The sequence below is a fragment of the Halomonas sp. McD50-4 genome, assembly GCF_022348135.1.
In the GTDB taxonomy this organism is placed as follows: Bacteria; Pseudomonadota; Gammaproteobacteria; order Pseudomonadales; family Halomonadaceae; genus Vreelandella; species Vreelandella piezotolerans.
Window position 1 is genome coordinate 286,276 of the sequence record NZ_JAKRFG010000001.1, and the last position, 115,343, is coordinate 401,618.

The window sequence follows — 115,343 nt, forward strand, 5'->3', positions numbered from 1 at the left end:
GGTTAGCGGGGACGCGCACGTCTTCGAAGGTAATCATACGGGTGGGCTGGCTATTCCAGCCCATCTTGTCCTCTTTACGGCCGTAGCTGATGCCCTCGCTCTTGGCATCCACCGCAAAGGCGGAAACGCCGCTGGGCCCTTCACCGCCGGTGCGCGCCATCACCACCAGGAAGTCGGTGCTGCCCGCCCCGGAAATGAACATCTTGCTGCCGTTCAACACGTAGTGTTCACCATCGCGCTTTGCAGTAGTTTTAAGGGATGCTGCATCGGACCCTGAATTGGGCTCGGTCAGACAGTAGGAGCCCAATAGCTCACCCGTCGCCAGCTTTTCGCCCCACTGCGCCACGGCCTCCCGCGTGCCGAAATCAGCCAGCATCCAGGTCACCATGTTATGGATGGTGAGGTACGCGGTAGTGGAAGTGCAGCCCATCGAGAGCTGCTCGAAAATGATGCTGGCATCCAGCCGTGAAAGTCCCAGCCCACCGACGCTTTCCGGGGCGTAGAGCGAGCAAAAGCCCAACTCCCCTGCTTTACGAATCACATCGACGGGGAAAAAAGATTCTGCGTCCCATTCGGCGGCGTGGGGCTCTAGCTCGTTCTGAGCGAACGCTCGGGCCATATCGGAAAAGGCGACCTGGTCTTCACTTAGCTCGAAATTCATGGCGTATCTCCACAGCGCGTGGGTGGCCTGCGCCCTTTTGAGGCAGTGGGACAGTCACACACGGGTGTTGTCATTATTGGCAATGTTGACGTTTACGTTAACTTATATTTTTAGCTTGTGCGGCGCAACCCAATCCCCCAATACCTTTGGCGTAGAAGGTGACCAACGCTTCCGATCAGGCAGAAAAAAGGGTGCCCAAAGGCACCCAATCCACGGACAGACGCGGTTAACGGGAATCGATCATTTGAAGTTCTTGCGGTACATCTTGGCCAGCTCGCCAACGATGCCGCTACGGAAGCTGAGTACGCATATCACGAAGATGATGCCGAGAATCACACTCACCCAGTTACCTAGCGGCGACTGCGCCAGCAGGTGCTGTAAGCTGACCACCAGCCCCGCTCCCATTAGAGGACCGAGCAGCGTGCCGACGCCGCCCAGCAGCGTCATCAAAATGACTTCGCCCGACATATGCCAGTGGGCATCAGTGAGCGAGGCCAACTGGAACACCACGGTCTTGGTGGAACCCGCCAAACCCGCGAGCGCGGCCGAGAGCACGAATGCCAACAGCTTGTAGGCATCCACGTTATAGCCCAGCGACACGGCACGCGGCTCGTTTTCACGAATGGCTTTCAGAACTTGCCCAAAGGGGGAGTGAACGGCGCGCTGAATGACGGCAAAGCCAAACACGAAAACTGCAAACACGAAGTAGTACATGGCGAGGTTACTGCTCAGGTCGAGCATCCCGAACAGATGCCCTCTCGGCACGCCGTGCAGGCCATCTTCCCCACCGGTAAACGACGACTGCACGAACACGAAGAACATCAGCTGTGCAAGTGCCAGCGTCACCATGGCAAAGTAGATGCCCTGACGACGAATGGAGAGCACGCCAAACAGCGCCCCCAGCAGCGTCGCCATCGCCGTGCCTGCGAGAATACCCAGTTCGGGCGTGAGGCCTGGATAGCTGGCCAGTAGATAGCCCGTCACATAGCCACCGGTCGCCAAGAAGGCCGCATGGCCAAACGAGAGCAGCCCAGCATAGCCCAACAGCAGATTGAAAGCGCAAGCAAACAGCGCAAAACAGAGAATCTTCATCAAAAAGACCGGGTACGCTACGAAGGGCGCAACCAACCCCACTACCAACAGCGCCAGATAAAACATGTTGCGGCGGAGTTTGGCGCGCCGCTGGCGCTCCTGCACTACCGAGGGCAGCGACGTGGCCGAAGATGAAGAGGAAGACGTGGTTGTCATGGTTAAGCCTCCTTACCAAACAGCCCAGCGGGGCGTAACATGAGCACCAAGATCATGACCAAAAAGATCACGGTGTTAGAGGCTTCGGGGTAGTACACCTTGGTCAGCCCTTCGATGATCCCCATACCCAACCCCGTCAAAATAGCGCCTAGGATCGAGCCCATACCGCCAATCACCACCACGGCAAACACCACGATCAGCAGGCTAGATCCCATGGTGGGCGACACCGGGTACAGCGGTGCCGCCAGCACGCCTGCAAAGGCGGCAAGCCCAACCCCGAACCCGTAGGTCAACGTAATCAGCAGCGGTACGTTCACGCCAAACGCCTGCATGAGCTGGGAGTTTTCGGTACCCGCCCGCAGGTAAGCGCCCAAACGGGTACGCTCGATCATGAACCAGGTGAAAAGACACATAGCAAGCGCCGCTACCAATACCCATGCGCGGTAGGTCGGCAGGAACATGAAGCCCAGGTTCAGGCCGCCCTGCAGAATCTCGGGGGTGGCGTAACGCGCTCCAGAAACGCCGAAAAAGTTGATCAGCGTGCCTTCGAAAATCAGCGCTAATCCGAAGGTCAGCAGTAGTCCGTAAAGGTGGTCCAGGTGAGCAATGCGACGCAGCAGAAAACGCTCCATCAGCATGCCAAAACCGCCCACCACCAGCGGCACCAAAATCAGAGCTAGCCAATAATTGATGCCCAGATAACGAAAGCCCAGCAGCGCGGCAAAGGCGCCCAGCATGTACTGCGCCCCGTGGGCAAAGTTGACGATCTTCAGTAGGCCGAAGATGACCGCCAGGCCCAAACTAAGCAGTGCGTAAAAGGCACCGTTCACGAGCCCAAGCGTTAGCTGGCCCATGAACACGGCCATTGGCACGCCGAATATCATCGTCATGGTATGACTCTCCTCGCCGCTAAGCGGGCAGCCCAGCGGGCCGCCCCAGCGCATTTATAGTGAATAACGCCTTTTAATTACGCCGTTACGGCTTGCTTGGCGGCGAGCCAAGGCGACCAACACCCTGACTCGCGGCGTTTAGCCCCTCAGTTTTGCACCAGCGAGCACTGACTTTCTGATAGCGGACGGTAGGCTTCTGCGGCAGGTATAGTGCTCAGGATTTCGTAAAGATCCCATTCGCCGGTGGACTCTTCCGGCGTTTTGACTTGAGCGAGGTACATGTCATGGATCATGCGGCCATCTTCACGGATGCTGCCGTTACGGGCGAAGAAGTCGTTGATCGGCTCTTCGGCCATTTTGGCGCGCACGGTTTCGGGGTCATCTGTCCCTGCGGCTTCCACGGCTTTCAGGTAGTGCATGGTGCTGGAGTAAATACCAGCTTGCACCATGGTGGGCATGCGTCCGGTCTCTTCAAAGTAACGCTCGGACCACGCGCGCGCCTCGTCATCCATATCCCAGTACCAACCGGTGGTCAGCAGCAGACCTTGGGTGGCCTCCAGGCCCAGCGCGTGCACGTCGTTCAAGAAGATCAGCAGGCCCGCAAGCTGCTGGCCGCTTTGGGTCAAGCCGAACTGGCTGGCGGTGGTAATGGCGTTGACCGTGTCGGCTCCGGCGTTGGCGAGACCCACGATTTTCGCGCCAGAACCTTGTGCCTGAAGAATATAGGAGGAGAAATCACTGGTGGGGAACGGATGACGCACGCCACCGACGATTTCGCCGCCGTTGGCCTCGACCACGCTGGTCACGTCGGCTTCCAGCGCATGACCGAAGGCGTAGTCAGCGGTCAGTAGGAACCAGCTATCGCCGCCCTGTTCGACGACGGCTTTTGCCGTACCGTTGGCCAGCGGATAGGTGTCGTATACCCAATGAATGTGGTTCGGGGTGCAGTGTTCATTGGTAATACTGGATGCTGCCGAGCCAGAGACGATACCCAGACCGTCGTTCTCTTCCAGCACCTTGGTCACGGCAATGGAAACCGATGAGGCCACCAGGCCACCGACCATATCGACGTTGCGCTGATCGATCCACTCGCGCACGGTGTTGGCCCCTACGTCGGCGCTGTTACGGTCATCGGCACTAAACACCACGATCGGCGAGCCGTTCACGCTACCGCCAAAATCGGCCACCGCCATTTCCATGGCGGTTTGACCGCCTGGGCCTGCCAGATCGCGATAGGTGCCGGACATATCGGCCAAATAGCCAATACGTACCTCGCCATCGCTGATCTCGGCTTGAGCGGTCGAAATCGCCATGCTAGAGGCAGCGGCAACGGCGATGCTGGCGGCCAGCGTTTTTTTCATAAAGGTCATCTTCGTCTCCTGGCCCCGAGGGCCTTTGTTTTTATGATGCGGACGTTCTAAAGCGTTGATGTGTGGAGCATCTGTACTGCGTTTGTTGTTTTTAAGGCCGTACTTACCGTTTAGATAGTGTGCGATTCATACCCCCAGCATGCTGTTCAAGTGTTCCCGCCGTGACGGCAACTGCTCTGCCGTGATCTCTTCGACGATTTGACCGTGGTCCATCACGAAGTGGCGATCGGCCAGCGGCGCGGCAAAGCGGAAGTTCTGCTCGACCAGCACGATGGTCATACCGCGCTCCTTCAACTGCACCAATACCTCGCCCAGCTTCTGCACAATGACCGGGGCCAACCCCTCGGTGATCTCATCGAGCAGTAGCAAACGTGCGCCGGTACGCAGAATACGTGCCATGGCCAGCATCTGCTGCTCGCCGCCTGAGAGCCGCGTGCCCTGGCTTCTACGGCGCTCATAGAGATTGGGGAACATGGCGTAAATTTCGTCTAGGCTCATACCGCCGGAACGCACGGTGGGCGGTAGAAGCAGGTTTTCATGCACGTCCAAGCTTGCGAAAATGCCGCGCTCTTCCGGGCAGTAGCCAATGCCTAACCGAGGAATGTGGTGCGGCTTCATGCGTAGCGTTTCGTTGCCATTGATGACGATCGACCCCGTGCGTCGACCCACCATGTTCATGATCGCTTTGAGCGTGGTACTACGCCCTGCGCCGTTGCGGCCCAGCAAAGTGACCAGCTCACCCCGCTTCACGTCAAAATTCACGCCGTGCAGAATGTGCGACTCGCCGTAGAAGGCGTGCAGGTCCTGCACGCGCAGCATTTCCAAGCTTTGATTGTCGGGCGCATCTTGATAGTCGAGAGCTTCAGCGGTGTTCATGCAGTCGCCTCCTCTGCTGCTTCGCTGCCCATATAGGCTTCACGCACCAAGGGGTTACGCGACACGCTGTCGTAGTCGCCCTCTGCCAACACCGCCCCCCGCGCCAGCACGGTAATGCGATCACACAGCCGGCTGACCACGCTCAAGTTGTGCTCGACCATCAGCACCGTACGGCCTTGGGAGACTCGCTTGATCAGTGCCACGATGCGATCGACGTCTTCGGCGCCCATCCCCTGAGTGGGTTCGTCCAGCAGCATCATGCTGGGGTCCAGGGCCAACGTCGTCGCTACTTCCAGCGCGCGTTTGCGGCCGTAGGGCATTTCGACGGTGAGCGTATCGGCGTATTCGCGCAAGCCTACTTCATCGAGCAGCGCCAGAGCGCGGTCGTTGAGGTGATCCAGCGACTTTTCCGATTTCCAGAAATGGAAGGAGGTGCCCAGCTGGCGCTGGAGCGCCACGCGAACGTTTTCTAGCGCGGTCATATGGGCAAATACCGCCGAAATTTGGAACGAACGTACCAAGCCCAGCTGGGCGATTTCGTTGGATTTTTTGCTAGTGATGGATTGGCCGCGATAGAGAATGTCACCCCGTGTAGGGGGGAGAAACTTGGTGAGCAGGTTGAACACCGTGGTTTTTCCTGCCCCATTCGGGCCAATCAACGCGTGGATATGCCCTTCCTGCACTTGCAGGTTAACGTTATCCACGGCGGTGAAGCCGCGAAACTCCTTGGTCAGCCCTCGTGTTTCGAGCACTGGCCCCTTGGTCACTTCGTCTGCACGCATGAGGTAATACGCCTCTTGTTGTTCTTGTACGGTGGGAAGCGAAACTCGTTAGCCAGCAACGCATCCTTACCTGAACGTAAGGTGTAGCTGCAAACTAGCAACCTCTCAGTGGGTATTACAATTACAACTTTGGTCTACGCACCATGCTGGCGCATCCAAATAAAACACTATATTTCTTACTTAACAACGAGTTATAAAAATTCAGCGTTACGCACCCGCTGCCAAGGTCAGCTTTACGTTAACGTAAACTTGTTTTAGCCTCATGGTCAGTGTTCCATAGGGACATTCCCCTATCGACGAGAATAACGATCATGAGCAAGACCTACTCGATCAGCGAGCTAGCCAGTGAATTCGATGTCACCACGCGCAGCATTCGCTTTTACGAAGATCAAGAGTTGCTGCACCCCACCCGCCGCGGCCAGACACGCATCTACAGCAGCAAAGATCGTGTACGGCTGAAGCTGACGCTTCGCGGCAAACGGCTGGGGTTCTCGCTGGCAGAGATTCGTGAGCTGTTCGAACTGTGGGACGAAACCCGCAGCGGCAGTGAAAAACAGTTGCACCTGATGCTGAGTAAGATCAGCGAGCGTAAAGCGGCGCTAGAGCAGCAGATGAAAGACATCACGATGGTGCAGCTAGAGCTCGAGAGTGCGGAGATCCGCTGCCGACAGGCCCTGGAAGAGCTCAACGAGAAGCATCCGGCCACCTCGAAATGACGGCAAACGAAACGCGCAAACCAACGACCTGCTAACCATCGACCATTAACAATCAATGACAAGGTGATTGACCATGTTTTCCCACTATACAGAACTCAATTTCGCCCTCGATGACGAGCTCAACATGCTGCGTGAGCAGGTCAACGCCTTTGCCGCCAGCGAAATCGCTCCTCGCGCCGCGGAGATCGATCAGAACAACGAATTTCCAAGCGATTTGTGGAAGAAGTTCGGAGATATGGGGCTACTGGGCATTACGGTTCCGGAAGAGGATGGCGGCAGCGGCATGGGTTATCTAGCCCACTGCATTGCCATGGAAGAGATCTCCCGCGCCAGCGCCTCGGTGGCCCTTTCTTATGGCGCGCACTCCAACCTGTGCGTCAACCAACTCAAGATCAACGCCTCAGCCGAACAGAAAGCCAAATACCTGCCCAAGCTGATCAGCGGTGACCACGTAGGTGCGCTGGCCATGTCAGAGCCGGGTGCCGGTTCCGACGTGGTGTCCATGCAGCTTCGCGCCAAAGAAGATGGCGACCACTACGTGCTCAACGGCAACAAAATGTGGATCACCAACGGGCCGGATGCCGACGTGCTGGTGGTCTACGCCAAAACCGATCCGGATGCTGGCTCCAAAGGGATTACGGCCTTCATCATCGAAAAAGGGATGCCGGGCTTCTCGACTGCCCAGAAACTCGACAAGCTGGGTATGCGGGGCTCCAACACCTGCGAGCTGGTCTTCCAAGATTGCCGCGTGCCCGCCGAAAACGTGCTAGGTGAAGTCGGCAAAGGCGTTCGCGTCTTGATGAGCGGCTTGGATTACGAGCGTGCCGTCCTGGCGGCAGGCCCCATCGGCATCATGCAGGCTGCCATGGATGTGGTCATTCCCTACATCCATGAGCGTAAGCAGTTCAACCAGTCTATCGGTGAGTTCCAGCTGGTGCAGGGCAAAGTGGCCGACATGTACACTACCCTAAACGCCTGCCGGGCGTATTTATACGCCGTCGCCGCCGCCTGCGACCGTGGGCAAACCTCACGCAAGGATGCCGCTGGCGTCATTCTTTACTGTGCCGAAAAAGCCACCCAGGTCGCGCTGGACGCCATTCAGCTACTGGGCGGCAATGGATATATCAACGAATACCCCACCGGCCGCCTGCTGCGCGACGCGAAGCTGTATGAGATTGGCGCTGGTACGAGCGAAATCCGTCGGATGCTGATTGGCCGCGAACTGTTTAGCGAAAGTCTTTAACAATAATAACCGGGGCCGGGCTATGAGCACACTCTCGACACAGATCAACCCGCGCAGCGATGCGTTTCAAGCCAACGACGCCGCCATGCGCGGCGAAGTCCACCAACTGCGCGATCTCACCGCCGCCATTGCGCAAGGCGGCGGTGAGAAGGCGCGTGCCCGCCATGAGAGCCGTGGCAAGCTGTTCGTACGTGATCGCATCGACCACTTGATTGACGAAGGCTCGCCGTTTTTGGAATTTTCTGCGCTGGCCGCCCACCACGTTTACGACGACGATGTGCCGGCCGCTGGCGTGGTGACCGGCATTGGCCGCGTCTCGGGGGTCGAATGCGTCATCGTGGCCAACGACGCCACCGTGAAAGGCGGCACCTACTTTCCTCTGACGGTCAAAAAACACCTGCGCGCGCAAGAGATCGCCCGCAAGCACCGCCTGCCGTGTATCTATCTGGTCGATTCTGGCGGTGCCTTTCTGCCCCGCCAAGACGAAGTCTTCCCCGACCGCGACCACTTCGGGCGCATTTTCTACAATCAGGCCACGATGTCCGCCGAAGGCATCCCGCAAATTGCCGTGGTCATGGGTTCCTGTACCGCTGGCGGTGCGTATGTACCTGCCATGGCGGATGAGTCGATCATCGTCAAAGAGCAGGGAACGATTTTCCTGGGCGGCCCGCCGCTGGTGAAAGCCGCCACGGGCGAGAGCATTAGTGCAGAAGACCTGGGCGGGGCGGACGTTCACGCCAAAGTGAGCGGCGTAGCCGACCACTACGCCGAAAACGACGCCCATGCGCTGCAACTCGCCCGCGCCTGCGTGTCGCGGCTGAACTGGCAAAAACGCGGCCAGCTGGCCATGCAGCCACCCAGGCCGCCGAAGCTCGACCCGTCCGAACTTTACGGCATCGTCGGCACCGATCTGAAAAAGCCTTACGACGTGCGCGAAGTCATCGGCCGCATCGTCGATGGCTCCGACTTTGACGAGTTCAAACGCTACTACGGCGACACGCTAGTAACCGGTTTTGCCCACATCCACGGCTACCCGGTCGGCATCGTGGCCAATAACGGCGTGCTGTTTTCGGAAAGCGCCGTGAAAGGCGCGCACTTCATCGAGCTGTGCGCTCAGCGCAAGATCCCTCTGGTCTTCCTGCAAAACATCACCGGCTTCATGGTCGGCTCCAAGTACGAGCACGAAGGCATCGCCAAGCACGGTGCCAAGCTCGTCACCGCCGTGGCCTGCGCCAACGTGCCGAAATACACCGTGTTGATTGGTGGCAGCTTCGGTGCCGGGAACTACGGCATGTGTGGCCGAGCCTATGACCCCAATCTGCTGTTCATGTGGCCCAACGCACGTATTTCGGTGATGGGTGGCGAACAGGCGGCGGGGGTACTTTCCCAAGTAAAACGCGAGCAGTACGAGCGCGAAGGCCGTGAGTGGAGCAAAGAGGATGAAGAGGCCTTCAAGAAGCCTACCCGTGACCAGTACGAGCACCAGGGCCACCCGTACTACGCCAGCGCCCGCCTGTGGGATGACGGCGTGATCGATCCGCTACAAACCCGCGACGTGCTGGGGCTGTCACTGGCCGCTGCGATGAATGCGGAAGTCAAAGAGACACGCTTCGGCGTGTTCCGGATGTAAGGGGCGCACACATGGCTTACTCGACCTTACTCATCGAAGCAGGCGTGGCGCGGCTCACCTTAAACCGCCCAGAGGTGCATAACGCCTTTGACGACAGCCTGATTGCCGAACTCAACGCACACCTGGAAAAGCTGCATGACTTGGCAAGCTCAGGTGACGTTCGGGTGATGGTGCTCGGTTCCGAAGGCAAAAGCTTCTCCGCAGGCGCTGATCTGAATTGGATGAAGCGCATGGTCGATTACGACCTGGAAGATAACCTCGCCGACTCCCGCAAGCTGTCGGCGCTGATGCACGGGCTCGACACGCTGCCCTGCCCGACCGTTTGCCGCGTACAGGGGGCGGCGTTTGGCGGTGCGGTGGGCTTGGCCGCCTGCTGCGATATCGTCATCGCTTCCAACAAGGCCAAGTTCTGCCTCTCGGAGGTCAAGATTGGCCTGTCGCCAGCGGTGATCAGCCCCTACGTGCAACGCGCGCTTGGCCCGCGCCAGACGCGCCGCTACGCGCTGAGCGCGGAAATCATGGATGCCCCCACTGCGCTCGCCCTGGGGTTAGCCCACCAAGTGGTAGACCCCGACGCCTTGGATAGCGCCGTGGACGCGATGATCGACACGCTGCTGCAGGGCTCTCCCCAAGCGCAGCGGGCAACAAAAGCGCTGCTGGCCGCCGTGGCCCAAGCACCGGATAGCGACGCCACCCGTGAGCACACCTGCCAGGTGATTGCCAAGCTGCGAGTGAGCGACGAGGGCCAAGAGGGCCTCGCCAGCTTTTTCGACAAGCGCCGCCCCGCCTGGACGTCCCCCGAAGAACACAAACACGCTGCGGAGCCACGCTCATGACGTTGACCCCAACCAAATTCGACACGCTGCTGGTGGCTAACCGCGGCGAAATCGCCTGCCGCGTGATGCGTACCGCCCGGCGTATGGGCTTGAAGACCGTCGCCGTTTACTCCGATGCGGACGCCAGCGCCCGCCACGTGCGTGACGCCGATGAAGCCGTGCGCCTCGGCCCTGCCGCCGCCCGGGAAAGCTATCTGAACGTTGACGCGGTGATCGAGGCCGCCCAACGCACCGGTACCGGCGCCATTCACCCGGGCTACGGCTTCCTCTCCGAGAACGGCACCTTCGTCAAAGCGTTGGAGCAAGCGGGCATTACCTTCGTCGGCCCGCCCGCTTCTGCGATTGCCGCCATGGGCGACAAATCTGCCGCCAAAGCGCGCATGGCGAATGCGGGCGTGCCGCTGGTGCCCGGTTACCATGGCGACGACCAGGACGATGCACTACTGCGTTCCGAGGCCGATAAGATCGGCTATCCGGTGATGCTCAAAGCCAGTGCCGGTGGCGGTGGTAAAGGCATGCGCGTCGTCGAAAGCGGCGAGGGCTTCAAAGCGGCGCTGGATGGCTGCCGCCGGGAATCGAAAGCCGCGTTTGGCGATGACCGCATGCTGATCGAAAAGTATCTGGTACAGCCTCGCCATGTGGAAGTACAAGTGTTCTGCGACCGCTACAGCAACGGCGTCTACCTCTTCGAGCGGGACTGCAGCGTGCAGCGCCGCCATCAAAAAGTGATCGAGGAAGCGCCCGCCCCGGGCATGACACCTGAACTGCGCGCCGCCATGGGCGACGCCGCCGTTCGCGCCGCCAAAGAGATTGGCTACGTGGGCGCGGGCACGGTGGAGTTCCTGCTAGACGCCGACGGCTCGTTCTACTTCATGGAGATGAACACCCGCCTACAGGTCGAACACCCGGTCACCGAGATGATTACCGGCCAAGACCTGGTGGAGTGGCAGCTAAGAGTCGCCATGGGCGAGCCGCTGCCCTGCCGACAAGAGGAACTGACCATTACCGGCCACAGTTTCGAAGCACGCCTTTACGCCGAAGACCCGGAGCAGGATTTCCTACCCGCCACCGGTCTGCTGACCCGCTTTGCGCTGGACTTGGAAGGTGCCGGGCTAGGCGCGGATCAAGTACGCCTGGACAGCGGCGTAGAGAGCGGCGATACGGTGTCGATGCACTACGACCCGATGCTCGCCAAGCTCATCGTTCACGGCGTGGATCGCGACGCGGCGCTGGCAACGCTCAATCGCGCGCTGGCCGCCCTGAACGTGCAGGGTGTGGTGACCAATCGCGCCTTCCTGCAGCGCTTGGCCAACCACCCGGGCTTCAAGAACGTCGAGCTGGATACGCGATTCATCGAACGCAACGAAGTCACCCTGTTTGCTCCGCGACAGTTCTCGACGGAAGACTACGCCAGCGCCGCACTGATTGGCCTGCACCAGCTCGCCCAAGAGTGCGAAAGCGACTCCCCCTGGGACCGCCACGACGGTTTCCGGCTGAATGCGCCGCATACCATCCGCATCGCACTGTGTGACCCGTCGAGTGCCCAAGCGCCGGATAGCGACCCTACCGTCGTGGTCGTCGAAGGAAAGCGCGCGCCCCTGGAGGCTCAGTGGCAGCTCACCATTGGCGACAGTACGCTGAGCGCCAGTCTACAACCGCTCGACGGCGACGCCGTCGCCGTCACGCTCGACGGCCACCGCCGTCGTTTGCAGGCGCGCAAAGACGACCACGTCGTCGTAATGGCCGAACCTAGCGGCGAAACCCGCCTGTTCTGGCGACGCATCGATGCCATCGATCACGGGCACCACGAAACGGAATCCACCCTCACCGCCCCCATGCACGGCACCGTAGTGGCACTGCTGGTGGAGCCAGGCATATCGGTGGAGAAAGGCATGCCGCTGATGGTGATGGAGGCTATGAAAATGGAGCACACCATGACCGCTCCCGCCGATGGCAGCGTCGAGACGTTCCACTTCCAAGCAGGCGATACCGTCGGCCAGGGCGATGTGCTACTCGACTTTGCCCCCAGCGAATAGGAGCCGAACATGACACTGCCTACGTCCATCAAGCTATTCGAAATGTCCCCCCGCGACGGGCTGCAAAACGAACCGGGCACCCTGGTGCCCACCGGCACCAAAATCGAGCTGATCGAGCGGCTGGCGAAGGCGGGCATTCGTCATATTGAAGCGGCCAGTTTCGTGTCGCCCAAGTGGGTACCGCAAATGGGCGATGCCACCGAGGTCATGCACGGTATCCAGCGCCAGTCCGGCGTGGTGTATTCGGCGCTAACGCCTAACCTCAAAGGGCTCGAGAGCGCCCTGGCGGTAGGCGTCGAGGAAGTCGCGGTGTTCGGCGCCGCGTCGGAAGCGTTCTCACAGAAGAACATCAACTGCTCGATTGCCGACTCTTTAGCGCGCTTCGAACCGGTGCTTGCCCGCGCCAACGAGGCAGGCATTCGCGTGCGCGGCTACGTCTCCTGCGTGCTGGGCTGTCCTTATGAGGGGCACATCGCCCCCGAAAAAGTCGCGGAAGTGGCCAAGGCGCTTTATGAGATGGGCTGCTACGAGATTTCGCTGGGCGATACGATAGGCGTAGGCACGCCGCTGGCCGCCAAGCGAATGATCGACGCGACCCGCCAGCAGGTACCGATCGAGAAGCTGGCCGCCCACTTCCACGATACCTACGGGATGGCCATCGCCAACCTGTATGCCGTGATGGAAGAAGGCGTCAGCGTCATCGATGCCGCTACGGCGGGCTTGGGTGGCTGCCCCTACGCCAAGGGAGCGTCTGGCAACGTGGCCACCGAAGACGTCCTCTACTTACTCGAAGGATTAGGCATCGAGACGGGGATCGATCTTCAGTCGGTGATCGACACCGGCGATTGGATCACGCGGCAGTTGGGGCGCCAGCCCAGCGCCAAAGTTGCGCTGGCGCTGGGCAGCTCACGCACTCCCTAATAATTAGAAACGCGTCACTTCCCGTTCAGACAAGAAAAACATATCGGAGAGATCGATCATGGTATCACCTGCACCCGCTTCTAGCCGTTTGCCCAGCTACACCAGCAGCACGGCTGACAAGCCGCTTCTGGGCATGACCATTGGCGACAAGTTCGACCAAATTGCCGCTCAATATCCCGATAATGACGCGCTGATTGCGCTACACCAAAACATACACTGGAGCTACCGCGAGCTACAGCAGGAAGTGAACCGCTGTGCGCGTGCGCTGCTGGCACTGGGTGTCAAAAAAGGCGACCGCGTGGGCATTTGGGCCCCCAACTGTAGTGAGTGGACGCTGACCCAGTTCGCTACCGCCAAAATCGGTGCGATCCTGGTCAACATCAATCCCTCGTACCGCACCCATGAGCTGGAGTACGCGCTCAATCAGTCTGGCGCGCGCTTTTTAGTCACCGCCCACCGGTTCAAAACGTCCGATTACACCTCGATGCTGTTCGAGCTGGCGCCCGAGCTAAGCAGCTGCGCCGAAGGCCAGCTTCAGTCGCAGACACTGCCGCAACTGGAGTGCATCATCAACCTGAGTGCCGACAAGCACAGCGGTATGTGGCGCTGGTCAGACTTCATTGCCGAAGCCGACAACGTGAGCCAAACCGACGTAGACGACCTGCAGGCCACGTTGCAGTTCGATGACCCGATCAATATCCAGTACACCTCGGGCACCACCGGCTTCCCCAAAGGCGCTACGCTTTCGCACCACAACATTCTCAACAACGGCTTTTTCGTGGCGGAGAGCATGGGTTTCACCAGCGAAGACCGCTTGGTGATTCCAGTACCGCTCTACCACTGTTTCGGCATGGTGATGGGCAATCTGGGCTGCATGACCCACGGCGCCGCGATGATCTATCCCGATGAAGGCTTCGACCCGGGTAAAGTGCTGAACGCCGTTCACGAGCAGAAAGCCACCGCGCTCTACGGCGTGCCCACCATGTTCATCGCCGAGCTCGAACACCCGGATTTCGCTAGCACCGATTTTTCGACGCTGCGCACCGGCATCATGGCGGGTTCCATTTGCCCGGCGGAGATCATGAAGCAGGTCATCAACAAGATGAACATGAAGGGCGTGCAAATCGCCTACGGCATGACCGAAACCAGCCCGGTCTCTACGCAAACCGGCGCTAACGATACCATCGACAAACGTGTTTCCACCGTGGGCCGCACCCAGCCCCACCTGGAGAGCAAGATCGTCGACCCCGGCAACGGCGGCATTCTGCCTCGCGGAGAAATCGGTGAGCTATGTACCCGGGGCTATAGCGTGATGCTGAAGTATTGGAACAATGACAAAGCCACTGCCGAGGCCATCGATGAAGCGGGCTGGATGCATACCGGCGACTTGGCCACCATGGATAACGAGGGCTACATCCAGATCGTTGGGCGCATCAAAGACATGGTGATTCGCGGCGGCGAGAACGTCTACCCGAAAGAGATCGAGGAGTTCTTGTACGCACACCCAGCCATTTCAGAAGTGCAGGTCACCGGCGTGCCGGACAAAAAGTACGGCGAAGAGCTAATCGCCTGGGTGAAACTCAACGCCACCTCGGGCGAGATTACTGGTGAAGAGTTACGCGACTACTGCAAAGGTAAAATCACTCACTTCAAGATCCCGCGCTACTTCAAATTTGTCGATGAGTTTCCAATGACCGTCACCGGCAAAATACAGAAATTCAAGATGCGCGAAATTTCGATCAAAGAACTGGGACTCGATGAAAAGTAGCAGGCGATCCCACCCAGCTACCCTGAGCGCGGGGCTTTCGACAGAGATGACGAAAGCCCCGTTTAGGCAACTCTGCTCATCAGTCGTCGACCCAACTCGAGACGTCCCATGCCCAATTCCCTAGCTGACCATTATCACCAAGGGCTGCGCGACCAGGATATTCTCACCCAACTGCGCGCCCACTACCCCGATGGCCCCACCCTGCACCAGCTCGCCCCGCTGGATCAGCTGCATGTTAGTGGTATCGCGGCGTCTGCCCGGCTATTGGGCCTTCTCGATCATAGCGCCTCACAGGTGTTGGATATGGGTGCCGGGCTGGGAGGGTTAATGCGCCAAGGTGCCGCGCTGGGCTTACATATCACTGGACTGGATATTACCCACCGCTTCAGCGCCCTTAACGACGCTATCAGCCAATTAGCCGCCAAACCGTCCGCTCCCCTTTCATCAGCAGGCACGCTGCGCTGTGTGACGGGCGATGCCCGCGCGCTGCCGTTTAGGGATGCCTGCTTCGATGCGGTGCTGTTTCAACACAGTCTGATGAACATGCCTGCCCCCCACCGCGTGCTGGCCGAGTGTCGCCGCGTGCTGCGCCCCGGCGGGCAGCTGGTGATGCATGAGGTGGTCAGCGGCCCTCACTGCGAGGCACTGCGTTTTCCGGTGCCCTGGGCAGAAGAGCCGACACACTCGCATTTGCTGACGTTGGCGGCATTGACACAGCGACTGCAAACGGCGGGCTTCGATATTCGACACTGCGAAGACTGGAGCGACACGGCACTTGAATGGCGCCAGCGCCAGCGGCAAAAAGAGCAGGCAGAGCATGCCGCTGTGCTTTCGCCGCAGTGGGTGTTCGGTGAGAGGTTTGTGCAGATGGGAAAAAATTTGCTAGAAAATTTGGCCAACGGCGCAATTAACGTGGTGGAAATCAGCGCCCGTTGCTAGGCTGTTAGGGATAACGTCAACGAGAAAGGACAAGAGGAACGCCAATGAACCGCTTGGCAAGCACCCTGCTCTTGAGTCTGTTCGGCATGCTCCTACCCCTAGAAGCCACCTTGGCCGATGATGACGCTCCTGCTCTCTCCTATGCAGCCCCCAATAGCGAATGGATGCGCCTCGATAACGGCGTGGTGTTGGAAGGCAGCGATCTCAGCAGCTTGGACAGCTACACCTCTGGTTTTCGGCTCACCGCTGGCTTCAGCCCCTGGCAGCTTCCCCAGCTAGACATTGGCGCTGAAATCGCCTATCGCGAAAGCGATGAAGTCCCTCTCGCCTCCAGTGCCAATCCGGTCATCATGGATACGTTAAGCCTGGGTGGCGCCATCGTCGCCGGCATTCGTATGGGTGCTTTCAGCATTTACGCCAAATCGGGCCTCACCGAGTGGCGCGGCGACACCGACCAGCCCATCGAGGAAGAGGGCGGCACTGCCCTACTGCAAGGTTTTGGTGCCACCATGACCGTTAACCGTCTCATCAGCCGTTTGGAGTACGAGCGTATCGATGCACCCTCGCTCAGCCACCTCAATATGCTTAGCGCATCGCTGCATCTACCGTTTTAAACGACATTACCCTGCCTAGGCATTTCTCGCCGGAGCCCCTGACTGCTCGCGGTTCTGAGCGGGGGCCGTCCAAACCGGCACTTCCTCCTGTTGCGGCGGCTGCCACTCCTGATGCATCGCTGAGTTCAGCGCCTCTTCCAGCTTCATGAAGAGTTCGCCATAGCGCGGGCTGAAGCTGATGCCTTCGTCGATCTCTTTCCAGGCTTCGAACAGTTCGTCGGCATGGGCATCTTCGTTTTGCACGAATGCCCAGGTCATCTGTTTGGCGCGCATGGGGTGAACACCCATGGCAGTAAGCGCATGACCGCCGAGCTCCAGCGCCGAGTGGTAGGTTTCGCTGATCACGTCGTCGGCTCCGGCCTCGCGTAGCTGGTAGCCGTGGCCCCGGTCGAAGGCGCGGGCCAGCACCCATACATTGGGGTAGAACTGTTTGACGTGCTTGACGATACCCACTGCACGCTCACGGTCGTCGATGGCAACCACCAGCAAGCGCGCGTGCTCGATACCGGCGGTTTCCAGCAGATCCGAGCGGCTTGCATCGCCAAAGTAGCTCTTGATACGGATATTGCGCAGGTTCTCGATCTGCTCGATTTCATGATCCAGCGCCACGATGGGAATGTTATTGGCCCGCAGCAGACGGCAGATGATCTGCCCAAAGCGCCCCACGCCCGCCACGATGACCGGCGCCTGCTCTTCGATGGTGTCGGCCTCCCGGGGGTCATTTTTGGCGGTTTGATAGCGCGGCAGCACCAAGCGGTCATAGGCGATAAACAGCAGCGGCGTTAAGAACATCGACAGCGCCACCACCAGCGAGAGCACCTGAGAGAGCGCTACCGGAATCACGCTGTTCTGCACGCTGTAGGTCAGCAGCACGAAGCCGAATTCCCCCGCCTGAGCAAGACTCAACGTGAACAGCCAGCCGTTGCTGCCGCGTACTTTGAACAGCAGCGCCAGCGCCAGCAGTATGGCCGCTTTCACGACGATGACCGCTAACCCAAGCCCCAGCACCGTGATCCACTCCGCCGCCAGCACGTCAAAGTTAATCCCTGCGCCCACGGTAATGAAGAAAAGCCCCAGCAGCAGCCCTTTGAACGGCTCGATGTTGGCTTCAATTTCGTGCTTGAACTCGCTATTGGCCAGAACGATACCGGCCAGAAACGCCCCCAAAGCAGGCGATAGGTTTACCAGGCTCATTAAGGCAGCAATACCAATCACCAGCATCAACGCCGAGGCGGTAAACACTTCCCGCAGTCCGGACCCAATCACGTAGCGAAACAGCAGCGGCCCCAAGTAGTAACCGCCGACAATCACACCGCCAATGGCGGCGACGACTACGAGAGCATGCGCCCAGGCGGGCAAATGCGCCACTAGGCTTAGTCCCGCATGTCCGTGGTCGTCGCCGGGGGCGCCCATCAATTCGGGCAGCGCCAGCAAGGGGATGAGCGCCAGCATGGGAATGACGGCAATGTCCTGGAACAGCAGCACCGAAAAGGCGCTGCGGCCGCCCTCGGTTTTGGAAAGGCCCTTCTCACTCAGGGTTTGCAGCACGATGGCGGTGGAGGAAAGCGCAAAAATCAGCCCCACGGCTAACGCGGTTTGCCAAACGAGCCCAAGCCACCAGGCAATCGCAGCGCCTGCCGCTGCGGTCAGCACCACCTGCAAACCGCCCAGGCCTAGAAGGCGCACCCGCATGGCCCATAAGCCTTTTGGATCTAGCTCCATACCGACTAAAAACAGCATCATGACCACGCCGAATTCGGCAAAGTGCTGAATGGTAGTGGTCTCCTGGCCGACCAGCCCGAGCACCGGGCCAATCACCACCCCAGCCACCAAATAGCCCAACACCGAGCCGAGCCCGAACCGCTTGGCCAGCGGCACGGCAATCACCGCCGCCACTAAATAGATGAATGCTTGAATAAAATAGCCGGTCATGACGATTCCTTAACGTTGCTGCGACTTGACTTCCCTGAGCAATCGGTTAACGTACTAGTACGCTAGTACATGAGTAACCACTCGGTGTCATGATGTCCTTACACGATACGTTTCAAGCTGACTTGGTGCGCCACCTGCTTGCGATCGACACGCCCGACGCCATGGACGAAGCGCTAGCCAGCCTGCTAACGCCAGCAGAGTACCAAGAAATCAGCAAACGCCTACAGATTTTTAAGCTGCTGCGGGAAGGCGTGCCCCATCGCAAAATCGCTGAAACCCTGGGCGTGGGTATTGCGACCGTGTCACGCGGATCACGCGCGCTGACGATGTTAGCCTCTTCACGGAATGAACACCTATGAGCACCACCGATACGGGCGCTGCGGCAGGCCCACAGCCGTTCACACTGCCACGTAAACCCCACTACGTCACGCTGGCGGCAGACTGCGACTTCTTTGCCCTGTTTCAGAAAATCGAGCGGCGCTTCGATACCTGCTACATGCTGGAGTCGCTGGGCGAAGATAGCCACATGGCGCGCCACTCGATCATTGGCTTCGACCCCGAGTACACGCTCTATGCCAATGGCAACACACTGACCATCGAAAGCCGCGACGGCGATGCCAACCACTACCCCAGCGACAACCCCTACGAACTACTGCGCAGTCTCATTCCGCAAAACATCATTTCTCGTAAATACGCGGGAGGGTTGAGCGGCTACCTAGGCTACGACGCCATGCAGTACTTCGAGCCGTCGCTGACGCTAAAAGCCAGCGACGACTTCGATACGTTCCGCTTTGGGCTGTACAAAGACGGCCTGATTCTCGACAAGATGACCGGAGAAGTCACTTACTTCTACTACGACAATAGCCGTTACGCGTTTCTGCAGACGCTGATCGACGCCGACGACGAGCCAGCAGGCCCGCTGCGCATTACCGCGCTGGGCGACACCATGAGCAAGGCCGAGCACGCCAAGGCCGTGGCCAAGGTGAAGCAGGACATCATCGACGGCAAGGTTTTCCAGTGCGAAGTGGGCTTCAAGAAACGCTTTCGGATTCAGGGCGATACGCTAGCACTGTATGACCAGTTACGCACCATCAACCCCTCACCGCAGATGTATTACGTGAAGTTTGGCGAGCAGAAGCTGATTGGCGCGAGCCCCGAACTGCTGTTCCGCCTGCGCCAGGGCGAGATGGAGACGTTCCCGCTGGCGGGCACCACCCTGCGTGGCCAAACGCCCCAGGAGGATACCCAGCTTGCCCGCGCGCTGCTCAACGACCCCAAAGAGATCGCCGAGCACAATATGATCGTGGACCTGCACCGCAACGATATTGGCCGAGTGGCGCAGTTTGGTACGGTCAAAGTGCGCAGCCTGATGGATATCAAGCGCTTCAGCCACGTACAGCACATTTCGAGCGAGATCGTCGGCATCATTGCCGAGAGCGAAGATATGTTTACCGCGCTGGCCAGCAACTTCCCGGCAGGCACGCTCACCGGTGCGCCAAAAATCGAGGCGATGAAAATCATCGACGACCTGGAAACCGACGGGCGCGGCCCCTACGGCGGCGCGGTGGGCCAGTTCTCCTTCAACGGCGACTGCACCTTTGCGATCCCCATTCGCACGGTGTTCGTCAACGGCGAGCACGCCTACGTGCAAACCTGCGGCGGCAACGTGTATGACAGCAACGCCGACGATGAATACGAGGAGATTCGTCGCAAATTTGCCGGCACCCGCAAGGCCTTGGCCCCCTTTATGGATACGGAAACGGAGAGCCCCGCATGAAGGTGCTGATCATCGATAACTACGACTCCTTCACCTATAACCTCTACCAGTTCATTGGTGAGATTCTGACGACTGAAAAGAATCGCGGCGAGCTGCCTCACTTCGAGATCGTGGTGAAGCGCAATAACCAGATTGATTTTAAAGCGATTGAAGCCATGGCGCCGGATCGCATCATTATCTCGCCTGGCCCCGGCTCACCGGATGACCCTCGCTATTTTGGCGTATGCGCCGAAGTCATCGAAAAGCTGGGCAAAACGACGCCACTACTGGGCGTCTGTTTGGGCATGCAGGGCATCGTTCATGTGTTTGGCGGCAAAGTAATCAAAGCACCGCTGCCGATGCACGGCAAAATCAGCCCCATCCATCACAATAATCGCTCGGTGTTCAAAGGCGTGCCTGACCAGCTCGAGGTGATGCGTTACCACTCGCTGATTGCCGATGCGGCAACGCTGCCGGAGTGCCTGGAAGTCACTGCCACGGTGGGTGAGCTGACCGCCGCGCAGTTTGCCGAGCGAAGCCATTGGCAGTCGGCGGGTGAATTCGAGCTGATGGGCGTGAAGCACCGCGACTACCCCATTCACGGCATTCAGTTTCACCCAGAGTCGTTTGCCACCGAAGGCGGCAAAGAGTTAATTGCCAACTTTCTATTTTCTGACCACTACTGACGAATTCCGCCTTGTATCTGCAGGTGCCTGCCCTTTAGCGGCCTTTGCCCTCATCGCCCAGCGTGAAGGAGGGCGGGTCGCTGGCGGGAAAGGTGTCATCGGCGGCGGCGTCCAGGTCGCTCTCCGACCACACCGTTTCCGTGTTATCCGCCGTATATGCCTTGAAATCCTTCAATAAGCACCACTGCCCCTGGCTCTTGGCCAACGACTCTGGTTTCACCCAAAAGTGGCGTCCGTAGGGTGTACGTATCTCGGCATTTTGGCGCTCACTAATGTTGACCACCTGCCCAACTAACAAGCCGTGGTGATCGACTATTTTTGCGTCTTTCAAAGTATCGTCTGCCATCCTAGCGTCCTCTTCGTATTCCTGATCCGGGCACTCTTCAACGTAGTGGCTCTATGCAAACGCCCGCAAGCCGCGCGGACAACTTTAGCTTTTAGCAAGCCAACGCGGGGCGATTAACGCTTTCCCCGTGCGCGGGGTGGCTTGCCACCGGCAGGCTTACCGCTTGGGCGACCACCCTTCACTGAGCCCTTACCCACCCCCTTCGCCACCGGATTACCGCCGGGCCTACCCTTACCTTTCGCAGCTGGTTTGCCAGCGGGTTTTCCTTTGGCACTCGGTTTACCGGGCACGGCCCCTTTGGCCTTGGCGTCTTTACGTGTTTTGTTACCCGCCTTGGCACCGGAGGAAGCGCGCTTGGACACCGGCTTTTTCTCCTTCGTGCTACTCCTACCGCCGCTGTAGTTGGGCCTGGCTGGCTTTTTCTTCTCGGACGCTTTCTTCTCCGGCGCGACGGCTGAGGTTTCGGTGAGGGCGAGGATCGTCTCGATCTCTTTAGGCGTCAAATCACGCCAATCCCCCAGCGCCAGCCCTTTCAGCGACACGTTCATGATGCGGGTGCGTACCAACTGCGTCACCTCATAGCCAAAGTATTCGCACATTCGGCGAATTTGTCGGTTGAGGCCCTGCACTAGCGTGATATTGAAAACGAACGTGGACTCTTTGACCACTCGACACTTTTTGGTCATCTGCCCCAGAATCGGTACGCCGCCCTGCATACCCGTAATGAACTCATCGGTGATCGGCTTATTCACCGTTACCACGTACTCTTTTTCGTGGTTGTTGTTAGCGCGCAGGATCTTATTGACCAAGTCGCCGTTGTTGGTGAGAAAAATCAGCCCTTGAGAATCTTTATCCAAGCGGCCGATCGGAAAAATGCGTGTGCCGTGCTTCACGAAATCAACGATGTTGTCCTTTTCTGCCGACTCCGTGGTGCTCACGATACCCACCGGTTTGTTCAAGGCGATGAGAACGAGGTCCTCTTCCTCTTGCGGCTCGATCTCCTGGCCATTGACCTTTACCCGGTCTCCTGGGACCACTTGATCACCGGTGGTGGCGCGGCGTCCGTTGATCCACACATTGCCCTGCTCGACAAAGCGGTCGGCTTCGCGGCGGGAGCAGAGGCCACTTTCGCTGATGTATTTATTGATACGGATCGATGTTCGTAACGACATAAAACGCCATGTAGCTTAAATAAACGTTAAAAAGAGGAGCCGGGCTGCTGGAGAAATTCGATCTCTTCTGGGGTAGAGGGTCTACCCAACAGTGCATTGCGATGCGGGTAGCGCCCAAAGCGGTCAATGATGGCCTTGTGACGTTTTTCGAAATCCAGGTTGTTTTCAAGCCCCGCCTGATCGAACAACTGCAGAGCCACCGTGTGAATCGCCGCCGACTCGCTGTGCATATAGGGCATATAGAGAAAACTGCGCTCCACCGCCGAGAGTGTCTGGTCAGCCCCATTGGCCACTGCTTCCTGGGCAAGCCCAAGCGCAAGCGCGTCGTTGGCAAAGGCTCGCGCCTCGTTGCGGTAAATGTTGCGTGAGAACTGATCCAGCACGATGATCTCCGCTAGCCGACCCTGAGCCGTGCGACGCCACTCGAAACACTCGCATGCAGCCGCCCGCGCCAGCACGTCGCTGAATCGTTCGGCTATCTGGCGATCCATGTTGTCGTCTTTTTTAAACCACTGTGCGGGCGTCAGTTCCTGAAACCAGAAGGCCAATACAGCCTGAGCGTCTACAGTCATGTCCCTGTCTCCAACGCTGAACGTAAAGAAAAGCGCCGCCACCTAGCGGTAGCGGCGCAGGTAGGCAGCTATTAGCTTAGCCCGTGTTACGCAGGCCAGCCGCAATGCCAGCCATGGTGACCATCAGTGCGCGGGAGAGATCTGGGCTAATCGCCCCATCGGCATCGCGGTTACGCTGCAAAAGCTCCGCTTGGAGGCCATGCAGCGGGTCGATGTAGGGGTTGCGTACATCGATCGCTTGACGGATCAGCGGCGTGTTCTCCAACAGTTTTTCCTGCTGCAGAATATCCAGCACGACATCTTCCAGACGTTCGAAGCGTTCGCGGAGTTTCTTGCCCAGCGCTTTCAGCGAGGGCTCGTCCACCAAGCGGTGCTCGTAGTAAGCGGCAATGGCGACATCAGCCTTGGCCAGCAGCATTTCCAACATGTCGAGATAAGTGCCGAAGAACGGCCATTGGGTGCGCATTTCTTGCAACACTTCGCGGCCGCCGGGCTGCTCCACGCGTCGGGAAAAAGCCTCACCGCTGCCCAACCAAGCGGGTAACATTAGGCGGATCTGTGTCCAGGCGAAAATCCATGGGATGGCACGCAGCGTTTCCACCCCGCCGTCCTGGCGACGCTTGGTAGGTCGCGAACCAAGCGGCAGCCTGCCCAGCGCACCCTCCGGCGTCACCGCACGGAAATAGGGCACGAAATCAGGATCTTCGCGAACCACGCCAACGTAAGCAGCATGAGCAACACTGGCCAGCTGATCCATCTCTTCGCGCCAGTGCGGCTCGGGTGCCGGAGGTGGCAGCAGAGTGGCTTCCAGCACTGCACAGGCATAAATTTCCATGGAGCGCAGGGCGATATCCGGCTGGCCGAACTTAAAGCGAATCATCTCGCCCTGCTCGGTCACGCGCAGGCTGCCGTTCACGGAGCCCGGCGGCTGGGAGAGAATCGCCGCATGGGCCGGGCCGCCCCCGCGGCCCACGGTGCCGCCGCGGCCGTGGAACAGCGTCAGATCAACACCGTGCTTGTCGCACACGTTGACCAGCGCTTCCTGGGCACGGTATTGCGCCCAGGCAGCGGCCAATTGCCCCGCATCTTTGGCGGAGTCCGAGTAGCCGATCATCACCTCTTGGCGGTCTTTAGCCAACGCGCGATAGCCCGGCAATGCCAGTAGTTTGTCGATCACATCGCCCGCGTGGTCCAGGTCGTTCAAGGTTTCGAACAGCGGTGCAATGGGCAACGAGACTTGTCCCCCTACTTCCTTCATCAGCAGCGCCACGGTGAGCACATCGGATGGTTCGGCGGCCATCGAGATAATGTAGGTGCCGAGCGCTTCTGCATGCTCCTGGGCGATCACCTTGAAGGTGTCAATGACCTCACGGGACTCCGCCGAACACTCCCAGCGACGCGGGATCAGCGGACGACGGGAGTCAAGCTCCGCTAGTAAAAACTCCTGGCGCTGGGTTTCGCTCCACTCCTGATAATGACCTAGCCCCAGGGAACTGGTGAGTTCTTCCATCACTTGGGCGTGGCGGCTGGCTTCCTGACGAAGGTCAAGCTTGGTCAGCGTTACACCGAACACGGCCACGCGGCGCAGTGTATCCAACAGCGCGCCGTTGGCGATGGTATCCAGCCCCACGTCGCAGAGCGAGCGATAGCAGGCCAGCAGCGGCGCATAAATCTGGTCGCGGGTCTCGATGATCGGCCCGCCGTCATAGTTACGGCCATCGAGCTGCGCTTTCGCCCAGTCGCGGGTGGCCTCCATTTTGGTGAGCAGCCGTTTCAAAAGCTCGCGGTAAGGCTCCGCCACGTCGCCCACTTCGGCTTTGAGGGCGCTGTTGGCTTTCCACATGGAGAGCTCGGTCTTGAGCTGTTCCAAATCACGCAAGTAGAGGTCCGCCGCCATCCAGCGGCCTAGCAGCAGCACTTCCTGGGTCACTTTGGCGGTGACATTCGGATTGCCGTCACGGTCGCCGCCCATCCAGGAAGCGTAGCGGATCGGCGCGGCATCCAGCGGCAGGCGTTCGCCTGCGGTGTCCAGCAGCAGGTTATCCAGGTCGCGATGAAAATCCGGTACGGCCTGCCACAGTGAGTTCTCGATGACGGCAAAGCCCCACTTCGCTTCGTCTACCGGCGTGGGGCGTTCGTGGCGAATCTCGTCGGTATGCCACGCCTGGCTGATCAGCTCTTCCAAGCGGCCTTGGGCGCGGGCACCGCGCTCGGGGTAATCCTCGGAGCTTTCGATCGCAGTCAAGCACTCATCGATCGCATCGTATTTTTGGATCAGCGTACGACGGATGACCTCGGTGGGGTGCGCGGTCAGTACGAGCTCGACACGCATATTAGCCAGGGTTTCCACCAGCTTGCGGGGCGAGTTACCGGCCTGCTGAGCGCGCCCCAAGAGCTCCCCTAGCGCGGGCTGCGAACCGGGTTTGTAATCCTCCACCCGACGGAACCGTGCCCGGTAGTGCTGCTCGGCGATATTGGCCAAATTCAAGAACTGGTTGAATGCGCGGGTCACCGGGAGCAGGTCCCGCTCGGGTAGCTGACGCAAATACTCGATGAGCTGGCGCTGTTGAAGCGAGTCGCCCTGGCGACCGCGCTTGGCGTGGGCACGAATGGTTTCAATCTTATCGACAAACGACTGGCCTAAGTCATCGGCGATGGTACGCCCAAGACTGTCCCCCAGAATACGCACGTTATCGCGCAGTGATTCGTGTAGATCATGACTCATTGGCGTGGCCTCCTTGCGGGGTCGCGTTGATAGGTTGTGACATTAGTGTTGTTCTTGTGCTTTCGCGGCTTGCCAGTGACTTTCCATCTCATCCAGCGAGGCCTCGTTCAGAGGGCGCTCTGATTCAGCAAGCGCGCGCTCGACAAAGCGAAAGCGACGTTCGAATTTTGCATTGGTACGGCGCAAGCACTGTTCGGGATCGGTACCCAACGTGCGCGCCAAATTGGTGACGGCAAACAGCAGGTCGCCGACCTCTTCCTGGGCGTGCTGTCGATCCCCCGCCGCCAGCGCCTCTTCAACTTCTTCAAGCTCTTCACGAATTTTGGCCAGCACGCCTTCGGCGTCGGGCCAGTCAAAGCCTACTCGCGCAGCGCGTTTGGAGAGCTTGGCCGCGCGGCTAAGAGCGGGTAGCGTTCTTGGCACGTCATCCAGTACCGATGGGGCTTGGTTGGCGCGCTCGGCGCGTTCGTCCGCCTTCAGCGATTCCCAGCGGCTATTCACCTGTTGGGTTTTTACTTCATCGGCACTCACGCCGGTCGGGCGGCGTGACGCCAGCGTGCCGTCTGGGAACACATGGGGATGACGGCGCAGCATCTTGGCGGTCAGCGTATCGACGATATCGTGAAAATCGAAGCGCTGCTCTTCTGCGCCAAATTGGGCGTAATAGACCACTTGAAAAAGCAGGTCGCCGAGCTCGCCGGGCAGTTCGTCGAAGGCGCGACGCTCGATGGCGTCGGCCACTTCGTAAGCCTCTTCCAGCGTGTGGGGCACGATGCTGTCCCAATCCTGCTTGACGTCCCACGGACAGCCCTGCTCCCGATCGCGCAGCACGGCCATTAGGGTGAGCAAATCCTCCAGGGTATGACGCATCAGGCCCCTCCTTTACGGGCACTTTTCTCGGGATCGGCGTTACGCAAACGGCGCACTTCGGTGACATTGGGCAGTTGTTGGATACGTGAAAAGAGTCTGCCGAGCGACTCCAGCCCGTCCACTTCCAGGGTAATCCGCAGTCGGGCGACGCCCTCGTCGGTATCCGTGAGCGTATTGACCGCTAGCACATTGACCTTTTCATTACCCAAGAGACCGGTCACATCGCGCAGCAGGCCGGAGCGGTCCCAGGCTTGGATCTCGATGGTCACCGGGTAGCGGGTGTGGGCCCGCTCGCCCCACTCCACTTCGATAATGCGCTGGGGCTCTTCCATGCGCAATTGGAGAATGTTGGGACAGTCCTGGCGGTGCACGGTGACGCCACGCCCCTGGGTAATGAAGCCGACGATCGGCTCGCCGGGCACAGGGCGGCAACAGTTGGCCATGCTGGTTTTCAGGTTGCCCACGCCCAGCACGGTGATGTCGCTTTGAGTCGCCTTGCTGGGCTGGCGGCGGGGTTTGGCTAGCAGGCGATCGAGCTGCTCTTGGTCGTCGGTTTCACCAAACAGTTGCTGCGCCTGATGCAGCACTTGACCGATACGTAGGTCGCCCGCGCCCAACGCCGCGTACATGTCGTCGGCATTTTGGTAGTTGACGGCTTTGGCGAGCTTGGCCAGATCCAGCCCTTCCACATCCAGACGCCGCATTTCGCGCTCAAAGAGCGTGCGCCCTTCGTCCAAATTCTGGTCACGGGCCTGATGCTTGAACCACGCTTGAATCTTGGCACGCGCTCGCGACGTGCGTACATAGCCAAGACTGGGATTGAGCCAATCGCGGCTGGGGCCACCTTTGGTGGCGGTCAAAATCTCAATCTGCTGGCCCGTCTTGAGTTTGTAGGTCAGAGGCACTATTCGACCATTGACCTTGGCTCCCCGGCAAAGATGGCCAATCTCGGTGTGAACCCGATAAGCAAAGTCGATGGGTGTCGCGATGCGCGGTAGGTCGATGACGTGCCCATCTGGCGTGAACACGTAAATGCGGTCTGGGGCAACATCGCTGGAGAGCCCTTCGCGCAGGTCGCCAAACCCTCCCACTTCGTCCTGCCACTCCAATACTTGGCGCAGCCAAGCGATCTTATCCTCGTAACTGCGACTTTTAGCGTTGGTGTCGTGGCCTTTATAGCGCCAGTGGGCACACACGCCCAGCTCGGCTTCATCGTGCATGGAGAAGGTGCGAATCTGTATTTCCAGCACCTTGTTATCCGGCCCCATGACGGCCGTATGCAGCGATTGATAGCCGTTTTTCTTGGGGTTGGCGATATAGTCGTCGAACTCGTTGGGCACATGGTGCCAGCGAGAGTGGACGATACCCAGTACGGTGTAGCAGTCGGTGACTTCAGGCACCAAAATACGCACGGCGCGTACGTCGTGTACCTGGGAAAAATCGATCCGCTTGCGCTTCATTTTGCGCCAAATGGAGTAGATATGCTTAGCTCGCCCGCTCACGTCGTAGCGGTGAATATGCTGAGCCTCCATCAAGCCTTTAAGGGTTTCCACCACGTCGTGAATGTATCGGTCGCGATCCAAGCGCTTTTCCGCCAAGAGTTTGGCGATGGCCTTGTAATCCTCTTCATGTAGATAACGGAACGACAGGTCTTCAAGCTCCCACTTGATCTGACCAATGCCCAGTCGGTGAGCCAGCGGCGCATAGATATCGGCCACTTCCCGCGCAACTTGCAGGCATTTCTCACGGGGCGCATCTTTGACTTGACGTAGCGCACAGGTACGCTCGGCAATTTTGATCAGCGCAACGCGTACGTCACCGACCATGTTCACCAGCATTTTGCGCAGGTTTTCCTGCTGGTTGTGCTGGCTCATGCCATGGTTAGGTGCCAATGGGTAGCTGATGGCGGCCATTTGCAGCACACCGTCGATCAGCTTGGCGACCTCCTCTCCAAAGCGCTTGCTGACACCTTCTAAACTCAACAACCCTTCCCGCACGGCGCGGTAGAGAACGGCGGCTTCCAGCGTGGCCTGATCGAGTTTGAGATCGGCGAGGATATCCGCCATCTCGAGGCCCATACGGAAGCTAGAGCCCGGCGATAGCCACACGCGATGCGTACGCGGTGCTTCTCGCTCCAACTGCTCGGCCAGCTCACAGGCTTCCAATAAGCGTTCGGGTTCGCGTAGGCGCACATCTTCTTGAAGGCGCGTTAACCATTGTTGTATGTCCACCTTTCCGCTTTCTGTCAGCGGTTGGTCTTCACGCACTTTCACCATGACGTTCACTCATCCTTTCTGGGTGACGGCCTCCACACCGCCGCCACCAATGCTTGCTGCAAAGGGCAGACTAGCCCGCGTATTCAAACAGCATCAGCGTTTCCATGTGGGCAGTGTGCAGAAACATATCCGCGACGGCGACGTGCTCGACGCGATAACCTGCATGCACAAGGTGTGCCGCATCCCTGGCCAGCGTAGCCGGATCGCAGGAAACATAGGCAATTTTCGCTACTTTTCGACGCCCTAGCGCTTGGCATACGGCTTCAGCACCGCTGCGCGGCGGGTCGAGTACCACCGCATCGACCGGGTGTTCATCAAGCAGCGCCATGACTGCCGTCGACTCATTGAGATCCGCCTGCTGGGCACTCACAACCAGTCGATTCAGCTCTGCATTGGCTTTCAAGCGCTCGACCATGGCGGCGCTTCCCTCTACGGCATGCACGCTGGCTCCTGCAGCGGCTATCGGCAGGCTGAAGTTCCCTATCCCGGCAAACAGGTCGAGCAGCCGCCCTCCTTGTCCAGGTGCCAACCATGCTATCACCTGCGCCACCATCTTTTGGTTGACCTCGGCATTTACTTGTAAAAAATCGCCGGGGGCAAACGTCAGCACCAGTTCGTTAGCGGTCTGTGAGTCAGTCACGCCCAATGCGCTCAATGAGAAGCGCTCTTCTAGTGCAGGTACCTCACCATACCAGTGCAGCGAGGGTGACTCCCGGCCCAGCCATATGCCAAAACGCACGTGGTGTTGATCTGCAAAGGATTGCCAGCGCCCCCTATCTTGAGGCTGCTCTTTGAGCTGTCGCACCAGCACTACCGTGGCCTTAGGGGTCGAGAGCAATTCGATATGGCCAATGGAGCGCGGTGCATCCAACTCGATAAGCAGCTGTTTTAACGGGTCTAGTAGCGCCTTTAGCGACGGCACCAACACATGGCAGTGTTCGATATCGACCAACCGATGGCTATTGGCTGCTCTAAATCCCAGGCGCACGTTACCCTGACCATCGACCTTGACGCCTAGACGAGCCCGTCGGCGATAGTGTTCGGACTGCCCGTTAATGGGCGTCACTGCCGATAGCCTCACGCCTTGACGGGCCATCAGTTCACTGACGACCTCACGCTTATGGGCACGCTGTGCATCGAGCGCTAGGTGCTGCAAATCACATCCGCCACAGTGGCCGAAATGCGCGCACGGCGGCTCTACACGCTGGGGAGAGCGGGTTACTAACGTTTTGACGTGCGCTTCGTCGAAGCGCTTGCGCGTGACATGTACCGCCACCTCGACCTGCTCTCCAGGCAGCGCCCGATCGACGAACACGGTTTTACCGTCCGGGTGATGGGCCACGCCACGCCCATCATGGGCCAAACGCTCGATCGACAGCGGCGCGCCGACATCGATGCCGATAGGCTGCTTGGTCGGCACGCCGTTGCTGTAAGGTTGGCGGGCCAACCCAGAGTGGCCCGAGGCGGGCCGTGGTGGCCGCCGCTTACCCAACATAGCCATCTATACCTCCGGGGCGAACAGGCCCGTGGAGAGATAGCGATCGCCACGGTCACACACAATGAACACGATGACCGCATTTTCGGTTTGCTCGGCAATACGCAGGGCGCCTGCCAAGCTGCCACCCGATGACACGCCCGCCAAAATGCCCTCTTCACGGGCCAAACGGCGCATGTGTGTCTCGGCTTCCTGCTGACTGATATCGAGTGTGATATCCACCCGCGGCGCTTCGAATATGGCGGGCAGATACTCCTGTGGCCAGCGGCGGATGCCTGGAATACTGGCCCCATCGGCGGGCTGTAAACCGACGATTTGAATCGCACTATTCTGCTCTTTCAGGTAGCGCGACACGCCCATGATCGTTCCGGTGGTTCCCATTGAACTCACGAAGTGGGTTACCTCTCCGCCCGTTTGCCGCCACACTTCCGGCCCGGTGGTACGGTAATGCGCCAGCGGGTTATCCGGGTTGGCAAACTGGTTCAGTGGTTTGCCTTCTCCCCGGGCGATCATGGCGTCAGCGATGTCCCGCGCTTCTTCCATACCGCCCTCTTTACTGGCCGTGATCAGCTTGGCGCCGTAAGCGGCCATGGCCTGCTTGCGCTCGGCGGAGGCGTTTTCCGGCATGACCAACGTCATGTTGTACCCTTTGATGGCCGCTGCCATAGCAAGTGCAATGCCGGTATTTCCAGAGGTCGCTTCGATGAGCGTATCTCCCGGCGAGATCTCACCGCGGGCTTCGGCTTCGCTGAGCATGGAAAGCGCCGGGCGGTCCTTGACCGAGCCGGCCGGGTTATTCCCCTCCAGCTTGGCCAATAGCGTGTTGTTCTTTCCAGCACTGATGCGCTTAAGGCGCACCAAGGGCGTATTGCCCACCACCTCTTCGAGCGTGGGATAATTCATCGGACACTCCTTATCGTAACCGTTATGCTGCATTATATCGGTGCTGCCTGTGAGTGGACAGGCAACCTTCCAGATTCGACGAGCTTCTTTCATGTCATTAAATACGCGCCTGCTGTTCGCTCTGCTTGGTTTCCCTCTGCTGGTCTATGCCGTCATGGCCGTTCTACTGGTCCTGCAAAATGAACATACCGGTAGAAGCGTGCTCGAAGATCGGTTGACCAGCGCTGGAGAATTGCTAGCTCCCAGCCTTGGGGCTGCCATGGCCGATGGCGACTTGCCACGACTGGAAGCGTTGGCCCGTCAGTTGTTGGAGCACCGTGGTCTAAGAGCGGTGACACTGTTCGACGAGCAGGGCAACCGCTTGTTGGTACTGGGCCGTTCGATGCCGCCTCCGCCGCGCCTGAACGCGCCCGACGTGACCGTCATCGCCAAAGAGGAAGACACGTGGCGCCTACAGGTACCGATCACCAGTCAGGCGGTGGGTGGGACCAGCCTTGTTACCAACGGCTGGTTGGAAGCCGAGATGGATATCCGCGCACTAACGCTCGAGCGCTACCGTTTGATCGCCAGCTTGAGCCTCGGTGGCATGCTGCTCGGCCTGCTGCTATTCCTGGCGGCCTTTGCCATCAGCCGCTACGCCAGCCGACCTATCGAAGAGGCCAACCAAGCCCTATATCGCTTGTCCCGTGGCGATTACAGCCTCGTGATGTCCCACGCCAAGCCCACCGAATTCAAGCAGCTAGCCAAACACATCAATCGACTGGCCGAGCATTTCCAACAGGCTCAACGAGATATGCAGAGTCAAATCGAGCAGGCGACCAGCGAGCTGCAAGAGTCGATGGAAACCATCGAAGAGCAGAACATCAAGCTAGACCTCGCCCACCGCAGCGCACTTCGGGCCAACGCGGTCAAATCCGAATTTCTAGCCAATATGAGTCATGAAATCCGCACGCCGCTCAATGGCATCGTGGGTTTCTGCCGCCTACTCGGGCGCTCTTCGCTGGATAGCCGTCAAAAAGAGTGGCTAGAACACGTTCGTCGCGCCTGCGACAACCTGCTCATGCTGGTGAACGATGTCTTGGACTTCTCCAAACTGGAAGCCGACCGGCTTACGCTGGAAGAGGTGGACGTCGATATCGTTGCTTTAGTGGATGAGATCATAGGCCTACATGCCCCGGAAGCGCAGCGCAAGCAGCTCCATTTGGTCGCCATGGTGTACGACGACGTGCCCACGCCGCTTTGTGGCGATCCGCTGCGCATTCATCAGGTGCTCAACAACTTGCTAGGCAATGCGATCAAGTTCACCACCGAGGGGGAGGTGATCGTTCGCGTGATGCTAGAGAACCAAGAGGGGCAGCATGTCGTGCTGCACATTAGCGTCAGCGATACGGGCATCGGGTTGAGCGAAGAGCATCAGCAGCAGCTCTTTAGTGCCTTCTCCCAGGCAGAGCCCAGCCATTCGCGTCAATTTGGCGGCACTGGTCTTGGGCTGACCATCTGCCGCCAACTCATTCAACGAATGGGCGGTGAAATCACCGTCGATAGTGAACTAGGCAAAGGCTCGACGTTCTCTTTCACTCTGCCGCTGTTGGCGCATCTTGCCGATGAACGCCCTCCAGAATTGACCCTGGATGGCCCGATCATTCGACTTCACGAGCCGCACCTTCCTACCCGCAACGTGCTCGAGCACCTGTTAGAGCGCTGGGGAGCGCGTCCTGTCTCGTTCATCGATGCAGGCAATGAGTCACTGCTGATTCTCTGCCTCTCGGCTGAGGATTTTAACGACGAGCGAAAAGGCTACTGGCAGTCGGTCATTGAGCAGACGCCTTGTCCGGTACTGGTGCTGGCCAATACCACCAGCTTCGATCTACCCACCTGGGAGCTTCCCCACGGTGGTGAGATGCTGTGCAAGCCATTTACCCGAGCGCAGCTGGCCACCACGCTACGCCACCTCTTGCAGCCACAGGCACAAACAGCGCCCAGCGCCAACGTTTCTAAACCGCTACCGGCCCCGCGCTTGACGATTCTGATCGTCGACGATAATGCGCCCAATCGTGAGCTGCTCAAAGCGATGCTGGAGAGCGATACCCTGCAAATCGCACTCGCCGAGAGCGGCCATGAGGCGTTAGAGTTTGCCAAACATGCCACCGCTGACATGGTGCTCATGGACATTCGAATGCCCGGCATGGATGGCATTCAAACGACCCAAGCCTTGCGACGTATCAACAATAGCTGGGCACGCTGCCCCATCATTGCGGTGACGGCCCACGTGTTGAGCGCGGAACGCCAGCAGTGGCTGTCCGAGGGGTTGGACGACGTCATGGTCAAGCCCATCGACGATGTTCAGCTACAGCAGCTGCTCCAGCGCTTTTTAGGGGTGGCAGCCAAGCCTGCGTCGACAGAGCCCACTCGCGCCTTGCAAGCCCCTATCGAACCCTCAAGCTCGCTGCCTGCCGTCGACCTGACGCTGGGTGCTCGACTGGCCGGTGGCAAAGAAACGCTGGCCAAGCAGCAGTTGGTACGGCTCATCGATAGCCTGCCCGAAAGCGAGCGACACATCCGTCGTGCGTTTGCAGCGGAGGATTTGACGACACTACTGGATTGGGTACACGGCTTGAATGGCGCTAGCCGATATTGCGGTGCGCCGGAGCTTGCGCTACTGGTAGAAACATTGGAAACGCGGCTACGCACCAGCGGACTGCGGCATGTGGTAACGCTGCTGGACGAGCTCTACACCGCCATGGAAAGACTCAGCCAGGAGCGCGCTGCGCTGGTCGAAAAGCGATGACCGACGTCATCGCTCCAGTACGACAAAAGCAACGGCATAATCGGCTTCATCGCTTAAGGTAATGTGGGCGGCGGTGGCGCCGCTTTCGAGAAATCGGCGCTGCGCTTCACCGCTGAGCTTGAGGCTCGGCTTACCCAGCGCATCGTTGAGCACCTGTATCTCGCCCCACTGCATGCCCTGGCGGAGCCCCAGCCCAAGCGCTTTAACGAAGGCCTCCTTGGCCGCAAAGCGTTTTGCCAAATAAGCCGTCGCCTGCCCCTTCGACTGCCATGCACGCTGCTCGTCTGGCCCTAAGATGCGCTGCGCAAAACGAGGACCGTGACGCGTCACGGCCTGACGAAAGCGTTCAACCCGAGCAATGTCCGAGCCAATTCCGACGATCATATCAATGACTGCAGCAGTGGTGACCATTGCCGTGATCGTGGTCATGTTCGTGGGCGTCCAGGGCGGCCATCAAGCCCGCTTCCTGACCCGCGATGATCAAACGCTTCATCTCCTGAACGGCTTCCTTCAAACCAACGAAGAGTGCTCGGGCAATGATGGCATGACCGATATTGAGCTCGTTGACGCCGGGCAGTGCGGCAATCGCTTCCGCATTGTGGTAATGCAGACCGTGTCCGGCATTGACTACCAAGCCTAGTGAAACCGCGTACACCGCCGCCGCGCTAAGGCGATCATATTCGGCGTTGGCCTCGGCACTGCCCGGCTTGGCGTCGGCGTAAGCGCCAGTGTGTAGCTCGATGGTGGGCGCACCGGCACGATGGGCAGCATCGATCTGTGATTCGTCGGGGTCGATGAATAGCGACACGTCACACCCCGCCGCCGCTAAGCGCTGGCAGGCGCTAGCGATCTGATCGAAGCCGCCAACCACATCCAGGCCGCCTTCGGTGGTGAGCTCTTCGCGCTTTTCAGGCACTAAACACACGTGTGCCGGGCGTACCTCTTCTGCCAGCGCCAGCATTTCTTCGGTGACGGCCATTTCCAGGTTCATGCGCGTATTGAGCACCTCGGCCAAGAGCCGCACGTCGCGGGGCTGAATATGGCGACGGTCTTCGCGCAAATGAACGGTAATGCCATCGGCTCCTGCCTCCTCGGCCAGCAGCGCTGCCTGCACCGGGTCGGGATAGCGTGTACCACGCGCCTGACGCAGCGTGGCGATATGATCGATGTTTACGCCGAGTAAAATCCGTGGGGGGTGCATGCAGAGACTCCAATCAATCAACAGCGATAGAACACTATCGCGATCAGTGGTAACGGTGGCTCAAGAGCGATGACGGCGGCGAGCCAAATCCAGCATCAATTCACGGGAACGCAGCGCGGTAGTTCCTAAGTGAGGAGCCAGCGCTGCCCGCATGACCGCTTTCAATGCATTGGCCAGGCCCGCTGGCTGCCAATCACCCTGTTCGATTAAGCGAAGGGTACGTCCTTCGATGCCTTGAGGTGCGGCAACGAACGCGCGAGTGTCGGCTTCGAAACGGTAGCGCTGATGTGGGTCCAGCGCACCTCCCTCTGGGGTGCTAAAGCGCGGCGTGGCCTCGAGCACGTCCAGAAGCGCCCATTCGTAGCGCCTGAGCGCCAGACCGCGCTCGGCGGGCACTGGCAGTGCCTCCAGCAGCGCGCTGTAAAAAGCAAACACTTCGGTCGCCGCGAGTTCAAGGGGCAGCAAGCGAGTGGCAATTTCGTTAGCGTACAGGCCACATAGCAGCCCCTCGCCGGCCAGCAACGCGGTGTGCCCACGCGACTCCATCAACGTCAGTCGCTTCAGCTCTCGTTCGCCGCGCCAGGAGACGAACAGCGGCGTAAAGGGTTGCAGCCGCTGACGAGATTTCGAGCCGGGCCGCTGCCCCCCGTGAGCTACCGCACGGATGCGGCCATGGTCGAGTGTCAATAGATCGACTAGCGCGCTGGTTTCACGGTAGGCACGGCGATGAAGCAAAAACGCAGGCTCGGCGGTCATGGAGCCACTCAATCGAGATCGTAACCCAGGCTCTTCAGGGCCCGCTCGTCGTCGGACCAGCCGCGCTTGACCTTGACCCACAGGTTGAGCATGACTTTCGTTCCCAGCGCGCGCTCCATGTCCAGGCGCGCCTCGCGGCCAATGCTCTTGATTCGGTCGCCGTTCTCGCCAATCAAAATCACCTTCTGCCCCTGACGCTCTACCAGAATCAGCGCGCTGATATGCGTGACCCGCTCGGTCTCGCGGAACTCTTCGATCTCGACCGTCATCTGGTAGGGCAGCTCGTCGCCGAGCTGACGCATGACTTTTTCACGCACTAGTTCAGCCGCCATGAAACGCAGGCTTTTATCGGTGATCTGGTCTTCCGGGAAGAAATGGATACTCTCGGGCAGGTGCTTGGCGACTTCCTCTTCCAGGGTTTCTACTTGGGTGCCATGCTTGGCAGAAATGGGTACCACGGCGGCAAATTCACGGCGTGCGCCCACATCGGCCAGCCAAGGCAGCAGATCGCCTTTGTCTTGAAGACGGTCGACCTTGTTGACCGCGAGAATGACCGGCGCCTTCACGTGCTCTAGACGCTTCAGTACGGCTTGGTCTTCGTCTGTCCAACGGGTGCGGTCGATGATGAACACCACGCAGTCGACATCGCGCAGTGCTTGGGTCGCCGCTTGGTTCATGAAGCGGTTGATAGCCTTGTTACGATCCTTGGACATGATGTGCATGCCCGGCGTGTCGACATAGATGAACTGCGTATCGTCGACGGTTTTGATACCCATCACTTGGTGGCGCGTGGTTTGCGGTCGCCGAGAAGTGATCGAGATTTTTTGCCCCAGAATCCGATTCATGAGGGTTGACTTGCCTACGTTGGGACGGCCAACGATGGCCACGAAGCCGCAGGTTTGGCTCATGATTTGTCTCCAGGGGGTTGCTCGAGATAGGACAATGCTTCTTCCGCAGCCTGCTGTTCGGCATGGCGGCGGCTGGGGCCTTTACCCGTGGTATGCTCGCTTAAAAGCTCGATGTAGCACTCCACGGTAAAGGTCTGGGCATGCGCCTCACCCTTTACAGAGACCACTTCATAACGTGGCAGCGCCGCTTGGCGCGACTGCAAAAACTCTTGTAAGCGTGTTTTGGGATCTTTCTGAGTATCTTGCAGCGAGATGTTTTCCAGGCGGTCGGCGTACCATGCGAGTACGCGCTCGCGCACGGCATCCATTCCAGCGTCTAGATAAATCGCGCCAATCACGGCTTCTACAGCATCCGCTAGAATCGATTCACGGCGATGGCCGCCGCTCTTCATTTCTCCCGACCCCAGCCTCAAGCACTCGCCAAAGGCCATTTCTCGGGCCAGCTCCGCTAGGGTTTGGCCCTTGACCAAGCGGGCGCGCAAACGCGAGAGCTGCCCTTCCCGCGCCTGGGGAAAGCGCTGAAACAGCGCTTCGGCAATCACGAAATTGACGATGGAGTCACCCAGAAATTCCAGGCGCTCATTGTTGCGACCACCGTAGCTTCGATGAGTCATGGCCAGTTCCAAAAGCGTTGGGTCGCCAAAGGTATGGCCGATTCGTCGGCAAAAAGCGGTTAAGGAATTACTCACAGTGCTCCTACGTCATTGACGTTAACTAAGACAACCACACTTACGATTTGAAAACGGTACTGCTTCATTCGATACGCCGTATGCTGGTAAAGCTAGGTAGCCCGCCATCCCAATGCATCCACACGGCAAAGGCGCGACCGACGATGTTCTCTTCCGGCACGAAGCCCCAGTAGCGGCTATCGTTGGAGTGGTCGCGGTTATCGCCCATCATGAAATAGTGGCCTTGCGGTACGACCACTTCACGCATTTGCGGGCCTGGATCACGGGGATTGTTATAGATGAAGTGACTCACGTCACCCAACTCCTCCTCCAGCAACAGCTGCTGAGGGGAAAGCATCGGCCCCTCTTCGATCAATGCCTTACTGACCGGCTCGCCATTGACATAGAGCTGCTTACCTTCATAGCGAATACGGTCGCCGGGCAGCCCCACCACGCGTTTGATGAAGTTCACCGATGGCTCTTCAGGAAAACGGAACACCATGACATCGCCCCGCTCGGGATCGTCTACTTCCAAAAAACGATGATGAACGACCGGTAAACGTAGGCCGTAGGCGAATTTATTGACGAGAATGAAATCGCCGACTTCCAACGTGGGCTTCATGGAGCCAGAGGGAATTTGAAATGGCTCGATGATGAAGCTGCGCACCACCAGCACCACCAACAGCACCGGAAAGAAAGAACGCGAGTAGTCGACCGGCCAAGGCTCTTTTAAGAGCTTCTCCCGCGTCGGCGCATCCAGCCCTTCCATGGTGGCCGACTCTGCTTTTGCCACGCGCTCACGGCGCTTAGGCCGAAGCACCAGCACATCCAACAGATAAATGGCCCCTGAGAGCGCGACCGCAAGTACCAATAACAGTGAAAAATCCATGTGGGGTTCGTATCCCTAGTCGTTTACCTTGAGCACAGCAAGGAAGGCATCCTGGGGAATTTCGACACGCCCCACCTGTTTCATCCGCTTCTTACCGGCTTTCTGTTTTTCGAGCAGCTTTTTCTTACGGCTGACGTCGCCGCCGTAACATTTCGCCGTGACGTTTTTACGTAGCGCTTTTACCGTCGAGCGGGCCACGACCTGGCCACCAATCGCTGCCTGAATCGCCACGTCGAACATTTGACGGGGGATCAGCTCTTTCATTTTCTCCACCAGCAAACGGCCGCGGGAGTGAGCATGGTCGCGGTGAATGATGACCGCCAGCGCATCGACTTTGTCACCGTTGATCAGCACATCCAAGCGCACGAGTTTTGCCGCCTCGAAGCGCTCGAAGTTGTACTCGAGCGACGCATAGCCACGCGAGATGGATTTTAAACGGTCAAAGAAATCCATGACTACTTCCGACATGGGCAGCTCGTAGGTGAGCTGGATCTGGTTACCCAGAAACTGCATGTCGAGCTGGGTGCCGCGGCGCTGTTCACACTCGGCGATCACGTTGCCAACGAACTCCTGAGGCACCAGAATGCTGGCCCGCACGATAGGCTCACGCATCTGCTCGACATCGGCCATATCGGGTAGCTTGGAGGGGTTGGAGACGTACTGAATGTCGCCGTTCTTCATGGCGAGCTCGTAAACCACCGTCGGCGCCGTGGTGAGCAGATCTAGATCGTACTCGCGCTCCAGACGCTCTTGGATGATCTCCATGTGCAGCGTACCAAGGAAGCCCACCCGGAAACCAAAGCCCAGCGCATCGGAGTTCTCCGGCTCGTACTCGAGAGAGGCATCATTGAGGGCCAGCTTTTCCAAGGCATCGCGGAAATCTTCGTAATCGTCGGCGCTGACCGGGAACATACCGGCGTAGACCTGCGGCTTCACTTTTTGAAAGCCCGGCAAACGTGGTACGTCTGGTGTCTTGGTATGGGTAATGGTATCCCCCACCGGAGCGCCGTGAATCTCTTTGATACCGGCCACGATGAAGCCGACCTCACCGGCGCGCAGAATGTTGGTCTCTTTGCGCAGCGGTGTGAAGATGCCTACTTCGGTGGCGTTCCAGTCGCGTCCGGTCGACTTGATACGGATCTTATCGCCTTTGCGCAGCGTGCCGTCGAATAAGCGCACCAGCGAGACGACGCCCAGATAGTTATCGAACCAAGAGTCGATGATCAGCGCTTGCAGGGGCGCTTCGGGATCACCTTTAGGCGGCGGAATGTCTCGCACCAGCCGTTCGAGCAGCTCGTTGATGCCAATACCGCTTTTTGCAGACACTTGGCACGCGTCAGTGGCGTCCAGGCCAATGATTTCCTCTACCTCTTGGGCGACGCGATCCGGGTCGGCCTGCGGCAGATCGATCTTGTTGAGTACGGGTAGTACTTCCAGCCCCTGCTCGATGGCGGTGTAGCAGTTAGCTACCGACTGCGCTTCCACCCCCTGCGCCGCGTCGACGACCAACAGGGCCCCTTCGCAGGCATAGAGCGAACGCGACACTTCGTAGGAGAAGTCGACGTGCCCAGGGGTATCGATGAAGTTGAGCTGGTACACCTGGCCATCGGCAGCGGTGTAGTCCAGCGTGACGGACTGAGCTTTGATGGTGATGCCCCGTTCACGCTCGATATCCATGGAGTCGAGCACTTGCTCTTTCAGCTCACGTTCGGTCAAACCACCACAGGTTTGAATCAGACGATCCGACAGCGTCGATTTACCGTGATCGATGTGGGCAATGATGGAGAAATTGCGAATATGCTTGAGCTTTCCGCTGGAAACGTCATGAGACATCGAGTGTGTTCTACCTTATTGGTGCGCAAGCGTGGGAGTTGCGGCGCTGGGCCGAAGGGCGAAAAAACGGAAACCGCACCACTGCATTGCCAAAGTTCGTCAAAAGATAAGCGCTATTGTAGCGATATGCGCGGGATAGGAACAGCAGTCCGGCGAGAACCGCCGGACTGGAGGGAATTGACGCTTGGGTTAATCGAGGCGAAGGGCAACGAACAGCGAGCGGCCGTCGCGATAGAGACGCACGGGAATCGCTCGGTCGTTCGGTAGCGCTTCGACGATTTGCATCAGCTCGTCCGCCGAAGAGACACTGCGGTGGTCAATACTCACCAAAATGTCGCCAGCACGCAGCCCTGCCTGCGCCGCAACGCTATCCGGTTCGACCTGGCGTACTTCGACGCCGCCACTGATCCCCAAACGCTCACGCGTTGCTTGATCGACTTCGGCAACGGCGACGCCTAACCGCACTTGGTTATCGCTGCCCGATGCCGAGGCGGATGACGCCATATCTGGCCAGCTACCCAGCTCAACGGTTTCCGACACCTGCTCGCCATCTCGCATCAGCGTCAATTCGACATCGTTACCGGGTGCAACGCGACCGATCAGCCGCGGCAAGGTGCTGGAGCGATCCACTTCTTCACCGTTGACTTCGATGATGACGTCACCGGCTTGCAAGCCGCCCTGAGCCGCAGGGCCTTCGGGATCTAAATCGGCAACCAGAGCACCAACCGCTTCGCTCATACCGAAAGACTCGGCTAGATCCTGCGACACCGGCTGGATCATCACGCCCAACCACCCACGATTTACACGGCCATCTTCACGGAGCTGATCTGCCACGTCCATCGCCACGTTGATTGGGATGGCAAACGAGAGGCCCATAAAGCCACCGCTGCGGGTAAAGATTTGCGAATTGATACCGATGACTTCGCCTTCCAGATTAAACAGCGGGCCGCCGGAGTTACCCGGGTTGATGGCCACGTCGGTTTGGATGAACGGTACATAAGCATCACGAGGTAGCGTGCGGTTGATCGCACTGACGATACCCGCCGTCACCGAGTGATCGAAACCAAAGGGAGAACCAATGGCAGCGACCCAAGCCCCCACTTTCAGCTCGTCGGAATCGCCCAAATTGAGCACTGGCAGGTTGTTGGCATCGATTTTCAGCAGTGCCACGTCGGTTTGTGCATCACTACCAATCAATTCAGCGGGTAGTTCACGGCGGTCATTGAGACGCACCAGAATTTCATCGGCGTCCTGCACTACGTGTGCGTTGGTCATCACATAACCATCGGCACTGATGATGAACCCAGAACCAAGCGACTGTCGCTCTTGGCTACGGCTACCGCCTCCACCACCGGGAGGTGTTGGAAAGCTATCGCCAAAGAAGTGGCGGAAAATTTCGGGAATTTCCTGATTGCCAAACCCTTGGAGGGCTGGGCTGCGCTGCACCGTTCGACTGGTGGAAATATTGACGACGCCTGGTGCAGCGTCTTCTACCAACTCAGTGAAATCGGGCAGCGTTTGCGCATAGGCATTTTGGCCGATCAGAAACATCGCGACCAAGCAGAGCCATAGTGTCGAGGGGAGAACCAAGCGCTTCATGCAACAGCTCCTAGTCAAGCAGATACGAAACGAAGGGAGTGCAACTCTTAGCGAGCTACGGAACAACTAACTGACCAAGCGTGGACGGAAGCGTTCCATCCGCTCACGCAGTAGATATTTAAGGGCCAGTACGCTGCACATCAAGGCGCTAAAGAAGAGCGCTACGCTCAACCATTCGCGCGCATCAAGTAGCGAAGCAGCGCCTGCCACCAATAACGCTAACAGCAAAGGAATGACATAAATCAGAAGCGTTAGATAGTTCAACTGACGCTTGGGTAGCGCAATAGTGACGTCACTGTTCAGAGGATAAGCCGCCGGAAGTGAGGGGCGAGGGGCAGAAGCAAAAACGATAATTCGCTGCTGCTGGCGACGCGCCAAGAGCCCCATCCCGCAACCACGTCCCTCCGCACAGCGCTGGCAAGCACCGCTCAGCGAGACATCAACGATCAGTCCGGTATCGGTGTAACCAGCTACTTTACCTACTCTGAGTAGCGCTCCACATCCAGCGTCCGACATAGTCATCATCGAGGCTCGATACGCACAGATTGCACGACACGCTCCAAGGTAGCCGGCGGAAGCTCACCGATACCAATCAGTTGCCAGCGCTGCTCGCCCTCTGACAGCATCGAAATGGCGGCAGTCGATACCCCTAATCGATGCACGCCCTCTTCGAGCATGGGTTGCTCGACCGGAGTGACGAAGAGGCTCACCGCCGCTAGACCATCACTAAAAACCTGCTGATTCTCTGCTGACTGACCCGGCTCTTGTGGCTGAGCAATAAACCCTTCAGGCAACCAGTCTACCCGCCATGAGAAAGAAGACCGTTCGGTGGTCACGTCGCTGGCAACGTGCCCCTCATAAAGCACAGGAGATTGCAGTTGGGTAATCTGGAAGGTTTCTAACACGCGATCTTGATGGTCGCTCAAGACATGCTTGAGTAACAGTCCCGTTGATTTATCGACCCACCATGCATGCTGGTAGCGCTGCTGGTCTTGTGGCACAAAACGAAGTGCAACTGCGTCACGCCCCGCCACACGGGTGTTTTCTTGCAAAGAGACATCGTAATAAGAAGCGATGTGCTGAGCCCAAGCTTGAGAGGCGCTTGGGTCTTTGCCCTCGTTTGGGGTAAAGCGTGCCATGTAGCCTGCGATGGAACGTCTCTCGACACTCACGGACGGTCCATCCAAGTGCTGAACGACCTGCTGGCGCACGCCTTCTCGAATACGATGAGAGAGCGCCAACGTTCTGACACCTATCGCATCGATGGTCACGGCTCGGGCCTGAAAATCGTAACAGTGCCCTGCCACCATACTGCGCGCTAACCATGCCAAAGCGGTGTCAGGGGATGATTCGTCGTCAAGCGCCGAACAAACGATGGGCGGCTGCGCATCAGCGAGGGCCAGAGTCGGAATGAGGCCAGCGCCAGCCATACCGAGCGCCAGCGCCACTCCCCAAACGCTTTTCTTAGCAGTCGCCATACCGATCAAACAGCCTCTTTAGAACGATTAAGGTCAACCTTAGCTATCGATTTATCGCTGGCCTAACGGCTCGGTCACTGATGAACGCATCAGCGGTGTCCAGCTATCGCCACCACCAATCGCAGCGCCTTGTGCATGCTGCTCAAGATAGGATTGCAGCATACGAAGTTGATCCACATCGATGGTCGTTGCTTGTTGCGCCATCATACCCTGGGGTGCCACGGGCGTTGAAAACCCCGTCTCACTGATATTCATCAAACCACTGCTACCCGATTGTCCGCTAATCCGGAATGGGGTTGGCTCGAACATGGGCATGTCTGACGCAACCATCGATGCAGGCTGAGCCGCACTCAAACTCACTGGCTGCACTTGCGTCCCAGGGTTAGACTGCGACGCCACCGTGTTGCCTGTTGGCTGGGCGGTACCGGTGGAGCCGTTACCGTTGAAGAACTGTACGCCGGTAATCACCATGAGCGATACGGCAGCCGCCACCCCGGCGCCGCGGGCAAAGGAGATGCCTCCCGTGCGGGCAGGTACAGTCGTAACGTCACTCTCGACGGACGGCACGGGCTCGTCTTCGAGGCGCGCCATGATACCAGCAGAGAGATCAACGCTGACATCCACGCTGCGCTCCCGCTGCATCATGCTGCGCGCTAGGTGGTAGCGACGCCACGTCTCTGCCGCATCGGCATCGTCAGGCAGTGATTTCAACACTCGGCGCAATTCAAGCTCATCACTTTCGTTGTCCATCAATGCTGAAAGTGATTCCCGTGTGTTTTGACTCATACTTCACACCCTCACACTGTGTTAGGAGACGTTCAGCGACCACACGGCTCATGCGTGTTTTAGCCGCAAAACCTCGCAGGCCAAGACCTAATGACTCATTTATCGCTCATGCATGACAGTCAACGGTTCAACTCGAACATGCTAGACAGCCTCTATGACGCTTCACTTGCGAGACAGTTCACTAAAAATACAAAAACGTAAGTATTTGTGACCGCCGCCTACATGAACAACCTGGCATACATCACTCATCTCGGCTGTTACGTGCGGTGCTGACCAGCGGACGAATGTGCTCATCCACTGCCTCCCTGGCACGAAAGATACGCGAACGCACGGTGCCTACCGGGCACTGCATGACTTGAGCGATGTCTTCATAGGCCAAACCGTCCAGCTCGCGCAGTGTGATGGCCGTGCGCAGATCATCTGGCAGCTTTTCGATCGCTTCGAAGACGGCGGCTTCCAGTTGGTCGCGGGCGATGGATGCCTCAGGTGATTCGGAATCCGCCAAACGACCGCTTTGATCGACGATTTCAGCATCGACGATATCTAAATCGCTACCGGGCGGTCTGCGACCGCGTGACACTAAATGGTTTTTAGCCGTGTTGATGGCAATACGATACATCCAGGTATAGAACGCGCTTTCCGCTCGAAACTTACCCAGTGCTCGATAGGCTTTAATGAAAGCTTCCTGCGCAACGTCCTGCACTTCTGCGTGGTCATGCACGTAGCGCCCGATCAACCCAATAATCTTATGCTGGTACTTCTTTACCAGTAGATCAAAAGCGCGTGTGTCACCTTTTTGAGCACGTTCAACCAACTGTTGATCCGTTTCACGAGTGCCCATTCACACGCTCCTTTGGCTCGCACGTTTGATGCCGAGCGTTGTTTCGTTGTCGCCCTAGTAATCGGGCCTTCACAGCAAGCAGCATAGCGTCCCTTGGGCATCTATTAATTTTCATGGAGGACATCAGCAAGCAATCTCGGCCTACCGCCGGTGGTGGCGCGCAAGGCAGCTTGCGACAATGCCGTCTAGTGTTACGCGTTCTTAGCAGCGCATCAAGCGCTTACCCCCTTTCTCGAAACCCTGAGGCTGACATTTTTCCTTAATGCAAAGTTCCGTAACAATTGATTTTTACCACCCTGACGCGCCATAGTAGTGACCACGTTTCGTCCATCGCGCACGCACAGGTAGCAAGATGTCAGATCAACAGGTTAGTAACCTCAACGTCCTCGCTCAGGATGTTCTTACCACCCCCGAAGCATTGAAAAATACCATCCCGCTCACGGAAAGCGCCGAACGCTCGGTGATCGAGGGCCGTCGGACCATTCAAAACATCCTGGATGGTAAAGACCCACGTTTGCTCGTCGTCGTGGGCCCTTGCTCCATTCACGATGTCGAGGCCGCGCTGGATTATGCACGCCGTTTGCGCACGCTAGCGGAACAAGTCAGCGATAGCCTATATATCGTGATGCGCGTCTATTTCGAAAAGCCGAGGACGACCGTAGGCTGGAAAGGGTTGATCAACGACCCTCACCTGAACGACTCTTTCGAAATCGACGAAGGCCTGCACATTGCCCGCAAACTGCTGGTCGACCTAGCGGAAATGGGCCTGCCGTTGGCCACCGAGGCGCTCGATCCGATCTCCCCTCAGTACCTGCAAGACTGCATCAGCTGGTCAGCGATTGGCGCGCGCACGACCGAGTCCCAAACGCACCGCGAGATGGCTTCCGGCCTCTCTTGTCCCGTTGGGTTCAAAAACGGTACCGATGGAAGCCTGGACGTGGCGATCAATGCACTGCAGTCCGTGGCAAATCCGCATAACTTCTTGGGCATCAACCAAGCGGGACAAGTGGCCATCATCCGTACCCGCGGCAATGGCTATGGCCATGTGGTGCTGCGCGGCGGTAACGGAAAGCCTAACTATGATAGCGTCAGCGTCGCCCTGGCAGAGAAAGAGCTGAAAAAATCCGGCCTCTCAGCCAATATCATGATCGACTGTTCCCACGCCAACTCGAACAAGGACGCTGCCCTGCAGCCGCTGGTGCTGGAAAACGTCACCAATCAGATTTTAGAAGGCAACACCTCAATCATTGGTTTGATGGTGGAATCGAACATTGGCTGGGGAAACCAAAAAGTACCGGCAGACTTGAACCAACTGCAGTACGGCGTCTCAATCACCGACGCTTGCATCGACTGGGACACGACCGTCGAGACGTTCACGCGCATGAACGAGAAACTCGCCCCGGTACTGGCCAAGCGCGCCACCGCTCAATAACGCGGCCTCGCCCTCTACAATGCCCTGCCGCACGGCGGGGCATTTTGGTTGTCGCTATTTAACGTTGCCTAATCCCTAGGCTTGGATGTCACGCTTGAAAGGCGGCAGCGCATCTAACAACGCCTGACCGTAGCGCCGTGTGATCACTCGGCGATCCAACAGCGTAATCACTCCGCGATCACTCTCTTTTCGGATCAAGCGACCGCAGGCCTGCACGAGCTTGATCGAGGCATCCGGCACACTGATGCGCATGAAGGGGTTACCGCCTTGACTCTCGATCCACTCGGCCAGCGTTGCACCTACGGGGTCATCGGGCACGGCAAACGGCAGCCGGGTAATCACGACATGGGTAAGGTAATCTCCCGGCAAATCGATCCCCTCCGCAAAACTCGCCAAGCCAAAAATCACGCTCCCCTTGCCACCATCCACCGCTGCTCTGTGTCGCTCGATGAGCTCCCGCTTGGGCAGTGCGTCTTGAGCCAGGATGCGCTCTTTTGCCGCAACGGGCAGCGCCTTTTCGACCGCGCGCAGCTGAGCTCGCGAGGAGAACAGTACCAGCACTGCTTCCTCCTCTCCCAGTTGCGAGACAAAGCTCACGATCGCCCGCTCGTGCGCCTCTCGGTCGCCGGGGTCTGCGGCTTCGGCAGGCACCCGCAGCACTGCGTTGGCGTAGTCGAAAGGACTGGGCAGCGCCTGGTAGCGGTAGCGGTTTGCCAAACCGGCGCGCTCTTGCAGACGCTCGAAGCGGCCTAGCGCCGTTAGCGTGGCGGAGGTCACCACGGCCCCGTGGCAGCGGCCCCACAAATGTTTGGCGAGGGTATGTGCGGCGGAGACGGGACTCGCCGAAAACTCGATTTCCGGCTCCCCTGCCACACGGCTCAGCGTTAACCAGCGCGCACTGGGTGGCGCATTGGGAGCATCCTGCTCGCTGAACGCCTGCCAAAGCGCGTGGGCTTCCAGCGCGCGGCCATGCAGCAGCGCCATCAGCGGCAGCCAAGCTTCCGCCTGCTCCCGATCCAGGCCGGTTTGCTTATCGGGATCGAGGCTTTCCCGTAAGATATCGCTAATGCTCTCCAAGCTCCTCGACAGCGTGGCAAACATGACCAGTAGTTGTTGTGCCTGTTCGCGCAGCGCCTCAGGCACTTGGCCTTTCTCGAAACGCTGCTGGTGGCTGGCTTCTTCATCGGCAAGGCCGTTTTCTCGCCCGGCAAGCTGATGCCCCATGCTAAACACATCGCCCAGCGCGGGCTCCAAGCCATGCAGCAATTCGGGCAACCCTGCCAATAGCCGAGCGATGGTAGGCTGAACCGCCAGCCCCTGGTGCAAGTCCGTCAGACTGGTTTTCAATGTTTTCAACCAGCGTAGACAACCATGCACGGCAAAACGTTGAGCAAAGTGCGATAGCGCTTTGTCCGGCAGGTGGTGGCCTTCGTCGAAGACAAAAATGCAGTCGGCGGGGTCCGGCAAAATCGCACCGCCCCCCAGGGCTAGATCCGCCAGCACGAGGTCGTGATTGGCAACGATCACGTCGGCATTTTCCAGCTCTCGTCGCGAGCGGAAAAAGGCACAAGCACCGAAATGGCCGCACCGGCGACCGGTGCACTGGCGATGGTCGACCGTAAGCTGTCGCCAGTGCGAGTCATCGATCGACACCGGCCAGGTATCGCGGTCGCCCTCCCAGTCGCCCTTGCCGTAAGCGTCGGCCATATCGGTGGCCAGCACGTTGAAGTCGCTGCTATCGGCTTGCAACGACTGCTCGAATAGCGAAAGCGTTGGGTTGGGCTCACTTCCTTCTAGCGCTTGATCCAACCGCGCTACGCAAACGTAACGGCCACGCCCTTTGGCTAACGCGTAGCGAAAGGCAACCCCGCTATGGCTCGCCAGTGAGGGCAAGTCCTGGTTGAGTACCTGCTCTTGAAGCGCCACGGTGGCCGTGGACACGATCAAGCGCTTACCCTGCGCCTTGGCGATGGGCAGCCCCGCAATGAGATACGCCAGTGTTTTGCCCGTGCCAGTACCGGCCTCCAGCACGCAGACGTGGCTATCGCTAACGCGCTTTCCCTCGCTATCGCACTCGATGTCGCCCAAGGTTCGGGCGATTTCGGCGATCATCAAGCGCTGCCCGTAACGCGGTGTGAGTTCGAGCTTCTCCACCACGTTACGGTAAGCCTGCTGGATATCGTTTTTTAGCGCGTCACTCAACATCCGAGTTACAGCATGCCTTCCGGCGGGTGTTCGCAGGGCAACTTACCGTTGATATAGCGCTCGATTTCAGGCAACGAGAAAGCGTCCTCTTCGCCGACGAAGCTGATCGACACCCCTTTCGCCCCGGCACGGCCGGTACGTCCGATACGATGAACGTAATCTTCCGGGTCTTCTGGCAAGGTATAGTTGATCACGTGGCTCACGTCTTCGATATGAATTCCGCGGCCGGCCACGTCGGTGGCCACCAGCACCTGCACGTCCCCTTCGCGGAAGCTTTCCAGCGTCTTGATGCGCTGATTCTGCGGCACATCACCCGATAGCATGGCCGCACTGACACCGGCTTTTTTCAGCAGGTCATCCAACTTACGCACGAGATCGCGGCGGTTTCCGAACACCATAACGCGCTCGAAGCTCTCCTGCTCCAGTAGCTTGACCAGCAGGCGTTGCTTGTCGTCATCGGAGACGAGATAGACCCGCTGATCGATATCCGCCTGATTTTCAACGGTCACTTCGATTTCGACATGCGCCGGATCGAGCGTCCACTGACTCGCCAGATTGAGAATATCGTCGGTGAAGGTGGCCGAGAACAGGAACGTCTGGCGCTCCTCTTTTTTTGGCGTGTAGCGAATGATCCGCTTCACGTCGGGGATGAACCCCATGGAGAGCATACGATCTGCTTCGTCGAGCACCAGCACTTCGGTTTCAGAGAGGTCGATATCACGCTTCTGATGAAAATCAAGCAGGCGCCCAGGCGTGGCGACCAGGATATCGATCTTCTTGCTCAGGCTATCGCGCTGTTTTTGATAATCCATGCCGCCGACGACACTGGCGACATTAAGCTGAGTAAAGCGCGCAAGCGCCTTGGCGTCTTTCTCGATTTGCAGCGCCAGCTCACGGGTCGGCGCGATGATCAGCGCGCGGGGAGCCCCCGGCTTTTGGCCCTCCGGTGTGGGCTCTTCGAGAAAATAGGCCAACACGGAGATCAAAAAGGCGGCGGTTTTACCGGTTCCCGTCTGCGCTTTACCGACGATGTCGCCTCCCAACAGCGTATGGCGCAGTGCTTCCGCTTGGATAGGCGTGCAGTACTCGAACCCTTGGGCGTGAATCGCACGCATCAAAGGCAGCGGCAGATCAAAGTCATGGAAGCGCCACTTGCCGGCAACGGCGGGCACCTGAAACTGACGAAGATCCCAGTTCGACTGACGACGACGCGGTTTACGACGACGACGTTTTGGCTTGCGGTTCTGGGCCGATGCTGTGGTCTGTTCCGACTCGCTCATAGGCTGTGTATCTGTCCATTGCTGTGGATGTTAGGCATCACGAAGTGCGCATTGTACCAGGGGTTGGCGATAAGAGCGCGCCCTGCTGTCGAAGGAGCACACTAGCCTGTTAGAATAAGGCCTACATTAACCCAGGGAGCGCGACATGACGCGTAAGAAAAAGACTCGTTCATTGGCGGATAAAGTAACGATCCGCACTGGTCGCCGCAAAGATTATAAAAAGTGGCGCCATGAGAATCCTGATCAGGTGACCTCGTCGCGCCGCTTCGTCGCCAAAAAGCAGCAGCAGCGCAAGCTTCAGGCGGTGCGCAAGCTGGCGCGCCAGCAAAGTGGCCAAACGATCGCCATCCATCCTGACAAAGCGGGCGACAACTCACCAGGAGAGCCGTCTTGATGCGTTTGGTTTCGTTCAACATCAACGGAATTCGAGCACGACTGCACCAGCTTCAAGCGCTGATCGACACCCAGCAGCCCGATGTCATCGGCCTTCAAGAAACCAAAGTGCAAGACAGTGAATTTCCCACGGCTGACGTCGAAGCCATGGGCTATCACGTTTTTTACTATGGCCAAAAAGGGCATTACGGCGTTGCACTTTTATGCCGTCAACGGCCGCAAGCGGTGTATTACGGCTTTCCCGACGACGACGACGATGCCCAGCGGCGCATGATTGGCGTCAAATTGCTCGCGGAAGACGGCAAACCCGTCACGGTATGGAACGGCTACTTCCCTCAAGGCGAAAGTATCGATCACCCTACCAAGTTTCCGCACAAGGCGCGCTTTTATCGACAGCTCGCCAACCTGCTTAATACCCAGCATGCTCCCAACGAGCGCTTGGCGGTCATGGGCGATTTCAATATCTCGCCTGAGGACCAAGACATCGGCATTGGTGAAGCCAACCGCAAACGTTGGCTTCGAGAAGGCAAAACCAGTTTTCAGCCCATCGAGCGTGAGTGGCTGGAAGGCATCAAAGCGTGGGGGCTGAGCGACAGCTATCGGCTGTGCCATCCAGACAACGATGAGTGGTTTAGCTGGTTCGACTACCGCTCCAAGGGCTTTGATCGCGCCCCCAAACGAGGGCTGCGCATCGACTACATCCTGGTCTCGAAGCCGCTGGCCGAGTGCGTGACCGATGCAGGTATCGATTACCCGCTACGCGCCATGGAGCGCCCGTCCGACCACGCTCCCACCTGGAGCGATTTTACGCTCACCCTAAGCGCGTGATGGGGTGGCGCCGGACAGACTTTCCGGCGCGGCTTAGTTAGCGGCTGGGGCCCTCTGACGCCAGTTCGGAAATACTGAGCTGGTAGTTCAAATAATCGTCGCTGTAGCTGCCTACGTAAATCTGGTAGTCACCAGCGGGCCAATTCGTGTATTCGATGTGCTCGTTGAGGCCCATTCCGCCGTCGTCATCGCACAGCAGGAACTTGCCAGGGCCATCGACGATCAGCGTGGTATCGCCATCGGCGAGTGTCCAAAGCTGCAGATAAGAGAAGGACTCGTTGAGCGTCATTTGATGATCGGGCGTGGTGGCGACGCTACCTTGGCAGCGGTTGCCGCGCATGTCCGTTCCAAACTGGCTCGCGGCCTCCTGCGCGCCGCCAGACACGAAACTGACCCGCCAGGGATCGGGAGAGAAACCGGGTGAAATCGCTAGATGGCGATCTTCACTGGTATCGGCATAGCCCCCGCTCGCTCCCTCGAGGCGACTGCCAGGCAGCTCGCTGACGAACAGGTCATAGTTATGAACTCCGCCGCCATAGCTACCGACATAAATACGGTACTCACCCGGCACCCAGTCGCTGTGCTCGATGCGCTCATTGAGACCCTCTCCCCCGTCGTCGTCACACAGTAGAAAGCGCCCGGGGCCGTCGATGACCAAGGTGGTATCGGCTCCCGACTGGTTCCATATCTGCAAAAAATCGAACCGGTCGTTCAGCGTCATGATGTGATCCGGCGTTTGTGAAATGCTGCCTGAACAGCCTACGCCACGCATGTCGGTGCCAAAGATACCGCTGGCGTCTTGACCACCGCCTGATACATAGCTGCGCTGCATGGGGTCGGGCATGAAGCCAGGCGACAGGGTGAGGTTCCGCTCTTGAGCGTGAGCCGCCGAGCCAGCGAGCGCACCCGCAACCAGCAGTACGGCGGGTAAATACGTTATTTTATTCATGGCAGTCTAATGTATCGATGGAAGAGAGGCCTCGACGAGCAAGGCAACCGGACAGCCCCTACAGGCAGCCCGATGTTTATATCACATTCGCTTGAAGCAGCCATCAATCGAAATAAGCCAACCACTGCTCTGCTTGGTCATCGCCTAGATCGGCCGCCTGGGTCAGGGCCGCTTCGGCCTGTGCGTCTTCACCCCACCCATAAGCTAACTGGCCGTAACGTCGCCAATCCTCCGCTGTCTGGGTCAGCGCGGCCAGTTCGCGCCACGCCGCTAGCGCTTTATCGACATCCTTGGCCTGCTGCCAAGCCGTGGCGCGCAGGCGAAGCGTATCTTCATCACGGGGAAGTGAATCCGCCTCTAGCGCCGCTTCTAAGTGCTCGGCAGCGCGCGCAGGCGTCCCCCCGGCCATATGCAGCTCGATCAGGGTGCGGCGTTCCTCAGGCGTAGAAAACTTACCCAATTGCCAGGCTGCCTCCCAAACGGCGGCGGCCACGCCCAGTTGGCCGGCCTGCTGGGCAAGACCGGCAGCCTGACGCCACGCCTCGGCGTCACTCTCAGCACTCAACCCATTCAGCAGCCAGCTAAGTGCCTGTGCGTTATCCCCTGTGTTTCGAAGCACGACATGGGTGAGCGTTTGCTGATCAGCCGTCAACTCCCCTTGTTCAAGCAGCGGCGCCAGCCACTCCATCGCCTCTTGCCAGCGCTCCTCTTCCGCCAACAGGCGTACGAGCTGCCAAGCCGTTTCCGCGTAGCGATCACTGCCCGACGACTCATTCAGCCACTGCTCGTACAGTGTGATAGCCTGACCCCGTTCTCCTGCGGCACGGCGCAGCGACGCTTCGTCACGTAACCAGCGACGCACTTGACTATCGGGGACGCTTGGCCGCTGACGGGCACTGGCAAGCTCGTCGGCAGCAGCCAGGGGGTCCCCCTGACGCACCAGTGCGCTGGCGGTTAGCTGATGATACAGCGCACTCGCCCATTGATCTGCACGGTTACCACCTGCGAGTCGCTCGGACTGAGCGCGCGCATGAGCGATGATACTGTTCAGCACGTCAGGATCGGCTGAGCCGCTTGTCTGGCTGGCCAACTGACTCTGGAGCCGGTTCAGGTCCTGAATCATATCGCCCGGTAGCGGCTCATTGGCCGTTGCGGTGACGCTCAACGCGCTTAGCAACACGATACCTATCCATTGTGTTAACGCGCGTTTGTGGTCAACCATAACGACGGGCCTGTTTGGCGTATTTTCTATACGAGACATGTCACCGCTACCTTAACTGGAACTCGATACGCTGGGTGGCGCGCCGCAGCTGCTGGCTGGGCTCGAACTGCCAGCGCGCAATTGCCTCACGAGCGGCGTCTTCGAATACCCGGCGAGGCTGTGCATTGGTTACCCGAATGGAGCCTCCATCTACCCTTCCATTACGCTGAATGACAAATTCCACCTCCACAAACCCTTCCAAACCTCGGCGTTGAGCACGTGGAGGATAAGACGGGTTGACGCGATTCGTGGGCGCCACTTGACCGACACTCACGGGCTCATTCGAGGGCGCGGGCTCTGCGGCTGGTGCCGCTTCCCGCTGCGCGGTGGCAGGCTCAGGAGAGGGGGCCGCCGTTTCTGAAGGTTCGGGGGCGGGCTCAGGTGCTGGCTGGGGCTGGGGCTGCGGCGTAGGCTCAGGGCGCACCTCGGTCAGCTCCGGCAGCTCGCTTTCCAACTCGACGGGCTCTACCGGCGCGTCGGGTAGCTCTACATCTGGTAGCGCAATCGCGCTCGTGGCGACCGGCGCTGGTGATGGCACGGGCATGGGCGGTGGCGCTGAAGCGGCTTGAGTAGGTACAGGGGGCGATGTCTCCTGCTCCGGCGCCACCTCCGGTGCCTCCACCATGGTCATCGACATCGACATGATGGGCTCATCCACCTGCTGCTCGGGGGGAGCGACCAGCAGCGCCAGCATCCAGAGAAGTCCAACGGCCAGAGCGATACCACCTAACATCGACAACACATGGCGCATCATGGCGCACTCCGGCTCGCTGCCACGGCAACCTGCTCGACGCCCGCCTGCTGAAGGCGGTCCATGACCTCGATCAGAACGCCGGTCGTCGACGCCCGGTCGGCCTGAATAACCACGGAGCCCTCACCGCTCAGCATTCCAGCCACCTGCTGGCCCACACGGTGAACGTCCACTGGCTGGCCATCGACCCATACGGCTCCTTCCGGCGTGACGGCAATCAACACTTGCGCATCGGGACGCGGAGTGGCCGCTGAGGCCTCAGGGCGATCGATGTCCACCCCGCTCTCCTTGATAAAGCTGGTCGTGACGATAAAGAAGATCAGCATGATGAACACCACGTCCAACATCGGCGTCAGGTTTACCTCATTGCTATCGTCAGCAGCCTCTATGGAACGGCGTCTACGCATCACTCTCCTCCAAGGCACGCGCTAAACGGTCATGCAGACGCTGGTCTTCGCGACGAATAACGTGCTCTAAACGGCTAATAAACAACATACCCACCACCGCAATGGCCATGCCCGTCAGCGTGGGCAACGTAGCCCGGGCAACCCCATCGGCCATGGCTCGGGCTTGGTGGGTATCACTCATCGAAAGGCTATCGAAAACGGTAATCATGCCCGTGACCGTTCCCAATAACCCGAGCAGCGGGCAAAGCGCCACGAGCAGCTTGATCCAAGGCAACGGCCGACGCAGCTTGGCCACCAGTGCAGCACTCCACACATGGCGTAGCGTGCGCGCGCTCCAACTGCGATGGTCGTTACGGGCCGTCCAGCGACGCACCAGCTCATGTCGCGATTGCCGCCAGCTGAAGCGGTAGTACCACCACCGCTCGATCGCCATGGCGAACACCGCCACGGCCACCAGCGCCAGCACCACGATGACGGCACCACCTGCATCGAGCAACCGCTCGACGGGCGAAAGCCATAGGGGTAGCGTAGGCATACTAAGTCACCGCGTGCGCATGGCCAGCGGACTGCGCTTCCAGATGGTCTGCCAGCGTGGCGCTTGCTTCGCCTTCGATCACCTGAACAATGAAGCGACTGCGGCTAGACAGCGCCGTTTGGGCAAACAGCAGCGGCACTGCCGTGACGAGACCCAACACGGTAGTGACCAGCGCCTGACTGATCCCCCCTGCCATGAGCTGGGGGTCCCCCGTGCCAAAGACCGTGATGGCCTGGAAGGTCACGATCATGCCTGTCACGGTACCCAGCAGACCCATCAGCGGCGCAATGGCGGCCAGCAGCTTGACGATGGGTTGACCACGTTCGATTTTAGGTAGCTCGGCGAGTACCGCCTCATCCAGCCTTGCTTCGAGCGCTTCCGGCGCTTGATGTTTGTCCATTTCTTTAAAGCGCTGCAGAACACGCCCCAAAGGGTTGTCCGCGCTGGGCTGATGCAGCGCTTGACGCTGGCGACGCACGCGGGCGCTGACCACCAACAGATACAGATACTGTGCCAAGGCGACTAGCAGGCCGATGCCCCCTAGCACCACGACCACGTAACCGACGTAACCGCCCTGCTGAAAGCGCTCCCATAGCGTGGGCTGCTGGGCCAGCGCTTCGAGCACGCTGCCCTGGGTAGGGTCGATAGCGAATTCGCGGCTCTCGCCGCTGTGATAAGCCGCTAATAGATCGCGAATATCGGCGGGGGTGCGTGGCACCTCGGCGAGGCCACCTTCCTCATCTTGCCCTTGTCGAAGCAGCGCAGACTCGGTAAACGCAGCGAAATCACCCAGTCGCACGACGCTGCGCGACGCTATGTCACCGCTGGCATCTGCTACCGGTAACGCCAAGCGCTCGGCACGGCCCGTATCCATGGTGAGAGCCGCTAGACGATCAACGACGGCCTCAATGTTTTGCCGTTCGAGCACGTCGACATCGTTCAAACGCGGTGGCAAAGCATCGGCCTCAAGCGTTAGCCAGCTATCGCCGCCCAGCTCGTTGCGAACCTCTTCGCTATGACGCGTTAGCTCCGCCAGTAGCGCCGTTAACGCCTCGCCTTGTTCCGCCTGGCGCTGAGCAAGTGCCTGCGCCTGCTCGTTTTGCTCATCCTGTTGCGCTTCGAGCGCAGCCTGCTGCTCCTCGGCAGCCGAGTGGGCATCACGCGCCTCTTGCAAAGCGGCTTCTAGCGCGTCTTGATCATCCAAGAAAGATTGAAGACGCACCTGGTCACGCGCCTGGGCAGCCTCGCGGGCCTCTCTTAACGAGGCGACATCGTCGCTTTGGGCCATGCCAACGCTGCTGGTCAATACGCCGACCAATAGGGTGAGGCAAAGCCTAGCCTTGGAGCGAGAAAACAGACTCATGACTGCCCTCCTTGGTCATTAGCCGTGATCGAGAGCGGGAGCTTTAGAAGTTCTGGGGTACGCTGGTCGGCCGCAATCCGCAGTCCATTACGCACCTGGCGACGAGCGGGCTCGTCTAACGCGAGCCAAGTTCTCTCTTCTTTATCCCAGACACCGCCCTCACGGCCATCCGGTGTCAAGTAATAAAAGCCAATACGGCCAATCCGCAAGTATTCCACCTCCCTGGGGGAAGCGCCCTCTATCTCCAAGCGGCCACGCCAGCTATCAACCTCGCGTCCATAAGCGAGTTCTGCACGCCAAGCTTCAATCAGGCTCGCAATGCGTTCGGCACTACTCGCCTCAGGGCTACCCGCAGACGCCACCCGGGCGAGGCGCTCATCGGTCAAGAAGGGAAGATCTGACTCGATCCATCGAGTGAGCTGTTCGGTCATATCCTGTTCGATCATGGGCAGCGCTGCGCGCGTGTCGCTCAAGGTATCCAGCGCTTGATTCAAACGTTGCTGGCGTTCGGCCTCACTGGCCAAGCGGCTGCTGAGCGTGGCGTTGGCGGCTTCCATCTGGCGGGTTTCCCGCTCCAGGCGGCGAAGTTCTTCAATGGCGGATCGCGTGGCTTCATCCGCCCTATCGATTTGCTGCTGCAGCTCAGACTGGGCTTGCTGGGCCTCGACACTTTGGGCCGCTTGATCCACCGTCTCATCACTTGCCATGAGCGCACCGCTGGCTAGCACGCCCGCTAGACAGCATCCACGCAAGGCAAAGAAAGGCCTGTTCCGCACGTTATGTCTCCGTCACTGCTCAGCGCGCCATCACGATCGGCGTGCTAAAACTCATTAGGTATAAGAACGATTTGCGTTTAACGCGTGCAGTGCATAGCGTACCACTAATAGAATTAATGACAATATTTATCATTAACATTCAGTCACCAGCGTATTTTCTGCACACAAAAAAGGCGCCTACCGGCGCCTTGATGACTAATTAAAATTAATGGTGACTTGCTACGATATGCTCTTTAGTGAGTGGCGCCAAAGGGAGCTGCCATGCTTCTTCCCGAGTCACCCATTTTGCTTCAGCTATTTCAGCTGCCGCCGTGACACGCTCATCAAGCACAAGGCTAAAGAGATATGCGTCCAACATCACACCTGGCTCATTGGCAGCGGGCGCTGAGTACAATCCGAGTGGAGAGAGACGGTCACTATTCACTATCAGCCCCAACTCCTCATTGAGTTCACGACAAAGAGCCTCTAGGGCAGTTTCTCCTGCATCGATCTTGCCGCCTGGCTGCATGAAAAAAGATGTATTGCGTTTACGCACCAATAGCAATCGACCTGTTGAATCGCTCACTACAGCGGCTGCTATTTTCAATACATTCGCGTTACTTGTTTGCATCATTCATCCACCAGATAACTGACGCCCCCACCCATTGGCAGCACTATCAAAACGCCCAGTCGTCGTCCTCGGTGGCGACGGCTTTACCAATGACATAAGAGGATCCCGACCCTGAGAAGAAGTCGTGGTTCTCGTCCGCGCTGGGCGACAGCGCGGCCATGATCGTTGGGTCTACGTCCGTCACGCTACTGGGGAATAGCGGCTCAAAACCCAGGTTCATCAAGGCTTTGTTAGCGTTGTAGTGAAGAAATTTCTTCACGTCTTCCGTTAGACCCACGTCATCGTACAGCGATTCCGTGTAGCGAACTTCGTTGTCGTAAAGCTCTAGCAGTAGCTCGTAGGCGTAGTCTTTCACTTCCTGCTGCCGCTCGGGCGTCTCTTCTGCCAACGCCTGCTGGAATTTGTAGCCCACGTAATAGCCGTGTACCGCCTCATCACGAATGATCAAACGAATCAGGTCAGCGGTATTGGTCAGTTTGGCGTGACTGGACCAATACATCGGCAGGTAGAAGCCTGAGTAGAACAGGAACGATTCCAGGAAAACACTCGCCACCTTACGCATGAGTGGATCGTCGGAGCGATAGCGATTCAAAATCAGCTCTGACTTCATCTGCAGCGTCGGATTCTCCTCGCTCCAGCGGAAGGCATCGTCCACATCCCGCGTGGCACACAGCGTCGAGAAAATCGAACTGTAGGAGCGGGCATGCACCGACTCCATGAAAGCGATATTGGTATATACCGCTTCTTCATGAGGGGTGCGTGCGTCTTCCATTAGCACGGGCGCGCCCACGCTGCTTTGAATGGTATCCAACAGCGTCAGACCGGTAAATACGCGAATGGTCAGCTGCTTCTCCTGCTGCGTCAGCGTATTCCAAGACTGAATGTCGTTGGAGAGGGGCACTTTTTCCGGCAACCAGAAGTTACTGGTCAGACGGTTCCACACCTCAAGGTCTTTATCATCCTGAAGGCGGTTCCAGTTGATCGCATTTACTCGCGACAAACGTTGCATCATGGTCATCAGCGTTCTCTCACAAACATCATCTTAAAAGCGTTACCCGTTCAAAGCGTGCAGGAGACGCAGCCTTCCACCTCGGTGCCTTCTAAAGCACTTTGACGTAGACGGATGTAATAAAGCGTCTTGATGCCTTTACGCCAAGCGTAAATTTGCGCCTTGTTGATATCCCGCGTGGTGGCCGTATCCGGGAAGAACAGTGTCAACGAGAGGCCTTGGTCCACGTGCTTGGACGCTTCTGCGTAAGTATCGATGATTTTTTCAGGGCCGATTTCGTAGGCATCCTGGAAGTAGTCGAAGTTCTCTTCGTTCAAGAAAGGTGCCGGGTAGTAAACGCGACCCAATTTGCCCTCTTTGCGAATTTCAATCTTCGCCGCCACCGGATGAATGCTCGACGTGGAGTGATTGATGTAAGAGATAGAACCGGTCGGCGGTACCGCTTGCAGGTTACGGTTGTACAGTCCGTGCGCCATCACCGAGGCTTTGAGCGACTGCCAGTCGTCTTGCGTAGGCAGTGCAATGCCGCTGCGCTCGAAGAGATGACGCACTTTCTCGGTACGCGGGAGCCACGCCTGATCGGTGTACTTGTCGAAGAAGGTACCCGACGCATAGGTGGAGTCTTCAAAACCAGCAAAGGTCTCGCCATGCTCAATGGCCAGTCGATTCGACGCGCGAAGCGCATGGAACGCCACGCTATAGAAGTACAGGTTGGTGAAATCCAACCCCTCTTCTGAACCGTAGTAGATATGCTCGCGGGCCAGGAAACCATGCAGGTTCATCTGACCAAGGCCGATGGCGCGAGATTTGGCATTACCTTCAGCGATAGAGGGAACGCTACGCAAGTTGCTCATTTCAGACACAGCGGTGAGGCCACGAATGGCGATCTCGACACTGGTCCCGATATCGCCAGAATCCATCACCTTGGCTATGTTCATCGACCCGAGGTTACAGGAGATATCCTGCCCTACCTGACGGTAGCCGAGATCGTCATCGTACTCGGTGGGCGTATTGACCTGCAGAATCTCAGAGCAGAGATTACTCATGTTGATACGACCCGCAATCGGGTTGGCGCGGTTGACCGTATCTTCGAACATGATGTACGGGTAACCAGACTCGAACTGCAGTTCAGCCAGGGCTTGGAAGAAGGCGCGCGCATTGATCTTATGTTTACGAATGCGCGCATCAGCCACCATTTCATGGTACTTCTCGGTCACGCTGATATCGCCAAACGGTACGCCGTAGACGCGCTCGACGTCGTAAGGCGAGAAGAGGTACATATCGTCGTTGCGCTTGGCCAGCTCGAAGGTGATGTCAGGAATAGTCACGCCCAGTGATAGCGTTTTGATACGGATTTTCTCGTCCGCGTTTTCACGCTTGGTGTCCAGAAAGCGCAAAATATCCGGGTGGTGAGCGTTGAGATAGACCGCCCCGGCCCCCTGACGAGCGCCCAGCTGGTTAGCGTAAGAGAAGGCGTCTTCGAGCAATTTCATGATCGGGATAATGCCCGATGACTGATTCTCGATACGCTTGATCGGCGCGCCGGATTCGCGAATGTTGCTGAGCAGGAAAGCCACGCCGCCGCCACGCTTGGAGAGCTGCAGCGCAGAGTTGATGGAGCGCCCGATGGACTCCATGTTGTCTTCGATGCGCAGCAAGAAGCAAGAGACCAGCTCGCCCCGCTGACGCTTACCGCAGTTCAGAAAGGTGGGAGTCGCGGGCTGGAAACGACCGCTAATGATCTCGTCGACTAGCGACTTGGCCAGCGCTTCGTCGCCGCGAGCCAAGGTCAGCGCCACCATGCAGACGCGGTCTTCATACCGCTCGAGGTAGCGCTTGCCGTCGAAGGTTTTGAGCGTGTAGCTGGTGTAGTACTTGAACGCACCCAGGAAGCTCGGGAAGCGGAATTTATACGCATACGCTTGCTCGAACAGCGCTTTGACGAACGCGAAGCTGTACTGCGCCAGCACGTCGGCTTCGTAGTACTGCTCTTCCACCAGATAATCCAACTTCTCTTCTAAAGAGTGGAAGAACACCGTGTTCTGATTGACATGCTGAAGGAAGTACTGACGCGCCGCTTCGCGATCCTTGTCCAACTGCAGCTCGCCGTTGGCACCGTACAGGTTCAACATCGCATTCAGCGCATGGTAATCCAGCGTGCGCGCCTCGGTGGCTCCCGCAGCAGGGCGTTGATCTGCCGAGTTTTTTGCAGCTACGTTCTTAGAGACTGAGCTTGACGTTTCCAAAACTCTTCTACTCCTTTGCGGACCTTGGCGACATCGTCATCGGTGCCAAATAATTCAAAACGATAAAGCAGTGGCACCTGGCACTTTTGGGCAATAATTCGACCCGCCAAACCGTATGCGTCACCAAAATTAGTATTACCAGCAGCAATGACACCCCGTATAAGGTGTCGATTGTGCGCGTCATTTAAAAACTGAATTACCTGCTTTGGCACGGCCCCGTTGGCCGAACCACCCCCATAGGTGGGGGTGATCAATATATAGGGCTGCTCGATGCGTGGCGTAGGGGCTTCACGATTTAACGGTAGCCGCTGTGCACCCAAACCAAGCTTTTCTATGAAACGATGGGTATTGCCTGACTTGGTGGAAAAATAGACCAGCGTACCTGCCTGATTGGCTTCCACGTCAGCCGTGTGCATGGGTGACGATTACGCCAGCGCTTGAATGCGATCCGGGCGGAAGCCCGACCAGTGCTCTTCACCAACCACGACGACCGGTAGTTGACGATAGCCAAGCGCTTCGACTTCTTCTTGTGCGCCCGATTCAGCGGTAATGTCGATGACGGTGTAGTCGAGACCCTGCTTATCCAGCGCGCGATACGTAGCGGTGCACTGGACGCAGGCAGGCTTGCTATAAATTTGGATTTCCATGGCTATTTTTCCTTTTCATAGCGGCAGTTTTCAGGTAGTGCGCAGCGCTTGCCCTACCTCTCTAACAGTCACCACGCATACTATATATAGACCAAGAGAAAATCAATTCAAGCATATATAGTATTTTTTCATCCACAGGTTATTGACAGCTCATGCCCAGCGCTATACCCAGGCACAAAAAAACCGCCCCCTGACCAGGGGACGGTTTTAGGCGATGTAAAGCGCTTACATCGCGCTCACTAAGCGTGAGTCTTAGGCGGTGGCGGCTTGGTAACGACGCTCGACATCGTCCCAGTTCACCACATTGAAGAAGGCATCGACGTAGTCGGGGCGCTTGTTCTGGAACTTCAGGTAGTAAGCGTGCTCCCAAACGTCCAGACCGAGTACGGGCGTGTTGCCGTGCATCAACGGGCTATCTTGGTTGAGGGTATTTTCGACGACTAGTTTTTTCTCAGGCGTGACGGACAACCATGCCCAGCCGCTGCCGAAACGGCCCAACGCGGCTTTTTTGAAAGCGTCTTTAAATGCATCCAGGCCGCCCAGCTCGGCGTCTATGGCTTTGGCAACGTCACCATGCGGCTGGCCGCCACCGTTGGGCGACATCATTTGCCAAAACATGGAGTGATTCGCGTGCCCACCACCGTTATTGATAACGGCTTGACGTTTTTCTTCGGGTACGCGGTCCAGATTGGAGATCAGCTCTTCCACTGGCACATCTTCAAGGCCAGTACCTTCCAACGCACCATTCAGGTTGGTGACATAGGTATTGTGGTGGCGAGAGTGGTGAATTTCCATCGTCATCGCATCGATGTTCGGCTCGAGTGCATCGTAGGCGTACGGCAGTTCAGGAAGGGTATGTGCCATGCTATCTTCTCCTTGAGTGGCTTCTGTTGCGTTCACTACAGTAGGTGTGGTCTTACTTCACCCTTTTCAACCACCGCCACGGCAATTTTTTACCATGGGCGGCAAATCTTTGTCCCAGTACCTTAGTCAACTATTGTCAGTTTATCGAACCCGCCCGCAATAAAAAAGCCGACTTCTGACGAAGTCGGCTTTTGCTAGGCAAGCAGTTCAATGGCTTATAACTTGCTTTCCAGCTCCGGCAGAATCTCGAACAGATCCCCTACCAGGCCGTAATCGGCCACCTGGAAGATCGGCGCTTCGTCGTCTTTGTTGATCGCGACGATCACCTTGGAGTCTTTCATGCCCGCCAGGTGCTGAATCGCACCGGATATACCCACCGCAATATAAAGCTCAGGCGCGACGATCTTACCGGTTTGGCCCACCTGCATGTCGTTGGGCACGAAGCCAGCATCCACCGCCGCACGGGACGCGCCAATGGCCGCGCCCAGCTTGTCGGCAATGCCGTCGAGCAGTTTGAAGTTCTCGCCGTTGCCCATGCCGCGGCCGCCGGAGATCACCACCTTGGCACCGCCGAGTTCGGGGCGGTCGCTCTGCGCCAGCTCTTGCTTGACGAAGCGCGATTGGGCGTTGTCGACGACCACGTCCACCGCTTCTACCGTGGCGCTACCGCCACTTCCCACTGCGTCGAAGGCAGTGGTACGCACGGTGATCACTTTCAGCGCGTCGTCGCTTTTCACCGTCGCGATGGCGTTTCCGGCGTAGATCGGACGCAGGAAAGTATCGGCGCTGTCGACGCCAATCACGTCCGATAGCTGGCTGACGTCTCTCAGCGCCGCTAGGCGCGGCAGGACGTTCTTACCCGTGGTGGAGGCGCTGGCCAGTACGTGGGTATAGTCGCCCGCCAGCTCCACCAGCAGCGCGCCCATGGGCTCGGCGAGCTGGTGGGCGTACACGGCGTTGTCCGCCACGCGCACTTTGCTCACACCGTCGAGCTGGGCGGCCGCGTCGGCGGCGGCCTGGACGCCTTCACCGGCCACCAGCACGTCGATGTCGCCCCCAATGGCTTGGGCCGCTGCGACGACGTGGGCGGTGGCGCCCGCTAACTGACCTTCATGCAGGTCGGCAAGTACCAGAATGCTCATGAGATCAGCTCCTTTTAAAGCACTTTGGCTTCGTTTTTCAGTTTGTCGATCAGCTCGTCCACCGAGGCGACTTTGATACCGCCTTTGCGCTCGGCGGGGGATTCCACTTTGAGCAGCGTGACCTTGGAAGCCACCTCGACGCCGTAGTCGGCGGGGGTTTTGACATCCAGCGGCTTTTTCTTGGCCTTCATGATGTCCGGCAGTTTGGCGTAGCGCGGCTCGTTGAGGCGTAGGTCGGTGGTGACGATGGCGGGCAGCGTGAGGGCAACGGTTTGCAGGCCGCCGTCGATTTCGCGGGTGACGTTCACCTTGTCGCCGTCTACGGCCACTTCTGAGGCGAACGTGCCTTGCGGCAGGTTGGTCAGCGCGGCGAGCATCTGGCCGGTTTGATTGTTGTCGGTGTCGATGGCCTGCTTGCCGAGAATCACCAAACCGGGCTGCTCGTCGTCCACGACTTTGGCCAGCAGCTTGGCCACCGCCAGCGATTCGGCGCGCTCGTCGGTTTCAATGTGGATGGCGCGGTCGGCCCCTAGCGCCAGCGCGGTGCGCAGCTGCTCTTGGGCGGCCTTGGGGCCGACCGTGACGGCCACGACGTCGGTGGCCACGCCCTTCTCTTTCAGGCGCACCGCCTCTTCCACGGCAATTTCGCAGAAGGGATTCATGGCCATTTTGACGTTGGTAAGGTCCACATCGGAATGGTCCGCTTTGACGCGGATTTTGACGTTGTAGTCGATGACGCGTTTCACCGCGACGAGTACTTTCATAGGTTCCTCGCTTGGCTCGTGATAGAGGCCGTTAACCCGAACATGCGCCGCCACTAACGGGGCAACGCTAAAAAATTCATGCAAGCGTTTGATAGGCTGGTAAATGAAAAACCCTATCAATTTGCCACAGCCTACCCACCATCAACAACTCTCCCTGCGTGCGGCCTTGGTCGTAGCCCATGGGAGTCACTTGCCTAATCAGTATGGATAAAGTGCGCATTTGCCATCGTAGGGGTGACCTGACACGGGTATTATGCCTATCATGGGAGATAACCAGAAGCAAACGACCGTTTTAAATTAAGGCCATCTTTTCATAAGCTAGTGCCTATTCACTAGCCCGACAACGATGGCGCTTGTGAGAATAAGGAGAAACCGGGTGGAAAACGTTGAGCGCGATGTAATGGACTTTGACGTTGTCGTCGTCGGCGCAGGCCCATCAGGCCTTGCAGCCGCTTGCCGCTTGATGCAACAAGCAAACGAAGCCGAGCAGGAACTCACCGTCTGTGTCGTCGAAAAAGGCTCGGAAGTGGGCGCCCACATTCTATCTGGCGCGGTCTTCGAACCCCGCGCACTGGCAGAGCTGTTTCCTGATTGGGAAGAGCGCGGCGCCCCTCTGACGACGCCCGCCGTTCGCGACGAGGTATATCTGCTCAAAGATGCCGAGAAAGCGCAGAAAATCCCCAATGCGCTCGTTCCCAAAAGCATGCACAACACTGGCGGCGATCTGACGCGCTACGTGATTAGTGCGGGCAACCTGTGCCGCTGGCTTGCGGAACAGGCGGAGTCGCTGGGCGTCGAGATTTTCCCTGGCTTTGCCGCCCAGGAAGTCATCATCGAAGAGGATGTCGTTCGCGGTATTTTGATTGGTGATATGGGCGTGGGTGCCGATGGCACGCCCAAAGATGGCCATATGCCTGGTATGGAGCTGCGCGCTAAGTACACGCTCTTTGCCGAGGGTGCGCGAGGCCACTTGGGCAAGCGACTGATCAACGACTTTTCTCTGAATGAAGGCCGCGATCCGCAGCACTACGGTATTGGCCTGAAAGAGCTGTGGGATGTGCCCGCCGACAAGCACGAACCTGGCCTAGTGGTGCACGGTTCCGGATGGCCGCTAGATAGCAACACCCACGGCGGCTGGTTCCTCTACCATGCAGAGAACCAGCAGGTCGTCGTTGGACTGATCATGGATCTTGGCTACCAAAACCCGTGGCTCTCCCCGTTCGATGAATTCCAACGTATGAAACATCATCCGGAGCTCAGCCAATACCTAGAAGGCGGGAAACGCGTCGCTTACGGCGCACGGGCCATTGCCAAAGGTGGGTTCAACTGCCTGCCGAAAATGACGTTCCCAGGTGGTCTGCTGATTGGCTGCGACGCGGGCACGCTAAACTTTGCCAAAATCAAAGGCCTGCATACCGCCATGAAATCGGGCATGGTGGCTGCCGAGAGCGTCTTCGAGGCCATCAAAGGGGGTGATGAAGGGGGACAAGAGCTCGCCAACTTCACCAGCAAGTGGGAAGCTAGCTGGGCCTACCAGGAGCTAAAAGAGAGTGCGAGCTTCGGACCCGCCATTCATAAATACGGTACGGTAGGTGGCGGTGCCTATAACTTCGTGAATCAACTTCTGGGCAATAAACTACCTAACGTCCATGATACGACGACCGATCATGGGGCGCTGAAGCCGGCCGCTGAGTTCGAGAAAATCGTCTACCCGAAGCCGGATGGCAAGCTATCGTTCGACAAATCCACGTCAGTGTTCTTGTCCAACACGAACCATGAAGAGGATCAGCCTTGCCACCTGCGTCTCGCAGACCCCGAGCTACCGATTCGCCATAACCTACCTAAATACGCCGAGCCCGCACAGCGCTACTGTCCGGCGGGCGTGTATGAAGTCGTCGAAGACGATCAAGGCCAGCCGCGTTTCCAGATCAACTTCCAAAACTGCGTGCACTGCAAGACTTGCGATATCAAGGACCCTGCCCAGAACATCACCTGGGTAGCACCAGAAGGTGGCGGCGGACCGAACTATCCCAATATGTAAGTCCACCTCGATTGTTGCTGCCCCTTCAAAGGGGCAGCATAAATGCCTCTGGCTACCTTCGCGCTCTTACACCGACCACCGCTCATGAAAATACGCGGTGTTCTTGCCCGCCTGCTTGGCGCGATACATGGCGGCATCAGCACGCTTCATCAACGTTTGCTCGTCGGCCCCATCATGGGGGAATAACGCCACGCCAATACTGACCGAAATCAAACACGTTTGCCCTTGTAAAGCGAAAGGCTCTTGTATAGCGGTCACCAGCTGTTCGGTAATTCGTGTCACAGGCTCTCGCTGGGTGATGTTTCTCAATAAAATAACGAATTCATCGCCCCCCAGCCGAGCAACGACATCATGTTCGCGCACCGAAGCCAGCAGCCTCTTAGCAACCAGCCGTAGCAACTTATCTCCCGCTTCATGGCCTTGGGTATCGTTGACGCTCTTGAAGCGGTCCAAATCCAAGAACAGCAAGGCAAAGCCTTCTTCTGACTCACGATGCTGCCCAATCGCTTGGTCCACCACATAGCTCAGGTAAGCTCGATTAGGTAGCTGGGTCAGGGTATCGTGAAACGCAAGGTGCTCGATATGGCGGGCGTGGCGCAGCCGTTCATCCATCACTCGCTGACGCTCTCGCTGCAACTGATGGCTAAGCCGCGCCAAGAGCCCAAGAAACATCAGGGCGGCGACACTCACAAACAGCGCGCGCAACCAGTAGCGACGCGCCATCGGGTAAGCACTCGCCAACTGCTCCTCCACCGAGATGCCTACCACGATGGACAGAGGAAAACGAAACAGCGGCCGGACCAAGGTCATTCTCTCGACCTCCATCCAATGCGTGAGGAAGGGCGTATCGTCGCTATTCATAATCTCGTCATAGGACGGCAACGCCATGATGGTGCGAGAGGTTAGCTGGGAGCCACTTCGGGCAATACGCGTGACGTTCCCAGCATCCACTAACGCGAGTAACCCGCGCTCCCCCAGTGACCCCGCATCATACCCACTGACGAAGTAGTCAGCACTGACGGTTAACGTCACCCACTCAGGGACGTTACTCTCATTGCTAAGCTTTCTAGCAAATAGCAGCTGTTGGCGCCCCGCCGCCGAAAACGCCTCGACCACTAACTCGGTTACATCTGGCAGCGTGGGAAAAGTGTCGCCCTGTGTGGCTAGCTCCCAAGGGCTCGTGCTCTCTTTTACCCTTCCTTGTCCATCAACGATGCTCACTGAAAAAATCAACCCGGGTGGCAGCAAGTTCCTCTCAGAAAGCGTGGTCAAGATATCTGAACGCTGCTGGGTAGCGACGAAATCGACGAGTTTCAAGGTGGCATCGATCTCTCGCAGCGATCTCAACACCCTAGCTTCGTAGGTATCTGCTATATCGCCGATCGAATGCTCGATTTGACGCCTGATCGCCGCTTGCTCACGACTGACCAAATAGTGGGTACTGCTTACGATGATCAGCACGATCAAAAGGCCGACCGTACCAAAAAGCACCAATGGTTCGGCTAATCGATCGCGCCACGAATGTACCCTATGCTGCGCGTCCAGGCGCAGCGATGGTCCTTTGAGGTTACTCAATCGTCACCACCCGCAACCGATCATCCAAATAACGGGCATCAATGTAGCCAAGGGCGCCGGGGTCGCGAGCGAGCCTCTCTACCACGGCCTGGCTATCGGCAAGCGTTTGAGGCGGCTGGCCTCGACCAGTAAAAATCAACCTCGCCCAATGGGCGCGCAACTGTGCCGGTGTCTTTTCGATGTAGCGACGATAAAACTCGTCTCGCTCACGTGACCGTTCGGATTGGTCGATAGGCGTTATCGCCGCCCCCCCTTGAAGCCGCGTTCGGCTGTCCAAATAAAGGTCTTTCAGCTCTTGACGCTGGATCCGAGTCAGTCCTGTCTCTGCAGATACCACCACGACCAAGTCAGCAACGCCTGCACAGGGAAGCAAGCCGAGCAGTAAACAACAGCATGCTTGAGATAGTCGCTTTGCCATTGTCACGCTCCTTAAAACACAAAGTCGAGCGCGAGGCTAAACAGATTTATATTGCCCCCTGGCTGGAAATTGGGCTGCTGATTGATCAGCCCGCCAGGGGAACCGGAGCGAAAATCGATATGGTCATATTGTGCCGTTAGCGCCATCCCCGGGCGAAAATCCCAACGCAAACCAAGGGTGCTGCTGTCTTGTGATAGCCCAGACGACAGCACGGCATTCAGCGTGCTGTTGAGCACCACGGCCGCCTCAGAAAAGGGAGAGGGATAAAATCCAGGGGTCAGTCCGGGCTCGGATCGATTGCTCAGAACACGGGCACGTCCGAGTGCCGCATAGGGGGTCCATTGGCCAATGCGATAGCCCGCCGTCAAGTGAGCGTTTTCACTACTGCCCAGGAGAGTCGACGAAGAAAACTTGGCCCACTCCCCCTCCACAAACCATGAACCGGGGTCGTAGTTGACGCCAAAGCTCAAAATGCGGATGGGTTTGCCATCGACTTCATAACGCTCGGCCAAGGTCTCTCCCGGAGGCCCAAAAAGCCGGTAAACATCGAAGAACTGGGTCAACTCATCGGCTTGTACACTGAGCTCGCCATAGCTGGCAAAAAGTGTCGTATTGCCACACCGCGTATGCTGAGAAAGGCCCCACGAGTCGGAAGAGTCGATATCTCCTGTCTCATACTCCACGCTACCGCCACCATAGCTCAGACGCACATCGTTGATCGCCTTACCCAAATAGTAGCGATAGCGAAGATCGACTCCATCGAAATTGGCGACGGGAACGAGACGATAAATCTCAGCAGGCGGTCTGATCCAAGGGGTAGCAAAACTCACTTTGCGGTACTCGGAATTCATGAAGCTTCCTTGCACCATGCGACCTACGCGAAAGCTTAACGACGGCGTCGCGTCATACTGAAGATAGGCCCACTCGATATCCGGCGAGTAGGAGCCATCGAAGCGTTTTTCGCTGACCACCTGAACGGTCGCGGAGAGGGAAGACGTCGCGGCAAGCGTCGTTTGAAGCCCCAATCGGCTATCAACTTCAGCACTCCACTCCCCGCTGAAACCCGCACCCGAGGAGGCGAACGGATCGGCCACGAAATCGGCATCAGCAATATCTGAATGCACGACACCTAGCGTGCCGAACCCATTCAGGCTAACGCTGGGCAGTGACGTGTCGGCCGATATAACGCCGCTGTAAACCGCAAGGGAAATGGCGCACGACCTGACAAACTGCCTTAGCATGCCGATTACCTGCTGGGTAAATGGTTAACTGCCAAGCATTTAATCGGCCAGACTAGACTAAGTCAAACGCCATTGAACCAATCGGTCCTGACAACAGTTAAAAGAGCCTCCTTGACAAGCTAAACGGAACGTCAACGCTAGCTTGCGGACTCCATGATCTCGATGGGCGCACGACGGGCAATCAAACGTCGCCGGCCGGCTTGGACAAAGCGAACGTCGATGACGGGGTCGGAGGGGTTGCCTTCGACGGCGGCCACTTCACCTTCGCCAAACACCGCATGTAGCAGCCGTTGACCAGGGTAGAAATGGCTGTGTACACGATAACCAGCCACGGTTTCGTTCACCTGAGGTGCCGCCAGGGCAATATCCTCGCGCCCGATCTTTTTCAAGTAGCGCTCGACCAAGCTTGGTGCATTCACCGCTACCGGGTCACTCGGTGGCTGGGCGTGTGCAAGATGCTCGGCAATGCGCATACCGTCTTGCCAGGCACTTTCAGCAATGAAGCGGCTTGGCTTGTGGACACCGCCATCGTGCAGAACGAGCAACTGCTCTTTGGCACGAGTAATGGCGACGTAAAATAGCCTTCGCTCCTCTTCCAATCGCTCGTCGCTCAGGGGGTTATCGTGACTGTAGTAAGGAAAGTCTTCTTCGTTGACCCCGGCCACCGCCACCAAAGGCCATTCGAGGCCTTTGGCACCGTGCACCGTACTGATCAATACGCCACCCGCCTGATTCTCCACGGGGCGCTCGAGCAGTTCGATGAACGCATCGGGGTCTTGTACACTCTCGGCCTGCTCGATCAGTACATCTAGCAGTCGTACGTCCTCCTCCCCCTTGTCGCGTCTCGCAGCGGCACGCTTCAACGTCTTTTCTGCATCGATAACCTCGACCACGTGACTGAGCAGTTTTGCCGGTGGCCAAGCACTCAGCCTCGGCAACTCACACAGCAATTCCCAGCGTTTTTTGAGGGTGCGCCGCTGAAGCGGTTTCAATGCGGCCAGCACGGGCTCATGGCGCTCCGGCCACTGCTGAGTACTCGCAAGCTGGTAGGCCAGGCGCTGCAAGCGCTCTCTGGCAACGAACGGGGTTGGCTGAGCTAATAACAGCAGCAACTGCTCGGGATCCTGTAACAGCTCTGGGCGCCTGGAGAGCTTCAGATAGCCCGCCAATGCCTGCACCAAAGGCAAGCGAAACACAAAGCGGTCTTCTCGCAACATTCGAAAGGGAATACCCGCCTGAAGCAGTGCGAGCTGGAACGGCACCGACAGTGCCCAACTGCGCACGAGCAGACTGGCATCGCTCAGAGCGCGCCCTTGCGATTGCCAATCGATCAGCGCATCCAGCAAAAAACGGCTGCCTTGACCTGCGTTGATGCGGGTCGCCGGGTTGCGAGCCCCTGCCAAGCAGAGCTGATCAGGCCGTCGGCGGTTGGCCATGATGGCGTGATTAGCCGTGAGCGCCAGCGCGTGCCCATGACGAAAGGTCATTGAGAGCGGATAGTCGGTGGCGTCACCAAACGTCGCGGTAAAGTTTTCCAGCATCGTATCAGGGCGTGCCCCCCGCCACTCGTATATGCACTGGTTGGCATCGCCCACCGCCATAACGCTCGCAGTGGAACCGGCCAGCACGGCGAGCAGTCGTTGCTGAACCGTATTGATGTCCTGATACTCATCGACGATCACGTGATCCAAAAACCCCTCGACGCGCTGGCGAAGTGCGTCATCGGCTTCCAGGGCCTGTACGGGACGGTAGAGTAGATCCGCATAGCTCATCACTCCTTCCGCCTCCAAAAGGCGTTCGGCCTCGGCGAAGGCAGCAGGAAAGTAATCGGTGTCAGGCTCGAACTGAAGCCGCTCGTAGAGGGTCTCGGCAGATAGCATTTCCGCCTTTACCAACCCGCAAAAATGCGCCAGTGCTTCCAGGCGGTCGCCCTCTAGCGCAGCGTCACGGCGCTCCAATTGGTCGGCCAGCACGTTCAAACTAGCCTGACGCAGCAAGCGCTCCATCTGCCACTCGGCAGAGAGTAACCGTCTAGGGGCCAGCGCCCCCCAACGGCACAAGCTTTGCGTCAGACGATGCCCCAGAGAGTGAAACGTGCGCACATCGGGCAGCGGTTGCCCATCTGGGGCCATGGTGGCCAGGCGCCGCTGGAAATCCTCTTTAGCAGAACGATTGAACATCAGCACCAGCATTCGCTTGGGAGCAACGCCGCTCGATAGCAGATGAAGTACTCGAGCGGCCATGGTCGTGGTCTTACCCGCTCCCGCCACGGCGGCAACACGAGCATGCCCTTCGCCATGGTGAACCACTGCTTGCTGTTCGGCCGTTAGCTTCACGGCGCCTCACTTGGCAAGCTATCGCTCCATTGACCAAGTGGATGCCAGCTTCCTGCACTATAGAGTCGGCAAACCGTTTGTCCACTTGCCGCTTCTTCGACGCGGGCTTGCTCCACTAAGCGATAGAACACGTTGCGGTGCAGCCGAGCTGCTAAGCCAAAGCGAATGGCACACTCGGGCGCTAAATCACCTTCAGGTGTCATCGACAGCGATAAGGGATGATCAGCGTCCAGGCGCACCACATCCTCGAACTGGGTGGTCAGCCACCAGGCGTCGTCGCGAAAATCGGCCTCGACGATCACTAATGGACGATCCTCGACGCTGACGCGCCAGCGCTCAGCGGGGGTCACCAGGCAATACCCTTCCGCATCCCGCCGCAAAAGACTGGCAAGCACCTTGGCAATCGCCGGGCGTGCGAAAGGCTTGCCTTCATGCAGCCAAGTGCCATCCGCCTGGATGCGTATGTCGATATCGCCCGTGAGCTCGGGCTGCCAAGTATCGACAGGGGGAATGGTCGCCGAGCCGCCGGATTGCTGAAGTAGCCGATCAATGTTCATTGCCATGCTCCCCAAAAGATAGCGCGTTACACTACCAGCCCAGATCGTGCCAGCGCCTCTTTCACATGGGCAGGCGCATCGGGCACGGCAGCCCGGAAAAGATGGTAGAAGTTCACCGTCGTCTGCATCGCAACTTCATCGACGCTGATGCCTCGTTCACGGGCAATACACTCAGCCACCTCGACGACCCACGCGGGCTCGTTGGGCTTTCCGCGATGGGGAACGGGTGCCAAATAGGGGCTGTCGGTTTCGATGAGCAGCCTATCCAGTGGAAGCTGGCGTGCCAGCGTACGCAGTGACACAGCGTTACGGAAGGTGATAATACCGGAAAGCGAAATGTAAAAACCCAGCCGCACGGCTTCCCGGGCCATCTCCAGATCTTCGGTGAAGCAGTGAATCACCCCCCCTACCTGAGGATTGCTGTGTTCCCGCAGCAGCGCCAACGTATCGTCTTTCGCCTCACGGGTATGGATGATCACCGGTAGCTCTAGTTCGCTTGCGGCCATTAGGTGCCGTTTGAAGCGCTCATGCTGGACGCTTAGCGGTACGCTCTCCTGGTAGTGATAATCCAGCCCGGTCTCGCCAATGGCCACCGCGCCATACTGCTCGGCAGCTTCGACGATCTCGTCCACGCTGGGTTCGTGCGCCGCCTGATACAGCGGGTGCAGACCGGCGGAGATCGCAACGTCAGGGTGCTCTCTGGCAATGGCGGCCAGCCCAGGCAGCTCCTCCAGCGTCGTCGAAATCGCGAGAAACTGGCTAACGTTCGCTTGACGCGCAGCGGCCAGGGTGGCTGCTACGTCGCCACCGTGGGTATGTTCCGATAAACGATCGAGATGGCAGTGAGAGTCGACAAACATGCAGGGCTCTTTGAGTGTATAGAAAAATCGCTGAATTAAAGCGTAAATGAAGGGGGCGCTTTATCGAGCTGGCCCGCCAACAGCGTCTCGATACGGTCGCGAACGGAGTAATCCTGCTGGCTGAAGTGAACGCCGATGCCCGGCATACGCCGACCGCTCACGCCTTCGGGAGATATCCAAATCACCTGTCCTGTCACCGAAAGACGCTCACTCTCCCCTGGCAGGGTCAGCAGCAGCATGACCGACTGCCCCAGGCTGTAGAGTGTTTTCGTCGGTACGAAAATCCCACCTCGGTCCAAAAAGGGCATGTAGGCGGACAACAGCGTTGGTACATCCGGTATCGTCAAAGAGAGCGCTTTTTGGGCAGCCATCACGACCTCGTTACAACCAGTGGTTAGGAGCGTAGCAGCGCAGACCAGCGAACTAGCCACGCTTCCAAAACGAGTTGGGGATTTGGGTTGGCCCCTACGGCGAACAAGCGGCGCTGCTCTCGGGCATAATCCAGCAGCCGGAACCAGTCTTGAACGCGACCGTTTTTTACCGCCTGTCGGTAGAGTGGCACCAAATCAGGATTGTGCAACACACTCTGCTCGCCGGAAAGCCCCAGACGAATCAAGTCCTCAAGCCAAGCGATACCGTACCATAAGATGGCATCGATCGCCTGGCGGTCCAACCTTGCTGCCTCGGATACCGGCTCTGCCCCGCGCACTAACTGCTCGAAACAGTCGTGAATTTGATGCCTCAGGGTACGCTCGTCGGGAGCGGCAAGCTCCACTGCCAAGAGCGGTAAACCACCGGAGACACGCCACCAAAAGTGCGCCTCATCACCTCCCAGATGCTGCGTCAGCCAGCCTTTACATGCCTCGAACGCTACGCTGGCCAGTGGCCACTGCTGACATCGTGAGCGAATGGTCGGCAACGTGCGAGACGGCACGTCCGAGAGCAGGATAAAGAGCGTTTTGTCGCCAGGCTCTTCCAAGCTTTTTAACAGCGCATTGGCCGCGGCAACGTTCATCGCTTCCGCCGGGGAAATGACAATGACGCGATAACCGCCCTGCTGCGCCGTTTGCGACACGAACCGATTCACATCGCGAATAGGGTCGATACGAATTTGACGCTTCCCCTCCTCCGGCGACACCCGCAGCAAGTCAGGGTGATAGCCTGACGCCAGCATGGCACAGCTATGACACTGCCCGCAGGCCTGCTCGCTTGGCGCTGCACACAACGCTCTGGCGATCAGCGCCTCCGCTAACTGCTGTTTGCCGACGCCGTGAGCACCGCTGATCAGCAGCGCATGGGGCAAACGTCCGCTATCGGCCAGACGCACCAACTGCTGCCAGGTCGAGTGGTGCCAGGGCAAGACGCCGGTTACTGCCATTGCGCAACCCGCTCTTCCAGCACACGACCCAGCACCATTTGAACGTCTTGCAGCGGCTGGGCCGCGTCAATGAGAGCAAAACGCTCCGGAGCAGATGCAGCTCTCTCAAGGTAAGCCTGGCGAACGTCCATGAAAAATTCGACACGCTCTTGCTCGAACCGGTCACGCTGCGTATTGAGATCGCGTAAACGCCCCTCTAGCCGCACTCTGGCAGCGTCAGGCGGCATATCGAGCAAAAGCGTCAAATCAGGAGAAAGCCCTTTCTGAACGAATGCTTCTAGCTGAGCAATTCGGTACGTATCGATACCTCGCCCACCGCCCTGATAGGCAAAGGTCGCATCGGTAAAACGGTCACAGACCACCCATGCGCCGCGCGCCAGGGCTGGCAGAATTTTCTCCGCCAAATGCTGTGCACGGGCGGCAAAGACGAGCAACAACTCCGCATCGACACTGAGCGGCTCGTTGGGCGCAGGGTCTAGCAACAGCTCGCGAATGGCCTCCGCGCGCGACGTGCCTCCCGGCTCCCGCGTGCGCACCACATCGATTCCACGCGATGTCAGCCACGCTTCGACGAACGCCACGTTGGTCGACTTACCGACCCCTTCACCGCCTTCCAGCGTGATGAAGCGCCCACGCTTACTCATTGCTGCCCCTTACTCAATTGATACGCCATCTTGGTCGATGGCAGCGATTTAACGATTACGAATATAGCGGTTGACGGCATTATTGTGCTCACGCAGGGTACGTGAAAAATGGTGGGTGCCATCTCCCCGCGACACAAAGTAGAGTGTTTCACCAGGTAGCGGATTCACCGCAGCTTCCAACGAGGCACGCCCTGGCATGGCGATGGGTGTCGGCGGCATACCATCGATCACGTACGTGTTGTAGGGAGTCGCTTCCCTCAGGTCGGCACGGGTAATCCGCCCTTCGTAGCGCTCGCCCATTCCATAAATGACCGTAGGGTCCGTTTGAAGACGCATGCCGCGCTCCATACGCCGCTTGAAAACGCCGGCAATTTCCCGACGCTCTTCCGGCGCTCCGGTTTCGCGTTCGATTAACGAGGCCATGATGAGTGCTTCGTAAGGAGACCCGATAGTGAGATCCTCATCCCGCTCTGCCCAGACCTCTTCCAAAATACGCTCCATCCGCTGCAGGGACTGACGCAAGATATCCACATCGCTCATGCCCAAATGGTAGCGATAGGTATCGGGAAAGAACCAACCTTCTGGATGAGCTCCCTCACGCCCCAAAAGCGTCATGATCGCTTCGTCACTCATGCCAGTCGTGCGATGCTCGAGCTTGGGGGCCGTATCGAGCAACGTGCGCATCTGGCGAAACGTCCAACCTTCCGGTACGGTCAACGAGTATGTCACCACGTTATTGCTGCCCAATAACGCAATGACATCCAGTCCGCTCATCCCGGGCATCAGCCGATACTCTCCCACCCGCAGTTGCGGCACCTGCTCTGGGTCGATACGAGCCAGCAGTTGATACGCCCAGACGTCTTTCAATACGCCTTGAGAAGCCAGGTCACGTACGACTTGATGAAATCCAGCACCCGCAGGCACTTGGTAAAGCGTGGGTTCCTCAACGACAATGGGTGCCGCAAGGCGCTGCTGCCAATAGGCATAGCCACCTAGCACGGCGGCAATCGCCAGCACTACCAATACCGCTAAGACGGCAAATAACCGTTTCACGTTGATACCTCGATCATGTTATGGGGTTGCCTACGATAGAAATGTACCTGGATAACCGAGCAGCCGATGCGCCGCGACTTGCAGCGGATCCGCCTTGAAGCGCGGCCACGCCGCTAGTCGACTGCCGTGGGCGTCGCGTAGCTCACGCACGGGCCAAACCCCTTGAACTGAATTACCGACCCAAAGCCGTTCCACGCTTGACAACGCTGCAGCGGACAAACGGCTTTCGTGGATGAGGCCCTCAGACAGCAAGGCAGCACGCAGGGTGCCCTCTACACCGCAACGATCAATGTAGGGCGTATACAAACGCCCTTCTGACGACCAGAACAGGTTCATACTGGTGGCCTCCACGACATTACTCGCTTGATCGGTCAGCAACCCTTCGGCGATGTCAGGCTCTTGCCACTCCTGACGCGCCAGCACGTTCTCTAGCCGATTGAGATGTTTGATCCCGGCCAGAAGCGGTTGATGCCCCAAACGCAGTTGACACATACGAACGCATACGCCCTCACGCCAGTGCGTTTCGTTTGTCGTAAAGGGCGTACGCCGAGTCATCAGCCGGGGCGCTACCTGGTTAGGAATCGCGTAGCCACGACCACCACTCCCACGGGTCAAAATGAGCTTGAGAACCTCGAGAGCGGCCCTAGGGGGGGCTTGCCACGCCTGAGACAGCTGCCGAGCAGACGGCAATGGAATATTCAAACGTTGGCAGCCCTTTGCCAACCGGGCGTGATGGTACTCCCACAGCACGGGCTGCCCATCACGTAGCAAGACGGTTTCGAATAGACCATCGCCATACGCCAGCCCGCGGTCATCGAAAGGCACCTGGGGCATCGGCATCAAGGCTTATACCTTTTTGAACAACAGCGAGCCGTTCGTGCCACCAAAACCAAACGAGTTCGACAGCGTTACATCGATACGCATGTCACGAGCGGTATGGGGGACGTAGTCGAGATTGCAGCCCTCCTGAGGGTTGTCCAGGTTGATGGTGGGCGGCGCAACCTGATCACGAATGGCCAGAATGCTGAAAACGGCTTCAACGGCGCCAGCAGCTCCCAGCAAGTGACCAATCATCGACTTGGTGGAGCTTACGGCCACGTGCTGAGCCGCATGACCCAACACTTTCTCGATCGCACGGCTCTCCGCCAAATCACCAGCCGCCGTCGACGTACCGTGAGCATTGATATAATGCACGGCCGATGGATCGATGGCGGCATCTTTGATCGCATTACTCATAGAGAGCGCCGCGCCACGGCCGTCCTCTGGAGGTGCCGTCATATGATAGGCATCATCACTCATTCCAAAGCCTGCAAGCTCCGCATAAATGTGGGCTCCACGTGCTTTGGCATGCTCGTACTCTTCTAACACCAACACGCCCGCACCATCCGAGAGCACGAAGCCATCGCGCTCGGCATCCCAAGGACGGCTTGCCGCTTCAGGGTCGTCATTGCGTGTGGAAAGCGCACGCGCCGCCGAGAAACCGCCCAAACCCAGCGGCGTCGTGGCCATTTCCGCACCGCCACAAATCATCACGTCTGCATCGCCGTAGGCGATGGTACGTGCGCTGTAGCCAATATTATGCGTACCGGTGGTGCATGCCGTCGTAATGGCAATATTCGGCCCTTTGAAGCCGTGCTGGATCGCCATGTTGCCCGAGATCATATTGATGATGGACCCCGGCACAAAGAACGGCGACACGCGGCGCGCGCCGCCTTTATTGAGCGCATTGTGGTTATGTTCAATCATTGGCAAGCCGCCGATGCCTGAACCGATAGCCACACCGATGCGCTCGGCGTTCTCGTCGTTACACTCTATGCCTGAATCCTGGATGGCCTGCGCACCGGCCGCCATGCCGTACTGAATGAACAGATCCATCTTGCGTGCATCTTTGGGGTTCAAGTAGGGGCTGATATCGAAATTCTTTACCGAACCACCAAAGCGTGTATTGAAGCCACTGGTATCGAAGTGCTCGATAGGCGCAATGCCACTTTTCCCCGCGACGATATTGGCCCACGACTCGTCTACGCTATTGCCCACTGGGGTCACCAGGCCTAACCCAGTTACCACTACCCTTCTTCGCGCCATCAGCTTTCCTCCAGGCATCCATGGTGACACGACCCATCTGGGTCATTTGCTGCAGAAATTTGGTGACTAGTATAACGGAGTTTGAACGTTATATTCATTGAGAGCGTAAAGCAAAAAAGCCGTCCCCTATCAGGACGGCTTTTTTAATACGGGCGGGAGACACCCCACCCTGGCTCTTCGCGATGATCGCGCCCTTACTGGTGGGCGTTTACGTAGTCGATCGCTTCTTGAACCGTGGTGATTTTTTCGGCTTCTTCGTCAGGAATTTCAGTATCGAATTCCTCTTCCAATGCCATCACCAGTTCAACGGTGTCCAGAGAGTCGGCACCCAGGTCTTCAGTGAAAGAAGAGCTGTTCTGGATGTCTTCTTCTTTAACGTTCAGGCGCTCTGCCACTACTTTTTTTACGCGCTCTTCAATAGTACTCATCAACGTACTCCAGTCGTTCACATTAGCCGTTATAGATAACCAGCTATTTGGAAACCGCAAGCCAAAAGCTGCGGGGTAGTTTATAGACGCCCTTAGGTTGACGCAACCGCCAAACCCAAGGCCATCAACGCATATTCATACCGCCATTCACGTGCAGCGTTTCACCAGTGATATACCCTGCAGCGTCACTCGTCAAAAAGCCAACGGCAGCAGCAATCTCTTCTGGCCCGCCCAGACGTGCCAAAGGAATCTGTTTCAGCAACATGTCGTGCTGTGCTTCGGGCAGCGATTCAGTCATATCAGTGGCGATAAAACCCGGCGCAACGGCATTGACCGTGATGGCACGTGACGCCACCTCGCGCGCAAGTGCACGACTAAAGCCCTCCATGCCAGCCTTGGCCGCTGCATAGTTCGCTTGACCCAAGTTACCCATGGTCGCGACGACCGAACTGATCGATACGATTCGACCAAAGCGCGCCTTGGTCATGCCACGCAGGCAAGCCTTGCTCACACGGTAGACGGATTTGAGGTTGGTATCCATCACGGAATCCCACTCCTCCTCTTTCATCCGCATGAGGAGGTTATCACGGGTAATCCCTGCATTGTTAACCAAAATCGTGGGAGCCCCAAAACGCTCACCGATCGTCTTTAACACCTCATCGATGCTCGCCTGATCGGTGACGTTCAGGCACATGCCTGCGCCTTCAATGCCATTGGCTTTCAAATCGGCATCGATTTTCTCAGCACCAGCGTCGCTAGTGGCCGTACCGATGACGATACGGCCCTGACGACCAAGCTCGTGAGCAATGGCACGACCAATGCCGCGACTTGCTCCCGTTACTAGGGCGACACGTTTCTCTTGCGTCATAACACGTTTCCTTCCACTGAACTAAGCAAGGGTAGCTGATATTCGCCGTTTATCACGCATTACCCGCCAATGTTTCGCGCGCAAGCTCGAGCGCTGCGTCCAAACTGTCGGGGTCGTTGACCGCCAATCCCTTGGCACCACGCACGATACGCTTGTTGAGGCCGGTCAGCACCTTGCCCGGGCCACATTCGATGAAGACATTAGCACCTTGCTCTGCCATGGCTTCAACGCAAGAGGACCATCGCACAGGTTGATAGAGCTGCTCGATCAAGCGCGTACGAAGCGTGTCGACATCCGCATGGGCTTGGGCGTCGACGTTTTGGATGACGGTGTAGCGAGGCGTGCGTAGCTCGATCGATTGCATCGCATTGGCCAAACGCTCGGCAGCGGGGCGCATCAACGCACAGTGGGACGGTACAGAAACGGGCAAAGCCAGTGCACGCTTGGCACCGGCCTCTTGGCAGGCCGTAATGGCACGCTCAACCGCCGCTTTACTGCCAGCGATGACCACCTGCCCAGGAGAGTTATAATTCACGGCCGATACGACGTCACCCTGGGCGGCGCTAGCGCAGGCGGCTTCAACAACGGCATCGTCAAGACCAAGTATCGCAGCCATGCCGCCTTCGCCAGCGGGAACGGCCTCCTGCATGGCTTCACCACGTAGACGAACGAGCTGCACACCTTCGGCAAAGCCCATCACGCCCGCGCAGACCATCGCACTGTACTCGCCAAGGCTATGACCTGCCATTACGCTAGGGCGAGGGCCTTCCAGCTCCTGCCAAACTCGCCAGATAGCCACGCTGGATGTGAGCAGCGCTGGCTGGGTGCAAGCCGTTGCATTCAGTGCATCTTCGGGGCCTTCCTGGACGACCTTCCATAGGTCATAGCCCAGCGCATCGGACGCTTCCTCAAATGTCGTTCCCACCACACTATAGCGCTCGGCCAGCTCCCGCAGCATTCCAAGCTGCTGAGAGCCTTGCCCGGGAAAAATGAGGGCAAGGGGTTGAGACATGTCGTTCACCTTTGCTCTTGTAGGCATTTGCTCAGTTGAGCGATAGGCGTAGTCATCGGTAACGCTGACGCGCAGCGAACGGCATCTCCAATGGCCACCGATAACCCGCAAAAATCGTACGACGTTTTGTGGCGTCTTGCTTGCCTTCGGTTCAAGACCAGCGACTGGCAAGCTGGGTTGGCAGATCGCGTTCTACTTCTTGCAAGGCTCGCTGAATAGCGTAGTAGAACCCATCTGCACCGGCACTCCCATGGCTCTTCACCACAATCCGTTTTAGCCCAAGTAGGCTTGCGCCGTTATAACGTACGGGGTCAAGCTCCTGCTTGAGCCGTTTCAGCACAGGTTTGGCCAGTACACTTGCCAAACGTCCACATAGGCGTGATTCAAACGCCCACTGCACACGCTCAACCAACATACGAGTCAAACCTTCGCTCGCCTTCAACGTCACGTTACCGACAAAGCCATCGCACACCATGACATCGATCTCGCCTTGAAAGATGTCGCCACCTTCCGCATAGCCTAGATATACAAATGGCAGTGAGGATGCACACTCCCGAAGCAAGTGATCCGTCTCCCGCACGGTCACACTGCCTTTTGTGGCCTCTGCCCCAACGTTCAATAACGCAACGCGAGGACGGTCGATCCCATCTATGCAGTGCGCCATAGCAGCCCCTAATACGGCAAAATCAACGAGCCGTGAGGAGGGGGAATCTACATTTGCCCCCAAATCCAGCAGGTAGCAACGTCGACCGCCCCGTGAGGGTATGGCAGTACTGATAGCGGGCCGGGAGAACCCAGAGATCATGCCAAGCTCACGCCGCGACAGCGCGACTAACGCCGCGGTATTGCCAGCACTGAGCCCGGCATGGGCGCCACCTTCTGCTACATAGCGCAGCATGCGCGCCATGCTCGTCTCGTGCCCACGCCGCAACGCCCAGGCAGCCGATGCGCTGGGCGGCACTGCATCAGAAACATCGCAGGCGACTAAACGTGACGCTGCCGCAGCCAAAGGCTGCGGCAAGCGCGAAAGTTCAGCGATGATACGCTGACGCGGGCCGAACAGGATGAGTTCAATGTCAGGTCGCTCGATGACCGCCTTTGCAGAGCCTTCGATAATGGCACGAGGGCCTTGGTCACCCCCCATGACATCGATCGCTAGGCGCATTGCACCCACGCAGTTATGCCACTCGTAAAGTGTTAAGGCTTAAACCTCAACCACCTTACGGCCGCGATAGAAACCATCGGGAGAAACATGGTGACGCAGATGAGTGGTGCCCGTTTCTTTGTCTTGTGACAGAGTCGGTGCGCTCAGCGCATCGTGACTACGACGCATGCCGCGCTTGGAACGAGTTTTACGGTTCTGTTGAACTGCCATGAGTGTTTACTCCAAGGTATGTAGGGTAAGTGATGCTTACTTTTTGCCTTTCAAAGCGCCACTGCTTTTCAAAGCATTGAGCACCGCGAAAGGATTCTTGGCTGAAGCGGACTCGTCCGCCGCGCCTTCGGTCTTGCTGACCAGCTGCTCCGCCGAGACATGGCATTCGGTCTCATCGTGGTAGACCACCTGGGGAAGGCTGAGAATGAGCTCATCCTCGACCACCGTCAGCAGGTCCAGCTGTTCGTTTTCCACCAGCACCGGCTCATGACTGGCAGGCAGCTCGGCGGCCAAGGCTTCGTCGGTAATCATCCCAAGCAGGAAGTCACTGGAAACGTCTTGGCTAAGCGGCACCATACAGCGACGACAAGGCAGTGCCAGCGTCGCTTGCAAATGGCCACGAATTTCGCGGCGACCTTGGGCATCGACACCAAACTCGAGTACGACATGACAGTCGCCCGTTTGGTCGCCTGCTTCTTCAGCAAGGCGGGGCAGCTTATTCAGCGCCACTAAGCCTTCGAGTCGTTCGCGGCGGGCTGCAAGCTTATAAGGCTCAACCCGGCTGGGGAGTTGTGAGGTCAACATAGGCGCGCAATGATAGGCACTCGCCCCCCTGGTGTCAAAGCTCATAGCATAATTCTTATCGATAGCTCGGTGAAAACGGGGCTATTAGGCATGTCGCCGCGCTTTCGCTACACTCAATGCCCGTGCTGATGGCGCCATCCCAGTCAAAAGGAGACGACAGTGCCGCAAATGCAAAACGCCCCCCTCGTCCTTGCGTCTAGCTCTCGCTTTCGCCAAGCGCTGCTAGACCGTCTGCAGCTACCTTACCAATGTCACTCCCCTGACATCGACGAGACGCCCCTCAATAACGAATCCCCGCAGGCACTCGTTCACCGCCTTGCGCTGAGCAAAGCCAACGCGGTGGCCGAGCGTTTCCCCCACCACTGTATCATTGGCTCTGATCAAATTGCCCTGTTCGAAGGTGACATTCTCGGCAAACCACACACATCGGAGCGCGCACGTGCCAATCTAGCGCGTTTTTCGGGCCGTAAGGTCACGTTCTTGACGGGACTCGCTCTGGTCGACACGCGACATCAGCGCCACCACGTGCATATCGAGCCGTTCGAGGTGGTATTCCGCACCTTGAGCGAACAGGAAATAGAACGTTACGTTGCCCTTGAGCAACCCCTCGATAGCGCCGGAAGCTTTCGCATGGAGGGGTTGGGAATCACACTATTCGAGCGTCTGGAGGGCCGTGACCCCAACGCATTGATCGGACTGCCCCTCATCGCCCTTTGCGACATGCTTCGCCACGTGGGCATGAACCCCTTGGCGACGTCTGACGCTACTGGGCCTGAAACTTTATCGGCGCATGACTAGTGTGCACACCCAGCACCTCGGCAGCCGCTTGAGTAAATCGGCGCGTTAGCCGCTCGAAGGGATCTAAACGAGGCGTGTAGTTCTCCCAGGACGCCTCGCCCACCTGTGCACGGGCAACCTGCTCTAGACTCGCCAACTCATCGACCAACCCTAAGCCAAGCGCCTGCTCGCCGCTCCAGACTAGCCCGGAAAAAATATCCGGGTTATCGCTCAAACGCTCTCCGCGCCCCGCTCGCACATCACCAATGAATTGCTCATGCGTTTGGGTGAGCACGCTTTGCCAAAAGCGCGCCACGTCCTCGTCCAACGGCTGAAAGGGGTCTAGAAACGCCTTGTTCTCACCCGCCGTCATGACTCGGCGCTCGACTCCCAGCTCGGCAATGGCTTCTTGAAAGCCAAATCCCGCATAAATCACGCCAATCGATCCCACCAAGCTGGCCGGAGACGCAACGATCTCGTCTGCCGCCGACGCAACGTAGTAAGCACCGCTGGCACCCATATCTTCGATCACTGCAATGATCGGCTTATCGCCCTGCTCGCGCAGGCGCATGATTTCGGTATAAATACGTTGAGACTGGACAGGACTTCCTCCCGGGCTGTCGATGTGCAGCACCACGGCGGCAACACCGGCATTGTCCCAGGCTCGATTCAAACCTTGGATGATGCGCTCCGCATTGGCAGGCGCATCGCTGGCAATCACTCCGTGCACTTCTATCAACGCCAAGTGTTGCTGCGCGGGCACTGCAGCGGTAGGTTCTGCCAAAAATAACCGATAGAGCGTCGTCGTCAGCGAGATGAGCACCAGCGCGAGTAACATCAACCTAAAGAATAGCTTCCAGCGGCGGCTTCTACGCTGCTCGGTCAGCACACCACCGATCCAACGATCCATCATCTCAAGCTGAGCTAGCCGCTGACGCTCTCTTAGGGTCTCTGCATCGTCCTCTTGGTTACCTGTCTGCGCTGCCCGCTTTTGCTGCGCAGGCACTTCAGGTCCTTGCGTCCAGCGATCATGCTCACTCGATGGATCACGGCTGCTGGGTGCCTCTCCATGGCGCTCGTCACGCCGCTGATCATCACTCATCGTCGACTCCTACGTTGCGTGTATTCACGTCTAGGCCTGTCTGTATAGCGGCTCGCTGTAGAGCCAATCGAACAGTGACGGTATGTCGTCAGCCACCCACACGGGCTGGCTAGCCGCCAGACGAGCGGGCGTGTGCACACCGTAGGTCACCCCCACCCGATCCATCCCCAGGGCGCGGGCCATCTCCAAATCGTATTCGGTGTCTCCCACCATAACAGCGCGCTCTACTGGCACCTGCAGCTCGGCCAAAATCTCCTCTAGCATCTGGGGATGTGGCTTTGAACGTGTCTCATCGGCCGTGCGGCTCGCGTGAAAAAACTCGCCGCTCCCCGTCTCACGAAAGATTCGATCGAGACCGCGACGACTTTTACCCGTCGCGACCGCAAGACGTTGCTGGGGTCGCTCCCGCAATCTCGCCAGCTGCGCCTCTACCCCGTCGAAAAAAGGCATTGGCGTCGTATTGCCCTCTACAAAGTGATGGGAGTAACGCTGGCGCAGCCGCTCGGCCTGCTCGGACGCAATGCCCGGGCATAGCTTGGCGATTGCCTCAGGCAACCCTAAACCGATGATGTCTTCGATGGCACTGACGTCCAGTTCGCCCCACTCGGCATCCATCGCCGCCGCCTGCATGCAAGCGACGATTTTGGGCACGGAATTCATTAGCGTGCCGTCCCAGTCGAAAATAATCAGCTCGTAACGCATAGCATTTCCCTCATTGACGTGCGCGCTTGAGCGTCTCTTCAAGTGCCCCTGGAAGCGGCGCTTTAACCGTCACAGGTCTGCCGTTACCAGGCTCTGGAAAGGTCAGCGAGCGAGCATGTAGAAAGAGGCGGCCCAAGCCCAATTGCTTGGTCAGCACTGCGCTTTCACGGGTCGCGTATTTATCATCACCCAATAGCGCATGCCCTGCATGGGCAGCGTGCACGCGAATTTGGTGAGTGCGACCGGTCACTGGCTCCGCTTCGATCAGCGTGACTTTTTCGAACGTCTCGATCACGGAGAAGTGAGTGCGTGACACCTTACCATTGGGGTCTACCCGCACGCGCCGCTCGCCGTTGCCTGCATCGAAACGATCCAGCCGCGCGCTTTCGTAGGTTTTGCGGGCAGGCCAGCGTCCGGCCACCAGCGCCAAATAGCGTTTGTCCATGCCGTGTTTTTTCAAAGACTCGTTGAGAGTAACCAACGCATCACGGGACTTGGCGAGCAGTAAACAGCCGGAAGTATCGCGATCGAGACGATGCACCAACTCCAAGAACGTCAGGTCGTCACGCACTTGGCGAAGAGCCTCGATCAAGCCAATCTTGACACCACTTCCCCCATGGACGGCCAAGCCCGACGGCTTGTTCATCACCATCCAGTCGGGCCCTTCCATGATCACGCTTCCCACCAGCAGGTCGCGCAGATTATCGCTGACTTCTTTCACCGCCTCTTTAGGGGCAAGACGCAGCGGCGGCACTCGCACCAAATCACCCGACTGCAGGCGATAATCGACTTTGACCCGTTTTTTATTGACCCGAACTTCCCCTTTACGAACGATACGGTAAATCAGTGCGCGGGGAGCCCCTTTTAATCGGGTCATCAAAAAATTATCGATTCTCTGACCTGCTTGTTCCGGGGCGATTTCCACCCACTGTACTTCACGCCCTTCGGACATTGCCGCTTACTCCTGGTGACATTCTTTGACGTCAGATTAAAAACGGCATTCTAACGTAGAGCTCCCGGCATTGCGTCAATTGCTGGTGGTTGTCTTTACTGTTATATTCCAAAGCGCTCATCGGCCAACGTGGCCGGGCCGAACGTGGCCCGCTTTTATAACATTGGTATAAAGAAGGATGTTCCACGTTTTGGCTTCGCACCTGCACGACCAACACGCAGGTCAGAGCGCACTCAGTAGTGATAAGTGTACGCACTACCTACTGACAACGTATTGAAATGTAGTAACTCTGTCGTTTGACACCCGTCGGACGAGAGAGAACGTCAGGCTCGGCCAGAAACGGCGGGCCCGTCACTAAATAAACGTTACGCCTCAGCCTTGCAGCCTCTTTTCGTCACAAGTCGTTGCAACGCTAGGGCGCTAAGATCAACGCTGTGCCGATACCGGCGTTGGCGAATCGATGAATGCCAGGTGTAGGCGGTGTCAGCAGAGCCGGATGGACGTGACAGCCACCGAAACATGTTCTGCCGCCGCCACGTACTCAACGCCCTTTCGGCCGGGTCGGCACGACTGCCTTCCCGGCTTAATGCGTCAGCATAACCATGCGCCGAGCACAAGCACGCAGCACCCAGCGATTCGCCGACGCACGCTTTCAAAAGTATGTCGGCACGCCATGCTACGTGAGACAACATGAAACGGATGCTAATTAACGCGACCCAGCCTGAAGAGCTGCGGGTCGCACTGGTAGATGGACAGCGCCTTTACGATTTGGATATCGAATCCGGCGCTCGGGAACAGAAAAAAGCCAATATTTATCGGGGTAAGATCACCCGAGTAGAACCCTCTCTCGAAGCCGCGTTCGTGGACTTTGGTGCCGAGCGCCACGGTTTCCTTCCTCTGAAAGAGATCTCGCGCGAATACTTCATCAAAGACGTCTCTGGTCGCCCTAGCATCAAAGAGGTGCTAAAAGAGGGCCAGGAAGTCATCGTTCAGGTCGATAAAGAGGAACGCGGCAACAAAGGCGCAGCGCTGACCACTTTTATCAGTCTCGCGGGTCGCTTTTTGGTGTTGATGCCCAACAACCCACGCGCAGGAGGGATTTCACGCCGTATCGAGGGCGATGACCGCAGCCAGCTCAAAGATGCAATGGGTCAGCTCACCGTTCCTGATAAAATGGGACTGATCGTTCGTACGGCCGGCATCGGACGTAGCTCCGAGGAGCTACAGTGGGACTTGGATTACCTCGTTCAGGTGTGGGAGTCCATCACGACGGAAGCAGGCAAACGCTCGGCACCGTTTCTGATTTACCGTGAATCCAACGTCATCATTCGCGCCATGCGCGACTACCTGCGCCAGGATATCGGCGAGGTATTGATCGATAGCCCCGAGATTCACGCCGAGGCGCTGGCGTTCATTCGCCAGGTCATGCCCTCGTACCAACAGAAGATCAAGCTCTACGCGGACGAAGTTCCGCTCTTCTCCCGTTTCCAGATCGAGTCGCAAATCGAAACCGCCTATCAGCGGGAAGTGAAGCTGCCATCAGGCGGCTCGATCGTGATCGACCACACCGAAGCGCTGGTCTCAATCGACATCAACTCCGCCCGTGCCACGCGGGGTAGCGATATCGAGGAAACGGCACTGCAAACCAACTCGGAAGCCGCCGACGAGATCGCCCGACAGCTGCGCCTGCGGGATATTGGTGGCTTGGTCGTCATCGACTTTATCGACATGGGGCCCGCGCGCAACCAGCGTGAAGTCGAAAACCGCATGCGCGATGCCTTGAAGCTGGATCGCGCGCGGGTTCAAATCGGTCGCATTTCTCGCTTTGGTCTGATGGAAATGTCGCGCCAGCGCCTGCGCCCTTCTCTCGGCGAAACCAGCGGCGTAGTGTGCCCGCGCTGCAACGGCCAGGGCACCATTCGGGACGTACGCTCACTATCACTCTCGATCATGCGTCTAATCGAAGAAGAAGCCATGAAAGAGCGCAGCGCCCAAATACGCGCCATCTTGCCAGTGTCCGTGGCCACATACTTGCTGAACGAAAAGCGCAGCGTGCTGGCAGACATAGAGTCACGCCAAGGGGTTCGCGTGGTCCTGCTTCCCAGCCCTGACATGGACACGCCGCATTATGATGTCCAGCGCCTGCGGGATGATCATTTAGACGAAGATGATAGCCACTCGCTCTCCAGTTTCGAGCTGTCGACCGACACCGACGTCGGCAAAGAGCCAGACCCAAGCTTTGCGCCCCCTGCTCAGCGTGCCGAAGCTGCCGTGAAGAGCGTCGTGCATAACGCCCCGGCGCCTGCATCGCTACAAACCGAAGAAGCGCCTGCCAAGGTAGCCGCCGCTCCAGCGCCGACCGCCGAACAGCCCAGCGTACTCGGCCGCTTCATTCGCGGCTTCGCCAAGCTATTGGGCGGCGATGACAGCGCTCAGCAGACGGCTAAAGAGGCAGAAGCGCCACGCAAGCAGTCCGAGCAGCCAAGCCGCCCGCCACGCAACGAGCGCCGCAGCAAACCGGCCCAGGAGCGCAGCGACAGCACGCCTAAGCAGGAACAGCGCAGCGATAACGCCAAGAACGATCAGCGCGGCAACGCGGCGGGAAACACCGGATCACGTAATGAAGATGCCAGCGACAAGCGCAGCGGCCCAAGCCGTACGCGTAATCGCCGCCGCCACCCCCAACAGGACGATAGCAAAGGCCAAGAGAACGCGAAAAACCCGCGTCAGCAGAGCCCGAAAGAGAGCGTAAAAGAGAGCCCGAAAGAGACCTCCAAGGAGGAGTCTGGTAAACCTCAGGAGCCTCGTCGCGACAAGCCACGGGAGAACAAGCCCAAGCAGGAAGAGCGCGCACCTGCGGCGCAGGCCGACGACAGCCAGCAGGATGACGGCAAGCCAAAGCGCACCCGCAACAACCCGCGTAACCGCTCGCGTAAACAGGCGCTCAATCCGCAGGCGGAAGCCGAGCAGTTGAAGCTGCAAGCCGAAGCCGCAAAGGCTCCCCAAGCCACTGATGGCATGGCCGACACAGCGCCTGCTGACGTGACACCCACGGTTGAGGCCTCCACACAGACAGCCGAAGCCTCTCAGGCAACGGCCACCGAGGCACCGACTGATGCCGCGACCCTACGAAGCGATCAGGCCGACCAGACGTCCGAAGTGAGCGCTGGCGAAGGTACTGGCGGAAGCACTGGAGAGAGCACCAAAGAGAGCACTCCCACAGAGCGCGCAGTCAACAGTGCCGACAAAGTTCGCAAACCGACGCGCCAGCGTCGTCAATCCAAGCCGGAAGCCACCGCTCAAGAAGCAGCGGCACCGAGCAGACCGCAGCCCGAGCCCGCCTCCACGGAAGCAGCTAGCCACGCGGAGCCTGACGACGCTACTACAGAACGCGCACGCACCGCGGACGTGCAGCAAGAACCCCACGTAGAGTCGTCAGCAGTTGAGGTGCCCAAAGCCGAAGTGCCGGATGCAAGCGTTGACGATGCGAGCGATGCTCAGGCTCAGCCAACTGATCACGCAAAGGCGCCGCAGGCCACGAACGCGCCTCAAGCGCCCGCGGCCACTCCGGCAGAGACCGAGGCAAGCAGCGCTGCGCCTGACAAAGCACACGCCCAAGCGGCGAAGACCGACGTATCGGTAGCGCCAGTAGCAGACGTCGATGCCCAGCCCACGGCAGAAGCGGAGCAGGACAACGTTGACACAGCGCCTTCTGCGAAGCCTGAAGACGACGCACCGACCTCCGAGGCGGCCACGCCGGCAAGCGAACGAACTGCCGAGAAGACGCCCAGCGATGCCGTCGCCGACGAAGCGACATCAGCGACTGCCCATGCGTCCGAGCAGAAACCCGCGGCCACTGCCTCGACCGACGAGGTGTCTGCGCCAGCGCCAGCTAGCATTGCCACCGACGAAGAAGCGCCTAAACCCCGCCGTCGTCGCCGTCGTGCCCATAACGATCCGCGTGAGCTGCGCAAGCAGCAGAACGCTCAAGGTCAGAACTCGCAAGAGTAACGGCCAAGCACAAAAAACCCCGCCTCGGCGGGGTTTTTTATAGCTACTCGATGCTTTGCTTAAACCACGCGAGGCTCGGGCTCCAGCGTGACGGCAAACCGATCGTATACAGCGTTTGCCACGCTTTCAGCAAAACGCAGCAGCCCAGGACGGTCGCCTCCCCCGAAGTGCACGAGTACCAGGGCTTGACGCTCATGCACGCCGAAAGCGCCGTCACGATAGCCCTTCAAGCCACACTGATCTATCAGCCATCCTGCCGCCAGCTTGGTTTGGTGGTGAGCTTGAGGAAAGTGCGGCATCTGCGGATATGTCTGTAGAAGGCGTTGCGCTTGAGACTCGTCCACCACCGGGTTCTTGAAGAAGCTACCCGCATTGGCGAGCACGGCCGGGTCTGGCAGCTTCTCTCGACGAATGGCGCAAACCGCCTGAGCGACCGCCAGTGGCGTGGGTGAAGCCGTCACACGAGAGGCCAAATCGCCATAGCCCAGCACGGGACGTGGGCACTCGGAGAGCCGAAGTGCCAGTTGAGTAATCACCACTCGACCAGCCAGTGCCCGTTTGAAGATACTATCTCGATAGCCGAACTGACAGGCCTGAGCGCTCAACCAGCGCACCTCGCCCGTGGCCAATTCGACCACCTGGACACCTTCCAGCACATCGCTCAGTTCGACGCCGTAGGCCCCAATGTTCTGTACCGGCGCCGCACCGCAATCACCTGGAATGAGCGCTAGATTCTCCGTCCCCCAAAGCCCTCTGGCCGCCAAGGCCATGACCAGCGAGTGCCAGTTGACGCCAGCGCCGACGAACGCCACGACGCTCTCGTTCTGGCGCTCCAACCACCAGTGGCAAAGCGCTGGGCGCAGCGCCATGCCCATGAGAGTAGGTGGCAAAAGTACGTTGCTGCCACCGCCGAGCAGCGTTATGGGCCACTGCCGAGCATGAGCATGGTGAAGCGCCGCCTGTAGGCTCGTTAGCGAAGTGGGCGCGGCATAGTGCTCCACCTGACAAGGCAGACGCAGCGTATTGGCGGCAGACAAATCCACCCAGGCTGCTGGTTGATTCACAGCGTCAGCGACCACGGGTCAACTCGTCGATCAATCCGGCACTGGCCTGCTCGATCATGTCCAATACCTGCTCGAATCCCTCCTCTCCGCCGTAGTAGGGATCAGGCACATCCGTATTGGGCAACCCGGCATACGCCAATAGCAACCCTGTTTTGGCTTGACTATCGGCGGGCTGTAACGCATGGATGGCCGCCAAGTTGTCATGATCCATACCTAGCACGTAATCAAACGCATGGAAGTCGTTCGCGGTTAGCTGTCGGGCACGCAGGTGGCTGATGTCCACGCCACGCCGACGTGCGGCCGCCTGGGCACGCAGGTCAGGGGCTTTACCCACGTGCCAATCGCCTACGCCGCAGGAGTCGATGTCGACAAGATGAGTGAGCCCTGCACGCGCTAACGCCTGCTGAAATACGCCTTCCGCCGTGGGCGAGCGGCAGATGTTGCCCAGACAAACGAACAGTACGCGTGTCATGACCGCCCCTCCTCTACCGCCAGCAGCGCTCTGACACGCGCTAGATCCTCTTGCGTATCCACACCGGCAGGATTCACCGCGCTGGCCAACGCCACTTGAATCGCGTAGCCATGCTGGAGAGCGCGAAGCTGCTCTAACTGCTCCAATTGCTCAAGCGTGGAGGTCGGCAAATCCTGATAAGCTGCCAAAAAGCTAGCCCGATAGGCATAGATACCGATATGGCGTAGCCATGCATCGGTTTCCAATAGGTTGGGCTGGCGTGTGAAGTGCTCCCGATCCCACGGAATCGGTGCTCGAGAGAAATAAAGCGCACGCCCTTGCAATGAGCGCACGACTTTCACCACGTTAGGATTGAAGAGCGTATCTACATCCGTGATCGGTTCCGCCAACGTGGCCATCGCAGCATCGGGATCATCGGCCAAGCGATGCGCCACTTGGTCGATGAGTACGGGAGGAATAAGCGGCTCATCACCCTGGACATTGACTACCAGCGTCTCGTCGTCGAGACCGAGCTGCTCGACGACCTCGGCCAGTCGATCAGTACCCGACGGGTGATCGTCGCGCGTCATGACGACGTCTGCACCGTAAGACAGCATGGCGTCGCGAATGCGATCATCATCGGTGGCGACCACGACGCGGCTTGCCTGACTTTTGCTGGCACGTCGCCACACATGCGCCACCATCGGCTCTCCCGCAATGTCTAGGAGCGGCTTCCCCGGCAGCCGCGAGGAGCCAAAACGAGCGGGTACTACGGCGATGAACGGCGTCGACGTGTCTCCCATCACGCCTCCCCAGTGCGGCCAGGCGAAGTAGCGAGTTTTTCATCGGCATCCATGCGTCGCGCCTCTTCAGGCAGCATGACAGGAATGCCGTCCTTGATAGGGTACGCCAATCCGTCGTAATGGCAGCAAAGCTCCTGCGCGTCTCGGTCATACTTCAGTTTGCCGTTACATAGTGGGCAAACCAGCATCGCCAATAATTCCTTATCCATCGGTGCTTCCCCTTTGTGTCAAGTCGGACAGCTTATTGAGCAGCCAGTCCTCGAATGCGTGTGGAAGCTGCGCTTCCACGTCTAATACCCAGCTATCAGGCGGTGCAAACGCCTGACACTTCACGGCGTCTTTGGCCGTCATGATAACGGGGCGTTTCGATACGAACTGAAAGGTGCTGGTATCGAAAGGCTGATGGTCATTCAAAGGGTGCATCGCTCCGCTAACACCCAATGATCGAAGCGTATCGAAAAAGCGCTGAGGATTGCCAATTCCCGCCATCGCATCGACAGGAAGAGAAAATGGCAGCGGCTGAAGTGGCCACTCCTGCCCAGTCTTCAAGTAGCGCCAACGCGTAGGTACAAGTGTCATGGACACCCCCTCAATACCCAGCGGACGCTGGGGAGTTCCGTTGATGATCACTGCATCTACGCTCGCCAACCGCGCCGGCGCCTCCCTCAGTGGACCCGCCGGAAGACAACGGCGATTGCCGAGCCCTCTAGCACCATCAACCACCACTAACTCAATATCGCGTCCCATCGCCAAGTGCTGCAAGCCATCATCGCTAATTAACACGTCGCACCCCTGCCGCATCAGCATATCGGCCCCGCGTGACCTCTGCGGATCGGCAACGACCGGTACCCCGGTCTGCTGAGCTAGCATGAGCGGCTCGTCACCGCTATGATGCGGGTCGGTTGACGGCGTTACCAGCAAGGGATAGACCGGCGCCTTTCCGCCATAGCCACGTGTGACGATACCCGGTGAAAACCCTTGCATTTTGAGCCAACGGCTTAGCCATGCGACCAGTGGCGACTTACCGGTTCCCCCCAAGGTAATATTACCGACCACGATCACCGGCACTGGCGCTCGCCATGTTGGCTTATCACCACGACGGTAAAGCGCCGCTCTCCGCCTCATGAGATAACGGTATAAAAAGCCGAGCGGATAGAGCGGCGTCAGCCACGCGCTGCCTTCATAGGCGGCTTTCAGCCAGCGCTGCGACAAGCTCATTCACTCTCCTGAAACTGAAGCTGATGGAGGGCTGCGTAGGCACCGGCTTTTTCCAACAGCTCAAAATGCGTCCCCTGCTCCACGATGCGTCCCTGATCCATCACCAGGATACGGTCGGCACGCTCGATGGTAGAGAGGCGATGGGCGATCACTAGCGTGGTTCGCCCCTGACAGACGTGTTCCAGCGCTTTTTGAATATAGCGCTCGGATTCGGTATCGAGGGCGGAAGTCGCTTCATCCAAGATCAAAATAGGCGCATCTTTGAAGATCGCCCGAGCGATGGCAAGCCGCTGACGCTGACCGCCTGAAAGCATGACACCATTCTCCCCAACTATCGTCGCGAAGCCTTCGGGCAGCTTTTCGATGAACTCGCTGGCATAGGCGGCTTCGGCGGCGGCTTTGATAGCGACAGGATCAGGATCTGCCTCCCCATAGGCAATGTTGGCGGCAATCGATGCGTTAAACAGCGTTACCTGCTGGGAGACCAAAGCAATGTTCTGGCGCAACGGGCCTAAGGCATACTCGTCAGCATTGACGCCATCGATCAAGATACGCCCTTCACTCGGTCGATAGAAGCGCGGTAGCAGGCTCACTAAAGTGGATTTTCCGCTCCCCGAGCGCCCCACGATCGCCACCAACTCGCCGGGGGCAACGTCGAGATCAATGTGGTGCAGCACATTTGGGTGGTCGTCGTCATAGCGAAAGCTGACATCCTCGATCACCACGTGGCCACTCAGTTTGTTGGGTAAGCGTTTGCCCTCGTCTTGTTCAGGCGTCAGATCCAACAAGCCAAACAGCTCGGACGCCGCGGCAATGCCTTTCTGAATCTCACCGTTGATTTCGGTAAGCTGACGAACCGGTTTGATCATCAGCGCCGCTGCCGTAATGAAGGCAACGAACTCACCTGGCGTCATGTCTTCCATGAGTGAAGGGGCCATGGCCAGCCAAACCAATAGCGCCATGGAAATCGCCACCAGCATTAGCACCACAGGCGAGCTGACCGCGCGCGTCATGGCCTCCTTCATGCTTTGGCGACGGTTCTCTTCACTGACCCGTTCGAAACGCTGCTTCTCATACGCTTCTGCACCGTGGGTACGCACCACTCTGTAACCGGAGAGCGCCTCTGAAGCAACGTGCGTCACATCACCCATGGAGTGCTGAATGCGCTTGGAGATACGTCGAAAGCGCTTGCTTACATAGCTCACGACACCCGCAATGATTGGCGTGACGCCCAGAAACAGCAGTGTCAGCATCCAGTTGGTCCAGAATAGATAACCGATCAGCCCAATGACGAACAGCCCTTCTCGTAAAATGATCGTGACCGCATTGGTGGCGGCGCCCGCCACCTGCTCGACATGATAAGTGACGCGTGAGACCAGATGGCCGCTAGAGTGGTGATCGAAGAAGCGCCCCGGCAGGTGCAACAAATGGGCAAATACGTCGCAGCGCAGGGTGTGAATGACATAGCGTCCAACGTAAGCCATGAAATAGGTGCTCAAGAACGTTCCTAGCCCGCGAGAGGCGAACATGAGCACGACGAACAGCGGCAAAAACAAACGAAAAGCGGCATCTGGATTCTGGATGCCGTCAATCAGTCGCTTCATCATCTCCGCCAGCGCCGTGCTCGATGCGGCATAAATCACGAACCCTACCACCGCTAGCGCAAACGCACGCCAGTGTGGCTTTACGTACCCCAATAACCTTCTATATAACATCCAACCTGAATCAGTCACACGCGCTCCCGGCAGTAGTGTGCAGTGTCGGCGATTCTACCTGATGGTGGCCCGCTTCAACACCGCTGATGACCACCTGCAAGAACGCGCAGAGACCGCAGCTCAATAGGCTGTTGCGGGATAAGCGAAAAACGCAGTGCGCCATCGTGGGCAGTACTCCACAGGCAGCTCTTCTGCTGGCGAAAGCGACGCACCACCTCATCGGCGGGATGCCCGAACGGATTACCCCTTCCTGCGCTAAACACGACGTGGCTGGGAGAGGTATCGCGCACGAACTGAACGCTAGAGCTTGTCGAGCTGCCGTGATGCCCTGCCACTAGGACGCTTACCGGGCCATCGAGCTGGTTGAGCAGCTGTCGCTCGATCTGTCGCCCGACATCTCCTGTCAATAGCAAACGATGTTCGCCGACCTCTACCACCAACACGCAGGAGCGGTCGTTCGAGGAGAGCGCATTCTCCCCTTTCGGTGGCCAAAGGATACGGTAGCGAACACCGTCCTGTTGCCACTGCTGCCCCTGCTGGCAAGGGTGACTGTCCACCGGCAACACTTCCCCCTCAGGAGCCCACCACTGGCGGACGCGGTGTTCGGATAGCAGTGCTTCGATGCCACCGGCATGGTCGGTGTCCGCGTGACTGACGATGACTCGATCAATGAGCTGGCCAGGGGGCCACAGGCTTTGCAGAGGCATGAAGCCGCTACGAAAACGCGGCCCCGTATCATATAACATCCGATAATGGACGCTGCGCAGCTCGACCAACTGACCTTGCCCCACGTCATAGACGGTTACGTCCAGCCGTCCAGGGGCTAGCGTCGGCTCTCTAGGCCATAAGGGGAGTGTCGCGACGAGCGCCAGTGATGCGATACCCAGCCAACGCGGAATGGCGGGCAGCCCCCAGCACAGCGATACCAGCACTAGGCTACCCGCCAGGGGATAGACCATCGATGAGGGCGGCTGCCAAAGAGGTGCTGCATCGACCGCGAGGCGCAACAGCCAGTGGAACCCTCCCAACGCCTGCTCGAACGCCCACCACGTCAGCGCGCCCAGGCCAGGTAGCGGTGAGAGTAGCCAACCAAGCAGCGCGCTAGGCACCATTATCGAGCTAACCCACGGCACGGCGATCAGATTGACCAGCGGCGCCACGGGGGCTACTCGCCCGAATGCCAGCAGCACTGCAGCGGCCATCAACGGCGCGAGCAACAGTTGCGAACGCAGCAGCGCCCAGCACCACCCCCTTATTCCCACGGGTCGGGGACGCCCTTGCCATAAGAGAATGAGCCAGCCAACCGCCAGAAACGATAGCCATAGCCCTGGCCGCCAAAGCGCGAGAGGATCGAAGAATAGTACCAGCGCTAAGGCTAACCACCACGCCTGCCAGGAGCCGGGGGCATGGCGTCCACTAAGCACCCATAGACCCAGCAGGGTCATGATCATCGCCCGCATCGCCGGGGGTGCCAGTCCCGCCAGTGCCGCATAGGCAATGGCCGCTGCCCCCGCCAACCACCAGGGCCATGTTCGCAGGCGCCAATCAGTGGGTGTTATCAGACGGGCGCCATAGCGACCCAATAGCAGCACGAAAGAGGCCACCAACCCCACGTGAAGGCCAGAAATCACCACCAGATGCGTGGTCCCCGTAGCGTTCAACAGCGTCCAGTCGTCTTGCGTGAGCTGTTCGCTATCGCACAGCGTCAATGCCGCCAACCACCGCTGGGTGCGAGGCGCCAAAGGACTCTGTGCCAAATAATCCTGCGCCCAAGACCGCAATCGGGGCGTCGCCGCAGCCAGCTTCTGGGGCGCAGGATTCGCGCGTACGTAACCCGTGGCATGTATCCCTTCGCGCCACAGCCACTGCTCGTAATTGAACGTATGCGGATTGAGAAATCCAGAGGGCGGGCGCAGCCGCACGGTCATCCGCCAGCGCTCGCCTGGGGTGAAAGCATGGTCGTATGCGCTAACCCTGACACTTCCCAATCGCTCGCAACTAGGTAAGTGTCGAGGGGCCGTACAGCGTTCGACCTTCAAGCGCAGCCGCCTTGCGCCCGGCTGCTCTTGCACCTCAGTGATGTAGGCGTCGATGACGATATCCTGCCCGCTCAGTCCGACGGGCAGTTGGCGTGACCACTCTTGCTGAATGCTCACCGCAACGACTGCAGCAATGAACAGCCACGGTAACGCGTTAGGACGAGAAGCCAGACACAGCAGCACGCCCATGCCCATGACGGATGGAAGCCACCATGGGCCGCTCTGCGCCCCGGTCCACCACGCGAAAAAACCGCCTATCAGCGCCGCGACTGCCGCGGGCATCGCGATGCCTTGGCCCATGCACCCCTCCCTGGTGGCTCACCATTCCTGCATGCGCCATAGCCGAAGCCCTGCGCGATATGGATAATAGCAACAACTTATTTCAAGAGTACCTGACATGCCGCGCCGTTTCCTGCAGCGCTACATGCCAAAGCCCGACACATTAAAGCGTCAGCGCTCGCTGCGCTTCATTGCACCGCTAATTGCGGACCCGGGCCTATGGCTACTGACCCGACGCAGCGTGGCCAACGCGTTCAGCGTCGGGTTGTTCTGTGCAATGCTGCCCATCCCCTTTCAGATGGTAGTGGCAGCATTGGGCGCGCGGCTGAGCCGTTGTAACTTGGCCCTCTCGGTCGGCCTGGTATGGGTCACCAACCCGCTCACCATGCCGCTGATTTTTTACGTCAATTATCGCATCGGTACGTTTTTGCTAGGCGCCCCTGCGCGGGAGGCTCCTTCACGTATTTCGACGCGCTGGATTGCCGAGCAGATGCACGACATTCTGCCGCCACTGTTGCTGGGATCATTGATCACAGCCCTCGTACTGGCCATTGTTGCGAACATCGGGATTCGCTTAATCTGGCGCTGGCACGTCTCCCATAACTGGAAACGCCGCCGCCTTAAAAGACGGCGGCGCCGAGCCCGCATCGAATCGGAGTTTGATGATTGACTCACCTCGCCTGAGCCACCAGGCGGCCTCCATCCAACTTCATCACCCGATCTTGGTGGGCGGCAAGGCTCACATCGTGAGTAACGATCACAAAGGCACAGGCGCTCTCCTTGGCCAGCTCGTCCATCAAGCTCAGAATGGTGGCAGCGGTAGCTTGGTCGAGGTTACCCGTTGGCTCGTCCATCAAAACCAGACTTGGGTCTGTGACGAGTGCTCGGGCAATCGCTACCCGCTGGCGCTCGCCTCCAGACAGCTCACCTGGCTTATGATCGGCGCGAGCCTTCATACCTACCCGCTCCAGTAACCGCATGGCACGCTGCTCGGCAGCTTTTTTCGACTGACCACGAATGATCAGCGGCAGTGCCGCGTTCTCGACGGCCGTGAATTCCGCCAGCAGGTGGTGGAATTGATATACGAAACCGATGTACTGGTTGCGAAAGCGGCCCAGTGCGGCTTCGTTCAATCCCGACAGCGGTTCGCCGCCAATCACCACGCTGCCTGAGCTGGGTCGATCCAGCCCTCCCAGCAAGTTCAACAGGGTCGTCTTGCCCGACCCGGAACTACCCACGATCGCGACGCGCTCGCCCGCGTGCACGGTGAGTTCGAGCTGATCCAGCACGGTCAGATCCTGTGGGCCTTCGCTGTAAACGCGGGTAAGCTCGCGGCATTCCAACATGATGGCGTTGGCGTTGGTTGGCGTCATCTGAGCCTCCTTATTCATAGCGAAGTACATCGGCAGGCTGAACTCGGGCGGCTCGCCATGCAGGGTAAAGCGTCGAGAGGAAGGTTAGACCAAACGCGGCCAGCACGATGTCACGCACGTCGCTCCACACCAACCGAGATGGAAGATCGCTGATAAAATAAACCCCCGCATCCAGGAACTGAATGCCAAAGGCACTCTCGAACCAGGCGATCAGGTCGGCAATGGTCAGCGCCAGCACGATACCCACCGCAACGCCAACAGCAATGCCGATCAATCCAATCGCCAGTCCCTGCACGATGAAAATCCCCATGATCGACCGCGGGGTGGCACCAATGGTGCGTAAAATGGCAATATCGGCGCGCTTGTCGGTGACCACCATCACCAGCGTCGAGACGATATTGAAAGCGGCAACGGCGATGATCACCGTCAATAGCAGCGCGATCATGCGCTTTTCCATCTGAATCGCTTGAAAGAGGTTTCCTTGGGAAAACGTCCAGTCGGTGCCACGATAGCCAGGGCCCAGCTCATTGACGATGGCTTGGGTTTCACTACCGGCAATGAAAAGGTCATCCAGCTCCAGGCGTAACCCACCCACTGCATCACCCATGCGAGCCAGCGTTTGCATGTCTTCAATGTTGGCATAGGCAAGGCTCGCATCGAGATCGGCCCCGACGCTAAAGATACCGCTCACGGTAAACCGCTTGAGTCGTGGAAATACGCCTGCCGGTGTAATCGAGGCTTCAGGCACCAGCAACGTCACACGGTCCCCTACTCCCACGCCCAACCGACGTGCAAGCATAGAGCCCAACACGACATTCCACTCGCCGGGCACGAGATCGGCCAACTCCCCCTGACGCATATGCTCGCCAATGATGGAGACGCGATCTTCCCAGTCAGGGTGAATGCCATTGACCATCGCCCCTTGATTACGGCCTCCGGCAGAGAACATGCCCTGTTGCTCGACGTAGGGCGCCGCACCGATCACCCGCTCACGCTGCATTAGCCGCTCAGCTAACGCTTCCCACTCCACCAGCCCTTCTTGGGATTCGATCTTAGTGTGGGGCACCATACCCAGAATGCGCGTACGCAGCTCGTGATCGAAGCCGTTCATCACCGACAAGACGAGAATCAACACCGCCACGCCCAGCATCAGTCCCAGCATCGACGTCAGAGAGATAAATGAAATGAAATGGTTCCGGCGTTTAGCGCGCACATAGCGCAGCCCCACCAGAAAAGGCAAACGATCAAGCATGACGACATTCCTTAATAATGGGCGTCCATGGTACGGTTTTTTTAGCATGGCTGCATGTGCAAACGCAGCCTTAGAGTGGCGGCTACCCACAGCGTTCCCTCGATGGTCAGTAACGCTTGCAAGTTGTGAGGCAACCCCCTAAATTGCGCCCGTTCCTCTTGCCCGCTGGGTAAGCTTATTCTGACTAGAGAGAGCACCGTTGACGTTGGCTACCCATACTCACCGCCTATTGCCCGAGTGGCATCCTCAAGATGGTCTGCAGCTCACTTGGCCCCGCCCTGACGGCGACTGGGCCTATATGCTGGCGCGTATCGAAGCCACGCTAGAGCGAATCGTACTGGCCACCGCGCGCTACCAGAAGGTGATCATTTGCGTGCCCGACGAGGCGACTTACCAGCGTCTGACCGCCACTTTCGAGGCGTATGGAATTCCCCAACAGCAATTGCTGCTCATTGTCGCACCCACCGACGATACCTGGGCGCGGGATCACGGGCCGATGACGGTGTTGGATGACGATGACCAACCGTTGCTGCTGGATTACACCTTTACCGGCTGGGGCGGTAAATTTCCCGCCGAGCGGGACAATCAGCTGACGCAGTGGCTGGCAGACGCAGGCGTATGGGCTTGTCCGGTGGCCTCGCGTGACATGGTACTGGAAGGCGGCGCCATCGAAACCGACGGCGAGGGCACACTGCTCACCACCGAAGCGTGCTTGCTGAATACCAACCGCAACCCGTCACTCTCCCGTGCCGATATCGAAGCGAGATTGGCAGACGACTTTGGTGTCGACCGAATACTATGGCTAACGCACGGGCACTTAGAAGGTGACGATACCGACAGTCATGTGGATACACTGGCTCGTTTTTGTAGCCCCACCACTATTGCCTACGTGCGCTGCGATGATCCCACCGATCGCCACTATACGGCCCTCCAGGCCATGGAACAGGAGCTAAAAGCGTTTCGTCAGCGTAACGGCGAGCCCTACCGGCTCGTTCCGCTTCCCTGGCCCCAGGCCTGTTTCGATCCTGAAGACGGTCATCGCCTGCCAGCCACCTATGCTAACTTTCTGATCATTAACGACGCCGTGCTCGTACCCACTTACGGAGATCCTGCGGATGTCACGGCCCTCCAGGCGCTGGCCGTGGCGTTCCCGGAACATACTCTGATTCCCATCGAGTGCGTCAGCGTGATTCGACAGCACGGCAGCCTGCACTGCTTAACCATGCAGCTACCCAAAGGTACGCTTGTGCCTGCGACCACTCACTCTTAAGGAGAGCAGCATGTCTCAGACACTCAACGTGGCGGTGATTCAACAAGCCGCATGGCCGGACAAAGCGCGCAGTCTAGCCGAAAGCGAAGCGGGCATTCGCAAAGCAGCGAGCCAAGGAGCACAGCTCGTACTATTACAAGAGCTGCACGCCACCCACTACTTCTGCCAATACGAAGACCCGGCACTGTTCGATCTTGCCGAACCACTGGACGGCCCCACCGGCCAGCGGCTAGCGGCACTGGCCAAAGAGCTGGATATCGTGCTGGTAGGCTCGCTGTTCGAGAAACGCGCAGCGGGGCTTTACCACAATACTGCCGTGGTCTACGACCGTGCTCAGGGGCGAGTGGGTCAGTATCGTAAGATGCACATTCCCGACGACCCAGGGTTCTACGAAAAGTTTTACTTCACCCCTGGCGACGCCGACGACACCCGCAAAGAGGGCTTTACGCCCATCGACACGTCCGTGGGGCGGTTAGGGATTTTGGTGTGCTGGGACCAGTGGTATCCGGAAGCGGCGCGCCTGATGGCGCTGGCGGGTGCCGAGCTGCTGCTCTATCCCACCGCCATTGGCTGGGACCCTAACGACGACGACGCCGAAAAGGCGCGCCAAAAAGAGGCGTGGACGCTCATTCAGCGAGCCCATGGCGTTGCCAACGGTCTGCCAGTCCTGGTGGCCAACCGCATCGGCCTTGAAGCGGATCACTCCGGCGTGGGCGACGGTATCGCTTTTTGGGGCGGTAGCTTTATTTGCGGCCCACAAGGCGAGCTGTTAGCACATGCGGGTGAAGAGACCGAGCAGTTGGTCGTAAGCCTGGATATGGCGCGTAGCGAAAACACCCGACGTATTTGGCCCTACCTGCGCGACCGCCGGGTCGACGCCTATGGCGACCTGACCCGCCGCTACCGCGACTAGGTATTTACTTCTCCCTAACAACTAATAACGCCTGCCCTGTGACCAGAGCAGGCGTTTTACTATTGGCGATCAGACAAGCGTACCTACAGCAAGAGTACCCACGGCAAAAGTACTTACTTCCAAAAATCGCGAATAGAGGCGATGCCTTGCGCGCCCACCGCGCGCGCGTGGTTGGCGTCGAAGCGGGTCATGCCGCCCAGCGCGAACACCGGCATACCGGCCCGCTCCACCAGTTGTTGGAAGTCGTGCCAGCCCATGGGGGCCACTTCCGGGTGCGAAGGCGTAGTGCGTAGCGGCGACAGGGTGACGAAATCACACCCCAACACGGCCGCTTGGGAGAGCTGCTTCTGGTCATGCGTTGATGCCGAAAGCCACTTGTTTTCGGCAATCGGGCGACGATCCAGCTCCATCAACCGCGCACTGGTCAGATGGATGCCATCGGCATCGACCTGTTCCAAGAGCGTAGGCTCACCGTTGAGCAGCAGTTTTGCCCCATATTCACGGCAAAGCGTGAGCGCACGCTCGGCACGAGCCACGTAGGCTGCCTCATCCAAACTTTTGGCACGCAGCTGAACAAGACGAATATTGTCTTCGCGCAGAGCGCGCTCGAGCAGCGCTGCGAAGCGCTCGTCGTCAGGCTCTTCACCGGTAATCAAATACTCAGTAGGTAGCATCACAGCGCGGAGGATCGGCAGGTTCGCTGCCGGGAACGGGTAGTTCACCAGCTCGTTCATCGGCACCCACCGCACCGCTTGACCCTCACGGCCAAACGGCTCGCCGGCGAACTCATGCACCTGCCATACGTCGAGCAAGATATGCTTATCAGGGTACTCATGGTGAACGCGAATGAGCGGCTGAGCACGGACGATCTCCACGCCCAACTCTTCATGCAACTCACGTTTCAGGCCTTCTAACCCAGTTTCATAGGGGGCCAGTTTACCGCCAGGAAACTCCCATAAACCGCCGTGATCGACGTTGGAAGGCCGACGCGCGATCAGCACGTGCTTTTGATCGGCGCTGATCATTGCAGCCGCCGCAACATGTACCCGTCGTTTTACCATTACACTCATTACGTCTAATCCACTTTGTGCGCACCGCCATGCTTGCACGGCGCTATCTCGCTGCGTTAGCACGTTGCCACAGACTTAGCTGCGGTAATCCGCGTTGATGGACACATAGTCATGGGACAGGTCCGAGGTCCACACAGTGGCCGCCTCGTCACCACGCCCCAAATTAATGCGAATTGTAATCTCTTCCTCGGCCATGACGGCACTGCCAGCTGCCTCGGTGTAGCTATTAGCACGGCCACCGTTCTCCACCAGTCGCACATCGCCCAAATCGATGACGACACGGCTGACATCGAACGACTCCACCGGTGCCCGTCCCACTGCCGCTAAAATACGCCCCCAGTTGGCATCGGAAGCATAAAGGGCGGTTTTGACCAGCGGCGAATGGGCCACGGTAAATGCTACGTCCAGCGCCTCTTGGCGCGTGCAGGCATCGTTCACCTGCAGGGTGATGAACTTAGTCGCCCCCTCGCCATCGCGGATGATCGACTGAGCTAGCTCGGTCATCACTCGCTGCAGTGCATTGCGGAACACGACAATATGCTCGTCGCTTTCGATACGCGCCCCCGTGCCCGTCGCTGCCAGCATGCAGGCATCGTTGGTAGAAGTATCGCTATCCACGGTGATACAGTTGAAAGAGCGATCCACCGTTTCCCGGAGTAGCGAGGCGAGTAAGGGCTGCTCAATCGCCGCGTCGGTAACGACGAATCCCAGCATGGTCGCCATGTTGGGTTTGATCATGCCCGACCCTTTGGTAATGCCGTTGATGGTCACCTGCTGGTCGCCAATCGCCACGCTAACCGTCGCGCCTTTTGCGCGAGTGTCAGTAGTAAGAATGCCTTCCCCTGCCTGCTGCCAGGCTTGACTTGAATCAGCCAACGACCCCAGCGCATTTGGCAAACCCGCCAAAAGGCGGGCCATGGGCAATGGCTCGCCAATCACGCCAGTCGAGAACGGCAGTACCTGGGTGGCGTCCACCCCGGCTTGCTCGGCCACCGCGGCGCAGCTGGCATAGGCATCCTGCAGTCCTGACTCACCCGTACCCGCATTGGCATTGCCGGTATTGATCAGCCAGTACCGGGCAGACAGACCGTTCTTTGCACACGCCTCAAGGTGTGTCTTAGCCACCACCACGGGAGCGGCACAAAACGCATTGCGCGTGAACACACCGGCGACGGTGGCCGCCTCAGGCAGCTCGATCACGACCATGTCACGGCGGTCCGGCTTCTTGATGCCCGCCTTTGCAGTCCCTAGACGCACCCCGTCAAGAGGTGGCAATTCCGGAAAGGGAAGATGTCCCACCGCCATGTTTTTCTCCTTTACGCTCGCTGACGAGAGCGCGTGATTAGCTCAATTTTCCGCAGCACTGCTTGTATTTCTTACCCGAACCACACACGCAAGGATCGTTGCGGCCTACTTTGGGATTTTCACGACGCAGCGGGCGACCGTCGGCACCGGGTGCGGCCTCGCCAGGCTCGGCATCGGGCGCATCGTGGCGGCTGGCAGCCGTGGCTTTTTCACGGGCCAGCTCTTCACGGCGCTTCTGCTCCAGCGCATCGACCTCTTCTGGCTGACGCACCTGAACGTGGCTGAGAATGCGCGTGACATCGGCTTTAATGTTGGTCAACAGATGCTGGAACAGCTCGAAGGACTCGCGCTTGTACTCCTGCTTGGGGTTTTTCTGTGCATAGCCACGCAAGTGGATACCGCGACGCAAATGATCCATGGACTGCAGATGCTCTTTCCAGCGGGTATCCAGCACTTGCAGCATCACTTGTTTCTCGAAGCGACGAATCAGCGCTTCACCAGCGGACTCGATCTTCGCCTGGTACGCGTCGCGATGCATGGTCTGCAGGCGCTCGCGCAGCTTCTCTTCGCTGAAGCGCTCATCCTCGTCCGCCCACTGCACGACCGGAGCATCGAGATTGAACTCCGTTTTCAGGTGCGCTTCCAGCCCAGGCAGATCCCACTGCTCAGCCAGACTTTGTGGGGGCACGTAGTCGCTAATCGCCTCCTCCATGACCTCCTCACGAATACCTAACACAGCGGCGGAGACATCGTCGGAGGCGAGAATTTCGTTACGCTGCTCATAGATGACGCGGCGCTGGTCGTTGGCGACGTCATCGTACTCCAGCAACTGCTTACGGATATCGAAGTTACGGCCTTCGACTTTCTTCTGTGCGCGCTCGACCGCGTTAGAGACCATTTTGTGCTCGATGGCTTCGCCACGCTCGAGCCCCAACGCCTGCATCAAACGCTTCACGCGATCCGAGCCAAACAGACGCATCAGGCTATCTTCCAAGGAGAGGAAGAAGCGTGTCGAGCCAGGATCCCCCTGACGCCCGGCGCGACCGCGAAGCTGGTTATCGATACGCCGTGATTCGTGCCGCTCGGAACCCACGACGTGCAGGCCACCCGCTTCCAAAACCGCATCATGGCGCTTTTGCCATTCGGCCTTGAGCGTATCGATTTGGGCTTGACTGGGGTTTTGCAGCTTGGCTGCCTCGGCCTCCCAGTTGCCACCCAACATGATGTCCGTTCCACGCCCCGCCATGTTGGTGGCGATGGTAATGGCACCTGGTCGGCCCGCCTGGGCGATGATTTCCGCTTCGCTTTGGTGCTGTTTTGCGTTGAGCACGTTAAATTTCAAGCCTGCATTACGCATCAGACGTGCGAGGTACTCGGACGTTTCGATCGACGCCGTACCGACCAGCACAGGACGACCCGCCTCTGTTTCTGCCTTGACGTCTTTGATGATGGCTTCGTACTTCTCTTCGGCGCTCAGGTAGACGAGATCATTGAAATCCTTGCGCGCCAACGGACGGTTGGTAGGGATGACGATGACGTCCAGACCGTAAATTTGACGGAATTCGAACGCTTCGGTGTCCGCCGTGCCCGTCATGCCCGACAGCTTTTCATACAGACGAAAGTAGTTCTGGAAGGTAGTGGATGCCAGCGTCTGACTTTCACGCTGAACCGTCACCCCTTCTTTGGCTTCGACGGCCTGGTGCAACCCCTCGGACCAACGACGCCCAGGCATGGTACGACCGGTATGTTCGTCGACGATCACGACCTGGCCTTCCGCGACGATGTAGTCCACGTCGAGGTGATAGAGGTGACGCGCACGTAGCGCCGAGTGCATGTGCTGCAGCAAGTTGAGGTTTTGCGCAGCATAAAGCGATTCGCCCTCCCCCAGCAGCCCCTCGGCCCGCATGAGTTCTTCGACCTTATTGTGTCCTTGCTCGGTCAGTTCTACCTGTTTCTGCTTTTCGTCGAGCACGAAATCGCCGCTCACTGGCGCTTCGTCATCTTCGGAGACTTCCCCCTGCTCGAGCTGCTGAGCCAAACGATTCACGATGCCGTAGAGGTCCGTATTTTCGTCCACCGCACCGGAGATGATCAGCGGTGTGCGCGCTTCATCGATCAAGATGGAGTCGACTTCGTCCACAATGGCGTAGTGCAAACCGCGCTGGACTTTGTCTTCCAGCGAGAACGCCATGTTGTCGCGTAGGTAGTCGAAGCCAAACTCGTTGTTGGTGCCGTAGGTAATATCGCATTGATACGCGTGACGCTTCTCTTCCCCCGTCTGTCCGGCGAAAATAACACCCACCGTGAGCCCTAGAAATTCATACAGGGGGCGCATCCATTCGGCATCGCGACGAGCGAGGTAGTCGTTCACGGTCACGACATGAACGCCTTTGCGAGTCAGCGCGTTCAAATAGACCGCGAGCGTGGCGACCAGGGTTTTACCTTCACCAGTCTTCATTTCGGCGATACGGCCGCGGTGTAGGGTCATACCCCCCACCATCTGCACGTCGAAATGACGCATCCCCATCACCCGCTTACTGGCCTCGCGCACCACAGCAAACGCATCGGGCAAGAGGCTGTCCAGCGTTGCCCCTTCGTCTAGACGCTGACGTAGTTCTGGAGTTTTTGCTTGAAGCTCTGCATCGCTTAGGCCCGCCAGGGTCTCTTCCAATGCATTGATGCTCTGCACACTTTTTTGCATGCGCTTGACTTCACGGTCGTTCTTGGAGCCGACCACTTTACGTAACAAATTATTAATCATGAAATTTCCAAATCATCGTGAGCGCCCCATCCAGGTACGCTCAGGTATCAGGCAAAAAGGGTGGTAATCAAGCGAGGCATTATCGAGTAGGCGGGCCACGGGGCGTCACGACATCGCTTGCGGCGACGAGCGGGAGCGCAAACGGAAGAAAAGGTAACGGGCGACGGAAAGATTGGGGCTCTCGTCGCGTTTGGCGATGAAACCAGCGGCGAAGCGCGCGCCGTTTCTTCGCGATCCAATGAGACTTCGCGCGAAGCATGGCAGGCATCCAAAAGCAGATGCAAACACCACGGTCGCTGCTTCTCAACGCGTCGGATGGGTGTAAACTAGCGGGTAGTAAACAACTCACCAGCAAACCAGCCAACCACCAACGCGCCAGGCCATAGCGTCGAGGACGCTTTAGCGAAGCGGATTCGATCTCTGACGTTGATGACATGCTGTGGACTGGCTCCTGAGCGTGTTAGGCTCTGTCTATTGGCGGTCAATCACAGGTGATGCACGTAGTAACCAGTACGACGCCACTCGCAACACCCTAGGAATCAAGTTGATGAGTATAAAGGTTAAGCGTTCTCGCGCACAGCCCATTGCCCAACTGCTAACCAAGTCAGGCGGCGTCGGCCAGCTCATGCGACAATCACGCTTGATCGATCAAGCACAGCGGCATCTCCGTGCTCATTTACCCGAAGAGATGCGTGAACATATTTTCGTAGGCGGTTTTAGCAATGGCCGCTTGACCCTCATCAGCGGGCAAGCGAGCTGGCTGACGTGGCTACGCTACGAACAATCTCGCCTGTTATCGCTGCTTCACCAGCTCCCTGGCTTTGAGGGAGTGACAGGGTTCACCCTTAAAGTGCGCCCCGTACGCCCCATCGAGTCACCCAGACGCTTCACGCGAACGCTTTCCGACAGTGCGGGCAAAACCCTGGCCGAATGCGCCAAAGACACTGACAGCCTCAGCCTCAAACATGCCCTGGAGCGCCTGGCCTCTCACGCTCGCCCGAAAGACACCAAAACGTAATTTAAAAGCGCCTCCCCTTACACGCAAAAAGCACCGCCGAAGCAGTGCTTTATAGATGGGGAGCCATGTCACGTTTTCAACTCAACGCCCCAGACATTTTTATTTTGACGAATTACGCCATCGCTGGAGCCGCATAAGAGATGGGTGCCACGGCTTTCTCTTCTTCGAACGTGACAATTTCATAGGCATCAGGCTGAGCCATTAGCTCACGGCACAGCTGGTTATTGAGCGCATGGCCTGATTTCACGCCGCGGAATTCGCCAATCAAACTATAGCCCAACTGATACAGGTCACCGATGGCATCTAGCACCTTGTGTTTGACGAACTCATCTTCATAGCGCAGGCCACCTTCATTGACGATACGGTAATCATCAACAACGATCGCATTCTCGAGGCTGCCCCCAAGAGCCAAATTGTTGGAGCGAAGGTACTCGAGATCGCGCATGAAGCCAAAAGTTCGCGCACGGGAGACTTCTTTGACGAACGACGTGGTCGAAAAGTCGATCAGCGCAGTTTGCTTCTGCTGCTCGAAAACCGGATGGTCGAAATCGATGGCAAACGACACTTTAAAACCTTGGTGAGGCAAAAAAGTGGCTTCTTTATCACCATCGGTCACACCAATGCGGCGCTTGATGCGAATGAATTTCTTGGCCGCCTCTTGCTCCAAAATGCCCGCAGACTGAATCAAAAAGACAAATGGGCTGGCGCTACCATCCATGATGGGCACTTCCGGGGCACTGATATCGACGTAGGCATTATCGATGCCCAAGCCCGCAAAGGCGGACATAAGGTGCTCGACGGTCGCGACTTTGACACCTTCATAAGAGAGCGCCGTGCACAGCGTGGTGTCTTCAACCAGTTCGGCACGGGCAGGCACATGTACCACGGGATCCAGATCGGTTCTGACAAACACAATGCCGGTGTTGGCCGGTGCCGGACGCAAAGCCATATGGACTTTTTTGCCGGAGTGCAGACCCACTCCAGTGGCGCGAATGACGTTTTGTAGTGTGCGTTGTCTGATCATAGGTAGTGGTCAAGCTCTAATGACGGCGGCTTGCAGCAAGCTGCTACAGGATCCGCAAAGGAAGAAAGTTATCAAACAGTGTTCACTTTAACAGCAAACGAGCGTTTTAACCAATAAAACTCTCGTTTGCTGCTGCAATGAACCCGATGGCGGGGGTTAATCCGCTTGACGACGCAGGAACGCGGGGATATCCAAGTAGTCGTCGGCATCCGCTGCACGACGCTTTTCAGCACGCGGCTTTGGCGCTGCATCGGGAGCTTCGGCGCGTGCCGTGGCTTGCTGGCGCATGACAGTGGGTTGCTGCAATTTACGATAATCGGAACCACCGGCTTCCGCCGCAGAGCGACGAGCCGGTTCTCGCGCCGCCGTCGCCTTGGCTTTGCTACCATCCAGTCCGGCCGCCACCACCGTAACGCGCAGCTCATCGGACATTTCCATATCGATGGAGGTACCCACCACGATGGTCGCCTCTTGAGATGCAAATTCTTGGACCGTTGCACCCACATCGTTGAATTCGCCGATGGAAAGATCCGGGCCTGCGGTAATGTTGACCAGAATACCGCGCGCGCCATGAAGATCGATATCCTCGAGTAGCGGGCTGCGAATGGCTTTTTCAGCGGCTTCACGGGCGCGGTTTTCCCCCGTAGCGCCGCCGGTCCCCATCATGGCCATGCCCATTTCTGACATGACGGTGCGCACATCGGCAAAGTCCACGTTGATGATCCCTGGGCTGGTGATCAGCTCTGCAATACCCTGCACCGCGCCCAGCAGCACATCGTTGGCTGCGCTGAACGCCGTCAGCAGCGTGGCGTTCTTGCCTAGGACCGACAGCAGCTTTTCGTTGGGAATAGTGATCAACGAGTCGACATGCTCGGAGAGCTCTTTCATTCCCTCTTCTGCCGCACGCATTCGCTTGGGCCCTTCGAAGGGGAAGGGGCGTGTCACCACGGCCACCGTCAAAATGCCAAGCTCTTTGGCGACTTGCGCTACGACGGGCGCCCCGCCAGTGCCGGTGCCGCCGCCCATACCTGCCGTAATGAAGACCATGTCGGCGCCGCTCAGCAGTTCGGCAATGCGCTCACGGTCTTCCATGGCCGCCTGCCGCCCTACTTCAGGGTTAGCACCTGCCCCGAGCCCTTTGGTGATTTCACCACCCAACTGCAGCACCGTCTTTGCCGATACGCGCTTGAGGGCCTGAGCATCGGTGTTGGCGCAAATGAACTCGACGCCTTCGATGTTGCTTTCGACCATATGGTTGACAGCGTTACCGCCACCGCCGCCAACGCCCACTACTTTGATGACCGCACTGCTCGAGGGTGCGTTATCTACCAATTCGAACATAAGCCCCGTCTCCTGAACCGCGCTTGCGGCCCTATCAGAAATTTCCTTTGAACCAGCCTTTGATTCTTGCCAGCGCCGAATGGCCATCCTTGATATCACGCCGGGCTAATTCGTTACGCCCTTTATGGGCCGCAACGCCTCCCCCGTGGCTTTCTAGGCCTTGCCCATGACGCGTTTCCTGCAGTGCATAATGCAGCAAACCAACGCCCGTCGCATAGATAGGATTGCGAACCACATCTGCCAAGCCTCTGACATTTTGCGGGCAGGCAATACGAACCGGCATGTGAAATATCTCTTCTGCCAGCTCGCTTACACCCTCCATGCGCGAAGTGCCGCCGGTGAGCACCACACCCGCAGCCACCATATCTTCATAGCCGCTGCGGCGTAATTCGTCTCTTACCAAGGTAAACAGCTCTTCGTAACGCGGCTCGACCACCTCTGCCAGCGCTTGGCGTGACAGATCTCTGGCCGGACGATCACCGACACTGGGAACCTTGATCATCTCATCACTTGCCGCTAACTGGGTTAGCGCGCAAGCATACTTCACTTTGATCTCTTCAGCGTGCTGCGTCGGGGTACGTAACGCCATAGCAATATCGTTAGTGACTTGATCACCGGCAATGGGAATCACCGCCGTATGACGAATGGCACCTTCGCTGAAAATCGCCATATCGGTCGTGCCGCCACCAATATCGACCATGCACACCCCGAGCTCTCGCTCGTCTTCGGTCAGCACGGCCATACTCGACGCCAGCTGTTCGAGAATGATCGCGTCGACATCCAAACCACAGCGTCGTACGCACTTCTCGATATTCTGGACGGCGTTGAGGGCTGCCGTGACCAAATGCACTTGCGCTTCCAGACGAACGCCCGACATGCCCAGCGGCTCTCGGATGCCCCCTTGGGCGTCGATCGAGAACTCCTGAGGCAATACGTGCAGTACGCGTTGGCCTTCGGAGATCGCCCGCGCGCGAGCAGAATCGATCACCCGGTCGATATCGGACGGCGTCACTTCACGCTCTTTAATGGCCACTACGCCATCGGAGTTCATCGAGCTAATATGACTGCCCGCCACACCCACATACACCGAGTGGATATCGCAACCTGCCATCAACTCCGCCTCTTCGACAGCACGTTGAATCGACTGAACCGTTGATTCGATGTTGATGACGACACCACGCTTCATGCCGCGCGACGGATGAGAACCGATACCGGCAATTTCAATTCCACCGTCATCGGTGGGTTGACCGACTATTGCGACGACCTTGGACGTTCCAATGTCCAGCCCGACAACCATATTGGATGCGTTGGGTGAGCCTGCCATGAGTCGGTAAATCTCCTTGCCATTGTTTTAATGAATACGGCGGGTACATTATTTGCCTGAGCAAAAAAGAGCTTCCGCCAAATTAAAATTAGTAACGTTAAACTTGAAACTCGCTGATGCGGGTTAACCGCTGACTGGATAATAAAAACAGACCCACAGCTCCGCTCGACACATAGTATAGAAACAATAGACGCTATACGACTAGTCCGTACCCACGATAATTGGCTTTAGCCGCAATTTAAACCCCATTTGCGGCTTTTTCAGCGTTGGCGATCACTCACCTTTACCCGCTTTTTGCACATTGTCATCGAACGTTACTCTGCACTGGGAGTGGACTCATTTTCCTGAAACTCTGTTTCTCCATGCCAAGCGACCGCTACTCCGTTAGGGTAACGCAAATCGATGTAACGAATATGATCACTGACATTCGCCAGCTCGCGCTGCCATGAGGCTGACAATCTCGCTAAACGCTCGCCGTGCTGGCGGCGACCCAGCATGACCCAGGCACCACTGGATAGCTGCAAACGCCAAGCTCCGCGCGGTTCTAACCGCAGCTGAGAGAGGGATAGCGATAACCCGGCAAAATGGGGTAACAAGCGCTGATAGTAAGCCAACACCTCTTCACTGCTGCCACTTGGTCCTGCCAAGTCGGGAAGCCCTGCCGGTACGGTTAGAGGCGCAAAAGCAAACGGCTCGCCTTCGGGATTCAAAAGAAAGTCATCGTTCCAGCGCGCCACTGGCGTCTGCTCTACCAGTTCGAACACCAACGCATTCGGCCACTCACGCGAGATTCGCACTTCATTGAGCCAGCCGATGGTGAGCGCACGGCGCCGAAGCTCCCCCAAGTCAGCCGATAGCCACGTTGCCTCTTGTACCAAGGGTGCTAACTGAGTGCGCAGATAGTCGGCGCTGACGTACTCCCATTCGCCTCGTATCGACACGCGCTCGATGGGGCGATCCAACCATAGCCATAGCGCTCGACCACCGGCACCCAGCAGCGGCGCCAATAGCACAACGCCCAACCATGCGTTGCGTTTTTTCATAACGTCCCTTTTACCGAGCCCATCATGATGCGCTGGCCGCTGAGAGGGCAGTCTGTAGGATCCGCAAGACCAACTCGTCGAAGCCAATACCTGCGTGGGCAGCCGCCTGCGGAACGAGACTATGATCGGTCATTCCCGGCACCGTATTGACCTCGATGAGCCAGAACTGACCTGACGTGTCACGCATGACGTCAATACGTCCCCACCCCTCGCCTCCTACAGCGGCAAACGCCTCTTTGCACAACGCTGCCAGGGACTGCTCATCCTCCCAGGATAGACCACAGGGTAAGTGATACTGCGTAGTGTTGGCGATGTACTTGGCTTCGTAGTCGTAGAAACCGCCTGGCACCTCGACGCGAATGGCAGGCAAGACATCATTTCCCAGCAGCGCTACGGTGTACTCATCGCCGACGACAAATCGTTCGGCCATTACACGCGCATCGAATTTGGCCGCCTCCGTATACGCCGCTCGAAGCTCTTCTTGGCTCTTGACGATACTGATGCCCAGGGTGGAGCCCTCATGCACCGGTTTGACCATCATCGGGAGCCCGAGCCGCTCGACCACAGCGACCCAGTCGGCGCGCTCGTCGAGCATGATGCACTCAGGCGTGGGCAGGCCTACGGCCTGCCACACCTGTTTGGTGCGCTGTTTATCCATTCCCAGCGCAGAGGCCAAGACGCCGCTTCCAGTGTAGGGTACGCCCAGCAGCTCTAGCGCCCCTTGAAAGGTACCATCCTCTCCACCGCGACCATGCAGCGCAACGAACACCGCGCTGGGATCCAAGCGCTCGAGCCCAGCGAGGCCGCCCTCTTTAGGGTCATAACCGATCGCGTCGACACCCTGTCGCCTCAGGGCAGCTAAAATCGCCGCGCCACTTTTGAGAGACACCTCTCGCTCGGCGGAAATGCCGCCATATACCACGACGACGCGCTCCAAGGAGCCGACTTGACTGCCGTTCATAACGCCACCTCATCCAACTCCAATCTGGCCTGCGCCAAACGTAGCGAAATACCGCCCACGTCCCCTGCCCCCTGAGTAATTAGGATATCTCCGGGACGTAACACGTTGGTCAGCAAAGCGGGCAGTTCATGCTTGTGCTCGACAAATAGCGGATCGACCTCGCCTCGCTGGCGAATAGAACCGGCTAGTGTGCGCCCTTCGGCTCCCGGCAGCACGGCTTCGCCCGCACTGTACACGTCCAAGAGCACCAGCGTATCTACTTGGGAAAGAACACGCACGAAGTCTTCGTAGAGATCCCGCGTTCGGCTGTAGCGATGGGGCTGGTAGAGCATCACCAACCGGCGGTCGGGCCAACCCGCTCGCACGGCTTGAATCACCATGTCGACCTCGCGGGGGTGGTGCCCGTAGTCGTCCACCAGCATGACCTCACCTCCCCCCGTGGGGGCAGGGAAGTGTCCATGCACTTGAAAACGACGTCCAACACCTGCAAACCCGGTAAGGCCCCGTTGAATCGCCTCATCGCTAACGCCTGCGTCCGTCGCCACTACGATCGCCGCCATAGCATTGAGCGCGTTATGCCGACCCGGCATGGCTAGTCGAATGGCCAACGGTGCAGCGCCACCTGGACGCAGCGCAGTGAACGACAC

The 115,343-nt window shown here is 58.2% G+C and carries 106 protein-coding genes (2 of these 106 only partly in view); 23 read left to right on the forward strand and 83 right to left on the reverse strand.

Translation table 11 applies throughout. The features are described from left to right. The 6 genes from MHM85_RS01380 to MHM85_RS01405 form a co-directional block, all read right to left on the reverse strand. On the reverse strand, positions 1–661 hold the 5' portion of the coding sequence (locus tag MHM85_RS01380) for an acyl-CoA dehydrogenase family protein (RefSeq protein WP_239283723.1). Its footprint begins 494 nt before the window's first position; the window shows 661 of its 1,155 coding nt (coding positions 1–661); its start codon is at positions 659–661; its stop codon lies beyond the left edge, outside the window. 240 nt (positions 662–901) lie between these two features. Continuing rightward, positions 902–1,909: a branched-chain amino acid ABC transporter permease gene (locus MHM85_RS01385; protein ID WP_239283725.1), complete on the reverse strand. Its 1,008-nt coding sequence runs from the start codon at positions 1,907–1,909 to the stop codon at positions 902–904. A 2-nt stretch (positions 1,910–1,911) separates the two neighbouring features. Then, positions 1,912–2,799, reverse strand: coding sequence for a branched-chain amino acid ABC transporter permease (locus MHM85_RS01390; protein WP_139527314.1), 888 nt, complete (start codon positions 2,797–2,799; stop codon positions 1,912–1,914). A gap of 146 nt (positions 2,800–2,945) precedes the next feature. Beyond that, positions 2,946–4,169, reverse strand: coding sequence for an ABC transporter substrate-binding protein (locus tag MHM85_RS01395; protein ID WP_139527313.1), 1,224 nt, complete (start codon positions 4,167–4,169; stop codon positions 2,946–2,948). A gap of 126 nt (positions 4,170–4,295) precedes the next feature. Continuing rightward, positions 4,296–5,045: an ABC transporter ATP-binding protein gene (locus MHM85_RS01400; RefSeq protein ID WP_139527312.1), complete on the reverse strand. Its 750-nt coding sequence runs from the start codon at positions 5,043–5,045 to the stop codon at positions 4,296–4,298. Further along, positions 5,042–5,827 carry an ABC transporter ATP-binding protein gene (locus MHM85_RS01405; protein WP_153843692.1) on the reverse strand — a complete coding sequence of 262 codons (786 nt, stop codon included), beginning with the start codon at positions 5,825–5,827 and terminating at the stop codon, positions 5,042–5,044. The genes MHM85_RS01400 and MHM85_RS01405 overlap by 4 nt, the downstream gene beginning before the upstream one ends. A gap of 311 nt (positions 5,828–6,138) precedes the next feature. On the opposite strand from MHM85_RS01405, the gene MHM85_RS01410 reads away from it, so the two are divergent. The 9 genes from MHM85_RS01410 (at position 6,139) to MHM85_RS01450 (ending at position 16,530) form a co-directional block, all read left to right on the forward strand. Further along, positions 6,139–6,543, forward strand: coding sequence for a MerR family DNA-binding transcriptional regulator (locus MHM85_RS01410; protein WP_139527310.1), 405 nt, complete (start codon positions 6,139–6,141; stop codon positions 6,541–6,543). Between the two features lie 73 nt (positions 6,544–6,616). After that, positions 6,617–7,786: an isovaleryl-CoA dehydrogenase gene (locus MHM85_RS01415; RefSeq protein ID WP_239283734.1), complete on the forward strand. Its 1,170-nt coding sequence runs from the start codon at positions 6,617–6,619 to the stop codon at positions 7,784–7,786. 22 nt (positions 7,787–7,808) lie between these two features. Then, complete coding sequence (locus MHM85_RS01420; RefSeq protein ID WP_139527308.1) at positions 7,809–9,416, forward strand: carboxyl transferase domain-containing protein; 1,608 nt, start codon at positions 7,809–7,811, stop codon at positions 9,414–9,416. Positions 9,417–9,427: 11 nt separating this feature from the next. Beyond that, positions 9,428–10,252 (forward strand): enoyl-CoA hydratase/isomerase family protein, encoded by an 825-nt coding sequence (locus MHM85_RS01425; RefSeq protein WP_239283744.1) that lies wholly within the window; start codon positions 9,428–9,430, stop codon positions 10,250–10,252. After that, positions 10,249–12,288 (forward strand): acetyl/propionyl/methylcrotonyl-CoA carboxylase subunit alpha, encoded by a 2,040-nt coding sequence (locus tag MHM85_RS01430; RefSeq protein ID WP_239283772.1) that lies wholly within the window; start codon positions 10,249–10,251, stop codon positions 12,286–12,288. The genes MHM85_RS01425 and MHM85_RS01430 overlap by 4 nt, the downstream gene beginning before the upstream one ends. A 9-nt stretch (positions 12,289–12,297) precedes the next feature. After that, positions 12,298–13,209, forward strand: coding sequence for a hydroxymethylglutaryl-CoA lyase (locus tag MHM85_RS01435; RefSeq protein ID WP_139527305.1), 912 nt, complete (start codon positions 12,298–12,300; stop codon positions 13,207–13,209). Between the two features lie 58 nt (positions 13,210–13,267). Beyond that, the gene (locus MHM85_RS01440; RefSeq protein WP_239283789.1) at positions 13,268–14,977 is read left to right on the forward strand and encodes an AMP-binding protein; all 1,710 of its coding nucleotides are present in this window, start codon (positions 13,268–13,270) and stop codon (positions 14,975–14,977) included. A 108-nt stretch (positions 14,978–15,085) separates the two neighbouring features. Next, positions 15,086–15,916, forward strand: coding sequence for a class I SAM-dependent methyltransferase (locus tag MHM85_RS01445; RefSeq protein ID WP_239283795.1), 831 nt, complete (start codon positions 15,086–15,088; stop codon positions 15,914–15,916). 44 nt (positions 15,917–15,960) lie between these two features. Then, positions 15,961–16,530: a hypothetical protein gene (locus tag MHM85_RS01450; RefSeq protein WP_139527302.1), complete on the forward strand. Its 570-nt coding sequence runs from the start codon at positions 15,961–15,963 to the stop codon at positions 16,528–16,530. 15 nt (positions 16,531–16,545) lie between these two features. Here the strand turns inward: MHM85_RS01450 and MHM85_RS01455 are convergent, their stop codons facing one another. Next, complete coding sequence (locus MHM85_RS01455; protein WP_139527301.1) at positions 16,546–18,462, reverse strand: monovalent cation:proton antiporter-2 (CPA2) family protein; 1,917 nt, start codon at positions 18,460–18,462, stop codon at positions 16,546–16,548. 92 nt (positions 18,463–18,554) lie between these two features. Here MHM85_RS01455 and MHM85_RS01460 point away from each other — a divergent pair, with 92 nt between their 5' ends. The 3 genes from MHM85_RS01460 to MHM85_RS01470 are packed head-to-tail and all read left to right on the forward strand — an operon-like array spanning position 18,555 to position 20,904. Continuing rightward, positions 18,555–18,821, forward strand: a complete 267-nt coding sequence (locus tag MHM85_RS01460; protein WP_139527300.1) for a Trp family transcriptional regulator — start codon at positions 18,555–18,557, stop codon at positions 18,819–18,821. Continuing rightward, entirely contained in the window at positions 18,818–20,239 is a 1,422-nt protein-coding gene (locus MHM85_RS01465; protein ID WP_219861060.1) for an anthranilate synthase component I family protein, read from the forward strand. The genes MHM85_RS01460 and MHM85_RS01465 overlap by 4 nt, the downstream gene beginning before the upstream one ends. Next, positions 20,236–20,904, forward strand: coding sequence for an aminodeoxychorismate/anthranilate synthase component II (locus MHM85_RS01470; protein ID WP_153843683.1), 669 nt, complete (start codon positions 20,236–20,238; stop codon positions 20,902–20,904). Before MHM85_RS01465 ends, MHM85_RS01470 begins: the two co-directional genes overlap by 4 nt. A gap of 34 nt (positions 20,905–20,938) precedes the next feature. Here the strand turns inward: MHM85_RS01470 and MHM85_RS01475 are convergent, their stop codons facing one another. From MHM85_RS01475 to cysM, 8 genes are all read right to left on the reverse strand, one after another. Then, positions 20,939–21,250 (reverse strand): hypothetical protein, encoded by a 312-nt coding sequence (locus tag MHM85_RS01475; RefSeq protein ID WP_139527297.1) that lies wholly within the window; start codon positions 21,248–21,250, stop codon positions 20,939–20,941. Positions 21,251–21,363: 113 nt separating this feature from the next. Continuing rightward, positions 21,364–22,422 carry a 23S rRNA pseudouridine(2604) synthase RluF gene (gene rluF, locus MHM85_RS01480; protein ID WP_153843682.1) on the reverse strand — a complete coding sequence of 353 codons (1,059 nt, stop codon included), beginning with the start codon at positions 22,420–22,422 and terminating at the stop codon, positions 21,364–21,366. Positions 22,423–22,448: 26 nt separating this feature from the next. Further along, positions 22,449–22,994: a DUF924 family protein gene (locus MHM85_RS01485; RefSeq protein WP_139527295.1), complete on the reverse strand. Its 546-nt coding sequence runs from the start codon at positions 22,992–22,994 to the stop codon at positions 22,449–22,451. 76 nt (positions 22,995–23,070) lie between these two features. Beyond that, positions 23,071–25,719: a phosphoenolpyruvate carboxylase gene (gene ppc, locus MHM85_RS01490; RefSeq protein ID WP_153843681.1), complete on the reverse strand. Its 2,649-nt coding sequence runs from the start codon at positions 25,717–25,719 to the stop codon at positions 23,071–23,073. A gap of 42 nt (positions 25,720–25,761) precedes the next feature. Beyond that, positions 25,762–26,589: a nucleoside triphosphate pyrophosphohydrolase gene (gene mazG, locus MHM85_RS01495; RefSeq protein WP_239283804.1), complete on the reverse strand. Its 828-nt coding sequence runs from the start codon at positions 26,587–26,589 to the stop codon at positions 25,762–25,764. After that, complete coding sequence (relA, locus tag MHM85_RS01500) at positions 26,589–28,865, reverse strand: GTP diphosphokinase (RefSeq protein WP_239283822.1); 2,277 nt, start codon at positions 28,863–28,865, stop codon at positions 26,589–26,591. The genes mazG and relA overlap by 1 nt, the downstream gene beginning before the upstream one ends. Positions 28,866–28,935: 70 nt before the next feature. Continuing rightward, complete coding sequence (rlmD, locus tag MHM85_RS01505) at positions 28,936–30,366, reverse strand: 23S rRNA (uracil(1939)-C(5))-methyltransferase RlmD (protein WP_239283832.1); 1,431 nt, start codon at positions 30,364–30,366, stop codon at positions 28,936–28,938. Continuing rightward, entirely contained in the window at positions 30,367–31,263 is an 897-nt protein-coding gene (cysM, locus tag MHM85_RS01510; protein ID WP_139527290.1) for a cysteine synthase CysM, read from the reverse strand. 91 nt (positions 31,264–31,354) lie between these two features. On the opposite strand from cysM, the gene MHM85_RS01515 reads away from it, so the two are divergent. Then, positions 31,355–34,051 (forward strand): ATP-binding protein, encoded by a 2,697-nt coding sequence (locus tag MHM85_RS01515; RefSeq protein ID WP_239283867.1) that lies wholly within the window; start codon positions 31,355–31,357, stop codon positions 34,049–34,051. Positions 34,052–34,057: 6 nt separating this feature from the next. Here the strand turns inward: MHM85_RS01515 and acpS are convergent, their stop codons facing one another. The 12 genes from acpS to rpoE form a co-directional block, all read right to left on the reverse strand. Next, positions 34,058–34,435 carry a holo-ACP synthase gene (gene acpS, locus MHM85_RS01520; protein WP_139527730.1) on the reverse strand — a complete coding sequence of 126 codons (378 nt, stop codon included), beginning with the start codon at positions 34,433–34,435 and terminating at the stop codon, positions 34,058–34,060. Between the two features lies 1 nt (position 34,436). After that, the gene (gene pdxJ / locus MHM85_RS01525; protein ID WP_239283878.1) at positions 34,437–35,252 is read right to left on the reverse strand and encodes a pyridoxine 5'-phosphate synthase; all 816 of its coding nucleotides are present in this window, start codon (positions 35,250–35,252) and stop codon (positions 34,437–34,439) included. 60 nt (positions 35,253–35,312) lie between these two features. Further along, positions 35,313–36,008 carry a DNA repair protein RecO gene (gene recO / locus MHM85_RS01530; RefSeq protein WP_139527287.1) on the reverse strand — a complete coding sequence of 232 codons (696 nt, stop codon included), beginning with the start codon at positions 36,006–36,008 and terminating at the stop codon, positions 35,313–35,315. An 8-nt stretch (positions 36,009–36,016) separates the two neighbouring features. Then, positions 36,017–36,916 (reverse strand): GTPase Era, encoded by a 900-nt coding sequence (gene era, locus MHM85_RS01535; RefSeq protein WP_139527286.1) that lies wholly within the window; start codon positions 36,914–36,916, stop codon positions 36,017–36,019. Beyond that, the gene (gene rnc, locus MHM85_RS01540) at positions 36,913–37,605 is read right to left on the reverse strand and encodes a ribonuclease III (protein WP_139527285.1); all 693 of its coding nucleotides are present in this window, start codon (positions 37,603–37,605) and stop codon (positions 36,913–36,915) included. Before rnc ends, era begins: the two co-directional genes overlap by 4 nt. Positions 37,606–37,669: 64 nt before the next feature. After that, the gene (lepB, locus tag MHM85_RS01545; RefSeq protein ID WP_153843675.1) at positions 37,670–38,473 is read right to left on the reverse strand and encodes a signal peptidase I; all 804 of its coding nucleotides are present in this window, start codon (positions 38,471–38,473) and stop codon (positions 37,670–37,672) included. A 15-nt stretch (positions 38,474–38,488) separates the two neighbouring features. Then, entirely contained in the window at positions 38,489–40,306 is a 1,818-nt protein-coding gene (gene lepA, locus MHM85_RS01550) for a translation elongation factor 4 (protein ID WP_153843674.1), read from the reverse strand. Positions 40,307–40,495: 189 nt separating this feature from the next. Further along, positions 40,496–41,905 carry a DegQ family serine endoprotease gene (locus tag MHM85_RS01555; protein WP_139527282.1) on the reverse strand — a complete coding sequence of 470 codons (1,410 nt, stop codon included), beginning with the start codon at positions 41,903–41,905 and terminating at the stop codon, positions 40,496–40,498. 66 nt (positions 41,906–41,971) lie between these two features. Further along, positions 41,972–42,430, reverse strand: coding sequence for a SoxR reducing system RseC family protein (locus MHM85_RS01560; RefSeq protein WP_231125637.1), 459 nt, complete (start codon positions 42,428–42,430; stop codon positions 41,972–41,974). Next, positions 42,427–43,383, reverse strand: a complete 957-nt coding sequence (locus tag MHM85_RS01565; protein ID WP_239283896.1) for a MucB/RseB C-terminal domain-containing protein — start codon at positions 43,381–43,383, stop codon at positions 42,427–42,429. Before MHM85_RS01565 ends, MHM85_RS01560 begins: the two co-directional genes overlap by 4 nt. A gap of 51 nt (positions 43,384–43,434) precedes the next feature. Further along, positions 43,435–44,169 carry a sigma-E factor negative regulatory protein gene (locus MHM85_RS01570; protein WP_219861064.1) on the reverse strand — a complete coding sequence of 245 codons (735 nt, stop codon included), beginning with the start codon at positions 44,167–44,169 and terminating at the stop codon, positions 43,435–43,437. Positions 44,170–44,410: 241 nt separating this feature from the next. Then, entirely contained in the window at positions 44,411–45,010 is a 600-nt protein-coding gene (gene rpoE / locus MHM85_RS01575; protein WP_139527280.1) for an RNA polymerase sigma factor RpoE, read from the reverse strand. A gap of 352 nt (positions 45,011–45,362) precedes the next feature. Between rpoE and MHM85_RS01580 the strand changes: the two genes are divergently transcribed. Then, complete coding sequence (locus tag MHM85_RS01580) at positions 45,363–46,442, forward strand: 3-deoxy-7-phosphoheptulonate synthase (protein WP_219861065.1); 1,080 nt, start codon at positions 45,363–45,365, stop codon at positions 46,440–46,442. A gap of 75 nt (positions 46,443–46,517) precedes the next feature. On the opposite strand, the gene dinG is transcribed toward MHM85_RS01580, so the two are convergent. Both dinG and rhlB read right to left on the reverse strand, forming a co-directional pair. Beyond that, positions 46,518–48,647, reverse strand: a complete 2,130-nt coding sequence (gene dinG, locus MHM85_RS01585) for an ATP-dependent DNA helicase DinG (RefSeq protein WP_219861066.1) — start codon at positions 48,645–48,647, stop codon at positions 46,518–46,520. 5 nt (positions 48,648–48,652) lie between these two features. Next, positions 48,653–49,927 (reverse strand): ATP-dependent RNA helicase RhlB, encoded by a 1,275-nt coding sequence (gene rhlB, locus MHM85_RS01590; protein ID WP_219861067.1) that lies wholly within the window; start codon positions 49,925–49,927, stop codon positions 48,653–48,655. 145 nt (positions 49,928–50,072) lie between these two features. Between rhlB and MHM85_RS01595 the strand changes: the two genes are divergently transcribed. Together MHM85_RS01595 and xthA are read left to right on the forward strand one after the other, a co-directional pair. Continuing rightward, positions 50,073–50,321, forward strand: coding sequence for a hypothetical protein (locus MHM85_RS01595; RefSeq protein ID WP_153843672.1), 249 nt, complete (start codon positions 50,073–50,075; stop codon positions 50,319–50,321). After that, the gene (gene xthA, locus MHM85_RS01600) at positions 50,321–51,148 is read left to right on the forward strand and encodes an exodeoxyribonuclease III (RefSeq protein ID WP_219863865.1); all 828 of its coding nucleotides are present in this window, start codon (positions 50,321–50,323) and stop codon (positions 51,146–51,148) included. The genes MHM85_RS01595 and xthA overlap by 1 nt, the downstream gene beginning before the upstream one ends. Positions 51,149–51,185: 37 nt before the next feature. On the opposite strand, the gene MHM85_RS01605 is transcribed toward xthA, so the two are convergent. From MHM85_RS01605 to MHM85_RS01675, 15 genes are all read right to left on the reverse strand, one after another. Continuing rightward, positions 51,186–52,097, reverse strand: a complete 912-nt coding sequence (locus MHM85_RS01605) for a hypothetical protein (RefSeq protein WP_219861068.1) — start codon at positions 52,095–52,097, stop codon at positions 51,186–51,188. A 103-nt stretch (positions 52,098–52,200) separates the two neighbouring features. Continuing rightward, on the reverse strand, positions 52,201–53,319 hold the full coding sequence (locus MHM85_RS01610) for a hypothetical protein (RefSeq protein WP_219861069.1): 1,119 nt from the start codon (positions 53,317–53,319) through the stop codon (positions 52,201–52,203). 46 nt (positions 53,320–53,365) lie between these two features. Next, positions 53,366–54,112, reverse strand: coding sequence for an energy transducer TonB (locus MHM85_RS01615; RefSeq protein WP_139527272.1), 747 nt, complete (start codon positions 54,110–54,112; stop codon positions 53,366–53,368). After that, entirely contained in the window at positions 54,109–54,516 is a 408-nt protein-coding gene (locus MHM85_RS01620; protein ID WP_139527271.1) for a biopolymer transporter ExbD, read from the reverse strand. The genes MHM85_RS01615 and MHM85_RS01620 overlap by 4 nt, the downstream gene beginning before the upstream one ends. After that, complete coding sequence (locus MHM85_RS01625) at positions 54,509–55,051, reverse strand: MotA/TolQ/ExbB proton channel family protein (RefSeq protein WP_139527270.1); 543 nt, start codon at positions 55,049–55,051, stop codon at positions 54,509–54,511. The genes MHM85_RS01620 and MHM85_RS01625 overlap by 8 nt, the downstream gene beginning before the upstream one ends. 1 nt (position 55,052) lies before the next feature. Beyond that, a complete protein-coding gene (locus MHM85_RS01630) occupies positions 55,053–56,414 on the reverse strand; it encodes a MotA/TolQ/ExbB proton channel family protein (RefSeq protein WP_219861070.1) in 1,362 nt (453 codons plus the stop codon). Beyond that, complete coding sequence (locus MHM85_RS01635; RefSeq protein WP_219861071.1) at positions 56,411–57,190, reverse strand: DUF3450 domain-containing protein; 780 nt, start codon at positions 57,188–57,190, stop codon at positions 56,411–56,413. Before MHM85_RS01635 ends, MHM85_RS01630 begins: the two co-directional genes overlap by 4 nt. Before the next feature lie 205 nt (positions 57,191–57,395). Beyond that, the gene (locus MHM85_RS01640; protein WP_239283898.1) at positions 57,396–57,803 is read right to left on the reverse strand and encodes an NUDIX domain-containing protein; all 408 of its coding nucleotides are present in this window, start codon (positions 57,801–57,803) and stop codon (positions 57,396–57,398) included. 43 nt (positions 57,804–57,846) lie between these two features. Continuing rightward, positions 57,847–58,818 (reverse strand): class 1b ribonucleoside-diphosphate reductase subunit beta, encoded by a 972-nt coding sequence (nrdF, locus tag MHM85_RS01645; protein WP_139527267.1) that lies wholly within the window; start codon positions 58,816–58,818, stop codon positions 57,847–57,849. Between the two features lie 41 nt (positions 58,819–58,859). Then, a complete protein-coding gene (nrdE, locus tag MHM85_RS01650; RefSeq protein ID WP_343218324.1) occupies positions 58,860–60,965 on the reverse strand; it encodes a class 1b ribonucleoside-diphosphate reductase subunit alpha in 2,106 nt (701 codons plus the stop codon). Positions 60,966–61,021: 56 nt separating this feature from the next. Continuing rightward, the gene (gene nrdI, locus MHM85_RS01655) at positions 61,022–61,471 is read right to left on the reverse strand and encodes a class Ib ribonucleoside-diphosphate reductase assembly flavoprotein NrdI (protein WP_139527266.1); all 450 of its coding nucleotides are present in this window, start codon (positions 61,469–61,471) and stop codon (positions 61,022–61,024) included. Between the two features lie 9 nt (positions 61,472–61,480). Next, the gene (gene nrdH, locus MHM85_RS01660; protein ID WP_219861072.1) at positions 61,481–61,702 is read right to left on the reverse strand and encodes a glutaredoxin-like protein NrdH; all 222 of its coding nucleotides are present in this window, start codon (positions 61,700–61,702) and stop codon (positions 61,481–61,483) included. A gap of 252 nt (positions 61,703–61,954) precedes the next feature. Further along, on the reverse strand, positions 61,955–62,566 hold the full coding sequence (locus tag MHM85_RS01665) for a superoxide dismutase (protein WP_139527264.1): 612 nt from the start codon (positions 62,564–62,566) through the stop codon (positions 61,955–61,957). 215 nt (positions 62,567–62,781) lie between these two features. Beyond that, positions 62,782–63,708, reverse strand: a complete 927-nt coding sequence (locus MHM85_RS01670; RefSeq protein ID WP_239283926.1) for an FAD-binding protein — start codon at positions 63,706–63,708, stop codon at positions 62,782–62,784. A 14-nt stretch (positions 63,709–63,722) separates the two neighbouring features. Continuing rightward, positions 63,723–64,472 carry an electron transfer flavoprotein subunit beta/FixA family protein gene (locus MHM85_RS01675; RefSeq protein WP_219861074.1) on the reverse strand — a complete coding sequence of 250 codons (750 nt, stop codon included), beginning with the start codon at positions 64,470–64,472 and terminating at the stop codon, positions 63,723–63,725. 376 nt (positions 64,473–64,848) lie between these two features. Here MHM85_RS01675 and MHM85_RS01680 point away from each other — a divergent pair, with 376 nt between their 5' ends. Beyond that, positions 64,849–66,513: an electron transfer flavoprotein-ubiquinone oxidoreductase gene (locus MHM85_RS01680; protein WP_239283937.1), complete on the forward strand. Its 1,665-nt coding sequence runs from the start codon at positions 64,849–64,851 to the stop codon at positions 66,511–66,513. A 66-nt stretch (positions 66,514–66,579) separates the two neighbouring features. Here the strand turns inward: MHM85_RS01680 and MHM85_RS01685 are convergent, their stop codons facing one another. The 18 genes from MHM85_RS01685 to MHM85_RS01770 all read right to left on the reverse strand — a co-directional run bounded on the left by MHM85_RS01685 (position 66,580) and on the right by MHM85_RS01770 (position 82,928). Further along, positions 66,580–68,088 carry a GGDEF domain-containing protein gene (locus MHM85_RS01685; RefSeq protein ID WP_239283948.1) on the reverse strand — a complete coding sequence of 503 codons (1,509 nt, stop codon included), beginning with the start codon at positions 68,086–68,088 and terminating at the stop codon, positions 66,580–66,582. Further along, positions 68,081–68,506, reverse strand: a complete 426-nt coding sequence (locus MHM85_RS01690; RefSeq protein WP_139527236.1) for a phosphate ABC transporter substrate-binding protein — start codon at positions 68,504–68,506, stop codon at positions 68,081–68,083. Before MHM85_RS01690 ends, MHM85_RS01685 begins: the two co-directional genes overlap by 8 nt. 11 nt (positions 68,507–68,517) lie before the next feature. Then, a complete protein-coding gene (locus MHM85_RS01695) occupies positions 68,518–69,747 on the reverse strand; it encodes a porin (RefSeq protein WP_139527235.1) in 1,230 nt (409 codons plus the stop codon). A gap of 137 nt (positions 69,748–69,884) precedes the next feature. Next, positions 69,885–72,083 (reverse strand): ATP-dependent helicase, encoded by a 2,199-nt coding sequence (locus MHM85_RS01700; RefSeq protein WP_139527234.1) that lies wholly within the window; start codon positions 72,081–72,083, stop codon positions 69,885–69,887. Beyond that, a complete protein-coding gene (locus tag MHM85_RS01705) occupies positions 72,080–72,640 on the reverse strand; it encodes a DUF1285 domain-containing protein (RefSeq protein WP_139527233.1) in 561 nt (186 codons plus the stop codon). The genes MHM85_RS01700 and MHM85_RS01705 overlap by 4 nt, the downstream gene beginning before the upstream one ends. 26 nt (positions 72,641–72,666) lie before the next feature. Then, the gene (locus MHM85_RS01710; protein WP_139527232.1) at positions 72,667–73,500 is read right to left on the reverse strand and encodes a TatD family hydrolase; all 834 of its coding nucleotides are present in this window, start codon (positions 73,498–73,500) and stop codon (positions 72,667–72,669) included. Between the two features lie 35 nt (positions 73,501–73,535). Then, a complete protein-coding gene (locus MHM85_RS01715) occupies positions 73,536–73,871 on the reverse strand; it encodes a PilZ domain-containing protein (protein WP_139527231.1) in 336 nt (111 codons plus the stop codon). 23 nt (positions 73,872–73,894) lie between these two features. Beyond that, the gene (locus MHM85_RS01720) at positions 73,895–74,878 is read right to left on the reverse strand and encodes a DNA polymerase III subunit delta' (protein ID WP_139527230.1); all 984 of its coding nucleotides are present in this window, start codon (positions 74,876–74,878) and stop codon (positions 73,895–73,897) included. Next, positions 74,869–75,522 carry a dTMP kinase gene (gene tmk / locus MHM85_RS01725; RefSeq protein ID WP_139527229.1) on the reverse strand — a complete coding sequence of 218 codons (654 nt, stop codon included), beginning with the start codon at positions 75,520–75,522 and terminating at the stop codon, positions 74,869–74,871. The genes MHM85_RS01720 and tmk overlap by 10 nt, the downstream gene beginning before the upstream one ends. Positions 75,523–75,570: 48 nt before the next feature. Continuing rightward, on the reverse strand, positions 75,571–76,575 hold the full coding sequence (gene mltG, locus MHM85_RS01730; RefSeq protein WP_139527228.1) for an endolytic transglycosylase MltG: 1,005 nt from the start codon (positions 76,573–76,575) through the stop codon (positions 75,571–75,573). A 30-nt stretch (positions 76,576–76,605) separates the two neighbouring features. After that, positions 76,606–77,415 (reverse strand): aminodeoxychorismate lyase, encoded by an 810-nt coding sequence (gene pabC / locus MHM85_RS01735; protein ID WP_139527227.1) that lies wholly within the window; start codon positions 77,413–77,415, stop codon positions 76,606–76,608. Positions 77,416–77,421: 6 nt separating this feature from the next. Continuing rightward, positions 77,422–78,660: a beta-ketoacyl-ACP synthase II gene (gene fabF / locus MHM85_RS01740; protein WP_139527226.1), complete on the reverse strand. Its 1,239-nt coding sequence runs from the start codon at positions 78,658–78,660 to the stop codon at positions 77,422–77,424. Positions 78,661–78,854: 194 nt separating this feature from the next. Then, entirely contained in the window at positions 78,855–79,088 is a 234-nt protein-coding gene (gene acpP, locus MHM85_RS01745; RefSeq protein WP_008956801.1) for an acyl carrier protein, read from the reverse strand. Between the two features lie 124 nt (positions 79,089–79,212). Further along, a complete protein-coding gene (fabG, locus tag MHM85_RS01750; RefSeq protein WP_139527225.1) occupies positions 79,213–79,956 on the reverse strand; it encodes a 3-oxoacyl-ACP reductase FabG in 744 nt (247 codons plus the stop codon). A 52-nt stretch (positions 79,957–80,008) separates the two neighbouring features. Further along, positions 80,009–80,968 carry an ACP S-malonyltransferase gene (gene fabD, locus MHM85_RS01755; RefSeq protein ID WP_139527224.1) on the reverse strand — a complete coding sequence of 320 codons (960 nt, stop codon included), beginning with the start codon at positions 80,966–80,968 and terminating at the stop codon, positions 80,009–80,011. A 151-nt stretch (positions 80,969–81,119) separates the two neighbouring features. Next, positions 81,120–82,133, reverse strand: coding sequence for a phosphate acyltransferase PlsX (gene plsX, locus MHM85_RS01760; protein WP_239283977.1), 1,014 nt, complete (start codon positions 82,131–82,133; stop codon positions 81,120–81,122). A gap of 39 nt (positions 82,134–82,172) precedes the next feature. Further along, a complete protein-coding gene (gene rpmF, locus MHM85_RS01765; protein ID WP_009099300.1) occupies positions 82,173–82,343 on the reverse strand; it encodes a 50S ribosomal protein L32 in 171 nt (56 codons plus the stop codon). 36 nt (positions 82,344–82,379) lie between these two features. Beyond that, positions 82,380–82,928 carry a YceD family protein gene (locus MHM85_RS01770; protein ID WP_139527222.1) on the reverse strand — a complete coding sequence of 183 codons (549 nt, stop codon included), beginning with the start codon at positions 82,926–82,928 and terminating at the stop codon, positions 82,380–82,382. Between the two features lie 168 nt (positions 82,929–83,096). On the opposite strand from MHM85_RS01770, the gene MHM85_RS01775 reads away from it, so the two are divergent. Next, the gene (locus MHM85_RS01775; protein ID WP_139527262.1) at positions 83,097–83,726 is read left to right on the forward strand and encodes a nucleoside triphosphate pyrophosphatase; all 630 of its coding nucleotides are present in this window, start codon (positions 83,097–83,099) and stop codon (positions 83,724–83,726) included. Here MHM85_RS01775 and sppA read toward each other — a convergent pair. Genes sppA through MHM85_RS01790 form a run of 3 tightly spaced genes read right to left on the reverse strand, consistent with a single transcriptional unit; the run spans position 83,692 to position 86,461 of the window. Next, complete coding sequence (sppA, locus tag MHM85_RS01780; protein WP_139527221.1) at positions 83,692–84,807, reverse strand: signal peptide peptidase SppA; 1,116 nt, start codon at positions 84,805–84,807, stop codon at positions 83,692–83,694. The genes MHM85_RS01775 and sppA overlap by 35 nt on opposite strands. Before the next feature lie 30 nt (positions 84,808–84,837). Next, positions 84,838–85,509 (reverse strand): HAD-IA family hydrolase, encoded by a 672-nt coding sequence (locus MHM85_RS01785; protein ID WP_139527220.1) that lies wholly within the window; start codon positions 85,507–85,509, stop codon positions 84,838–84,840. Between the two features lie 10 nt (positions 85,510–85,519). Continuing rightward, positions 85,520–86,461, reverse strand: a complete 942-nt coding sequence (locus MHM85_RS01790; RefSeq protein WP_219861078.1) for an RluA family pseudouridine synthase — start codon at positions 86,459–86,461, stop codon at positions 85,520–85,522. Positions 86,462–87,151: 690 nt separating this feature from the next. Here MHM85_RS01790 and rne point away from each other — a divergent pair. Continuing rightward, complete coding sequence (gene rne, locus MHM85_RS01795) at positions 87,152–90,472, forward strand: ribonuclease E (protein WP_219861080.1); 3,321 nt, start codon at positions 87,152–87,154, stop codon at positions 90,470–90,472. Between the two features lie 59 nt (positions 90,473–90,531). Here rne and murB read toward each other — a convergent pair whose 3' ends face one another. From murB to MHM85_RS01830, 7 genes are read right to left on the reverse strand one after another with little or no spacing between them, the layout of a single operon-like run. After that, complete coding sequence (murB, locus tag MHM85_RS01800) at positions 90,532–91,551, reverse strand: UDP-N-acetylmuramate dehydrogenase (RefSeq protein ID WP_239283988.1); 1,020 nt, start codon at positions 91,549–91,551, stop codon at positions 90,532–90,534. Then, on the reverse strand, positions 91,541–92,008 hold the full coding sequence (locus tag MHM85_RS01805; protein WP_139527217.1) for a low molecular weight protein-tyrosine-phosphatase: 468 nt from the start codon (positions 92,006–92,008) through the stop codon (positions 91,541–91,543). Before MHM85_RS01805 ends, murB begins: the two co-directional genes overlap by 11 nt. Continuing rightward, positions 92,005–92,790, reverse strand: coding sequence for a 3-deoxy-manno-octulosonate cytidylyltransferase (kdsB, locus tag MHM85_RS01810; protein ID WP_153842890.1), 786 nt, complete (start codon positions 92,788–92,790; stop codon positions 92,005–92,007). The genes MHM85_RS01805 and kdsB overlap by 4 nt, the downstream gene beginning before the upstream one ends. Continuing rightward, positions 92,790–92,999: a Trm112 family protein gene (locus MHM85_RS01815; RefSeq protein ID WP_219861082.1), complete on the reverse strand. Its 210-nt coding sequence runs from the start codon at positions 92,997–92,999 to the stop codon at positions 92,790–92,792. The genes kdsB and MHM85_RS01815 overlap by 1 nt, the downstream gene beginning before the upstream one ends. Continuing rightward, positions 92,992–94,008 carry a tetraacyldisaccharide 4'-kinase gene (lpxK, locus tag MHM85_RS01820; protein WP_219861085.1) on the reverse strand — a complete coding sequence of 339 codons (1,017 nt, stop codon included), beginning with the start codon at positions 94,006–94,008 and terminating at the stop codon, positions 92,992–92,994. Before lpxK ends, MHM85_RS01815 begins: the two co-directional genes overlap by 8 nt. Continuing rightward, positions 94,005–95,741 (reverse strand): lipid A export permease/ATP-binding protein MsbA, encoded by a 1,737-nt coding sequence (gene msbA / locus MHM85_RS01825; RefSeq protein WP_139527213.1) that lies wholly within the window; start codon positions 95,739–95,741, stop codon positions 94,005–94,007. Before msbA ends, lpxK begins: the two co-directional genes overlap by 4 nt. A 56-nt stretch (positions 95,742–95,797) precedes the next feature. Further along, on the reverse strand, positions 95,798–98,062 hold the full coding sequence (locus tag MHM85_RS01830; protein ID WP_239284001.1) for a DNA internalization-related competence protein ComEC/Rec2: 2,265 nt from the start codon (positions 98,060–98,062) through the stop codon (positions 95,798–95,800). 97 nt (positions 98,063–98,159) lie between these two features. Between MHM85_RS01830 and MHM85_RS01835 the strand changes: the two genes are divergently transcribed. Beyond that, positions 98,160–98,711, forward strand: a complete 552-nt coding sequence (locus MHM85_RS01835) for a DUF2062 domain-containing protein (protein WP_139527211.1) — start codon at positions 98,160–98,162, stop codon at positions 98,709–98,711. A 1-nt stretch (position 98,712) separates the two neighbouring features. Here the strand turns inward: MHM85_RS01835 and MHM85_RS01840 are convergent, their stop codons facing one another. After that, positions 98,713–99,414, reverse strand: a complete 702-nt coding sequence (locus MHM85_RS01840; RefSeq protein WP_139527210.1) for an ATP-binding cassette domain-containing protein — start codon at positions 99,412–99,414, stop codon at positions 98,713–98,715. Positions 99,415–99,424: 10 nt separating this feature from the next. Continuing rightward, the gene (locus MHM85_RS01845) at positions 99,425–100,666 is read right to left on the reverse strand and encodes a lipoprotein-releasing ABC transporter permease subunit (RefSeq protein ID WP_139527209.1); all 1,242 of its coding nucleotides are present in this window, start codon (positions 100,664–100,666) and stop codon (positions 99,425–99,427) included. A gap of 199 nt (positions 100,667–100,865) precedes the next feature. Here MHM85_RS01845 and MHM85_RS01850 point away from each other — a divergent pair, with 199 nt between their 5' ends. Both MHM85_RS01850 and MHM85_RS01855 read left to right on the forward strand, forming a co-directional pair. Next, complete coding sequence (locus tag MHM85_RS01850; protein WP_139527208.1) at positions 100,866–101,936, forward strand: agmatine deiminase family protein; 1,071 nt, start codon at positions 100,866–100,868, stop codon at positions 101,934–101,936. A 10-nt stretch (positions 101,937–101,946) separates the two neighbouring features. Beyond that, positions 101,947–102,849 (forward strand): carbon-nitrogen hydrolase, encoded by a 903-nt coding sequence (locus MHM85_RS01855; protein ID WP_219861089.1) that lies wholly within the window; start codon positions 101,947–101,949, stop codon positions 102,847–102,849. Between the two features lie 113 nt (positions 102,850–102,962). Here MHM85_RS01855 and MHM85_RS01860 read toward each other — a convergent pair whose 3' ends face one another. The 3 genes from MHM85_RS01860 to secA form a co-directional block, all read right to left on the reverse strand. Further along, positions 102,963–103,919 carry a Nudix family hydrolase gene (locus MHM85_RS01860; protein ID WP_239284014.1) on the reverse strand — a complete coding sequence of 319 codons (957 nt, stop codon included), beginning with the start codon at positions 103,917–103,919 and terminating at the stop codon, positions 102,963–102,965. Positions 103,920–103,994: 75 nt separating this feature from the next. Beyond that, complete coding sequence (argJ, locus tag MHM85_RS01865) at positions 103,995–105,224, reverse strand: bifunctional glutamate N-acetyltransferase/amino-acid acetyltransferase ArgJ (protein WP_139527206.1); 1,230 nt, start codon at positions 105,222–105,224, stop codon at positions 103,995–103,997. Positions 105,225–105,261: 37 nt separating this feature from the next. Next, positions 105,262–107,985: a preprotein translocase subunit SecA gene (secA, locus tag MHM85_RS01870; RefSeq protein WP_219861091.1), complete on the reverse strand. Its 2,724-nt coding sequence runs from the start codon at positions 107,983–107,985 to the stop codon at positions 105,262–105,264. Between the two features lie 547 nt (positions 107,986–108,532). On the opposite strand from secA, the gene MHM85_RS01875 reads away from it, so the two are divergent. Then, entirely contained in the window at positions 108,533–109,003 is a 471-nt protein-coding gene (locus tag MHM85_RS01875) for a DciA family protein (protein ID WP_139527203.1), read from the forward strand. A 112-nt stretch (positions 109,004–109,115) separates the two neighbouring features. Here MHM85_RS01875 and lpxC read toward each other — a convergent pair whose 3' ends face one another. From lpxC to murC, 6 genes are all read right to left on the reverse strand, one after another. Next, complete coding sequence (gene lpxC / locus MHM85_RS01880; protein WP_139527202.1) at positions 109,116–110,027, reverse strand: UDP-3-O-acyl-N-acetylglucosamine deacetylase; 912 nt, start codon at positions 110,025–110,027, stop codon at positions 109,116–109,118. 156 nt (positions 110,028–110,183) lie between these two features. Further along, positions 110,184–111,368, reverse strand: a complete 1,185-nt coding sequence (ftsZ, locus tag MHM85_RS01885) for a cell division protein FtsZ (protein ID WP_139527201.1) — start codon at positions 111,366–111,368, stop codon at positions 110,184–110,186. A gap of 34 nt (positions 111,369–111,402) precedes the next feature. Then, on the reverse strand, positions 111,403–112,692 hold the full coding sequence (gene ftsA / locus MHM85_RS01890; protein ID WP_139527200.1) for a cell division protein FtsA: 1,290 nt from the start codon (positions 112,690–112,692) through the stop codon (positions 111,403–111,405). A 314-nt stretch (positions 112,693–113,006) separates the two neighbouring features. Continuing rightward, positions 113,007–113,735: a cell division protein FtsQ/DivIB gene (locus tag MHM85_RS01895; RefSeq protein ID WP_239377652.1), complete on the reverse strand. Its 729-nt coding sequence runs from the start codon at positions 113,733–113,735 to the stop codon at positions 113,007–113,009. Between the two features lie 22 nt (positions 113,736–113,757). Further along, entirely contained in the window at positions 113,758–114,696 is a 939-nt protein-coding gene (locus tag MHM85_RS01900) for a D-alanine--D-alanine ligase (RefSeq protein ID WP_153842881.1), read from the reverse strand. Beyond that, positions 114,693–115,343 carry the end of a UDP-N-acetylmuramate--L-alanine ligase gene (gene murC, locus MHM85_RS01905; protein ID WP_153842919.1) on the reverse strand. Its footprint extends 798 nt past the window's final position, so the window shows 651 of its 1,449 coding nt (coding positions 799–1,449); the start codon falls outside the window, past its right edge — the gene reads right to left on this strand; the stop codon is at positions 114,693–114,695. The genes MHM85_RS01900 and murC overlap by 4 nt, the downstream gene beginning before the upstream one ends.

Bases quoted from the DNA above. Each gene is read 5' to 3' on its own strand.
- MHM85_RS01385 (WP_239283725.1), bottom strand. From the start codon at position 1,909: ATGACAACCACGTCTTCCTCTTCATCTTCGGCCACGTCGCTGCCCTCG.
- MHM85_RS01390 (WP_139527314.1), bottom strand. From the start codon at position 2,799: ATGACGATGATATTCGGCGTGCCAATGGCCGTGTTCATGGGCCAGCTA.
- MHM85_RS01395 (WP_139527313.1), bottom strand. From the start codon at position 4,169: ATGACCTTTATGAAAAAAACGCTGGCCGCCAGCATCGCCGTTGCCGCT.
- MHM85_RS01400 (WP_139527312.1), bottom strand. From the start codon at position 5,045: ATGAACACCGCTGAAGCTCTCGACTATCAAGATGCGCCCGACAATCAA.
- MHM85_RS01405 (WP_153843692.1), bottom strand. From the start codon at position 5,827: ATGCGTGCAGACGAAGTGACCAAGGGGCCAGTGCTCGAAACACGAGGG.
- MHM85_RS01410 (WP_139527310.1), top strand. From the start codon at position 6,139: ATGAGCAAGACCTACTCGATCAGCGAGCTAGCCAGTGAATTCGATGTC.
- MHM85_RS01415 (WP_239283734.1), top strand. From the start codon at position 6,617: ATGTTTTCCCACTATACAGAACTCAATTTCGCCCTCGATGACGAGCTC.
- MHM85_RS01420 (WP_139527308.1), top strand. From the start codon at position 7,809: ATGAGCACACTCTCGACACAGATCAACCCGCGCAGCGATGCGTTTCAA.
- MHM85_RS01425 (WP_239283744.1), top strand. From the start codon at position 9,428: ATGGCTTACTCGACCTTACTCATCGAAGCAGGCGTGGCGCGGCTCACC.
- MHM85_RS01430 (WP_239283772.1), top strand. From the start codon at position 10,249: ATGACGTTGACCCCAACCAAATTCGACACGCTGCTGGTGGCTAACCGC.
- MHM85_RS01435 (WP_139527305.1), top strand. From the start codon at position 12,298: ATGACACTGCCTACGTCCATCAAGCTATTCGAAATGTCCCCCCGCGAC.
- MHM85_RS01440 (WP_239283789.1), top strand. From the start codon at position 13,268: ATGGTATCACCTGCACCCGCTTCTAGCCGTTTGCCCAGCTACACCAGC.
- MHM85_RS01445 (WP_239283795.1), top strand. From the start codon at position 15,086: ATGCCCAATTCCCTAGCTGACCATTATCACCAAGGGCTGCGCGACCAG.
- MHM85_RS01450 (WP_139527302.1), top strand. From the start codon at position 15,961: ATGAACCGCTTGGCAAGCACCCTGCTCTTGAGTCTGTTCGGCATGCTC.
- MHM85_RS01455 (WP_139527301.1), bottom strand. From the start codon at position 18,462: ATGACCGGCTATTTTATTCAAGCATTCATCTATTTAGTGGCGGCGGTG.
- MHM85_RS01460 (WP_139527300.1), top strand. From the start codon at position 18,555: ATGTCCTTACACGATACGTTTCAAGCTGACTTGGTGCGCCACCTGCTT.
- MHM85_RS01465 (WP_219861060.1), top strand. From the start codon at position 18,818: ATGAGCACCACCGATACGGGCGCTGCGGCAGGCCCACAGCCGTTCACA.
- MHM85_RS01470 (WP_153843683.1), top strand. From the start codon at position 20,236: ATGAAGGTGCTGATCATCGATAACTACGACTCCTTCACCTATAACCTC.
- MHM85_RS01475 (WP_139527297.1), bottom strand. From the start codon at position 21,250: ATGGCAGACGATACTTTGAAAGACGCAAAAATAGTCGATCACCACGGC.
- rluF (WP_153843682.1), bottom strand. From the start codon at position 22,422: ATGTCGTTACGAACATCGATCCGTATCAATAAATACATCAGCGAAAGT.
- MHM85_RS01485 (WP_139527295.1), bottom strand. From the start codon at position 22,994: ATGACTGTAGACGCTCAGGCTGTATTGGCCTTCTGGTTTCAGGAACTG.
- ppc (WP_153843681.1), bottom strand. From the start codon at position 25,719: ATGAGTCATGATCTACACGAATCACTGCGCGATAACGTGCGTATTCTG.
- mazG (WP_239283804.1), bottom strand. From the start codon at position 26,589: ATGCGTCATACCCTGGAGGATTTGCTCACCCTAATGGCCGTGCTGCGC.
- relA (WP_239283822.1), bottom strand. From the start codon at position 28,865: ATGGTGAAAGTGCGTGAAGACCAACCGCTGACAGAAAGCGGAAAGGTG.
- rlmD (WP_239283832.1), bottom strand. From the start codon at position 30,366: ATGGCTATGTTGGGTAAGCGGCGGCCACCACGGCCCGCCTCGGGCCAC.
- cysM (WP_139527290.1), bottom strand. From the start codon at position 31,263: ATGAATTATCCCACGCTCGAAGAGGTGGTGGGCAATACGCCCTTGGTG.
- MHM85_RS01515 (WP_239283867.1), top strand. From the start codon at position 31,355: ATGTCATTAAATACGCGCCTGCTGTTCGCTCTGCTTGGTTTCCCTCTG.
- acpS (WP_139527730.1), bottom strand. From the start codon at position 34,435: ATGATCGTCGGAATTGGCTCGGACATTGCTCGGGTTGAACGCTTTCGT.
- pdxJ (WP_239283878.1), bottom strand. From the start codon at position 35,252: ATGCACCCCCCACGGATTTTACTCGGCGTAAACATCGATCATATCGCC.
- recO (WP_139527287.1), bottom strand. From the start codon at position 36,008: ATGACCGCCGAGCCTGCGTTTTTGCTTCATCGCCGTGCCTACCGTGAA.
- era (WP_139527286.1), bottom strand. From the start codon at position 36,916: ATGAGCCAAACCTGCGGCTTCGTGGCCATCGTTGGCCGTCCCAACGTA.
- lepB (WP_153843675.1), bottom strand. From the start codon at position 38,473: ATGGATTTTTCACTGTTATTGGTACTTGCGGTCGCGCTCTCAGGGGCC.
- lepA (WP_153843674.1), bottom strand. From the start codon at position 40,306: ATGTCTCATGACGTTTCCAGCGGAAAGCTCAAGCATATTCGCAATTTC.
- MHM85_RS01555 (WP_139527282.1), bottom strand. From the start codon at position 41,905: ATGAAGCGCTTGGTTCTCCCCTCGACACTATGGCTCTGCTTGGTCGCG.
- MHM85_RS01560 (WP_231125637.1), bottom strand. From the start codon at position 42,430: ATGATGACTATGTCGGACGCTGGATGTGGAGCGCTACTCAGAGTAGGT.
- MHM85_RS01565 (WP_239283896.1), bottom strand. From the start codon at position 43,383: ATGGCGACTGCTAAGAAAAGCGTTTGGGGAGTGGCGCTGGCGCTCGGT.
- MHM85_RS01570 (WP_219861064.1), bottom strand. From the start codon at position 44,169: ATGAGTCAAAACACACGGGAATCACTTTCAGCATTGATGGACAACGAA.
- rpoE (WP_139527280.1), bottom strand. From the start codon at position 45,010: ATGGGCACTCGTGAAACGGATCAACAGTTGGTTGAACGTGCTCAAAAA.
- MHM85_RS01580 (WP_219861065.1), top strand. From the start codon at position 45,363: ATGTCAGATCAACAGGTTAGTAACCTCAACGTCCTCGCTCAGGATGTT.
- dinG (WP_219861066.1), bottom strand. From the start codon at position 48,647: ATGTTGAGTGACGCGCTAAAAAACGATATCCAGCAGGCTTACCGTAAC.
- rhlB (WP_219861067.1), bottom strand. From the start codon at position 49,927: ATGAGCGAGTCGGAACAGACCACAGCATCGGCCCAGAACCGCAAGCCA.
- MHM85_RS01595 (WP_153843672.1), top strand. From the start codon at position 50,073: ATGACGCGTAAGAAAAAGACTCGTTCATTGGCGGATAAAGTAACGATC.
- xthA (WP_219863865.1), top strand. From the start codon at position 50,321: ATGCGTTTGGTTTCGTTCAACATCAACGGAATTCGAGCACGACTGCAC.
- MHM85_RS01605 (WP_219861068.1), bottom strand. From the start codon at position 52,097: ATGAATAAAATAACGTATTTACCCGCCGTACTGCTGGTTGCGGGTGCG.
- MHM85_RS01610 (WP_219861069.1), bottom strand. From the start codon at position 53,319: ATGGTTGACCACAAACGCGCGTTAACACAATGGATAGGTATCGTGTTG.
- MHM85_RS01615 (WP_139527272.1), bottom strand. From the start codon at position 54,112: ATGATGCGCCATGTGTTGTCGATGTTAGGTGGTATCGCTCTGGCCGTT.
- MHM85_RS01620 (WP_139527271.1), bottom strand. From the start codon at position 54,516: ATGCGTAGACGCCGTTCCATAGAGGCTGCTGACGATAGCAATGAGGTA.
- MHM85_RS01625 (WP_139527270.1), bottom strand. From the start codon at position 55,051: ATGCCTACGCTACCCCTATGGCTTTCGCCCGTCGAGCGGTTGCTCGAT.
- MHM85_RS01630 (WP_219861070.1), bottom strand. From the start codon at position 56,414: ATGAGTCTGTTTTCTCGCTCCAAGGCTAGGCTTTGCCTCACCCTATTG.
- MHM85_RS01640 (WP_239283898.1), bottom strand. From the start codon at position 57,803: ATGATGCAAACAAGTAACGCGAATGTATTGAAAATAGCAGCCGCTGTA.
- nrdF (WP_139527267.1), bottom strand. From the start codon at position 58,818: ATGACCATGATGCAACGTTTGTCGCGAGTAAATGCGATCAACTGGAAC.
- nrdI (WP_139527266.1), bottom strand. From the start codon at position 61,471: ATGCACACGGCTGACGTGGAAGCCAATCAGGCAGGTACGCTGGTCTAT.
- nrdH (WP_219861072.1), bottom strand. From the start codon at position 61,702: ATGGAAATCCAAATTTATAGCAAGCCTGCCTGCGTCCAGTGCACCGCT.
- MHM85_RS01665 (WP_139527264.1), bottom strand. From the start codon at position 62,566: ATGGCACATACCCTTCCTGAACTGCCGTACGCCTACGATGCACTCGAG.
- MHM85_RS01670 (WP_239283926.1), bottom strand. From the start codon at position 63,708: ATGAGCATTCTGGTACTTGCCGACCTGCATGAAGGTCAGTTAGCGGGC.
- MHM85_RS01675 (WP_219861074.1), bottom strand. From the start codon at position 64,472: ATGAAAGTACTCGTCGCGGTGAAACGCGTCATCGACTACAACGTCAAA.
- MHM85_RS01690 (WP_139527236.1), bottom strand. From the start codon at position 68,506: ATGGCAAAGCGACTATCTCAAGCATGCTGTTGTTTACTGCTCGGCTTG.
- MHM85_RS01695 (WP_139527235.1), bottom strand. From the start codon at position 69,747: ATGCTAAGGCAGTTTGTCAGGTCGTGCGCCATTTCCCTTGCGGTTTAC.
- MHM85_RS01705 (WP_139527233.1), bottom strand. From the start codon at position 72,640: ATGAACATTGATCGGCTACTTCAGCAATCCGGCGGCTCGGCGACCATT.
- MHM85_RS01710 (WP_139527232.1), bottom strand. From the start codon at position 73,500: ATGTTTGTCGACTCTCACTGCCATCTCGATCGTTTATCGGAACATACC.
- MHM85_RS01715 (WP_139527231.1), bottom strand. From the start codon at position 73,871: ATGGCTGCCCAAAAAGCGCTCTCTTTGACGATACCGGATGTACCAACG.
- MHM85_RS01720 (WP_139527230.1), bottom strand. From the start codon at position 74,878: ATGGCAGTAACCGGCGTCTTGCCCTGGCACCACTCGACCTGGCAGCAG.
- tmk (WP_139527229.1), bottom strand. From the start codon at position 75,522: ATGAGTAAGCGTGGGCGCTTCATCACGCTGGAAGGCGGTGAAGGGGTC.
- pabC (WP_139527227.1), bottom strand. From the start codon at position 77,415: ATGCCGATGCCCCAGGTGCCTTTCGATGACCGCGGGCTGGCGTATGGC.
- fabF (WP_139527226.1), bottom strand. From the start codon at position 78,660: ATGGCGCGAAGAAGGGTAGTGGTAACTGGGTTAGGCCTGGTGACCCCA.
- acpP (WP_008956801.1), bottom strand. From the start codon at position 79,088: ATGAGTACTATTGAAGAGCGCGTAAAAAAAGTAGTGGCAGAGCGCCTG.
- fabG (WP_139527225.1), bottom strand. From the start codon at position 79,956: ATGACGCAAGAGAAACGTGTCGCCCTAGTAACGGGAGCAAGTCGCGGC.
- fabD (WP_139527224.1), bottom strand. From the start codon at position 80,968: ATGTCTCAACCCCTTGCCCTCATTTTTCCCGGGCAAGGCTCTCAGCAG.
- plsX (WP_239283977.1), bottom strand. From the start codon at position 82,133: ATGCGCCTAGCGATCGATGTCATGGGGGGTGACCAAGGCCCTCGTGCC.
- rpmF (WP_009099300.1), bottom strand. From the start codon at position 82,343: ATGGCAGTTCAACAGAACCGTAAAACTCGTTCCAAGCGCGGCATGCGT.
- MHM85_RS01770 (WP_139527222.1), bottom strand. From the start codon at position 82,928: ATGTTGACCTCACAACTCCCCAGCCGGGTTGAGCCTTATAAGCTTGCA.
- MHM85_RS01775 (WP_139527262.1), top strand. From the start codon at position 83,097: ATGCAAAACGCCCCCCTCGTCCTTGCGTCTAGCTCTCGCTTTCGCCAA.
- sppA (WP_139527221.1), bottom strand. From the start codon at position 84,807: ATGAGTGATGATCAGCGGCGTGACGAGCGCCATGGAGAGGCACCCAGC.
- MHM85_RS01785 (WP_139527220.1), bottom strand. From the start codon at position 85,509: ATGCGTTACGAGCTGATTATTTTCGACTGGGACGGCACGCTAATGAAT.
- MHM85_RS01790 (WP_219861078.1), bottom strand. From the start codon at position 86,461: ATGTCCGAAGGGCGTGAAGTACAGTGGGTGGAAATCGCCCCGGAACAA.
- rne (WP_219861080.1), top strand. From the start codon at position 87,152: ATGAAACGGATGCTAATTAACGCGACCCAGCCTGAAGAGCTGCGGGTC.
- MHM85_RS01805 (WP_139527217.1), bottom strand. From the start codon at position 92,008: ATGACACGCGTACTGTTCGTTTGTCTGGGCAACATCTGCCGCTCGCCC.
- kdsB (WP_153842890.1), bottom strand. From the start codon at position 92,790: ATGGGAGACACGTCGACGCCGTTCATCGCCGTAGTACCCGCTCGTTTT.
- MHM85_RS01815 (WP_219861082.1), bottom strand. From the start codon at position 92,999: ATGGATAAGGAATTATTGGCGATGCTGGTTTGCCCACTATGTAACGGC.
- lpxK (WP_219861085.1), bottom strand. From the start codon at position 94,008: ATGAGCTTGTCGCAGCGCTGGCTGAAAGCCGCCTATGAAGGCAGCGCG.
- MHM85_RS01830 (WP_239284001.1), bottom strand. From the start codon at position 98,062: ATGGGCCAAGGCATCGCGATGCCCGCGGCAGTCGCGGCGCTGATAGGC.
- MHM85_RS01835 (WP_139527211.1), top strand. From the start codon at position 98,160: ATGCCGCGCCGTTTCCTGCAGCGCTACATGCCAAAGCCCGACACATTA.
- MHM85_RS01840 (WP_139527210.1), bottom strand. From the start codon at position 99,414: ATGACGCCAACCAACGCCAACGCCATCATGTTGGAATGCCGCGAGCTT.
- MHM85_RS01845 (WP_139527209.1), bottom strand. From the start codon at position 100,666: ATGCTTGATCGTTTGCCTTTTCTGGTGGGGCTGCGCTATGTGCGCGCT.
- MHM85_RS01855 (WP_219861089.1), top strand. From the start codon at position 101,947: ATGTCTCAGACACTCAACGTGGCGGTGATTCAACAAGCCGCATGGCCG.
- MHM85_RS01860 (WP_239284014.1), bottom strand. From the start codon at position 103,919: ATGAGTGTAATGGTAAAACGACGGGTACATGTTGCGGCGGCTGCAATG.
- argJ (WP_139527206.1), bottom strand. From the start codon at position 105,224: ATGGCGGTGGGACATCTTCCCTTTCCGGAATTGCCACCTCTTGACGGG.
- secA (WP_219861091.1), bottom strand. From the start codon at position 107,985: ATGATTAATAATTTGTTACGTAAAGTGGTCGGCTCCAAGAACGACCGT.
- MHM85_RS01875 (WP_139527203.1), top strand. From the start codon at position 108,533: ATGAGTATAAAGGTTAAGCGTTCTCGCGCACAGCCCATTGCCCAACTG.
- lpxC (WP_139527202.1), bottom strand. From the start codon at position 110,027: ATGATCAGACAACGCACACTACAAAACGTCATTCGCGCCACTGGAGTG.
- ftsZ (WP_139527201.1), bottom strand. From the start codon at position 111,368: ATGTTCGAATTGGTAGATAACGCACCCTCGAGCAGTGCGGTCATCAAA.
- ftsA (WP_139527200.1), bottom strand. From the start codon at position 112,692: ATGGCAGGCTCACCCAACGCATCCAATATGGTTGTCGGGCTGGACATT.
- MHM85_RS01895 (WP_239377652.1), bottom strand. From the start codon at position 113,735: ATGAAAAAACGCAACGCATGGTTGGGCGTTGTGCTATTGGCGCCGCTG.
- MHM85_RS01900 (WP_153842881.1), bottom strand. From the start codon at position 114,696: ATGAACGGCAGTCAAGTCGGCTCCTTGGAGCGCGTCGTCGTGGTATAT.